We start from the raw sequence: 115,343 nt of genomic DNA, 5'->3' as shown, positions 1-115,343 counted from the left end.
ATCAGCACGTTGACGCCTTTACCCACGCCGCCCAGCACGTTCTCGACCGGCACTTCGCAATCCTGGAACACCAGTTCGCCGGTGTGCGAACCGCGCATGCCCAGCTTGTCCAGCTTCTGCGCGATCGAGAAGCCTTTGAAACCTTTTTCGATCAGGAAGGCGGTCATGCCGCGCGGGCCGGCTTCGATGTCGGTCTTGGCGTAGACCACCAGCGTGTCGGCATCCGGGCCGTTGGTGATCCACATCTTGGTGCCGTTCAGGACGTAGCGGTCGCCTTTCAGCTCGGCGCGCAGTTTCATGCTGACGACGTCGGAGCCGGCGTTCGGCTCGGACATGGCCAGTGCGCCGACGTGCTCGCCCGAGATCAGCTTGGGCAGGTATTTCTGCTTTTGTTCTTCGCTGCCGTTGCGCTTGATCTGGTTGACGCACAGGTTCGAGTGGGCGCCATAGGACAGGCCGACCGAGGCCGAGGCGCGCGAGATCTCTTCCATCGCGACGATGTGGGCCAGGTAGCCCATGTTGGCGCCGCCGTATTCTTCGCTGACGGTGATGCCCAGCAGGCCCAGTTCGCCCATCTTCTTCCACAGGTCCATCGGGAACTGGTCGGTACGGTCGATTTCGGCCGCGCGCGGCGCGATCTCGCTCGCCGCAAACTGTTGCACTGCTTCGCGCAGCGCGGCGATGTCCTCGCCGTGGTCAAAGGTCAAGCCTGGCAGATGCAGCATGTCGTCCTCTCTTGTCTCGTGTGTCGTTATGGTTGGCGGGGTGGCTGAACGGGATGATAGCGCGGAGTGACGTTAACGTAAACGTCAACCAACCAATACGTCATGCCGGGCACTGCCCGACCTGACTCCCCGCGAAGGCGGGGACCCAAGTTTATGCGTGCCTATTACACAGCAGAACCTGGATTCCCGCCTGCGCGGGAATGACGTGCATACTGAGCCGGTAAGCGCCTACTTACGCCGCACTCCGCTCCTGCGGCCCGGCATCCTCATCGGTACCGGCATCCACCAGCAGGCGCCGGCATTCTTCCTCGTGGACGGCGATCTCGGCCAGCGACATCTCGATGTCGGCGCGCTGCTGCTCGAGCGTATCGCGCTGGTGCGCGAGGACGCCGAGGAAGCGGTTGATCTGGGCCGCCGTGTCCTTGGGCGACTCGTACATGTCGACGATGCTTTTGATTTCCGACAGGGTCAGCCCCAGGCGCTTGCCGCGCAGGGTCAGTTTCAGGCGGGTACGGTCGCGCGGGGTGTAGACGCGGTTGCGGCCGCCCTGGCCTTCGCGCATCGGGCTCAGCAGGCCCTGGTCTTCGTAGAAGCGGATGGCGCGGGCGGTGATGTCGAATTCGCGCGCCAGTTCGGCGATGGTGTAGGTGGGGCCCATATTATTCTGCATAGTCGAAATCACATAGAATCGCGGCTGCGCTTCTATTTCCCGCATTTTAGTTTCCGTTAACGTCAACGGCAATCTTGATTGCATTGTAGCCTGCCCACGGCAGCGCCATCACGAAAGATTCTGGCATGAACCCACTCGAATCCCAGCTCAGCTACCCCTTCGGCGACACCATCCCGCCCATCGGCACCGTGCACGACCTTGCACCCGGCCTGCGCTGGCTGCGCATGCCGCTGCCCTTCGCCCTCGACCACATTAACCTGTGGCTGATGGACGACAGGGTCGAGGGCAGGGAAGGGCTGGCGCTGGTCGACTGCGGCGCCAGCACCGAGGCCACTCGTGCCGCCTGGGAGCAATTGTTTGAGGGCGCGATGGCGCAGCAGCCGCTGCTGCGCGTGTTCGCGACCCACTGCCATCCGGACCACGTCGGCCTGTCCGGCTGGCTGTGCGAGCGTTTTACAGCGCCGTTCTGGACCAGCGCCGCCGAGTTCGGCTTCGCGCGCATGATGGCGGCCGCGCTGCCGGGCGTGGACGGGCCCTCGGCTATCCCCCATTTCCAGCGCCACGGCCTGGTCGACCCGGCCATGCTCGAGCAGATGCAGGGCCGCCGCAACTACTACCCCTCGCTGGTGCCGGCCGTGCCGCCCGCCTATACCCGGCTGCAGGACGGCCAGCGCGTGCGCATCGGCGACCGCGAATGGCGCGTGATCACCGGTTTCGGCCATTCGCCCGAGCACGTCTCGCTGTATGCGGACGAGGGGCGCATCCTGATTTCCGGCGACATGGTGCTGCCGCGCATTTCCACGAACGTGTCGGTGTTCGCGGTCGAGCCGGAAGGCGATCCGCTCGCACAATATCTTGCGTCGCTGGACAAGTTTGCCGATCTGCCGGACGACACCCTGGTACTGCCCTCGCATGGCAAACCCTTCCGCGGCCTGCACGTGCGCATCGAACAGTTGCGCGCGCACCACGTTGCGCGCCTGGAAGAGGTCCGCGCCGCCTGCACCGAGCCGCGCTCGGCAGTTGACATTGTCCCGCTGATGTTCCGGCGCCAGCTCGACGCCCACCAGCTCAGCTTTGCGCTCGGCGAGGCCTTGGCCCATCTGCATACACTGTGGTACAGCGGTATCCTTGAACGTGTAACCGGCGACGACGGCCTTATCCGCTTTAAATTGCGCTGATTCGCGACGATTTCGGCTGTCGGGAATTCCTGCGGGCAAGCTTTAAGCTTGCCCGTTTCTTTTGCATGACTGAAATTCCACAAGCAAACGTTTTCTTTTTCCTGTAGGATATTTTTCACACTTACCTATTCTCTTACCAGAAAGCACGATAATTGCTGGACAGCACTGTGAGAATTGGTCAATACTCACATGTTTGTTACTTTCAGACTTTCGCGCTTTACATAAGGTCTGAACCATGGAGAAACCATGACAGCCCTGCATGAACCACTAGTACCTCCGATGAATTCGACCAACGAGCGTGAGAGCTTCAGCGAGCGTTTGCAGCAAGCGCTGAAAAATGCCCACTATTCGCCGGACAGCCCGACGCGGCTGGCGCGCGAATTTAACATTCGTTTCGAAGGCCGTCCGATCACGGTCCACGCCGCCCGCAAATGGCTGGTTGGCGAAGCCATTCCGACCCAGGAAAAGCTGCGCATGATCGCCCAGTGGCTGGGCGTGCCGGCTGACTGGCTGCGCTTCGGTGGTTCCGACAACGCGCCGGCCAACGGTGAGACCGCCGACGCATCGGCGCGTTTCGAATCGGCCGACGTCAAGCTGATCGCCGACCTGCAGCGCCTGGACGAGCATCACAAGCAACTGGCGCGCGAGTTCATCCGCATGCTGGTGCGCATGAACCACCAGCCGAAGTAAACCTGTCTAGACAACAACGGCCTGGCCCAGGGGATCTCCTCTCGCCGGGCTCTTGTCATTTTTATTCCTTACTGCAATTTTTCTTCAAACGGACGGCACAAATGGCCGAGTCTCGCGCATAATCCATTAGCTACTGGCGCCCGCCAGCGTTATCGGTCATATAAGGATGCAGTGCCCTCATGATTAATAACTACAGCAGTACCGCGCAGTTGAAAGACCTCATGACCGCGCCGCCGATGACAGCGGCGCAACACGCAGAAATCATGCGCAAGCGGAACGAGCAACGCAGGAAAATCGAAGACGCAAGAGAAGCAAGGAAGGAAGAGCAGGAAAGGTACGGGGACAGGCGCTAGACTCAGGCGTCTTTCATGCCCGTCCAGCGCGGGGCGAGATCATTCTCGATCCCCAGCAGGTCGATGACACGCGCCACCGTGTGGTCGACCATCTCGGCTATGCTGCCCGGCTTGTTATAAAAGCTCGGCAGCGGCGGGAACACGATGCCGCCCATCTCGGTGACGGCCGTCATATTGCGCAGGTGCGCCAGGTTGAACGGCGTCTCCCGCACCATCAGCACCAGGCGCCGGCGTTCCTTCAGGATCACGTCGGCCGCGCGTGCGATCAGATTGTCCGAGATGCCATGGGCGACCGCCGCCAGCGTCTTCATCGAACAGGGTGCGATCACCATGCCGTCGGTCTGGAACGAGCCGCTGGCGATCGAGGCGCCGATTTCGCGGTTCTTGTGCACCACGTGGGCGAGCGCTTCCACGTCGCGCCTTTGCAGACCGACTTCCTGATGCAGGGTGAGAGTCGCGGCGTCGGAAACGACCAGGTGGGTCTCGACGCCGGGAAGGGCGCGCAGCCGCTCGAGCAGCCGCACGCCGTAGACCGCGCCGGTCGCGCCGGTGATGGCGACGACGATCCGGCGTGGCCTCGGATCAGCCATTCTGCTGCTTGTTGATCAGGGCTTGCAGTTCGCCGGATTCGTACATTTCGGTCATGATGTCCGAGCCGCCGACGAATTCGCCGTTCACATACAGTTGCGGCACGGTCGGCCAGTTCGAGAATTCCTTGATGCCCTGGCGCACTTCCGCATCTTCCAGCACGTTCACGGTGGCGATGTTATCGACACCGCAAGCCTTCAGGATCTGGATCGCACGGCCGGAAAAGCCGCATTGCGGGAACTGGGCGGTGCCCTTCATGAACAGCACGACCGGCGTCTTGGTCACGGTCTCTTTGATCCAGTTTTGTACGTCGCTCATTTGGTTTTGCCTTCGGGTGAAATTTTGGGGGATGACGGCATTTTATAAGAAAACCTGCCTTTCCGCCGCCGCCCCCGCGAAGGCGGGGGGCCAAGTTTGCAAGCTTGTCGACCGTGCTAACGGAACTTGGGTCCCCGCCTGCGCGGGGACGACGGTGAATTATTTCTTCAGCTTGGCAAACGCCGCCGCCATCGCGCCGCCTGCCGCCGGCGCCGCGCGTTCCTGGCGCTGCTGTTGCTGGCCCATGCGCTTGCGGTCGTCGCGGTCGCCGCGCTGCTGCGGCTGCGAACCGGCTTGCGGCGCCGAATCCGACAGGCGCATGGTCAGCGCGATGCGCTTGCGCTTGGCGTCGACTTCCAGCACTTTGACTTTCACCACCTGGCCGGCCTTCACCACCGTGTGCGGATCTTTCACAAAGGTGTTCGACAGCGCCGAGATGTGCACCAGGCCATCCTGGTGCACGCCGATGTCGACGAAGGCGCCGAAAGCGGCGACGTTGGTCACCACGCCTTCCAGGATCATGTCCGGGCGCAGGTCCGAGATCGCTTCCACGCCTTCCTTGAAGGTGGCGGTGGTGAATTCCGGACGCGGGTCGCGGCCCGGCTTTTCCAGTTCCTTCAGGATGTCGCTGACGGTCGGCACGCCAAATTTGTCGTCGGCGTACCTGGCCGGGTTCAGGGTCTTCACCAGCGAACCGTCGCCGATCACGGTCTTGATGTCGCGCTTGATATCAAGCAGGATCTTCTCGACCACCGGATACGATTCCGGGTGCACCGCCGAGGCGTCCAGCGGATTGTCGCCGTTCATGACGCGCAGGAAGCCGGCGGCCTGCTCGAAGGTCTTGTCGCCCAGGCGCGGCACCTTCTTCAGTGCGGCGCGCGAGGCAAACGCGCCCTGCATGTCGCGGTAGGTGACGATGCTCTGCGCCACGCTGGCGGACAGGCCCGAGACGCGCGCCAGCAGCGGCGCCGAGGCCGTGTTGACGTCCACGCCGACGGCGTTCACGCAATCCTCGACCACGGCGTCGAGCTGGCGCGCGAGCTGGGTCTGCGAGACGTCGTGCTGGTACTGGCCGACGCCGATCGATTTCGGGTCGATTTTCACCAGCTCCGCCAGCGGGTCCTGCAGGCGGCGCGCGATCGACACCGCGCCGCGGATCGAAACGTCGAGGTCCGGCAGCTCGCGCGAAGCGAATTCGGACGCCGAATACACCGAGGCTCCAGCCTCGGACACCACGATCTTCGTGAGCTTGAGTTCAGGCCTCTGCTTGATCAGGTCCTGGGCCAGTTTATCGGTCTCGCGCGAGGCGGTGCCGTTGCCGATCGAGACCAGCGACACATTGTGCTTCGCCGCCAGCTGGCCCAGCACGTGCAGCGAACCGTCCCAGTCGTTGCGCGGCGCGTGCGGGTAGATGGTGGCGGTGTCGACCACCTTGCCGGTCGGGTCGACCACCGCCACCTTGACGCCGGTGCGCAGGCCCGGGTCCAGGCCCATGGTGGCGCGTGGGCCGGCCGGGGCGGCCAGCAGCAGGGCCTTCAGGTTGCGCGCGAAGACCTGGATCGCGTCCGTTTCCGCCTTGTCGCGCAAGGCGCCCATCAGTTCCGTCTCGATGTACATGAAGCTTTTCACGCGCCAGGTCCAGCGCGCGGTGTCGAGCAGCCATTTGTCGGCAGGGCGTCCCGCGCCCTTGATGCCGAAGCGCGCCGCGATGCGGGCTTCGCAGGGATTCAGCGGCGCGTCCCATTTCGGCTTTTCTTCTTCGGTGTCGAGGCGCAGGGTCACGTCCAGGATGCCTTCGCGGCGGCCGCGCATCAGCGCCAGCGCGCGGTGCGACGGAACCGTGGACAGCGTTTCCGAGTAATCGAAGTAGTCGGCGAATTTTTCGCCTTCTTCCTGCTTGCCCTCGACCACCTTCGATTCGACCACGCCGTGCTCCTGCACGTATTCGCGCAGCGACTGCAGCAATTCGGCGTCTTCGGCGAAGCGCTCCATCAGGATCTGGCGCGCGCCGTCCAGCGCGGCCTTGGTGTCCGCCACGCCGGGGTTGTTGACGCCGTCGGCATTGGTGAAGGCATCGCGCAGGTATGCGGCGGCGGCTTCCTCGGGGTTCCGGGCCGGGTCGGCCAGCAGCGCGTCCGCCAGCGGCGCCAGCCCGGCCTCGATCGCGATCTGGGCCTTGGTGCGGCGCTTCTGTTTATAGGGCAGGTAGAGGTCTTCGAGGCGGGTCTTGTCTTCGGCCAGCGAGATCGCCTGCAGCAGCTCCGGCGTCATCTTGTTCTGCTCGGTGATCGAGGCGATCACCGAGGCGCGGCGCTCTTCGAGTTCGCGCAGGTAGCGCAGGCGTTCTTCCAGCAGGCGCAGCTGGATGTCGTCCAGGCCGCCCGTCGCTTCCTTGCGGTAGCGGGCGATGAAGGGCACGGTCGCGCCCTCGTCGAGGAGGGCGACGGCGGCGGCCACCTGGGCCGGTTTGGCGGACAGTTCTTGGGCGAGGCGTTGTTCGATCGAGGGCAGCATGGGGCGCAAAATCAGTAGGTCAGGCGGTCAATGATACGCAAACCCGACGGATACACCAGTCTTGACAGCCCGATTCGATCGTGCGTCTCAGCCCGGCAGCGGGCTGCGCGACTGGCGGATCTTGAGCAGCAGCCGCACGATGGTGTAGGGCACCAGCAGCACATAGAGGACCAGGACCAGCGCCAGCGGCGCCAGGAAGGGGAGCGACAGCTGGTCCAGCACCGTGCGCTTGTCCACGATGAGGAGCCAGACCAGCATGGGCGTGGCGCTGCCGACCAGCATCCCCAGCAGTTGCTTGAACTTCCGTGCCCGCGACGCTTCGTCGGTGAAAATCTGCGGCGCCTTGCCGTTCACGGCCGGGATGCGCCAGTACTGCCACCCGACTGTCGTCGCAGCCAGTGTCCATCCGGCGTCCTGCATCAGCTGATGGAAGCCGGACTCCCTGGTCTCGGGCGAATAATTGACGCGGTACACGATGTCGGCCGGTTCGCCGCGGCGAAAGGTCCAGAAGCACAGCGGATTCACGTCGACAAGGTGCAGGCCTTGTTGCGCCATTTCACGCAGCCAGTTTTCCTGGGGTTCATCCTCGTGCGCCAGGAAAAATTTGAACCTGGTGACCGTGTTTTCGCTCATATCGCCTTCTCCTTGTCGTGTTGGATCAATGCAAACTGTCCGATACGCACCATCGTGGCCAGCCGCCGCACCTGCTCGGCCAGCACCAGCCTGCCTTTATCCGTCAATCCATACGTTTTGCGCCGGTCCTGCTCGCTGACTTTTTCGATCAGGCCCTGCTTTTCCAGGGCGGCGAAGGCGCCATACAGCGTGCCCGGGCCGATCGCCACCTGTCCCTCGCTCATGGCCTCGACCTTCTGCATCAGGGCATAGCCGTGCAGGGGCTCGTCGAGCGCCGCCATGACGTAGTAGGTGGCTTCCGATAAGGGAAGATATTTGCTGACATCGGTGTCCAATCGGGCTCCCAGGTAACTATATCGGCATCCGACATATCGTTGTTCGATATAGTAGCACCCCTTTTTAAATTCAGGAACCGTGGTGAAGTGAAGCGGTCCATCCACATATTGGCCGTGCTCGTTCGTGTGGGGGTGGTGCAAATGCGCGGAAGCGTGTAACTTTTCTCTCTTTCGGCCAGTAAACATTTCTTGGCAAGGTGCGATTCCGAACAAAACAGAACGGACCGCATGAACGATAATATCGGTTGTTGTTTTTCTTCATACAGACTCGTGAGACCCATGCACACAGTTGATTTTCATCGCGACGACACCAGCGAGGCACCACCAGCCCGAGCGCCTGCACGCGCGCCGGCCCTGCCCGCCCCGGTGTTGAGCTGGCTGCAAAGGGTCGAAGCGGCAGCACATCCCCAGCCGAAGCTGACCGCGGAAGTCGCCGACCCCAAAGCCGTCCAGTACAAATTCGTTTATGTCATGGCCCCGACCAGCGGCGGCCGCCATGTCGCGGTGTGCCTGTGCAAGGCGCGCCTGCGTCCGAACGGCGACGTGGCCGCGGCCAGCCCGGTCGGCGAAGTGTTCTCGCTGCTGTCGGCGCCGCCCGCCTACCTGGAAGGCGACGACGAGGACCTGGTCCGTTTCTTCATTGCCATGCGCAGCGGTTCGAACCAGAGCACCAGCGCCACCGAGCCGAAGGGCAAGGTCGGCGCCATCCTGCTGCAGCAACTGCTGGCGCAGGGCAAGCTGCTGTGGGCGAACTCGTGGTCGGACATGAGCAATGGTTTGCTGTATCCGCTGCAGGCGGGGCCGGTCCGCAAGGCCAGCCTGGCCTGGCGCGACGAAGGCCGCACGGCCAGGCTCGGCTGGTCGGTGGAACCGGCCAAGGGCGCGACCCATGCCGGCGCCGACCTGGTCGACTACATGCTGCCGACCGATCCGCCGTGGTACATCGACAACCTGTCTTGCGGTCCTCTCGAGCTGAACCGTGGCGGCATCGACATCTCGCTGGCCGACCTGCAGGCGCTGGTGGCCCAGGCCCCTATGCTTGCCGGCAACGACAAGAAACGCGTGTCGCAGCTGCTTCTGGCGCACGGCCTGCAACAGCTGATGCCGCTGCCGCAGCCGCTCACCCAGCGCCTGCGCGACGACGTCAAGCCGGTGCCGCACCTGATGCTGGACGCGATTCCGGTCGCCGAGGGCACGGGCCAGCGCTGGCAGGACTTCGCGGTCCTGGCCTTCGACTACGACGGCCAGCGCATCTCCTTCGACCCGGCCCAGCGCGTGGTGCGCCAGATCGGCGACGTCACCGAGGTCATCGCGCGCGACGAAGCCGCCGAGGCGAAGGCGCTCGACATCCTCAACAAGATGGGCTTCCGCAAGCCGGCCACGGCGCCGCTGAGCACCCTGTCAGGCGCCCTGCTGCTGGACGGCCAGGCGCAGTGGCTGCGTTTTGCCGGCAACGACCTCGAATCGCTGACCGACCTCGGCTGGCAAGTGCAGAAATCGGCCAAGTACCGCTACGACGTGGTGCCGGTCGAGGACTGGTATGCCGACATCGACGAGCCGCCGGAAGCGGGCAATGCCTGGTTCGAACTGGAGCTCGGCATCGTCGTCAACAGCAAGCGGGTGCCGCTGCTGCCGGTGCTGGTCCAGCTGATCCGCAATGCGCCGCTGGACTTCAATCCGGAAGTGCTGGCCGCGCACCAGGAAGCCGACCAGATGCTGGCCACCCTGTCCGACGGCGTGCGCGTGGCGCTGCCCTGGGGCCGCGTCAAGCCCATCCTGTCGACCCTGGGCGAGCTGTATTTCAACGATAAGATCAAGGCCAGGGTCCGGCTTTCGACCCTGGATGCGGCGCGCCTGGAAGAACTGGCGCGCGGCGCCGAGTTCACCTGGACCGGCGGCGAACGCCTGCGCGAGACCGGCCGCAAGCTGAGCCAGTTCGGCAAGGTGAAGAAGGTCGACGCCCCGGCCGGCCTGCAGGCGACCCTGCGCGACTACCAGCTGGACGGCCTTGCCTGGATGCAATTCCTGCGCGAATACGACCTGGGCGGCATCCTGGCCGACGACATGGGCCTCGGCAAGACCGTGCAGACCATCGCCCACATCCTGACGGAAAAGGAAGCGGGGCGCCTGACCAGCCCGGCGCTGGTCATCGCCCCGACCAGCCTGATGATGAACTGGATGGAAGAAGCCGCGCGCTTCGCCCCCAGCCTGAAGGTGCTGCTGCTGCAGGGCAAGGAGCGGATGGAGCTGTTCGACCAGATCGACGGCGCCGACATCGTGCTGACCACCTACGCCCTGCTGCCGCGCGACGAGGAAAAGCTGCGCGAGCACGAATACCACCTGGTGATCCTGGACGAATCGCACTACATCAAGAACACCCGCTCGAAGGCGGCGCAGACGGCCGGCTCGCTGAACGCGCGCCATCGCCTGTGCCTGTCCGGCACGCCGCTGGAGAATCACCTGGGCGAGCTGTGGTCGCAGTTCCACTTCCTGCTGCCGGGCCTGCTCGGCGACGAGAAGACCTTCAACAGCCAGTTCCGCCACCCGATCGAACGCCAGGACGATCCGGTGCGCCGCATGTTGCTGAACCGCCGTATCAAACCCTTCCTGCTGCGCCGGACCAAGGACAATGTGGCCAAGGAACTGCCGCAAAAGACGGAAATGATCCGCCGCATCGAGATCAGCGGCCCGCAGCGCGACCTCTACGAGACCGTGCGCCTGGCGATGGACAAGAAGGTGCGCGAGGAAATCGACCGCAAGGGCGTGGCGCGCAGCCAGATCGTGATCCTGGAAGCGCTGCTCAAGCTGCGCCAGGTCTGCTGCGACCCGCGCCTGGTGAAATCCATGCCGTCGCGCAAGAACACGGCGGCGATTTCGGCCAAGCTGACCGACCTGATGCAGATGGTCGACGACCTGCTGGGCGAGGGCCGCAAGATCCTGGTGTTCTCGCAGTTCACCAGCATGCTGGCCCTGATCGAGGAAGAGCTGGAAGCGCGCGGCATCCGCTACGCGCTGCTGACCGGCGAAACCCGCGACCGCTCGGCCCAGGTGGCCGCCTTCCAGCAGGGTGCGGTGCCGATTTTCCTGATCAGCCTGAAGGCCGGCGGCGTCGGCCTGAACCTGACCGCGGCCGACACCGTGATCCACTACGATCCATGGTGGAACCCGGCCGCCGAAAACCAGGCCACCGACCGCGCCTGGCGCATCGGCCAGGACAAGCCGGTGTTCGTTTATAAATTGATCGCGAAGGGCACGCTGGAAGAAAAGATCCAGCTGCTGCAGCAGAAGAAGTCGGAGCTGGCGCAGTCGATCCTGTCCGAAGGCGAATCGCAGAAGATGGCGCTGACGCAGGAAGATCTGCAGGCGATTTTTGCGCCGTTGGAGGACTAAGCGAATTACCACCGTCGGGCTGGGCACTGCCCAGCCCGACTCCCCGCCTTCGCGGGGACGACGTTTATAGGCGCGGGGACGACGTTTTGGTGATGCGAAATATGCACGTTGCGTACGCAAAGCAAGGTCCTGGAGCAGCTGTTCTATACAAACCGCTAAACAGCACACTATACTTCCTGACTGAAATTAATTAACTCCCTTGAAGGTTTCCATGGCCCGCAGCGCTCCTGTTCTTCCGCCTGGCGATGCGCAGCCCACGTCCACGCTGGCCACGGCCGACGCCTTCCGCAGCATCGCCGAACTCGGCGGCGATCTCGTCTTCATCATCGATTGCGCCAGCGGCCTGCCCGTCTATCTGAGTCCTCATGTCAACGATATGCTGGGTTATGGCGTTCTTGATGTTCATGAACATTTGTCAACTAATGCCAGGGGCCCGCTGGCGCCGCTCTGCGCCGGTCTGCAGGAACGCCTGCGCCGCTTCGCCTCCGGCGACGGCTCGCGCCTGCGCGTGGCGCGCGAGTTCGAGCTGCGCCGCCCGGATGGACGCGAGGTGCTGGTGGAAGTGATGTCGACCCTGTTGCTGGACCAGGCGGGCAGGGCGCAGGCGCTGGCCGGCATCGTGCGCGACCTGTCGGCGCGGCGCGAGCAGGAACGCGAGCAGAAGCGCTTCGCCAGCATGCTGAACCACGAGTTCCGCACGCCGCTGTCGACCATCGACGGCGCCATCCAGCGGCTGGAAGCGACCAATGCGAATGCCGACGCGCCAACGCGCCAGCGCTACCGCAAGATCGCCACCGCCACCGACCGCCTGATCGCGATGCTGGACGATTACCTGTCGCCGGAGCGGATGGCGGCGCTCGGGCGCCAGCGCCAGGCGCATACCGTGGCGCCGCGCCTGCTGCTGGAAGAACTGGTGGCGCAGGCGCGCGTGGCCGGCCGCAAGGTGAGCCTGAGCGCGGATGCCTTGCCGGCCAGGCTGCGCGGCGAGCCTGCCGGCCTGCGCCTGGCGCTGAAGATCCTGCTGGAAAACGCGCTGCGCTACACGCCGACCGACAGCAGCCTGGCCGTGCTGGGTCGGCCCGTGGGAAATGGCGTCGAACTGGCGCTGCGCGACAGCGGCCCGGGCGTGCCCGCCGCCGATTTGCCGCGCATCTTCGACAAGGGCTATCGCGGCAGCAATGCGGCCGGCCTGCCGGGCAGCGGCCTGGGGCTGTACATGGCGCGTTCGCTCGTCGAAGTCCACGGCGGCGCCCTGGAGCATGCGGCGCCGCCGGAAGGTGGGGCCGAGTTCCGCTTGTGGCTGCCGGTTCAGGATGCGCCGGGGAAAGGTCTTGCCTCAAGCGAGACCAGCAGTGATAATCGGGGCGGCCTACGGGGGTAGCCGCCCGACGGAAAGAATCCGGGAATATAAATAAGAGAAACATGGCCAACCCATGACGCAAATACTGATTGTTGAAGACAATGGCGAATACGCCGGCGACATGGCCGACTTCCTCAAGGAGCTCGGCCACGAGGTCACGATCGCGACCACCGCCGGCGACATGTGGGCGGCGCTGACCCGCACGCCGGCCGCAGTGGTGGTGCTCGACCTGGGCCTGCCCGACGAAGACGGATTCAATGTCATCCCGCGGATGCGCCAGCTGTATCCCGAGATCGGCCTGCTGGTCCTGACGGGACGGGTCGCATTCGACAACCGCATCCTCGGCCTGCGCCTGGGCGCGGACCACTATCTGACCAAGCCGATCAAGTTTCCGGAGCTGGCCGCCCACATCGAGGCGCTGGACCGCCGCGTGCGTCCGCAAGAGCCGGCGCCGGCGCCGAGCAAGTGGACGCTGCGCGTCTCGGCCCGCCAGCTCGAGCTGATGGGCAAGATCATCGACCTGACCGAAAAAGAGTGTAATTTCCTGCACCTGCTGACCATCAACACCCGGCCGGTGCCGCGCCAGGTGATCGTGGCCGGCATGGGCGGCGACGACCCGGACGCCAGCCGCCGCGTCGACATGCTGGTCTACCGCCTGCGCAAGAAGGCGAGAACGGGCCTGGGCCAGGACCTGCCGCTGCGCAGCGCCTACGGCGAGGGCTACAGCCTGTCGGCCGGGTTTACGCTGGCCTGAATGGGCCGGCGGGCGCGCCTTCTTTTCGCAGGGGCGCTCGGCGCCGCCGCCTTGCTGGGCTGGCGGCTGCTGCACCAGGAAGCGGACCCGGATCCGCAAGCGTGCAGTACATCGACGGCGGACTTCATGGCCTCGTTTGCGCCGGGTACACCTTATTCCGAGGTTGTGCGGCGGCTCCAGCACCTGAAACTGCGCTTCGAGGCGCCCGCACCGCTGCCGGAGACTGTCGCCGGCAATCCGCCGCTGCTCTACGTGCGGGTGAAGGAGACCGGTTTCGCGGTCAGCCGGCGCGAAGACGTCCGTATCGAATTCGACAGCGCCAGACAACTGGTCCGGCTGGACTGCATGGTGTTCCTGCACGGACCCTGATAAGTTACGCCCTTTGACGGCATCTTCCAGCCGGTTTCGATAATCAGGGACACAGTGGTGCACAATTTTCGTGCATTCGCATATAATTGGGGACAGAGTTCACTCCCCCAACACGCCATGGCCCGCCAACCCCGCCTGATCCTGCCGAACCAGCCCCACCTCATCCTCCAGCGCGGCAACGACAACGGGCTGATTTTTCGCGACGACGAAGACCAGGAACGCTTCCACGGCTGGCTGCAGGAATGCGCCCGGCTGTACCAGGTCGCCGTGCACGCCTGGGTGCTGATGCCGAATCACCTGATCCTGCTGGCCACGCCCCAGGACGAAAACGGGCTGGCGCTGATGATGCAGAAGGTCGGCCGCCATTACGTCCCCTGGTTCAACAAGAAGCACGGCCGCTCGGGCACCCTGTTCGAGGGGCGCTTCCGCACGTCCCTGGTCGACGCCGCGCCCTGGCTGCTGGCCTGCAGCCGTCATCTTGAACTGGCGCCCGTGCATGCCCGCCTGGTGGCCGACCCTGCCGATTACCGCTGGTCGAGCTACGCCCACCATGCCGGCATGCGTTCCGACACCCTGATTACCGACCACATGCTGTACTGGGGCCTCGGCAATACCCCCTTCCAGCGCGAAGCCGCCTACACCGAGCTGGTGCAGCAGGGCGGCGGCAGGGAAGAAGAGGCGCTGATCGGCACCGCTCTCGCCAAAGGCTGGCCGATCGGCTCGCTCACTTTCAAGACCGAGCTCGAAAAAAAGACCAAACGGCAGATTCTGCCAGCCAAGCGTGGCCGGCCATTCAAGGTCAAACCAGTCTCCGAGACTGCGGAAGCACTGCCCGAGATTCCCTAAGGTATTGATTTAATTTGATTCAGATACCCGTTTCAAGCCTGGAACGGGCGCTGATTTACTGTGTCCCTATTTAAATTGAAAGGTAGAGTTTCCGAATTTAATTTGACTCCGACCCTAATTGTTGTGATTGAAGTTTATTGTGCTCTGCACTATTCTCGGCCTTCAATCTTTCAAAAATGTCGTGGAGTCCCTCATGATTGCCCAAGGTTTGTACGATCCCGCCAATGAACACGATGCCTGCGGCGTCGGTTTCATCGCCCACATCAAGGGCAACAAGAGCCACTCGATCATTGAACAGGGTTTATTAATCCTGAAGAACCTGGACCACCGCGGCGCGGTCGGCGCCGATGCGCTGATGGGCGACGGCGCCGGCATCCTGATCCAGATCCCGGACCAGTACTACCGCGACGAGATGGGCAAGCAGGGCGTTGAACTGCCGCCGCCCGGCGAATACGGCGTCGGCATGGTGTTCCTGCCGAAGGAACATGCCTCGCGCATCGCCTGCGAACAGGAGATCGAGCGCGCCGTGCGCGCCGAGGGCCAGGTCGTGCTGGGCTGGCGCAACGTGCCGGTCGACGACGTGATGCCGATGTCCCCGACCGTGCGCGCCAAGGAACCGGTGATTCGCCAGATCTTCATCGGCCGCGGCCCGGACGTGATGGTCACCGACGCCCTCGAGCGCAAGCTGTACGTGATCCGCAAATCGTCGGGCCACGCGATCCAGGCCCTGAAGCTCATGCACGGCAAGGAGTTCTTCGTGCCGTCGATGTCGGCGCGCACCGTGGTCTATAAAGGCCTGCTGCTGGCCGACCAGGTCGGCGTCTACTACAAGGACCTGCAGGACCCGCGCTGCGTTTCCGCGCTGGCCCTGGTGCACCAGCGCTTCTCGACCAACACCTTCCCGGAATGGCCGCTGGCCCACCCGTACCGCCTGATCGCCCACAACGGCGAGATCAATACCGTCAAGGGCAACTTCAACTGGACCCGCGCCCGCGAAGGCATGCTCAAGTCGGCCGTGCTGGGCGATGACCTGCCCAAGCTGTTCCCGCTGATTTACGAAGGCCAGTCCGACACCGCCTGCTTCGACAACGCACTGGAACTGCTGGTGATGGCCGGCTACCCGATCGGCCAGGCGATGATGATGATGATCCCGGAAGCCTGGGAAAACCATGCGACCATGGACGAGAACCGCCGCGCCTTCTACGAATACCACGCCGCGATGATGGAGCCGTGGGACGGCCCGGCCGCGATGGCCTTCACCGACGGCCGCCACATCGGCGGCACCCTCGACCGCAACGGCCTGCGTCCGGCGCGCTATGTGGTCACCGACGACGACCTGGTGGTGATGGCCTCCGAATCCGGCGTGCTGCCGATCCCGGAGTCGCGCATCGTCAAGAAATGGCGCCTGCAGCCCGGGAAGATGTTCCTGATCGACCTGGAAGCCGGCCGCATCATCGACGACAAGGAATTGAAGGACACCTACGCGAACGCCAAGCCGTACAAGGCCTGGATCAAGTCGGTGCGCATCAAGCTCAACGAAATCAAGGTCACCGAGAGCCAGCTGGCGCAGAGCCGCGTCAAGGACACGCCGGCGCAAGGCGAGAAGGCGGCGATCTCGCTGCTCGACCGCCAGCAGTCCTTCGGCTACACCCAGGAAGACCTGAAATTCCTGATGTCGCCGATGGCCGTGCTGGGCGAGGAGGCCACCGGCTCGATGGGCAACGACTCGCCGCTGGCGGTCATGTCCAACAAGCTGAAGCCCTTGTACGCCTACTTCAAGCAGCTGTTCGCGCAGGTGACCAACCCGCCGATCGACCCGATCCGCGAAGCGATGGTGATGTCGCTGGTGTCCTTCATCGGCCCGAAGCCGAATCTGCTGGACACCAACAACGTCAACCCGCCGATGCGCCTCGAAGTCTCGCAGCCCATCCTCGGCTTCAACGACATGGCGCGCCTGCGTTCGATCAGCCTGCACACCGGCGGCAAGTTCAAGTCGTATGAGCTGAACATCTGCTACCCGGTCAGCTGGGGCAAGGAAGGCATCGAAGCTTCGCTGGCATCGCTGTGCGCGGAAGCCGTCGACGCCGTGAAATCCGGCCACAACATCCTGATCGTCTCGGACCGCGCGATGTCGGGCGAGCAGGTCGCGATCCCGGCCCTGCTGGCGACGTCCGCCGTCCACCAGCACCTGGTGATGCGCGGCCTGCGCGCCTCGACCGGCCTGGTCGTCGAAACCGGCTCGGCGCGCGAGACCCACCACTTCGCGCTGCTGGCCGGCTACGGCGCCGAAGCCGTGCACCCCTACCTGGCGCTGGAAACCCTGGTCGAGCTGGCGGCCCACCTGCCGCACCCGATGTCGGCGGAAGAGGCGGCCAAGAACTACACCAAGGCGGTCGGCAAGGGCCTCATGAAAGTGATGTCGAAGATGGGCATCTCGACCTACATGTCCTACTGCGGCGCGCAGATCTTCGAAGCGATCGGCCTGAACAAGTCGCTGGTCGACAAATATTTCAAAGGCACCTCGTCGACGGTGGAAGGCATCGGCCTGTTCGAAGTGGCCGAGGAAGCGCTGCGCCTGCACCACCTGGCCTTCGGCAAGGACCCGGTGCTGGCGAACAGCCTGGACGTGGGCGGCGAATACGCCTACCGCGTGCGCGGCGAAGACCACCTGTGGACGCCGGACGCGATCGCCAAGCTGCAGCACTCGACCCGCGCCAACAACTTCAACACTTATAAAGAGTACGCGCAGCTGATCAACGACCAGAGCAAGCGCCATCTGACGATGCGCGGCCTGTTCGAATTCAGGATCGACCCGAGCAAGGCGATCCCGCTGGGCGAAGTCGAGCCGGCCAAGGACATCGTCAAGCGCTTCGCCACCGGCGCGATGTCGCTGGGTTCGATCTCGACCGAAGCCCACGCCACGCTGGCGATCGCCATGAACCGTATCGGCGGCAAGAGCAACACCGGCGAGGGCGGCGAAGACCCGGCGCGCTACATGGGCGAATTCAAGGGCATCAAGATCGCCAGGGGCGAGACCCTGGCCTCGATCCTGGGCTCGGACCGCGTCGTCGCCGACATCCCGCTGCAAGAGGGCGACTCGCTGCGCTCGAAGATCAAGCAGGTGGCCTCGGGCCGTTTCGGCGTGACCGCCGAGTACCTGGCTTCGGCCGACCAGATCCAGATCAAGATGGCCCAGGGCGCCAAGCCGGGCGAAGGCGGCCAGCTGCCGGGCCATAAGGTGTCCGAGTACATCGCCTCGCTGCGCTTCTCGGTGCCGGGCGTCGGCCTGATCTCGCCGCCGCCGCACCACGACATCTACTCGATCGAAGACCTGGCCCAGCTGATCCACGACCTCAAGAACGCCAACCCGAGCGCCTCGATCTCCGTGAAACTCGTGTCGGAAGTCGGCATCGGCACCGTCGCCGCCGGCGTCTCGAAGGCCAAGGCCGACCACGTGGTCGTCGCCGGTCACGATGGCGGCACCGGCGCCTCGCCGCTGTCCTCGGTCAAGCACGCCGGCACGCCGTGGGAGCTGGGCCTGGCCGAGACCCAGCAGACCCTGGTGCTGAACGGCCTGCGCAGCCGCATCCGCGTGCAGGCCGACGGCCAGATGCGCACCGGACGCGACGTCGTCATCGCCGCCATGCTGGGCGCCGACGAAATCGGCTTCGCCACCGCGCCGCTGGTGGTCGAGGGCTGCATCATGATGCGCAAGTGCCACCTGAATACCTGCCCGGTGGGCGTGGCGACCCAGGACCCGGTGTTGCGCGCCAAGTTCCAGGGCAAGCCGGAACACGTGGTGAACTACTTCTTCTTCGTCGCCGAAGAAGCGCGCCAGCTGATGGCGCAGCTGGGCATCCGCACCTACGACGAACTGATCGGCCGCGCCGACCTGCTCGACAAATCGAAGGCGATCGGCCACTGGAAGGCGCAGGGCCTGGACTTCAACAACATCTTCTACCAGCCGAAGGTCGACAGCCCGCGCGCCCTGCTGCACAGCCAAGGCCAGGACCACGGCCTGGACCGCGCACTCGACCACAAGCTGATCACCCAGGCGAAACCGGCGCTGGAGCGCGGCGAGCGCGTGTCCTTCATCTCGCCGGTGCGCAACCTGAACCGCACGGTCGGCACCATGCTGTCGGGTGAAGTCGCCAAGCGCTACGGCCATGCCGGCCTGCCGGACGACACCATCCACATCCAGCTGCAGGGCACGGCGGGCCAGTCGGCCGGCGCCTTCCTGGCGGCCGGCATCACGATCGACCTGGTCGGCGAGGGCAACGACTACGTGGGCAAAGGGCTGTCGGGCGGCCGCATCATCGTGCGCCCGAACACCGAGTTCCGCGGCTGGGCGGTCGACAACATCATCGTCGGCAACACGGTGCTGTACGGCGCGATTTCCGGCGAAGCCTTCATCAACGGCGTGGCCGGCGAACGCTTCGCGGTGCGCAACTCGGGCGCGACGGCCATCGTCGAGGGCCTGGGCGACCACGGTTGCGAGTACATGACCGGCGGTACCGTGGTCGTGCTGGGCGAGACCGGCCGCAACTTCGCAGCCGGCATGTCGGGCGGCGTGGCCTATGTGTACGACCCGAAAGGCGAGTTCGAACAAAAGTGCAACATGACCATGGTGAACCTGGAGCGCGTGCTGTCGACCAAGGAGCAGGGCGACAAGTCGACCTGGCACGCCCAGGGCCGCGGCAGCGAGCGCGAATCGGACGAAGCGATCCTGAAGCGCCTGATCGAACGCCACTTCAAGCACACCGGCTCGACCCGCGCCCGCAACCTGCTGGACGACTGGGCCACCAGCCGCGGCAAGTTCGTGAAGGTCTTCCCGACCGACTACAAGCGCGCGCTGGAGGAGATGCACAACTCCAGCATGGAAGAGGCGAACGACAAGATCGAGTTGGCTGCGTAATACACCACGCCACCAAGGTCATCGCACAATAAAACAACGTCATCCCCGCGAAGGCGGGGATCCAAGTTCTGCTTGCATCTCGACTGCGCGTCCAACTTGGATTCCCGCTTCCGCGGGAATGACGGAGCTCCAAGCTCCCGACGGAACTGATAAGGAAAAAATCGTGGGTAAAATCACCGGCTTCATGGAATTTCAGCGCCAGGAGGAAGGCCACCTGGAACCTGCCGCGCGCCTGAAGAACTACAAGGAATTCACGCTGACGCTCAGCAACGACCAGGCCAAGGTCCAGGGCGCCCGCTGCATGGACTGCGGCATCCCCTTCTGCAACACGGGCTGCCCGGTCAACAACATGATCCCCGACTGGAACGACCTGGTCTATCACGGCAATTACCGCAACGCCGTCGAGAACCTGCATTCGACCAACAACTTCCCCGAATTCACCGGCCGCATCTGCCCGGCGCCCTGCGAGGCCGCCTGCACGCTGGGCATCAACGACGAGCCGGTCGGCATCAAGTCGATCGAGCGCAAGATCGCCGACGCCGGCTGGGAAAACGGCTGGATCGTGCCGCAGCCGTCCCTGAACAAGACGGGCAAGAAAGTCGCGGTGGTCGGCTCGGGTCCTGCCGGCCTGGCCGCGGCCCAGCAGCTGGCGCGCGTCGGCCACGACGTGACGGTGTTCGAGAAGAGCGACCGCATCGGCGGCCTGCTGCGCTACGGGATCCCGGACTTCAAGATGGAGAAGGGCCTGATCGACCGCAGGGTAGAGCAAATGCGCGAGGAGGGCGTGCAGTTCCGCACCAGCACCCTGATCGGCAAGGACTTCCCGACCACGGTCAGCAACATGGCGCGCGAGACCATCTTCCCGGAAGACCTGGTCAAGGACTACGACGCGGTCGTGATGGCCGGCGGCGCCGAGCAGCCGCGCGACCTGCCGGTGCCGGGCCGCGACCTGAAGGGCGTGCACTTCGCGATGGACTTCCTGCCGCAGCAGAACCGCGTGAACGCCGGCGACAAGGTCAAGGATCAAATCAAGGCCACCGGCAAGCACGTGGTCGTGATCGGCGGCGGCGACACCGGCTCCGACTGCGTCGGCACCTCGAACCGCCACGGCGCCGCCTCGGTGACGCAGTTCGAACTGATGCCGATGCCGCCGGAAATTGAAAACAAGCCGCTGGTCTGGCCCTACTGGCCGACCAAGCTGCGCACCTCGTCCTCGCACGAAGAAGGCTGCGAGCGCGACTTCGCGGTGGCGACCAAGCGCTTCGAGGGCAAGGGCGGCAAGGTCGAGAAGGTCATCGCCTGCCGGGTCGAGTGGAAGGACGGGAAGATGATCGAAGTCCCGGACACGGAATTCGAACTGAAGGCCGACCTGGTGCTGCTGGCGATGGGCTTCGTCGCGCCGGTGCAGCAGGTGCTGGATGCCTTCGATGTGCAGAAGGATGCGCGCGGCAATGCGCGGGCGACCGTCGATGGCGAGACCTCGTACCAGACCTCGGTGGCCAAGGTGTTCGCGGCCGGCGACATGCGCCGCGGCCAGTCGCTGGTGGTGTGGGCGATTCGCGAAGGACGGCAGTGCGCGCGGGCGGTGGACGAGTTCCTGATGGGGACTTCGGAGCTGCCGCGCTGATTGCAGCAAAGGCTTCCCTTTTCAGCGGCCCCGCAGGGCCGCTTTTTTTTAGTCCAGGGCCTGGTCGATGTTCCACGGCTGCGCCGGCGTTTTCACGTCGATGAAGGCGTAGCAGGGATCGCAGACTTCGGCCTCCTGCCGGAGCCGCCAGATGAGCGCGACCAGCGTGCCGAGACTGGTCCTCGAGGTGTCCTTGCCGGGCACGATCTGCCAGGTTTCCCCGGTCATCGATACGCTCCCCATGTGCAGGCCGAGCACCTCGCCGGCACGCCGGGTGTAGCGGGCGATGCGGGCGACGCCGGCATGCGAGGCTTGCGTCGCCAGCACCGCGCCCGGCTTGGCAACCTGGTCGAGCCGGCGGAACAGCTTCTGCTTGCCCGCGGTGTCGGATGGCGCCGCGTCGACGATCAGGTCGCAGTCCTTCAGGTGATGAAAGTTGACGGTGGCGGCCAGCAATGCCATCCGCCCGTCGCGCCCGTTCGCGCTGGAACGGGCCAGTGCGATGCCCTTGGCTAGCGATGCGCGCTCCAGCTCGAAGAGGGTGACCGGGATACCGGCATCCAGCACGCGCAGGGCAAGGCCGATACCGAAGCCGCTGGCGCCGACGATGCCGACCCGCCCGACGGCCCGGCCTTGCGCCGCCAGGCCTTCCAGCGGATCGGCGTCGGCGCTGCGCCGGTCGGAACCGAGGTCCTCGTCCAGTGCGGCGATGCGGGCGTTCATCGCCCTCGCATCGATCCCGCCAGGCGCCAGCGTGTAGCGCGTTTCATATTGCATGTGACTCATATGGCCTCCTCGCGATGGCTCAGAACTGGTTCATCGTATTGAGCGCGCCGGAAGCTTTCAGCGCCGCTTCGCCGCTGAAGTATTCCTTGTGGTCGTCGCCCAGGTCCGAGCCCGACATGTTCTGGTGCTTGACGCAGGCGATACCCTGGCGGATCTCCTTGCGCTGCACGCCGGCCACATAACCCAGCATGCCCTGCTCGCCGAAGTATTCCCTGGCCAGGTTGTCGGTCGACAGCGCTGCGGTGTGGTAGGTCGGCAGCGTGATCAGGTGATGGAAGATGCCGGCTTCGCGTGCCGCGTCGGCCTGGAAGGTGCGGATCCGCTCGTCGGCTTCGCGCGCCAGTTCGGAGTCGTCGTACTCGGCGCTCATCAGCTGCGAGCGTTCGTAGCGCGACACGTCGGCGCCATCGAGCTTCATGCGGTCGAAGACCTGCTGGCGGAAATTCAGGGTCCAGTTGAAGGACGGGCTGTTGTTGTAGACCAGCTTCGCATTCGGGATCACCTTGCGGATTTCCTTGACCATGCCGCCGATCTGCGCGATATGCGGTTTTTCGGTTTCGATCCACAGCAGGTCGGCGCCGTTCTGCAGCGAGGTAATGCAGTCGAGCACGCAGCGTGCCTCGCCGCTGCCTTCGCGGAACTGGAACAGGTTGCTGGGCAGGCGCTTCGGACGCAGCAGCTTGCCGTCGCGCTTGATGACCACGTCGCCGTTGCCCATCGCGTCCAGCGAGACTTCTTCGACGTCGAGGAAGCTGTTGTACTGGTCGCCCAGGTCGCCCGGCTCGCTGGTGTACGCGATCTGCTTGGTCAGGCCCGCGCCCAGCGAATCGGTGCGCGCCACGATCAGGCCCTCGTCCACGCCCAGTTCGAGGAAGGCGTAGCGCACGGCGCGGATCTTGGCCAGGAAGTCTTCGTGCGGCACGGTGACCTTGCCGTCCTGGTGACCGCACTGTTTCTCGTCCGAGACCTGGTTTTCGATCTGGATGCAGCAGGCGCCGGCCTCGATCATCTGCTTGGCCAGCAGGTAGGTGGCCTCGGCATTGCCGAAACCGGCGTCGATGTCGGCGATGATCGGCACGACGTGGGTGACGAAGTTGTCGATCTTGTCTTGGATGGCGGCGCGCGACTGGCCTTCCGCGGCGTCGAGCTGGCGGAACAGGCCGCCGAGCTCGCGTGCATCGGCCTGGCGCAGGAAGGTGTACAGCTCCTTGATCAGGGCCGGCACGGCGGTTTTCTCATGCATGGACTGGTCCGGCAGCGGGCCGAATTCCGAACGCAGCGCGGCAATCATCCAGCCCGACAGATAAAGGTAGCGGCGGTCGGTATTGTTGAAGTGCTTTTTGATGGAGATCATCTTTTGCTGGCCGATGAAACCATGCCAGCAGCCCAGCGACTGGGTGTATTGGGAGGGATCGGCATCGTAGTTCGCCATGTCGCGGCGCATGATGCCCGCCGTGTAGCGGGCAATGTCGAGACCGGTCTGGAAGCGGTTCTGTGCGCGCATGCGGGCTGCGGACTCGGGGTTGATCGCATGCCACCCGCTGCCCTGCTGTTGTTTGAGATTGGCGATGGCCTGGATATCGTTCTGGTACTGGGACATGGTGCACTCCATTTGAGATGAATCGGAAATCGATGATTCATCATAGAGCGGATGCTGCACCGCATCTTATGTCTTATATAAGAGCTGACTGAGAATTTAAGTCATTAAATTCAATGACTTGGGGATGTTGTTCCGCAATGTGGAAAGCCGTTTTGCGCATTGCAACATCGTCTTCGATTTGCGGCGCATCAGAGTTCATAATGTGAAACGTGGTTTGGCCCTGTGAAAATACAGTCGACCAGCTAGGCTGGCCCCGGGTCACGTGCGAAGTGCCCGCCAAACCACACGCTGGCCAGCCGCGCCACTTCTTCCAGCGTGCCCGGCTCCTCGAACAAATGGGTGGCCCCGGGGACGATCGCCAGTTCCCGCGGGCAATTCAGCTGGGCGAAGGCTTGCCGGTTGAGGGCGATCACCTCGTGGTCGCTGCCGCCCACGATCAACAGGGTCGGCGCGGTCACGCCGTGCAGGGCGGCGATGCCGGCCAGGTCGGGCCGACCGCCGCGCGCGACCACCGCGGCAATCGACGGGTACGGGGCGTTCGGAAAAGGGTGGTCGGGCAGCAGCTGGCCGAGATAGGGTTCGCCCAGATGCGGCTCGCCCGCCAGCCGCAGCGCCGCGGCGGCGCCGGTGCTGGCGCCGAACAGTCCCAGCGGCAGCTGCGCGGTGGCCGGCTCGCGCGCCAGCCAGCGCGCCGCCGTGCGCAGGCGCAGGGTCAGCAGGGCGATGTCGAAACGGATGTCGGGATGGGCTTCCTCTTCTTCGCTGAGCAGGTCCAGCAGCAGGGTGCCGACGCCGGCCTCGCGCAGGATGCGGGCGACATAGTTATTACGCGGGCTGAGCCGGCTGCTGCCGCTGCCGTGGGCGAACAGGACGATGCCGAGCGGCTCGTGCGGCAGCTCCAACATGCCTTCCATGCTGGCGTCCTCGTGCTGGATATGGATCAGCGCCCTGGCGTTCACGGTGGTCTCCCACAGGGTTCGACCCCCGATCCGTCCAAAAATTCAGTCCGCAAATCCCCCCTCGCGAAGGGGAAGCATGCGCGCGCCAAGTTGTTGTTTCCACAGGGAATCTGTTAAGAAAATTTATGATCATGCAACAATGTGAGGTATGCATATCCCATTTAAAACAAATACTTACGTAAAGAAATTATCTGACTCATTGTTCAGCAATGTTGTAATATCACGTCGATAAGCGCGCCGGAATTGGGCTGCCTCCAGCAGGGATTAACGTTTCTGCACTACAATACGAGATTCACCAAATACCAATATTCACTGTGTCCAACCTTGTCGAAATCCGCGATCTGCATTTTTCGTATGGAGATCGCCCCATCCTGTCGAATCTGAGCATGGATTTCCCGCGCGGCAAGCTGATTGCCGTGATGGGCGGTTCCGGCTCCGGCAAGACGACGGTGCTGCGCCTGATCGGCGGACAGATCCGTCCCCAGCGCGGCACGGTCTCGGTGAATGGCGAAGTCGTCCACCAGCTCGACACGGAAAACCTGTACCGCCTGCGCCGCAAGATGGGCATGCTGTTCCAGTTCGGCGCGCTGTTTACCGACCTGAGCGTGTTCGAAAACGTGGCCTTCCCGCTACGCGAACATAGCGATCTGCCGGAAGAAGTGCTGCGCGACCTGGTGCTGATGCGCCTGAACGCGGTCGGCCTGCGCAATGCCGCCAAGCTGAAGCCGAACGAGATCTCGGGCGGCATGGCGCGCCGCGTGGCGCTGGCGCGTGCGATCGCGCTGGACCCGGAACTGATCATGTACGACGAGCCCTTCGCCGGCCTGGACCCGATCTCGATGGGCGTGACCGCCAACCTGATCCGCAACCTGAACGACACGCTGGGCTCGACCTCGATCCTGGTCTCGCACGACGTGAACGAAACCTTCAGCATCGCCGACTACGTGTACTTCCTGTCCGGCGGCAAGATCGTTGCCCAGGGCACGCCGGCGGAAATGCGCGCGTCCAGCGATCCCTACGTCAAGCAGTTCGTCAACGCCGAGCCGGACGGTCCGGTGCCCTTCCACTATCCGGGCAAGTCGCTGGCCGAAGACCTGGGCCTGGGAGGCAAGCAATGATCGCGCGCTTCCTGGCCTTCATCGGCGCCTTCGTGCTGGACACGATCGCCCGCATCGGCTTCGTCACCCGTTCCTTCGTCAAGCTGCTGGGCCGGCTGCCCGGCGCGCTGAAGCGCCCGGCCCTGATCTCGGAACAGATCCATTTCATCGGCAATTACTCTCTGCTGATCATCGTCGTCTCCGGCCTGTTCGTCGGCATGGTGCTGGCCCTGCAGGGCTATTACACGCTGAGCCAGTTCGGCGCCGACGAAAAGCTCGGCCAGCTGGTGGCGCTGTCGCTGCTGCGCGAACTCGGCCCGGTCGTCACCGCGCTGCTGTTCGCCGGCCGCGCCGGCACCTCGCTGACCGCCGAGATCGGCCTGATGAAGGCCGGCGAGCAGCTGTCGGCGATGGAAATGATGGCCGTGAACCCGATCCAGCGCGTGCTGGCGCCGCGTTTCTGGGGCGGCATGCTCGCCATGCCGGTGCTGGCGACGATCTTCTCCGCCATCGGCATCATCGGCGGCTACCTGGTCGGCGTGCAGCTGATCGGCGTGGACGAGGGCGCGTTCTGGTCCCAGATGCAGGGCAATATCGACGTGCGCCGCGACATCCTGAACGGCGTGCTGAAGAGTTTCGTGTTTGGCGTGGCCGTCACTTTTACCGCGCTGTTCCAGGGTTATGAAGCGCAGCCGACGCCGGAAGGCGTGTCGCGCGCGACCACCCGTACCGTGGTGATCGCCTCGCTGATGGTCCTGGCGCTCGACTTCGTCATGACCGCCTTAATGTTCAACAAATAAGTGTTCAATAAATAACTAGAACTTTGGCTGATTAATCGCCGCTATATATTAGGAAATCTTATGCATCGCAAAACTATTGACGTCTGGGTCGGACTTTTCGTGCTGTTGGGTGCGGTATCGCTCCTTTTCCTCGCACTTAAGGCAGGTAACATGAGCACTATTTCGTTTACCAAGACGTATGCGATCGTCGGCAAGTTCGACAACATCGGCGGTTTGAAGCCACAGTCGCCGGTCAAGAGCGCAGGCGTGGTCGTGGGCCGCGTCGGCGACATCAGTTTCGACGACAAGACCTTCGCGGCCATGGTTCGTCTCGACATGAATCCGGCCTACAAGTTTCCGAAAGACAGCTCGCTGAAGATCCTGACCTCCGGCCTGCTGGGCGAACAGTACGTCGGCATCGAAGCCGGCGGCGACACCAACAACCTGGCCGAAGGGGACCGCATCACCCGCACGCAGTCGGCGGCGGTGCTGGAAGACCTGATTAACCAGTTTATCTATAGCAAAGCAGCCGATGGAAAGGACAGTGAGAAATGAGCATTCGTAAGGCACTGACGCTGGCGGCCGGCGCTGCCGTATTGCTGAGCGGTTGCGCGACGTCCACCAATCCGCGCGATCCGTTCGAGAAATTCAACCGCGCGGTCTTCAACTTCAACGATGCGGTCGACCGCACCGCCCTGAAGCCGGCTGCCACCGCCTACAAGAACGTGACCCCGGACTTCGTCCAGACCGGCGTGAACAACTTCTTCGGCAACCTGTCGGACCTGTGGAGCTCGGTCAACAATTTCGCCCAGCTCAAGGGCCAGGATGGCCTGAACGATTTCACCCGTTTTGCCGTGAACTCGACCCTCGGCCTGGTTGGCGTGCTCGACATCGCGACCCCGGCGGGCCTGCGCAAGCACAACGAAGACCTGGGCCAGACCCTGGGCTACTGGGGCGTGCCAAGCGGCCCCTACTTGATGTTGCCGCTGTTGGGCCCATCTACGATCCGCGACACCGCGGTTCTGCCGGGCGACTGGTGGGGCGACGGCTGGACCCACGTGAACGACATCCCGTGGCGTAACAGCGGCATCGTGCTGCGCGCCGTCGACCAGCGCGCCAGCGTGCTGGATGCCTCGAACCTGCTCGAAGACGCCGCCCTCGACCGCTACGAATTCATCCGCGACGGTTACCTGCAGCGTCGCAGCAGCAAGGTCCTGGACACGGATAAAGCCCAGGTCCGCGCCGAGAAGGTGCAGGAAAAGCTGGAGAAGGTGCAGGAGAAGGTCGAGCAGAAACTGGGCGTGAAGAAGACGCAGAACCCGGACGACGCCGCTCCCGATGCCGCGCCGGAGAATCCGCCGGCGCCTGCGCCGGTGTCATCCGGACCGGTACAAAAGTAGTTAATGGAATACACATCGGAGGCACAGCCTCAACCAGACAAAGGAAGCGTATGAAGCCAATCGCACAACTGATCGTGACTGCCGCCGTGGCGGCCTTTTCCACCAGCGTGATCGCTGCTCCGGCCGCGGCCGCCAACGAAGCGCCGGACGTGCTGGTCAAGCGCGTCAGCACCGACGTGATCGACGCCGTCAAGGCCGACAAGGATATTCAGGCCGGCAACAGCCGCAAGATCATCGACCTGGTCAACACCAGGATCCTGCCGTATGTCGATTCCGACAAGATGACCGCGCAGGCGGCCGGGCGCTTCTGGCGCCAGGCGACCCCGGAACAGCAGAAGCAACTGTCGGAAGAATTCCGCCAGCTGCTGATCTACACGTATTCGGGCGCGCTCTCGCAAATCAAGAACGAGACCATCGAATTCAAGCCCTTCCGCGCCGACCCGGCCGACAGCGAAGTCGAGGTGAAGTCGCAGGTCAACCTGACCCGCGGCGAGCCGATCACCCTGAACTACCGCCTGAGCAAGGGCGCGCAGGGCTGGAAGATCTTCGACCTGAACGTGATGGGCGCCTGGCTGGTCGAGACCTATAAATCGACCTTCGCCTCCGAGATCGGCAAGGGCGGCGTCGATGGCCTGATCAAGAAGCTGCACGACCGTAACCAGCAGCTGGCCAACAAGCCGCTGAAGGCGCCGCAGAAGTAAGCATGGCGGAGTCCAATCCCATGCTGTCGCTGGATGCCCTGACCTTCCAGAACGCCCAGGCGGCGCTGGAGCAGGGCTGCGCGGCGCTCGGCGCCGGCGAGACCGTGTTCGACCTCGGCGGCGTGCGCGCCGCCGATTCCTCGGCCCTGGCGCTGATGCTGGCATGGCAGCGCCGCGCCCAGACCCACGGGCGCAAGCTCAGCTTCATCAATGTGCCGGCCAACGTCGATGCGCTGGCGCGCCTGTACGGCGTCGATGGTTTGATCGGCCGAGCGTAATCGGCAGCGTCATGACGGATCGGCGGCTTGCCGACCCGTCATGAGGTTTTCTTCTATAATGGCTCGTTTCCCCTGCACGGTCCGCCGCCCCGGCGCGCCCCCATCGCATGACAGCCATCCAGATTGACAGCGTCGAGAAAAGCTACAAGGGTTTCAAAGCCCTCAAGGGCGTTTCCCTGACCATCGAACAAGGCGAGTTCTTTGGCCTGCTCGGCCCGAACGGCGCCGGCAAGACCACCCTCATTTCCTGTATCGCGGGCCTGATCCGGCCCGACGTCGGTAGCGTGCGCATCCACGGCCACGACGTGGTCAAGGACTTCCGCCAGGCCCGCATGGCGCTCGGCGTGGTGCCGCAGGAACTGGTGTTCGATCCCTTTTTCACGGTGCGCGAAACCCTGCGCCTGCAGTCCGGCTACTTCGGCCTGAAGAACAACGACAAGTGGATCGACGAGGTCATGGAAAACCTCGACCTGACCGCCAAGGCCGACGTCAACATGCGCGCCCTGTCCGGCGGCATGAAGCGGCGCGTGCTGGTGGCCCAGGCCCTGGTGCACAAGCCGCCCGTGATCGTGCTGGACGAACCGACCGCCGGCGTCGACGTCGAACTGCGCCAGACCCTGTGGAAGTTCATCTCGCGCCTCAATCGCGAAGGCCACACCGTGGTGCTGACCACCCACTACCTCGAAGAAGCCCAGGCCATGTGCCAGCGCGTGGCCATGCTCAAGACCGGCAACGTGGTGGCGCTGGACACCATGTCGCAGCTGCTGCGCCGCGTGTCCGGCTCCTCGCTGATCGTGCACCTGAAGCAGGGCGCGCTGCCGGAAGGCCTGCGCCACCTGGTCGCGCACGACGAGCACGACGACGCCTCGAAGCCGAACGGGCAGGGCAACAAATACACCCTGCGCGTGAACGAGTACGGCGAGGTCGAACACATCCTGGCGCGCCTGCGCGAATCCGGCGCCGTCATCGACGAAATGCAGCTCCAGCAGGCCGACCTGGAAGACATCTTTATCCAGATTATGGAAGGGGCACCGATCCGATGAATTTCGTCTCCGTGGGTTTCAAGACCCTGTTCTACAAAGAGATCCTGCGCTTCTGGAAGGTCGCCACCCAGACCGTGGCGGCGCCCATCGTCACCTCGATGCTCTACCTGCTGATCTTCGGCCACGTGCTCGAAGGCCGCGTGCAGATGCTCGAAGGCGTCGACTACACCGCCTTCCTGATCCCCGGCCTGGTGATGATGAGCGTGCTGCAGAACGCCTTCGCCAATTCCTCGTCCTCGCTGATCCAGTCCAAGATCACGGGCAACCTGGTCTTCATTCTGCTGCCGCCGCTGTCGCACTGGGAGATCCTGTCGGCCTACGTGACCGCCTCGATCGTGCGCGGGCTGTCGGTCGGCCTGGGCGTGTTCGTCATCACCGCCTGGTTCGCGCACCTGTCCTTCACCTTCCCGCTGTGGATCATCGTGTTCGCGCTGCTGGGCGCGGCGATCCTGGGGGCGATGGGCGTGATCGCCGGTATCTGGGCCGAGAAGTTCGACCAGCTGGCCGCGTTCCAGAACTTTTTGATCATGCCTGCAACATTTTTGGCCGGCGTGTTCTATTCGATTAAGAAACTGCCCCCGTTCTGGCTGGCAGTCTCGCATTTCAACCCGTTCTTTTATATGATTGACGGGTTCCGTTACGGTTTCTTCGGCAAGTCGGACGTCTCGCCCTGGACCAGCCTGGCCATCGTCGCCGTGTTCTTCGTGGTGCTGGCAGGCGTCGCCATCAATATGCTCCGCCGCGGCTACAAGCTGCGCCACTAAGATTCATTCAACATTCATCATGGCTACCACTCCTGAACTCATCCACGGCTACCTCAAGGCCGGCATGGAAACCACCCACCTAGAAGTGGAAGGCGACGGCCAGCACTTCAGCGCCGTCATCGTGTCGCCGGCGTTTGCGGGGAAAAGCCGCATCCAGCGCCACCAGATCGTCTACGCCGCCCTCGGCGACCGCATGCGCGAAGAGATCCACGCGCTGTCGATGAAGACCCTCACTCCTGAAGAGTACCAAGGATAAGCATATGGACAAGCTCCAGATCACCGGCGGCAAGCGCCTGAACGGCGACATCCGCATCTCGGGCGCCAAGAACGCCGCGCTGCCCATCCTGTGCGCCGGCCTGCTGACGGGCGGCGACCTCGAACTGTCGAACGTGCCGCGCCTGCACGACGTGCGCACCATGCTCAAGCTGCTCGAGCAGACCGGCCTGAAGGTGACCCAGGACGACGAGAACGTCACCCTGAACGGCGCCAGCATCGACAAGCTGGAAGCGCCGTACGAGCTGGTGAAGACCATGCGCGCCTCGATCCTGGTGCTGGGCCCGATGCTGGCGCGCTTCGGCGAAGCCAAGGTCTCGCTGCCGGGCGGCTGCGCGATCGGTTCGCGTCCGGTCGACCAGCACATCAAGGGCCTGCGCGCGATGGGCGCCGAGATCACGATCGAAGGCGGCTACATCCACGCCAAGTGCCCGAAGCTGAAGGGCGCGCGCATCCACACCGACATGATCACCGTGACCGGCACCGAGAACCTGCTGATGGCCGCCGTGCTGGCCGAAGGCGAGACCGTGCTGGAAAACGCCGCGCGCGAACCGGAAGTGACCGATCTCGCCAACATGCTGGTGGCGATGGGCGCCAGGATCGAAGGCATCGGCACCGACCGCCTGGTGATCCAGGGCGTCGAGTCGCTGCATGGCACGAAGCACGCGGTGATCTCGGACCGCATCGAAGCCGCGACCTTCCTGTGCGCGGTGGCGGCGGCCGGCGGCGACATCCGCATCACCAACACCCGCACCGACATCTTCGACGTCGCGCTCGATAAACTGCGCCAGGTGGGCCTGCAGCTGGACGTGCAGGACAACGCCATCCGCGCCCGCATGGACGGCCGCCCGCACCCGGTGTCCTTCCGCACCACCGAATATCCGGGCTTCCCGACCGACATGCAGGCCCAGTTCATGGCCGTGAACATCATCGCCGACGGTCCGAGCCGCGTGACCGAGACCATCTTCGAGAACCGCTTCATGCACGTGCAGGAGATGAACCGCCTGGGCGCGCAGATCTCGACCGAGGGCAACACCGCCTTCATGCGCGGCGTCGAGCGCCTGGTGGGCGCGCCGGTGATGGCGACCGACCTGCGCGCTTCGGCTTCGCTGGTGATCGCCGGCCTGGCGGCCGAGGGCACGACCATTGTCGATCGCATTTATCACCTGGATCGTGGGTATGATCGGATGGAAGCCAAGTTGTCGGCGGTGGGCGCCGATATCGTTCGTATCAAATAATTTCCTCCGTCGTCCCCGCGCAGGCGGGGACCCAAGTTCTGCCAGAACGATCGAAACGCAAACAAACTTGGATCCCCGCCTTCGCGGGGACGACGGTAACCAAAGCAGTCACATGACCAAACCAACCCAGGACAGCTCCCAGCTGATCCTCGCCCTCTCGAAGGGCCGCATCTTCGAAGACACCCTGCCGCTGCTGGCCGCGGCGGGCATCGAGGTGCTGGAAAATCCGGAAACCTCGCGCAAGCTGATCCTCGCGACCAACGACCCCGGCGTGCGCGTGCTGATCGTGCGCGCCACCGACGTGCCGACCTATGTCCAGTACGGCGCCGCCGACTTCGGCGTGGCCGGCAAGGACGTGCTGCTCGAGCATGGCGGCGAAGGCCTGTACCAGCCGGTCGATTTGCGCATCGCCTGCTGCCGCATGTCGGTGGCGGTGAACGCCGGCTTCGACTACGAGACCGCGGTGCGCCAGGGCGCGCGCCTGCGCGTGGCGACCAAGTTCGTGGAAACCGCGCGCGAGCACTTCGCCAAGAAGGGCGTGCACGTCGACCTCATCAAGCTGTATGGCTCGATGGAGCTGGCGCCGCTGGTCGGCCTGTCGGACGCCATCGTCGACGTGGTCTCGACCGGCGGCACCCTGCGCGCCAACAACCTGGTCGAAGTCGAGAAGATCATGGAGATCTCCTCGCGCCTGGTGGTCAACCAGGCCGCGCTCAAGCTCAAGCGCGAGCGTCTGCAACCCATCATCGAGGCGTTCGATCGCGCCTCCCGGCAGCAAGGTTAAATCATGGAAGTACGCAAGCTCGATTCCACAGCGCCCGATTTCAAGCAGCAGCTCACGAAACTGCTGGCCTTCGAAGCGGAGACCGACGACGCCATCGAGTCGGCCGTCGCCAGGATCCTCGCCGACGTCAAGGCGCGCGGCGATGCGGCCGTGCTCGAGTACACGAATAAATTCGACCGCATCCCGAACGGCGGCGCCGCCGGCATGGCCGCCTTCGACCTGGGCCAGGACGAATTGCAGGCCGCGCTGGCCTCGCTGCCGGAAGCCCAGCGCGCCGCGCTGCAGACGGCCGCCGAGCGCATCCGCGTATTCCACGAGCGCCAGAAGCAGGAACTGAACGGTTTTACGTACACCGAGCCCGATGGCACGGTACTCGGCCAGCGCGTGACGCCGCTGGACCGCGTCGGCATCTATGTCCCGGGCGGCAAGGCGGCCTACCCCTCGTCGGTGCTGATGAACGCGATCCCGGCCCAGGTGGCCGGCGTGAAGGACATCGTGATGGTGGTGCCGACCCCGGACGGCATCAAGAACCGCATGGTGCTGGCCGCCGCCGCGATCGCCGGCGTGACGCGCGTGATCACCATCGGCGGCGCCCAGGCCGTGGCGGCGCTGGCCTACGGCACCGAGACGATTCCCGCCGTCGATAAAATCGTCGGCCCCGGCAACGCCTACGTGGCCGCCGCCAAGCGCCGCGTGTTCGGCACCGTCGGCATCGACATGATCGCCGGCCCCTCCGAAATCCTGGTGCTGTGCGACGGCAGCACCGATCCGGACTGGGTCGCGATGGACCTGTTCTCGCAGGCCGAGCACGACGAGCTGGCCCAGGCCATCCTGCTGTGCCCCGACGCCGGCTACATCGCACAGGTCGAAGCCAGCATCCACAAGCTGCTGCCGACCATGCCGCGCAAGGACACGATCGCGACTTCGCTGAGCGACCGCGGCGCCCTGATCAAGGTGCGCGACATGGAGGAAGCCTGCGCGATCGCCAACGACATCGCCGCCGAGCACCTGGAAATCTCCGCTGCCGAACCGCAGCAGTGGGCCGACCGGATCCGCCACGCGGGCGCGATGTTCCTCGGCCGCTTCTCGTCGGAGTCGCTGGGCGATTACTGCTGCGGCCCGAACCACGTGCTGCCGACCTCGCGCACGGCGCGCTTCTCGTCGCCGCTGGGCGTCTACGACTTCCAGAAGCGCTCGTCGGTGCTGTTCGTGTCCGAAGCCGGCGCCCAGACCCTGGGCAAGGTGGCGGCCGAGCTGGCGTACGGCGAAGGCTTGCAGGCGCACGCCCGCAGCGCCGAACTGAGGATCAAGGACGGCAAGACGTCATGACGGACTGGGTCGACCGGGTCTTCTGCGAGGATGCGCTGGCCGGGATGGCGCGCATCCCCGATGGCTCCATCGACCTGATCCTGACCGACCCGCCCTACAACCTCGGCAAGGACTACGGCAACGCCTCCGACCAGCAGAGCGTGGACGACTACCTGGCCTGGACCGAGCGCTGGATCGACATCGCGCTGCCCAAGCTGAAAGCCAACGGCAGCCTTTACATTTTCCTGACCTGGCGCTTCGCGCCGGAGATCTTCGTCATGCTCAAGAAGCGCCTGACGATGATGAACGAGATCATCTGGGATCGCCGCGTGCCCTCGATGGGCGGCAGCACCCGCAGCTTCAGCTCGGTGCACGACACCATCGGCTTCTTCGTCAAGCGCAAGGATTATTATTTCGACCTGGACGCCGTGCGCATTCCCTACGACGCCGCGACCAAGAAAGCCCGCTCGCGCTCGATCTTCATCGGCGCCAAATGGCTCGAGGTCGGCTACAACCCGAAGGACCTGTGGAGCGTTTCGCGCCTGCACCGCGAACATGCGGAACGGGTCGATCACCCGACCCAGAAGCCGCTGGAGATCATCGAGCGCATGCTCAAGGCTTCCTGCCCGCCTGATGGGGTGGTGCTGGATCCCTTCATGGGCAGCGGGACCACGGCGCTGGCGGCGCGGCGGCTGGGGCGGCGGTTTGTCGGGTTCGAGTTGAACCCAGATTATTGCGAGGTTATCCAGCAGCGGCTGGCGGAGCCGGAGGCGCCGGTGAAGAAGAAGGCTGGGGCAGGACGCAAGAAATCCCCCGTCGTCCCCGCGCAGGCAGGGACCCAAGTTGCACGCGCAGCCAAAACGCAAACAAACCTGGGTTCCCGCCTTCGCGGGAACGACGAGGTTGAAGCAAACACTTTTACCACCGAAGGAAGCACACCATGACCGACATCGACACCCTCATCGCCAACACGATCCGCGAAGACGTCCGTGCCGGCCATATCTACAATGTCCCGGACGCCAGCGGCTACATCAAGCTGGACGCGATGGAAAACCCCTACGAGCTGCCGGAACACCTGCGCCAGGAACTGGCCGCGCGCCTGGCCGAGGCCGTGCTGAACCGCTACCCGGTGGCTTCATACGCCACGCTCAAGCAGAAGATCCGCGCCAGCCTGGGCGTCCCGAACGGCTACGACGTCATCCTTGGCAATGGCTCGGACGAGATCATCAGCATCATCGCCACTGCCACCGCGCGCCAGAATCTGGACGGTAAAACCAGGCGCGCCGTGCTGATGGCGCCGAGCCCGGCCTTCGTGATGTTCCAGCGTTCGGCCCAGTTTGCCGGCATGGACTACGTGGGCGTGCCCCTGAAAGCCGACTTCTCGCTCGACCGCGCAGCCATGCTGGCGGCGATCGAACAGCACAAGCCGGCGGTGGTGTTCCTGGCCTACCCGAACAACCCGACCGGCAACCTCTACGATGAAGCCGACATGATCGCCATCATCGAGGCGTTGGGCGACAGCGGCATCGCGGTGGTCGACGAGGCGTATCAACCCTTTGCCCGCACCAGCTTCATGGACCGCCTGCCGCAATACCCGAACCTGATGGTGATGCGCACGCTGTCGAAGCTGGGCCTGGCCGGTATCCGCCTCGGCTACCTGGCGGCCGCGCCCGCCCTGCTGGAGCAGTTCGACAAGGTGCGCGCGCCCTACAACGTCAACGTGCTGACCCAGGTGGCGGCCGAGTTTGCGCTCGACCATATCGACGTGCTGAACGAGCAGGCGGCGCAGCTGAACCAGGCTCGCGGCGAACTGGCGGCGGCGCTGGCTGAGCTGCCGGGCGTGACCGTGTTCCCGTCGAGCGCGAATTTCATTACCTTCCGTGTAGCGGACGCCGATCGCACCTGCGCTAAACTGTTCGCCGAACGGGTACTGATTAAAAATTTGAGTAAAATGCACGAATTGCTGGCCAACTGCATCCGCGTGACGGTCAGCACCCCGGAAGAGAATTCCGTATTCCTGAATGCCCTGAAGGCTTCCCTGTAATGACCCGCACCGCAGAAATCACGCGCAATACCAGCGAGACGCAGATCCGCGTCGCGCTCAATCTCGACGGCACCGGCGTCCAGAAACTGAACACCGGCGTCCCCTTCCTCGACCATATGCTGGACCAGATCGCCCGCCATGGCCTGATCGACCTCGAAGTCGAGGCCGTCGGCGACCTGCATATCGACGACCACCATACCGTCGAGGACACCGGCATCACGCTGGGCATGGCGGTCGCCAAGGCGATCGGCGACAAGAAAGGCATCCGCCGCTACGGCCACGCCTACGTGCCGCTGGACGAAGCGCTGTCGCGCGTCGTGATCGACTTTTCCGGCCGCCCGGGCCTGGACTGGCATGTGCCGTTCACCCGCGCCACCATCGGCAAGTTCGACGTCGACCTCACCATCGAGTTCTTCCGCGGCTTCGTCAACCACGCCGGCGTGACCCTGCACGTGGACAACCTGCGCGGCGTGAACGCCCACCACCAGTGCGAGACCGTGTTCAAGGCTTTCGGCCGCGCCCTGCGCATGGCCTCCGAGCTCGACGAGCGCGCGCTCGGCACGATCCCGTCGACCAAGGGCAGCCTGTAAGCGACATCACTATGGCAAACAAGATTGTTGTGGTCGATGGCTTGGGCAACCTGCGCTCGGTGGCGCAGGCGCTGCGCGCCGCCGATCCTGAAGCCGAGGTCATCGTGTCCAGTGATGCCGCCGTCATCGATGCGGCCGACCGCGTGGTGCTGCCGGGGCAGGGCGCGATGCGCGACTGCATGAACAGCCTGCGCGAATCCGGCGCCGAGGAAGCCGTGCTGCGCGCCATGAAGACGCGCCCGGTGATGGGCGTGTGCGTGGGCGAGCAGATGCTGTTCGACGCCAGCGAGGAAAACGAGGGCACGCCGGGCCTGGGCCTGCTGCCCGGCAAGGTCGTGCGCTTCCAGCTCGACGGCAAGCTGCAGGCCGACGGCTCGCGCTTCAAGGTCCCGCAGATGGGCTGGAACCGCGTGCGCCAGGTGCGCGCGCACCCGCTGTGGGATGGCGTCGAGGACGGTGCATACTTTTACTTCGTGCACAGCTATTACGCCCAGCCGGCCAATCCGCAGGACACGATCGGCGAGGCCGATTACGGCGGCGCCTACTGCTGCGCGGTCGCACGCGACAACATCGTCGCCACCCAGTTTCACCCCGAGAAAAGCGCGGCCGCCGGCTTGCGCCTGTACCGCAATTTCATCCACTGGAATCCTTAACCTTTTTACGACCATGCTGCTGATCCCCGCCATCGACCTGAAAGACGGTCACTGCGTTCGCCTGAAACAGGGCGATATGGAACTCGCCACCGTGTTCTCCGAAGATCCCGCCGAGATGGCGCTGCACTGGCTCAAGAAGGGCGCGCGCCGCCTGCACCTGGTCGACCTGAACGGCGCCTTCGCGGGCAAGCCGAAGAACGAGGAAGCGATCAAGTCGATCATTCAGGTGGTGCAGGAATATGCCGTCGAGAACGACCTGGACGAAATCCCGGTCCAGCTCGGCGGCGGCATCCGCGACCTCGACACCATCGAGCGCTACCTGGACGACGGCATCACCTACATCATCGTCGGCACCGCCGCGGTGAAAAACCCGGGCTTCCTGCACGACGCCTGCGGCGCCTTCCCCGGGGCTATCATCGTCGGCCTGGACGCCAAGGACGGCAAAGTGGCCACCGACGGCTGGAGCAAGATGTCCGGCCACGAAGTCATCGACCTGGCCAAGAAGTTCGAGGGCTACGGCGTCGAATCGATCATCTACACCGACATCGGCCGCGACGGCATGATGGGCGGCGTGAACATCGAAGCGACCGTGCGCCTGGCGCAAGCGGTCAGGATCCCGATCATCGCTTCCGGCGGCCTGCACAACCTGGCCGACGTCGAAGCGCTGTGCGCGGTGCAGGACGAAGGCATCGAAGGCGTGATCTGCGGCCGTTCGATTTATGAAGGCACGCTCGACCTGGCCAGCGCCCAGGAGCGCGCCGACGAGCTGACCGAAGGAGCGCAAGCTTAATCAGCTTCCACCGTCGTTCCCGCGGCGGCGGGAACCCAAGTTGGACGAGCAGTCGAAACGCATGCAAACTTGGATTCCCGCCTTCGCGGGAATGACGGTTTTTACGGTAACTAAATATTTATGCTCGCAAAACGCATCATCCCCTGTCTCGACGTCACCGGCGGCCGCGTGGTCAAGGGCGTCAATTTCACCGAGCTGCGCGATGCGGGCGACCCGGTCGAAATCGCACGCCGCTACGACGGCCAGGGCGCCGACGAGATCACCTTCCTCGACATCACCGCCTCGAGCGACGGCCGCGACCTGATCCTGCCGATCATCGAGGCGGTCGCCTCGACCGTCTTCATCCCGCTGACGGTGGGCGGCGGCGTGCGCAAGGTCGAGGACGTGCGCCGCCTGCTGAACGCCGGCGCGGACAAGGTCTCGATGAATACCTCGGCGGTGACCAACCCGCAGCTGGTGTTCGAGGCCTCGCAAAAGCACGGCTCGCAATGCATCGTGGTGGCGATCGACGCCAAGCAGGTTGCGCCCGGCAAGTGGGAGGTATTTACCCATGGCGGCCGCAATGCGACCGGCCTCGACGCCGTCGAGTGGGCGAAAAAAATGGAAAGCCTGGGCGCCGGCGAACTGCTGCTGACCAGCATGGACCGCGACGGCACCAAGTCCGGGTTCGACCTGGGTTTGACGCGCGCCGTCTCGGACGCGGTCGGCATTTCCGTGATCGCTTCCGGCGGCGTGGGCGGCCTGCAGGACCTGGCCGACGGCATCCTGGAAGGCCACGCCGATGCGGTGCTGGCCGCCAGCATCTTCCACTATGGGCAGCACACGGTCGGTGAAGCCAAGCGCTTCATGGCGGAGCGCGGCATCCCGATGAGATTAGACTGAGCTGGACTGAACTGGACACGACATGGTTACCCCGACAACGACCCCATCGATCCCGGCCCAGCCCTGGCTGAAGAAAATCCAGTGGGACGAGCACGGCCTGGTGCCGGTGATCGCCCAGGAAGCGGGCAGCGGCGATATCCTGATGTTCGCCTGGATGAACCGCGAGGCCCTGGCCAAGACCGTGGAGCTGGGCGAAGCGGTGTACTGGAGCCGTTCGCGCAAGAAGCTGTGGCACAAGGGCGAAGAGTCCGGCAACGTGCAGAAAGTGCTGGAGATCCGCCTCGACTGCGACGAAGACGTGGTCCTGCTGAAGGTCGAGCAGGCCGGCGGCATCGCCTGCCATACCGGCCGCCATTCATGCTTCTTCCAGAAGTTCGACGGGGCCGACTGGCATGACGCCGAGCCCGTGCTGAAGGACCCGGCGGAGATGTACGCCAATCCCAAATCGAAGAAGACGCATCAAAAGAAAGACCTATGAGTACCACCCTGAACCGCCTGGCGGCGGTGATCGAATCGCGCAAGCCGGAAAACGGCGGCGATCCGGCCACCTCCTATGTCGCGAAACTGTTCGCCAAAGGCGACGACGCGATCCTCAAGAAGATCGGCGAAGAAGCCACCGAGACCGTGATGGCGGCCAAGGACGTGCGCGCCGGCGCCGACGCATCCAAGCTGCTGTACGAAGTGGCCGACCTGTGGTTCCATTCCGCCGTGCTGCTGGCGCGCTTCGGCCTGACGCCGCAGCAGGTGCTGGACGAACTGGCGCGCCGCGAAGGCATTTCCGGGATCGAGGAAAAGGCCGCGCGCAAAGAGTAAGCAGCCAGGACGGCGTCACGGCGCTGTCATCCGATCCGAATAAAATATTGTGCTGAAGGAGAGAACATGGACAACTGCATCTTCTGCAAGATCGCCGCAAAACAGATTCCGGCGGGCGTGGTGTACGAGGACGACGAGCTGCTCGCGTTCAAGGACATCAACCCGGCGGCGCCGGTCCACCTGCTGATCATCCCCAAGCAGCACGTGGCCACGCTGTCCGACTGCACGGATGCGCATGCGGCGGTCCTCGGCAAGATGCTGGCCCTGGCGCCGAAACTGGCTGCCGAACATGGTATCTCCGTCAAGCAAGGTCCCGACGGCCAGCGCAGCGGCGGCTTCAAGACCCTGGTCAACAGCGGTCCGGACGGCGGCCAGGAGGTCTACCACCTGCACCTGCACGTGTACGGCGGCAAGCGTCCGTGGCGCGGGCTCGGGACTTAACTTCAGGAAAGAAGCCATGCCGGGTAATCATCGCTTATACTGCGCTTAGGCTTCATGCGAATTCGGGCGTAGGCCCACAAGGAGAAAACAATGGGTTCGTTTAGTATTTGGCACTGGCTGATCGTGCTGGTGGTGGTGGTCCTGGTGTTCGGTACCGGCAAGCTGAAGAACGCGGGTTCCGACCTGGGCAAGGCCGTGAAGGGCTTCAAGGACGGCGTGAAGGGCAGCGAAGAAGAGCGCCAGGCGAATGCCAGCGTGCCGCCGGCGCCGCCGCAGCAGGTCGTCGACAAGTCCCAGACCACGATCGACGTCGAAACTCGCGAAAAGAACCGCTCGTAATCTGATTTCATGATCGATCTCGGGCTTTCCAAACTTGCCGTCATCGGGGTGGTCGCGCTGATCGTGATCGGTCCCGAGCGGCTGCCCAAGGTGGCGCGCATGGCCGGCACCTTGTACGGCCGCGCCCAGCGCTACCTGCACGAGGTGAAGTCGGAAGTCTCGCGCGAGATCGAAATGGAAGAGCTGCGCAACCTGCACAAAGAGGTGCAGGAAACCGCGCACAGCTTCAAGACCGAGGTCGAGAGTTTCGGCGCCGAGGTCGAGAACACGGTGTCCTCGCACCTGGGCGAGGTCGAATCGGCCTGGCGCGGCGATAGCGCTTCCTCGTATTCGCCCTCGGTCACGCCGGACGACATCGAGCGCAAGGCGCGCGAATTCCGCCGCAAGAAGCTGGTCAAGACCTCCAGCATTCCATCCTGGTACAAGAACCGCCACGGCGGCCGCCAGCACGTGCTGTCGGGCGCGGCGCGCGTGCGCAAGTTCCGCCCCGGCGCCAAGTCCAACACTTCCTTTTTCTAGAGCTTAGATGGCTGACGAAGCTGCAGGCGAGACTTTCATTTCGCACCTGGTCGAATTGCGCGACCGCCTGGTCAAGGCCGTGATCGGGGTCGCCATCGTTTGTATCGCCCTGCTGGCCTGGCCGGGCCCGGCGCAGATCTACGACTACCTGGCCGCACCCATGCTGGCCTCGCTGCCGGTGGGCGCCAAGATGATCGCCACCGGCATCAGCGCGCCCTTCCTGGTGCCGATGAAGGTGACCCTGGTGCTGGCGCTGATCCTGTCGCTGCCCTGGGTCTTCTATCAGGCCTGGGCCTTCGTCGCACCCGGCCTGTACACCCACGAAAAGCGGCTGGTGCTGCCGCTGGTGATCTCGTCCTCGCTGCTGTTCATCGCCGGCGTCGCGTTCTGCTACTTCTTCGTGTTCGGACGGGTATTCCACTTCATCACCCACTTCGCGCCGACTTCGATCGCGGTCATGCCCGACATCGAGAACTACCTCGATTTCGTGATCTCGATGTGCCTGGCCTTCGGCGCCACTTTCGAGGTGCCGGTGGTGGTCGTGATCCTGGTCCGGATGGGCATCGTCAGCGTCGAGAAGCTGAAATCCTTCCGCCCCTACATCATCGTCGGCGCCTTCGTGATCGCGGCGGTCGTCACGCCGCCGGACGTGGTCAGCCAGCTGGCCCTGGCGGTGCCGATGTGGCTGCTGTTCGAACTCGGCCTGCTGCTGGCGCCGGTGTTCGTGCGCGTGTCGCGGGCGCCGGAAGAACACGCCTGATTCCGGGCCTGCACCCGATCATGTAAAAAGCGGCGCCCGGGAGCGCCGCTTTTCATTTCCGGGGCAGCGCGGGTCACGCCCGATGCGCGGCCCTGGGCGCGCACAGCATGGCAACCGGCGCAGCGTCCTGCTTCGTGCCCTGCGCCGCCACGTCGCGCATTACCGGGGCTCGCGAGCTGGCGCCCGCTTCCGGTACGCTATCGATCAACATCGTACCGAAGCCGACGGTGGCGAGTGCGGCGACGAAGATGGCTTCCATGTGTTTGTGGACGTTCATGATGTTCCCCTTCAGTAGCTGGTTTCGGAAAGTGCGGGACGTTTTTTTCGTCCACGGATCTCCATACAGCACGAGGCGTGCCAGCCACTGACACGGGGATAAACGTCTTGGCAGGCGCTCTTCGAAGGGGAAAAGTCGGTCGCGGAACAACAGTTTGCGCCGGCGGTGTCGGGAGCGGGCCAACACACGCCGGCGCGAGCTGGCTCAGTTGGTCTTCAGGACGCCGCCATTCCCCAAGCCGCCTTCGACCGACTGCGCTTTATAGGCGCGCACTGCCTTGACCATCTGGTTGTACGAGTCCATGAAGGAGGCCGCCAGCACTTTTCCCTCCGGCGTGTTGCTGAAGCCGCTGGCGCCGGCCAGGCCGTGCTGGAAGAAGCCGGCCATGAAGCCCATGTCCCAGTTTTGCGCGCTGCCTTCGGCCGCGGCCAGCTGGATGCCTGAGCGGTTATCGGTCAGCAGCAGCATGGTCGAGGCTTCGTTCGATTTCGCGGAGCCGCCGATCAGCGAGGCCACCGCGCCGATGCGCCCGCCCAGCAGGCCGTTGACACCGCTGGTGCCCTTCTGGCTGAAGGTGATCGAGGGCGTCATCGTGTAGTCGGCGGCCACCATCTGGCCCTTGCCGAAGTTACTGGTCTTGCGCAGCTCGCCCGATTGCATCAGCTGGCGCTCGCCCTGCATCTGGCGCATGCCCTGGCCGCGCTCGACGATCACGAAGCAGTTCGACTGCTGGATGATCATGCGCAGCAGCGGCACCGTGCTCGTCGTGCGGTAGGTCGCGGTGAGCTGGCTCACCCAGGGTTGATTCGATTCCTCGACGATGGCCAGCGTGCCCAGCGAACGGTCGCAGCGTTCGAGCTGGCCGTTGGCGCCGACCGAGGTGGCGCCGCCGGCCGCGCCGGTGGCGACGGTCTTGGCGCCGGCCGCGCCCAGGGTCGGCGCGGTGCCGCAGGCGGGAAGGGACAACAGGAGGGGAAGGAAGAGGCAGGCGGAGCGGCGTGGCAGCTTCATGGGCGTCCTTTGCGAGTGGCGGGGAAATCGCGCCATCGTAAGGGCTTGCCGGATGTTCTTGCTTGTGGGCAATCAAGCAGCGGCGGCATGATCGATCTGCCTCATGCCGCCTTACCTTTACTGCATCAACTGCCCGATGATCTTCACCGGCGCATTGCCGTAGCCGAGGAACTGGTCGTGGAAGGTCTTCAGGTTGAAGCGTTCGCCCAGCTGCTGCTTGCGGCGCTCGCGCAGTTCCATGATGTCGCTGTAGCCGCTGAAGTAGCTGGTCAGCTGCACCGACGACAGCTGCACGCGGCGCCATTTTTCCACGGCTTCCTGCGGCGTCTGGAAGGCCTGGCGCACCAGCAGGTCGAGCGCCTGCTCGCGCGTCATGCCGAGCACGTGCACGCCGTAATCGAGAATGGTATTGGAGACGCTGCGCAGGTTCCACTTGCACCACATCAGCCACAGTTCCGGCGCGTTGTTGCCGTAGCCGGATTCGAGCATCATGCGCTCGCCGTACACGGCCCAGCCTTCGACCATCGCGCCGTTGCCGAACAGGGCTTTCACCAGCGAGGGCGAGCGGTTGGCGTTCATCAGCTGGGTGTAGTGGCCGGGGATCGCCTCGTGGATGTTCAGGATTTGCAGCATCCAGTTGTTGTACTCGCGCAGGCTGCTCTCGGCCTGCTGCGGCGTCAGTCCATCCAGCGGCGTGACGTTGTAATAGGTCTTGTCTTTCGGCCGATACGGTCCCGGCGCGTCGATGCTGGCGCCGGCCACGCCACGCTGGTACAGCGGGGTCTCGCGCACCACCAGCGGCTTGCTCGGATCGATGCTCACCAGATTGTTCTTGATGACGTAATCCTGCAGCTGGGGGATCTGGCGGCGGATCTCGGGCAGGAAGTCGGCGGGTGCGACGTGCTGCAGCGAGAGCTTGTCGATCACCATGCCGATCTTCCGGAAACGGTCGTCTGGCTTGGGCGCGCTACCCATGGTCTGCGGCCACAGCTGGTCGGCCAGGCCGTCCATGCGTGCCAGGAGCTCTTCGCGCGCGGCCAGGGCTTTGCGATAGGTCTGCTCGGCCGTGCTGGCGGACTGGATCTCGAGCGCGAATTTTTGCTCGTACAGTTCTTTCCCGAGGCGGAACGAGCGGGCGCGCTGCATCTGCTCCTGGGATTTATCGAGATCGCTCAGGAAATCGACCCAGGCCAGCACCGCGCTGCCGGCGTTCGCCACGCGTTGCGCGAAGATCGCCTTTTCCTGCGGCGTCAGCTGGGCCGAGTCCTGGGCCGCCTTGCCGACGTCGGCCAGCACCACCAGGGTGCCCGGCGCCTGCGAGATCGCCAGCTGGGTATGCTCGCGGGTCGGGTTCAGGATCGAGGACTGGGCTGCCTGGTAGTAGGCCGGTACGTCGGCCAGGCGCTTGAGGATGGTGCGCAGGCGCTGCGGCTTGGCGGCGTACTCGGTATTCAGGATCAGGTCGAGCGGCTGGGCCACGTTGTACTGGGCCGGGTTCCACTCGAAGTCGCGCAGCACCGCCAGCTTCCAGCGGTCGTACTCCAGCTTGTTGATCAGGACCGCGAGGTCGGTGCGCTGGTTGGGCGAGAGCTTGTCCGCGTTCAGCTTGCGGAATTTTGCCAGCCACTCGTCGGTGAAGGCCAGTTCCTTGGCGCGGGTGGGCGCGTCCGGAATGGTCAGCTTGGCGGCGGCGTCGAACTTGCCGACGTAGATGCCGCCTTCCGGATCGACGCGCCACAGGGCGGTCAGGAACTGCATGGCTTGCGAGTCCATGTAGCGGTCGTTGCGGTTTTGCGAGGTCGGGGCGGCGATCGGCGCTGCCGCTGCGACTGGCGCTGCCGCTGCGACGGGAGCGGCGGCGACGGCTGCCTTGCCCTTGCCTTTGCTCTTGTTCGATTTGCCATCGGCCTTCGCCGACGATTTCGATGGCGCCTTGCCCTTGGCCGATGGCTTCGCCTTGGCGCTGCTGGTCTGCTTCGGCTTGGCCGCCTTGCTGGTGCGCGCGCCTGCCGGCGCCAGCACGAAGCTGGTGAGCAGGACGGCAAGAGCGATTTTCGTTTTCATCATCGTGTTCTGTCTGCCTGATTAAAAAATGGCGGGCGCCAGATTAGCACCATTCCCGGCCTTTGCGGGATATTGAAACAATACGTCACGTATCCAGCGCCGGCGCGCGCACGCCCGTCAGACCGGCCTGCAGCATGGCCAGCATGTCATCCGGGGACATCCGCGCCGACACGTCGCTGCCTTCCAGCAGGCTGTCGGCCAGGTCGCGCTTGTGGCGGTGCAGGTCGACGATGCCTTCTTCGATCGTGTGCCGCGCCACCAGGCGGTAGATGGTCACCGGGCGCTGCTGGCCCATGCGGTGGGCGCGGTCCGAGGCCTGGTCTTCCACCGCCGGGTTCCACCACGGGTCCATGTGGATCACGTAGTCGGCGGCGGTGAGGTTGATGCCGACCCCGCCGGCCTTCAGGCTAATCAAGAACAGGTCGCCGTCGCCGGCCTGGAAGGCGTCCACGCGGCGCTTCCGTTCCTGCATCGGCGTAGCACCGTCCAGGTACTGGTAGCGGATGCCGCGCTCGTCCAGGTGCTTGCGTAATAAGCTCAGGTGATCGACGAACTGGCTGAACACCAGCGCCTTGTGCCGGTTCTCGAGCAATTCGTCGACCAGGCGCGCGAAGGTTTCCAGCTTGCTGCTGCGGATGCCGCTGTCGGGCGCCACCAGCACCGGATTGCAGACGGCGCGGCGCAGCTTCATCATCTCGGCCAGGATCTGGATCTGTTTTTGCGCCGCATTACTCCCTACCTGCGCTTCCATCGTGGCGATGCGCTCCAGGGCGTCGCGGCGCAGCGATTCGTAGAGCGCGGTTTCCTCGGCGCTGAGCTCGACCGGCAGTACGATCTCGGTGCGCGGCGGCAGCTCGGACAGCACTTGCGCTTTCGTGCGGCGCAAGATGAAAGGCTGGGTCAGGCGGCGCAGGCGCGTGCGCGCGGCCAGCTCGGCGCGTTTGTCGCTGGCTTTTTCGATCGGGCCGGCAAAGCGCAAATTGAACTGGTCGCTGGTGCCGAGCAGGCCGGGGTTGATGAACCTGAACAGGTTCCACAATTCGCCCAGGTGGTTTTCCAGCGGCGTGCCGGTGGCCGCCATGCGGAAATCGCCGCGCAGGGCCATGACCGCCTGCGAGCGGCGCGTGTGCGCGTTCTTGATCGCCTGGGCCTCGTCCAGCACGATGGTATGCCAGCGTACGTCCTTGAACAGCGCCGCTTCCAGCTGCAGCAGGCCGTAGCTGACGACGATGACGTCGAAGGCGCCGGCCTCCTGCAGCATGTTGCGCCGGTCGCCGGCGCCGAACAGCTGCATGTTCAGGGTCGGCGCGAAGCGCTGCGCTTCCGCCATCCAGTTGGTGGCGACCGAGGTCGGCGCCACCACCAGGGTCGGGCCGCCCGGTGCGCGCGACAGGATCAGGGCCAGCGCCTGCAGGGTTTTGCCGAGACCCATGTCGTCGGCCAGGCAGGCGCCCACGCCCCAGTGCGCCAGGCGCGACAGCCATTCGAAGCCCTCGACCTGGTAGTCGCGCAGCTCGGCCTGCAAGGTGGTCGGCAGCTGCGGCTGGTAATCGGCATTCGCCTGCATGTGCTGCAGGTGCTTGCGCCAGGCGGCATCGGCGTCGACTTCGCCGGCCTCCAGCGCCATCTCTTCCAGCGCGAAGCTGGCCAGCGGGTGGAAGCGCAGCGCCTCGTCGTCCGCATCGGTGTAGGCCGACAAATCCGTCAGCCTGCGGTGCAGCTCGTCGGTGAGGGCCAGGAACTGGTTGTCGCCGAGGGCCACGAAGCGGTCCTCGCGCAGGCGCCCGAGCAGCTCGCGCAAATTCATCACCTTGTTCTCGTCGATCTGCACCTCGCCGTTGGCGGCGAACCAGTCCTTGTCGCGGCGGATGTTCAGGCGCACCGACTTCGACGAGACCTTCTTGGTGATGCGGAAGGACTCGCCCTCCGGCCAGCCGATCACCACCCGCGAGGCATCGATCTCCTGCAGCTCGGTGAGCAGCTCCAGGCAGTGGAAGGGCTGGCCGAGCAGCCATTCGCCGTGCTCGTGCTCGGCGTTTTCCAGCGCCTTGCAATCGGCCAGCAGCCGGCGCTCCGCTTCGCGCTCGGCGTTCAGGTCGCGTTTCGCTTCCATGCGCACGCCATTCACGTCGGCGATGATGCTCTCGGCCCCGTCGCCGGGTTCCAGGAATGGACCGGCGTCGGGCAGCGGGCGCACCAGCACGCGCACGCGCAGGCCCTGCTGGTAGGGCAGCAGGTGCACGTGCAGGCGCAGGTCGGCCGTCACCTGTTCGATGTCGGCCGGGCTGCCGCCGATGTCCGACTGCACCGTCACGATCGAGGAGATCGCGCTGATCGCCTGCAGCACGCGCTTTTCCGCTTCCAGCGGCACCACCAGGCCATCGCCGACGATCGCGCCGATGCGCTTGTGTTCTTCCTTGATGCGCACGATGCGCAGGCGGGTTGGCGTTTCCTTGGTCACCACGACTTCGCCCTGCTGCTCGCGCATGGGCGGATTCAGCGAGATCGTGACCTTGCCGCCGCCGGCCCGCACCATCAGCTGGGGCTCGCCGGGCAGCAGTTCGATGCGCGTGCCGGGCGAGTCCATCCAGAACAGCAGCGGGTGGCCGGCCAGCAGCGCCACCGCCTTGTCGAGGTCGAACTCGTAGCGCATGCCGGTGCCGCTGTAGTAGCGGTAGGCGCCGATGGTAGCCGCCACCTGCACGTCCTGGGCGGTGAGGAAGTCGAGTTCGGCCGCGTCCTCCGCCAGGCGTTTCAAGGCCAGCGGCCGCCCGCGGGTCCAGCCGCCCTGCACGTCGCGCTTCTGCTCGCGCGGCTCCAGCGCGCGCACGCCCAGGTGCTCGTCCCAGCCGAGCAGCCAGGCCAGGCGCGATTCCTTCACCACCTCCACGTTGACGGCCGGCTGCAGGTTGATCAGGGCGTTGAGCTGGCGCTCCCAGGGCTGCTCGCGCTCGAACCACAGCGCCATGTCGGTAAAACGGTGGCGCTGGCGCAGGGCGATCGCGCGCCTGTCGATGCCCACCATGCCCAGCTGGCCCAGCACGGAACCGATCTGCGCGGCGATGAAGTCGAAGCCGGCCGCTTCGGCGGCCTCCATTTGCTGTTCGAGGAAGGCTTGACGGTCGGCCAGTTGCGGCATGCCCAGCCACCAGTGCAGCAGGGCGCGGAACATCACCGGCTGCAGCGAGGTCTCCCAGTTGCGCGAGGGGAGCACTTCGGCGTCGACGGTGCCGCCGCGGATCTGGCGCAGCATCGACAGTTGCTGGTAGACGGCGGTGTCGTGGCTCTGCACGGCGCGGGTGGCCGAATCGAGATAGCTGTCGAGCGCCTTGGCGTGCTTCGGATCGCCGCTTTTCAGCAGGGCAGTCACGTACAGGTGGCCGCCGATGCCTTCGAAGATGGCCTTTCTCTTGCCGGTTTCCTTGCGCAGGGCTTTCAGGGCCTTGTCGAAGCCGGCCAGGGCTTCCTCCAGGTCGCCGCGCAGCAACTGCAGCACGCTGCGGTAGTACAGGGCCGCGGATTCGTCCAGCTCGTGCAGCAGTGCGCTGGCAGAGTCCAGGCGGCCGCACAGGATCAAGTGCTCGGCCAGCGCGATGCGCAGCGCCATCGAGGCGCCGCCCTGGGCCACCAGCTCCTCGGCATAGGCGCGGATGGCCGGCGCGCTGGCCGGTTCGCGCTGGACGTGGCCGACCAGCACCGCCAGCACCTCGTCGCGGGACGCAGAGTTGATGCGCTCGATGAGCTCAGGCTCGAAGGGACGGGCGCAGATGTCGACCAGCGGGTGCAGGTAGGCCGCCTCGTGGCAGCGCAGGCAGGCCGCCAGCAGCGGCGCGATGGTCTTCGGGCCTTCGCCGGCCAGCAGGGCCATGCGCAGCAGGGCCACGCCCTGGCGGTAGCTGCGCAGCATGGGCGTACCCTGCCAGTCGAGGCGCAGCGGCGTGACGGTCTGGTAGACCTCGCGGATCTCGTGCAGGCGGCGGCCACGGATGGCCCAGGCGATTGCCGGCCAGGCCAGGTCCGGCGCGATCACGTAGCCGCGCGAAGGCAGCTCGGCGATCAGGCCATCCGTGCGCAAAGCCTCCAGGTCCTCGGCGATATCGTCTTCGACCGCGCTGTCGCCCAGCGGCTGCAAATGCTCGTGGATGCGCCGCCGTCCCATGGGCTCGCCGGACAGGGCCAGCAGGGCCAGGATCAGCTTGCGCCTTTCACTGCACGCGTCGAAGATCGCGCCAAGCACTTCCACACTCATGCGGCGACTCATTCAGCCGAGATTCTCGATCTCGACCCCGGGCAGATTGGAGGGCACCGCGATGCCGAACACGCGCAGATAAAAAACCAGTTCCGCCTCCAGCGTGCGCACGATGCTGTCCGCCTTGCGGAAGCCGTGGCCTTCTCCTTCCAGCGTGAGGTAGGCGACCGGCACCTGGCGCTTGCGCAGCGCCTCGACCATCACCTCGGACTGCGGCGGCGGCACCACCTTGTCGTCCAGGCCCTGGAAGAAGATCATCGGGCGGCGCAGTTTATCGGTGTGCTTGATCGGCGAGCGTTCCGCGTAGACGGCGTCGGCCCTGGCCTTCGGTGCGATCAGGTACTCGTTGTAGTGCGATTCGAACTTGTGCGAATCGGCGTCCAGCCCTTTGAGATCGGACACGCCGTAATAGCTGGCGCCGGCCTTGAACACGTCGTGGAAGGCGAGGGCGCATAGAGTCGTCAGGCCGCCGGCGCTGCCGCCCCGGATCAGCAGGCGTTCGCGGTCGACCAGGCCCTGGTCCGCCAGGTACTGGGCGCCGGCCACGCAGTCCTCGACGTCGACCACGCCCCATTGCTCCTTCAGCAGGTCGCGGTAGGCGCGGCCGAAGCCGGTGCTGCCGCCGTAGTTCACGTCCAGCACGGCGATGCCGCGGCTGGTCCAGAACTGGGTCGCCAGTTTCAGGGTGCTGCTGGCCATGCCGGTCGGGCCGCCGTGGCCGATCACCATCATCGGCGGCAGCTCGCCAGGCAGCGGCGCATGGTCCGCGTTGGTCGGCGGGTAGTAGAAGGCGTGCGCGGTGCGGCCGTTGGCGCTCGGGTAGCTGACCGTCTGCGGCACCGACAAATAGCCGACGTCCGGCAACTGCTCGATCGAGCGCGCCAGCACTTCGCGCCGTCCGCTGGCGAGGTCCATGCGCACCACTTCCGCGGCGATGGTCGGGGCGCCGCCCAGGAAAGCGATGGTATCGCCGCTGACGCGCAAGTCGCGGATGTCCTGGTAGGGCGTGGCGATTGCCGTCAGGGCGCCGCTGCGCGTGTCGAAGCGCGCGAGCTGGCTGACGCCGCCCTCGATATAGGCGCACACGATCTCGTCGCTGGACGCGAAGCCGTACATCGATTGCCCGAACACCCACTGCGGCAGCCCGAACTCCGCCTCGCGCGGGCAGACCGGGTACACCACGCCGTGTTCGTAGCGGTGCAGATTCCACCAGCCGCTGCGGTCCGACACGAAGTAGAGCATGCCGCCTGGCGACCATTCCGGCTGCACGATGGCTTCGCTGTCGCCGCCGGCGATCAGGCGGCCATTGGCCAGGCTGCCGTCCGCGGCGATGTCGGCCAGCCAGAGTTCCGTGCCTTCCCAGGGCATGCGCGGGTGGTTCCAGCACAGCCAGACGAGTTGTTTGCCGTCCGGCGAGATGCGCGGCGAAGCGTAAAAATCGTAGCCTTGGTCGAGCACCATCTGGCTGCCGTCGGCGCCGAGGGCGCACAGGGTGTTGACCGGGTAGGTCTCGCCGGCGGAGTGGTCTTCGCGCACGCCGACCAGGCGCACATGGGCGTGGTCCAGCACGAAGTCGGCCCAGCGCAGGGCGCCGCCTTCGCTGACCGCCACTGGTTCGCTGCCGTCGGGATCCACGCGGTAAATACGGTTGTCCGCAAAATTCGAGAACCATACGCGCTGGTCCGCCGCCAGCACCGCGCCGCCGCCGTATTCATGCACCCGGGTGCGGGCATTGAAGGGCGCCGGCGTGAGTTCGTCGACGCGGCCATCGCGCTCGCGCAGCAGGGTGGTACGGCCGCCTTCGCTGGCGCGGCCGGCCAGCCAGAACAGGTCGGCGCCGTCCAGCAATACGCCGGACAGCGGCGTCGAGCCCGCGGCGACGACGGCGGCGGTGATCGGGGAAGTCCAGGCGCCGCATGGGGCGGCCTGCTTGCGGGAGGAGTCGGTCATGATCTGTCCAGGAAGGCGAGAGGTGCATTATAAGTCGCGTCCGGGGCGCACGAAGGATGCGATAATACGCGTTTGCCCTCGTTTTCACGTTCATTGTCAGGTTGCCAGCCATGCCACAATTCGCCCCGCTTCAGAACGACACCTTCCTGCGTGCGCTGCTGCGCCAGCCGACCGACTACACCCCGGTATGGCTGATGCGCCAGGCGGGGCGCTACCTGCCGGAATACCGCGCCACCCGCGCGCGCGCCGGCTCCTTCCTGGGTCTGGCCAAGAACCCTGACTTTGCCACCGAAGTGACCCTGCAGCCGATCGACCGCTATCCGCTGGACGCGTCGATCCTGTTCTCGGACATTCTGACGGTGCCGGACGCGATGGGCCTGGGCCTGTATTTCGAGGATGGCGAAGGCCCGAAATTCGAGCGCACCGTGCGCACCGAGGAAGACGTCGCCAAACTGCAGGTGCCGGACATGGCTTCGCTGCAGTACGTGTTCGACGCCGTGACCCAGATCCGCACCGCCCTGAACGGCCGCGTGCCGCTGATCGGCTTTTCCGGCAGCCCCTGGACCCTGGCCTGCTACATGGTCGAAGGCGGCGGCTCGCGCGAGTTCCACACGATCAAAAAGATGCTGTACGCGCGCCCCGACCTGATGCACCGCATCCTGGACGTGACCGCGCAAGCCGTGACCCAATACCTGAACGCCCAGATCGACGCCGGCGCCCAGGCCGTCATGATTTTCGACTCCTGGGGCGGCGCGCTGGCCGATGGCGCCTACCAGGCCTTCTCGCTGGCCTACATGCGCAAGATCCTGGCAGGGTTGCAGCGCGAGAAGGATGGCGTACGCATCCCGGCGATCGTCTTCACCAAGGGCGGCGGCCTGTGGCTGGACGAAATGGCCGACATCGGCGCCGACGCGCTCGGCCTGGACTGGACCGTCAACCTGGGCCGCGCCCGCGCCCTGGTCGGCAACCGCGTGGCCCTGCAGGGCAACCTGGACCCGGCCGTGCTGATGGCCGGCCCGGCGCAGGTCGCCGCGGAAGTCGAGAAGGCGCTGACGGCCTACGGCACCCCTTCAAGCGGCCACGGCCACGTATTCAACCTGGGTCACGGTATCTCGCAGTTCACGCCGCCGGAGTCGGTGACGGCGATGGTCGAAACGGTTCACGCGTTCTCCCGCCGCCAGCGCACCTGAGCTGACAAGGGGCTTGTCAGCGCTCAGCTGCCTGCGCCGCACCAAAATCACACTTATTCACAAAAGCGTGAACGATCCCCGTCCAGCCTGTGGAAATGTACAGTACTGGATGGGTCTCGATAAGTAATTGATTTATATGGTTTTATGTCTGTCCCGCCAGAGAGGGCTCAGGCATGGGAAGCTTACCAGGCCGGCGCCTGCCCGAGTTGACAGCGCATTGTTCACAAAGTTATGCACAGCTTCTGTGCATAATCCAGAAAAGTGCTTGGTTTACCGGGGTTTACGAGATTTCTTCAAGTGTTGCATCAAGTTTTTGCTGCACTGCGCTTGAGTTCTTCACCGGAAACGCACAGTTATGCACAGAAGTGGCACACCGATGCCGAATTTCTGGCGTAGCAAGGTTGTGCAAGCAAGTGCCTGAATTTAAAAGAGAAAATTTTTTGTGAACTTAGGGAATTGCTAAGTGCTTTGAGCTAACGTAAACCTTTGTCCCGGTCAAGTTTTCCATTTTCCACAAAGTTTTCCACAGCACTCCCCGTAAAGGTCCGGTTTGGCGTATTGCATCCTACAAATCGCGCTCGACACCCCGCTCGACAGCGTGTTCGATTACCGCTGGGCCTGTGAGCCCGGCAGCGAACCCGCGGTCGGGCAGCTGGCGCTGGTGAATTTCGGGCGGCGCGAAGCCGTCGGCGTGATCGTCGCCGTCAAGCAGGAAACCGATGTCCCGCTGGACAAGCTCAAGGATGCGCTGGCCGTGCGCAGCCAGCTGCCGCCCTTGTCGAGCAAGTGGCTGGCGCTGGCGCGTTTCGCCGCCGACTATTACCACCGCCCGCTGGGCGAGGTGGCGATGCCGGGCCTGCCCAAGAACCTGCGCCTGTCGACCACGGTGGCGCTCGACCGCGCGCTCAAGAAGCTGGCCAAGCTCGAGGATGCGCACGACCCGTCCCCGGCCGCGATGCCGGTGCTGAATCCGGCCCAGCAGCAGGCCGCCGACGCCATCGGCCAGGCCCGGGGTTTTACGCCGCTGCTGCTGTACGGCGTGACCGGCAGCGGCAAGACCGAGGTCTACCTGCAGGCCTGCGCCCAGGTGCTGGCGCGCGACGATGACGCCCAGATCCTGATCCTGGTCCCGGAAATCAACCTGACGCCGCAGTTAGAGGGCAATATCCGTGCGCGCTTCCCGGGCGTGATGCTGGCGACCCTGCACAGCAGCCTGTCGGAGGGCGAGCGCATGCTGCACTGGCTGGCCGCGCACCAGGGCCGCGCGCGCATCGTGCTCGGCACCCGGCTGGCGATCCTGTCCTCGCTGCCGAATTTAAAGCTGATCGTGATCGACGAGGAGCACGACCCCTCGTACAAGCAGCAGGAAGGCCTGCGCTATTCGGCGCGCGACCTGGCCGTGTGGCGCGCGCACCAGCTCCGGATTCCCATCGTGCTGGGCTCGGCCACGCCTTCGCTGGAAAGCTGGCACCACGCGCAGACGGGCCGCTACCGCAAGCTGGAGCTGCGCGAGCGCGCCGTGCGCGACGCCGTGCTGCCGCGCGTAAAACTGGTGGACATGGAGAAGGACAAGCCGAAGGAGGGTTTGACTTCGCACCTGATCGCGGCGCTGCGCCACCGCATGGAGCGCGGCGAACAGTCGCTGCTGTTCCTGAACCGGCGCGGCTATTCCCCGGTGCTGGCCTGCGACGCCTGCGGCTGGATCAGCAACTGCACCCGCTGCACCGCCTTCATGGTCCTGCACCGTCCCGAGCACCGGCTGCGCTGCCACCACTGCTCGCTGGAGCTGCGCATCCCGCATTCCTGCCCGACCTGCGGCAACATCGACCTGCAGCCGCTGGGCCGCGGCACCCAGCGCGTCGAGGAGGGCCTGCAGCTGCTGTTCCCGGAGGCGCGCGTGCTGCGCATCGACGCCGATTCCACGCGCCGCAAGGGCAGCGCCCAGGCCGCGTTCGACACCGTGCACCGCGGCGAGGTCGACATCCTGATCGGCACGCAGATGGTCGCCAAGGGCCACGACTTCAAGAACCTGACCCTGGTGGGCGTGCTGAATCCCGATACCGCCCTGTTCTCGCAGGACTACCGGGCCAGCGAGCGCCTGTTCGCCCAGCTGATGCAGGTGGCGGGCCGCGCCGGTCGCGCCGGACTGGAGTCGGAAGTGCTGATCCAGTCGCGCTATTGCCAGCATCCGCTGTACAACGCGGTGATGCGGCACGACTACGACCGCTTTGCCGGCAGCCTGCTCGAGGAGCGCCACCAGGCCGCGCTGCCGCCCTACATGTACCAGGCCTTGCTGCGCGCCGAAGCGCCGGAACTGGCCACCGCCATCGCTTTTCTCGAACAGGCGCGCGATGCGGTGCCGAACGACGCGGTGGTGCTCAACGATCCGATCCCGATGACCATGACGCGCGTGCATAATGTCGATCGCGCCCAGCTGCTGGTGGAATCGAATTCGCGCCCGGCGCTGCAGGCCTTCCTGACCGTGTGGGTCGATGCGCTGCGGGCGATGAAGTCGCGGGTGCGCTGGTCGCTGGAGGTCGATCCTTTGGATATCTGAACCATGAAAAAAACTGCATACCGATGGGGATGGGTGGTGGCGCTGGCGATGCTGGCGGGCGCCGCGCAGGCGCGCACGGATGGCGAGAAGACGGTCGTCGGCATCGGTGAGCTCCTCAGGGCCAACGACTGCGCCGGCGCCGTCAAGGCCTTGAACACCGGTTTGCAGACGGGTTATCCGGAAGTCGCCCTGCTGGCCGGCACGATGTTCGAGGCGGGATTTTGCGTCAACAAGAACTGGGACAAGGCGATGGGCTTTTATACGCAGGCGCACGAGGGCGGCATCCGGGAAGGCGCCTTGCGTCTTGCCGCCGGCTTCGCGGATCCGGCCAACGGTCCCGATGCCGCCGCCGCGCTGTGGTGGGCCAGGCGCGCCCGGCTCGATGCAGGGACCTGCACATCCAGGCTGCCGGAGGCCGACGATCCGGACCGCTTCGTCGAAGCCTTGCGCGCATGGCCGGCGCAGGAAGTGAAGTTCTGTGCTTACGTGGCCGGCGTCATGTCCTTCATGACCGCCGACGCCCGCTACCCCATGTCCGGCATCTCGCGCGAAGCCATGGGACGCGTCGAAGTGGCCTGGACGCCGGGCCGCCACCATTTCAAGACACAAGGCCTCAGCGAGACCACCGGTCCGGCGCAGGAAAACATGTTCGCGGCCGTGAACCGGTCCATCAGCCTGGCCGGGGCGCGCTACCAAATGCCGCCGGGCGTCTCGCCAACATGGCACATTGCGTTCGACCTCGTGTTCGACATCGACAGGAAGCGCTGGTGGTGAGCGTTTCGCGAAAATAGCGTATCGTCATGCCCGCGAACTACCGGAGATGAAGATGCAGAAACTGAAGGTCGATGTCGCCGTCATCGGCGCCGGCACCGCCGGCCTGGTGGCCTACCGTTCCGCGAAAGCCCAGGGCGCGCGCGCCGTCATGATCGAGGGCGGCCCCTACGGCACCACCTGCGCGCGCGTGGGCTGCATGCCCAGCAAGCTGCTCATTGCGGCCGCCGAGGCCGCGCACATGATCGATCTCGCCCCCGCCTTCGGCGTGCACGCGGGAGAAAAACGCGTCGACGGCGTGGCCGTGATGGAGCGCGTGCGGCGCGAGCGCGACCGCTTCGTCGGCTTCGTGCTGGAAGGCGTGGACAACATCCCGGATCAAGACAAGCTGCGCGGCTATGCGCGCTTTACGGGGCCGCATACCCTGGTGGTGGACGACCACACGGAGGTCGAGGCCGCGCGCATCGTGATCGCCACCGGCTCGGCGCCGACCCAGCTGCCGAAGCTGCAGGACGTCGGTCCCGGCGTGATCACCAGCGACGAGGTGTTTTACTGGCAGGACCTGCCGCGCTCGGTGGCCGTGATCGGCACCGGCGTGATCGGACTGGAGCTGGGCCAGGCCCTCACGCGCCTGGGCGTGCGCGTGAGCGTGTTCGCGCGCGGCGGCAGCGTGGCCCAGCTGACCGACCCGGTGGTGCTGCGCAACGCGGCGCGCGTGATGGCGGAAGAGCTGGACCTGCACTTCCAGTCCGAGATCGTCGGCGCGGTGCAGGACGGCGACGAGGTTGTTTTGACCATCCGCCAGAACGGCGAGGAGCGCGCCATGCGCTTCCAGTACGTGCTGCAGGCGGCCGGGCGCACGCCCAACGTGGCGGGGATCGGCATCGAGCAGCTGGGCCTGGCGCTGGGCGCCAACGGCGTGCCGCTGTTCGACAGCCGCACCATGCAGTGCGGGACCAGCCATGTGTTCATCGCCGGCGACGCCAACAACGAGCGCCCGGTGCTGCCGGAAGCGGCCGACCACGGCAAGATCGCCGGCGACAACGCCGGCCGCTACCCGGACATCCGCCCGGGCCTGCGGCGCGCGCCCTTGACGATCGCCTTCACGGAACCGAACATCGTCAGCCTGGGCGCCAGCTACAAGCAGCTGTGCGCGCCGGGCAAGCCGAAGTTCGCGATCGGCCAGGTCTCGTTCGAGAACCAAGGCCGCAGCCGAGTCATGTTGCAGAACAAGGGGATGCTGAGGGTGTACGGCGAGTACGGCACCGGACGCTTCCTGGGCGCCGAGATGATCGGCCCGCGCGCCGAGCATATCGGCCATTTGCTGTCCTGGGCCGTGCAGTGCCGCGTGACGGTCGAGCAGATGCTGGAGATGCCTTTCTACCACCCGGTGGTGGAGGAGGGGGTGCGCACCGCGCTGCGCGACCTCGCCGCGAATATCGCCAGGGGCTGCAGCGATATCGATCCGGACGAAGTCGAGCCCGGTACGTAAAACGGGGGCCGTGGGCACGGGGTGCCCACCCTGCGTTCATCGAATGCGGTAGGGTGGGCTCACCGAGCCCACGTATTCAACTCAATTCAGGAAACTCGCGTCCAGCTTGCCCTCGGCAGCCATCTGCCGCACGATCTTGACCGTATCGACATCGGCCTCCTGGTAAGCCGATTTCTTGAAATCCTCGTACATCTTGCCCATCTCGTCGGTGGCGACCGGATTGCCGTCGTCGTACAGGAAGCGCACCCACATCACGCCTTCGCTCGGCGCCTCGATGGTCATGGTGAGCCTCGACGCCGCGATCTCGCCCTGGGTCGGGACCTCATAGCGCACTTCCTGCAGCGGGGTCAGGTACACGACGTCGTCGACCACCAGCTCGCCGTAGCGCAGGCGGCGTGCGAAGCTGCCGCTCTCGAGCTCGACGATCGTGCATTCGTCCAGGTGGGGCACGAACAGCTTCGGGTCTTCCGCGCGCAGCACCAGGCCGCGCCAGAGTTGCTCACGGGTCATGGTGTCGGCCAGTGGGTTGAGCGGGTCGTTAATCTCGATCAGGTGTTCAAATTTCATGTTCTTTCTCTCGCTCAGGGCGTACTAAAGCGGTTATATGGTGGCGGATGCCGTGCTGACAAGCCGCAACACAATCTGTTTTTCCTGAAATGATTTTAGCGTGCGGGCCTCAGCTTCGTTAAAATGCTGAGCTCAATTGTTGAGCTCACCTCACAGGCAGTCCTGCAGGAAACATCCCCATGTCGACCCCGAATTTCGGCCTCAACGGTCCGCAGAGCGAAGCCGTGCTCTACCTCGACGGCCCTTGCCTGGTGCTGGCTGGCGCCGGCTCGGGCAAGACCCGCGTGATCACCCAGAAGATCGCCTACATGATCGAGCATCGCGGCTACGATCCGCGCACGATCGCCGCGCTCACCTTCACGAACAAAGCCGCGCTGGAGATGCAGGAGCGGATCGCCAAGCTGCTCAAGCAGCCCAAGCAGGCCAAGCAGCTGACGGTGTCGACCTTCCACTCGCTGGGCGTCAAGATCCTGCGCCAGGAGGCGGCCGGCGTCGGCCTGAAGGACAAGTTCTCGATCATGGACAGCGACGACTGCTACACGATCGTGTCGGACCTGGGGGTGACCACGGACAAGCAAGAGATCCGCCGCATCCAGAATTCGATTTCGCTGTGGAAGAACGGCCTGGTCGACCCCGAGGACGCGATCCGCAACGCGCAGGACGAAGACGAGGCCCATGCCGGCCGCATCTACCGCAGTTACGTGGCGACCCTGCAGGCCTACCAGGCGGTCGACTTCGACGACCTGATCCGCCTGCCGGTGGAATTGTTCCGCAATAACGAGCCGATCCGCGACCGCTGGCAGCGCCGACTGCGCTACCTGCTGATGGATGAGTACCAGGACACCAACACCTGCCAATACGAGCTGGTGAAGCTGCTGGTGACGGGCCTCGGCAAGAAGCCGATGTTCACGGCGGTGGGCGACGACGACCAGGCGATCTATGCCTGGCGCGGGGCCTCGGTCGAGAACCTCAAGACCCTGCAGACCGATTTCCCGGACCTGCGGGTCATCAAGCTCGAGCAGAACTACCGCTCGACCACGCGCATCCTGCAGGCCGCGAACGCGGTCATCGGCAACAACCCGAAGCTGTTCGAGAAGGCGCTGTGGTCCGAGCACGGTCTGGGCGAGCCGATCAAGGTACTGAGCATGCCGAACGAGGAGATGGAGGCGGACCAGATCGCCATCATGATCTCGTCCGAGCACTTCCAGCGCAAGAACAAATGGGCTGACTTCGCGATCCTGTACCGCGGCAACCACCAGGCCCGCATCATCGAGCAGGCGCTGCGCAAGGAACGCATCCCGTACACGATTTCGGGTGGCCAGAGCTTCTTCGACAAGGCCGAAATCAAGGATGTCATCGCCTACCTGCGCCTGATTGCCAACGAGAACGACGATCCGGCCTTCATCCGCGCCATCACGACGCCCAAGCGTGGGGTCGGCATGGCGACCATCGAGGCGCTCGGCGAATTCTCGAAGCAGTGGAATTGCTCGCTGTTCGCGGCCGCGCTCAAGGGCGGCATCGAAGCCAAGCTGCAGGACCGCCAGCTGATCCCGCTGCGCGAATTCTGCCACTGGATCAACGAGCTGGAAGACCGCGCCACGCGTCCAGGACCCTCCGGCAGCGGCGATGCCGCCGCCGAGCTGCTCGATGACATGATGAAAGAGATTAATTACGAGCACTACCTGTACGAGAACTTCGACGACAAGGCGGCCCAGGCCCGGTGGCAGAACGTGCTCGAATTCACCAACTGGCTGAAGGAGCGCGGCCGCGGCGGGCGCGACCGCGACGGCGAGGAAAAGAACCTGCTCGAGCTGACCCAGATGGTGGCGCTGATGTCCATGCTGGAAGGCCAGGACGAGGAGCAGGACGCGGTGCGCATGTCGACCCTGCACGCTTCCAAGGGCCTGGAGTATCCGCACGTTTATCTGGTGGGCGTCGAGGAAGGCATCCTGCCGCACAAGGGCGACGTCGACGATCCGGTGGAAAAGATCGCCGCCCGTATCCAGGAAGAACGGCGCCTGATGTACGTCGGCATTACCCGCGCCCAACGTACCTTGCACATTACCTGGTGCAAGAAACGCAAACGTGCCGGCGAGCTGCAGCATTGCGATCCATCCCGCTTCATCAAGGAAATGGCGCTCGACGTCGGCGATGCGCCGCCCAAGGAAGATGAGGTGCTGAGCCCGAAAGCCCGCCTGGCCAATCTGAAGGCCTTGTTGGCAACGCCGAAGCCATGATTTCAAGATAGGAACATTTACTCGACGTTAATATGGTTTTGGCGTCAGTAATCGTTCAATATCTTTCGTTGCGTAGAAGCCTTGGACAAGTGGCAAGGGGTGCGCACGATTGAAATCTTATTTGACTTCAAGTGTTGAGCAGGAAATACTTTCCTGAAGTGATTTTGTCACAATCAACATAGATTTAATGGCATGGCAACTGTATCCGACATCACCACCACCCCGACTTCCGGGCTGAACCATATCGACGCGCTGCTCGATAGCGGTCCGGACTGGAATTTCCTGACGCCGGCGGGCAACACGCTGTATTACACGTTCTCGATCACGTCCGATAACGAGGCGGGGCAAGGAGGACAGGAAGCGTTCACGTCTGCCCAGCAGGCGGCAACGCGCAGCGCGCTCGCCTACATTTCGACTCTGACCGGGATCCAGTTCACGGAAACCGTCAACGGTGCCGACGCCCAGATTCACCTGTGTAACGTCAACCTGCAAGGTTCCAACGTTACCGGCCTGTGCAGCTGGCACAGCAGCTACAGCTATTCGGGAACCCAGCTGGTCAGCTACGACGCCGATGCCTACATCTATCTCGACAATGTGGAGTGGTTCGCGCAGAACCGCAACCTGACGCCGGGAACCTACGGTTACGAAACCCTGTTGCACGAGCTGGGCCATGCGCTCGGCCTGAAGCATCCCTTCGACGACAGCATTCACTTGCCGCTGTTGCAGGACAACACCAACAATACCCTGATGTCGTACAACGACGCGGGCAACGCCCACGCGGTTTACAGCCAGTACGACATCGCCGCGCTCAACTGGCTCTACGGCGGCGACGGACTTGGTGGCGCATTGGGCATCAATTCAATCACCGGAGCCCGGTATATCACGGGCACCAGCGGCGCAGACATCCTTACGGGCACGGCCGCCAATGACAAGCTTGAAGGCGATGGAGGCAATGATATGATTGATGGAGGAAATGGATTCGATACCGCCGTGTTCCGCGGCGTTCGCAGCAATTACACGTTCAGCGCGCTCGCGAACGGCGACCTGACGGTGACGAGCCTCGACGGCTTCGACGGCGTCGATACGCTGCGCTCGGTCGAAGTGCTGCAATTTACGGACATGAGCGTCGCCCGTGCCGATATCGGCGTTGATACCACGGCGCCGGACAAACCAAGCATGGTGGTGACCAAGAACGTGAACGGCTACGCGACCGGCAGCACGCCGCTCGTGACCGGCAAGACCGAGGCTGGCGCGATCATCAAGGTGTTCGCAACCAGCAACAATCAGTTGATGGGAACCGCCACGGCTGACGCTAACGGCCTGTACACGCTGAAGCTGAATGCCCTTGCGAATGGCGACAACTACGCGGTCTTCGCTACTGCGACCGATGCTGCAGGCAATGTATCGGTAGCCAGCGATATCATGAGTTTCAAGGTGGACGCTACGGCGCCGAAGACGCCGACATATTTCCCGCCAACGATGAGCGCAAGCGGGAACCAAGCCACATTCGGCGGTACTGGCGAAATAGGCAGCACGATCGAACTGGTGCGTAGCGGTGACCTGCAGACGATCGCGCGCACGACGGTCGGCCCCGATGGCAATTGGCAAATCGAAACCTCGCCTCTTCCTAACGGCAATTACACGGTCAGCATCGTCTCGATCGACCAGGCAGATAATGGCGCCAGCGCCGCGAGCCGCTCGACCTTCGCGGTCAACAGCTCGGCAAATATCACCGGCACCGACGCCAACGACACCCTGAAGCCTGGCGCTGCCAACAACGCGGTAGATGGCGGCGCAGGACTGGATACCGTTATCTACGCGGGTCCCCGCAGCAATTTCACGGTCGCCCAGGAAGCCTGGGGCTTCGGTGTCACCGACAAGAGTGGCGCCAACGGCCATGACTCGCTGATCAACGTAGAGCGCGTGCAATTCGACGACGCCTGGGTGGCCCTCGACATCGATGGCACCGCGGGCCAGATTTTCCGTTTGTACACCGCCATCCTGGGGCGTGCTGCAGAGCCCGCCGGTATGGGTTACTGGATGTGGCGCATGGAAGGCGGTGCGCCGTTGACCCAAGTGGCGAGCGAATTCATGAATCAGCCTGAGTTCGATACCTTGTACGGCGTCAATCCCAGCGATTCGACCTTCATCAACAAGCTGTACAACAACGTGCTGCACCGCGATCCCGATGCGGCTGGCTTTCAGTACTGGATGGATACGCTGACGCACAACAGCAACCCGGACAAGGACGCAGTGCGCACCCAAATGTTGATCGACTTCAGCGATAGCCTGGAAAACCAGGCAAACGTAGTCGGCACCTTCAAGCTCGGCATCGATTTCGTGCCCTGGCACCAAGCCTGAGCGCGCTATTGGATCCACATGCCGGTCCTGCCTGGGCCGGCGCCTTATACGAGCCGCTGTCATAATGCGGCTCTTTTCATTTCAGGAACTGCCGTGAGCGACGAAGACCGTTTCATCGATATCGAAATCAAGGTGGCGCACCAGGAAAATCTGGTCGAGTCGCTGAACCAGACCATTTATGAGCAGGGCCGCCGCATCGACCAGCTTGAAGCCATGGTTGCCAAGCTGGCCGGGCATATCCGCATCCTGCGCGATGCCGGCCAGGGACCGGTCAACGAAAAGCCGCCTCACTATTGAGGCAATCTTTGTAGCTATCGCGCAACAGTGTTTATGTGCTGAATTATCCGATATGCATTATTTGGCGTTTCAATCCTATATTTCGTTTTATATACGGCAAGTAGATGCGCCATAAATGTTTTTAGTTACCAAATTCAATAGGAAACCCCTGTACTGTAGAGCTAGCTGCCGCTACTATCGCCAGACGGTGTAAATACAATCAGATCCGTCAATTTGGACGGTCAACTGGTCCGGCGAGGTCGACGTGAAAGCATCTGTGCAAACTACTAAAAAGATATCGAACACGCCCTTGTGGACGATGCCGCCCACCTTGCCTGCACAGCGGCGCGCCGAGGCGGCGCAGCGCTTCGAATTTTTCGACGCCACCCAGGACCACGACCGCTCCGATGTCCAGGCGGCATGGCGCCAGCTGCTGGAAGCGGGCCGCAGTCCGGAAAAGCTGTACCAGCTGCCGGCCTTCTTCAAGTACATGCTGGACACCGCCAGGCCCGGCGAGGCAGCCTGCGAACTGCATCTCGTGCGCCGCCGCAGCGATGCCAGAATCGTGGGCGTGATCCCGGGACGCAAAGCGATGCACAAGAGCGGTGTCCGCCTCGGCCCGCTGACCCTGTTCGAGCGCGCCGTCCCGGTTTATCAGGTGCTCGGCAGCGTGTTGCTGCTCGACGCAGGCGAGGACGGGCTGCCAGGATTCGTCCTGAAGAACCTGCTGCAGCGCCATCCCGATTGCCGCGCCCTGCTGATGCAGGCCATGCCCGAAGAGCTGGAAGGCAGCACCGCTCACAAAGGGCTGTCCAGCCACATCATGCACGGCTGGCGCGACTGCCATACCGTGCCGCTACCTGCGGACGTCGACACCTACCTGCAAAAGCTCAGCGCCAAGAAGCGCTACAACCTGTCGCGCCAGGTGCGCCTGCTGGCCAAGGAAGCAGGTGAAGTCCAGTTGGTGCGGGTCGAACACCCGGACCAGGTGCCGGCCCTGGCGGACGCCATGCGCAGCCTGCTGAGCGATGCGGAACTTGCCGTCCAGGTGACCCAGGCAAAGCTCGAAAGCCTGGCCCGCCACGGGCTGCTGCACGCCTACGTGCTGCGCTGCGGCGAGCAGGTGGTGGCGCTGGTACTGGGCACCCGCTCAAACGAGGTGTGGCACGTGCACAATATCTTCTGCAAGCAGGAATACATGAGCCTGTCGATCGGCACCAGCGTCGTCCACCTGGCTCTGCAGGACACGATTGCACATGGCAATTTCATCCATGCCGATTTCGGCTACGGCACCCCGAACCAGGAATTCCGTTCCACCCACGTGCTGCAGCGGCGCGGCAAGCTGCTGCTGTGCCGGCGGCATGGCATGGCCGATCTGCTGTTCAGCCTGCATGGCGCCCAGGACCGGATGAACGAAGCCCTGATTGGCCGCGTCAAGGGCTTCCGCAGGTGGCTGAAAGAGCGCAGGCGGGCGGCCGCCTAGGCCGCGAACCGGAGTGCATCCTGCGGCGTCGTTGGCCGGGTTCAGATCACCGGCACATGCAGCCGATTGTCGTCTCCCAGGACCAGGCCTTGCCAGGTTGCAGGCTTGCCCGTTATTTCCCATGCCAGAATCTGCTGGGGTGTACGCCCCATGCCACCAAATAGCCCGGCCATTTGGCGCTTGTCGAGTTCCTTGGCAATAGTCAGGTCTTTGATCGTCAGCTTGTTCATCTCAATCTCCTCAAGTGGTAGCAAATTTGGGTGCCGCGGAGGGCATACCAGGATTTGAGTGCAGGAAGCGTGCCACGCGCGTATTCACTTATTTGTCGATAGGCGAAGGACTTTGGATCATCATCTGTTGGTTTGGCTGCGACACTGATGCCGATTGTGTTGGTGGCGTTCAAACATCGTCGTGTCAGGAGGCAGGATGGGCAGGAAGTCGTCACCGCGTGATGTGGAACTCTAGCAACGGGTCGACGAGGTGCTGCATGGCATCTGGGATCCAATCGGCGTGGCCGGCGTGCCAATCGCGCGCGATGAGTACGACGCTTATCTGCCGGCGGTTTTTCTCTTCAGACGCAGGACGCCGAGAATGATGAGAAGATTGCCGAGTACCTGGTTTATGCCGCAACAGACCGGATAGGGCTTCGGGAGACGAAAGAACACGCGCTTGAGATCGCTGCCATACTGCAGGATTGGAAGGCGACGATCGATGCGAAGTACGCGCAGAATCCTTGAGCCTGCTGCTGCTCTGATGAGGTTCCTGAGCTACGTGCTCAGCTTCATCTACGTCGGTGTCTACAGGAACAAGCTCCAGTGGGCAAACTGCCCATCACCGCTAGCGAATGTCTGGGAACACGAATGAATTTCAAAACCTGTATCTCAGCCTTCATCCTGTTATCCCTGATCGGATGCTCGGCCGACACCATCGTCTCAGTCAACAATCAGTCTGGCCAAGCGCTAAGGAATGTCACTATATCGAGCTCAGGCTTCCGGAAAGGTGCGGCTTTGATTTCTGCGGGAAAGACCGTCTCGTGGAGGATTCCTAAAGGGAGAACAGATCACTTTGCAATAGCGTTCGATCTACGCGAAAAAAGCTTTTCCTACTCCCCGGATGTTTATTTTGAATCCGAGGATTGGGAGGTTGTCGTTACCGTAGATGCAACAGGAAGAGCATCGGTGGACGAGAATCTGGCCAGCATGCTCACTCAAATCGTAGGGAGATGGTGATGAAAAAAAGCCGCTTGGAAGCTTTCAGTGAGGGTGTCATCGCCATCTATGTCGGCATCTACTGGAACAAGCGCCAGTATGGATGTTGCCCATTGTAGGGATTCGCTGTTCCAATGCACCGCATACAGCCTCCAGCCATTGATCCGGGGCGGATCATCAAGGTGAACCATGCAGGTGAACATGGCGCGGTGAATATCTACGCCGGGCAGATCGCAATGGCGAGGCTAAGAGCACCTTCCTTGCTGCCCGAGTTGGCCGCCTTCAAAGCCCATGAAGAACGGCACCGAGCGATCTTTGCCAAGGAACTGAAGCGAAGAAGCCTGCCACGATGCCGCAGCTTTTGCTTGTGCGGCGTTGGAGGATACGTGCTTGGTTTCCTGACTGGCTTGATGGGCGCTCAATCCATCGCAATCGCAACCGTGGCAGTGGAGCGTGTCGTACTTCGACATTTGCGGCAGCAACTCCTCGATATCGGTACGACAGATCCCGATGCCACTACCGCCATCTCGGCTATATTGAGCGAAGAGCAGCACCACCATGACCAGTCCGCAACGCATATTCGTCATGCAGGTGTCATTGACCGGATGAGCGGTTCCGTGATCTCTGCCGTAACGGAAGCGGTTATCTGGATAGGCATGCGAATTTAATCGAGGAACAAATGGGCAAGAACAGGCTGGAAGCCTTCAGCGACGGCGTCATCGCCATCATCATCACCATCATGGTGCTGGAACTCAAAGTCCCGCACAGCCCGGATTTCCGCGCATTGCTGCCGCTGTGGCCTGTCTTCATGAGCTACGTGCTCAGCTTCATCTACGTCGGCATCTACTGGAACAACCACCACCACATGCTCCACGCCGTGAAGGAAGTCAGCGGCGGCATCCTGTGGGCCAACCTGCACCTGCTGTTCTGGCTGTCACTGATTCCCTTCGTGACGGCCTGGATGGGCGAGAATCATTTCGAGACCGGGCCCACCGCCGCCTATGGCTTCGTGCTGTTCATGTGCGCGACCGCGTATTCGCTGCTGGTGCGCGGCCTGGTGCGCAATCACGACAAGAACACGACCCTGGCGGAAGCCGTCGGCGACGACCGCAAGGGCAAGATCTCGATCGTGCTCTACCTGGTTGGCGTGGCGCTGGCCTGGTTTGCCGCCTGGCTGGGCTTCCTGGTCTACGCGGCGGTGGCCGTGATGTGGCTGATCCCGGACCGGCGTATCGAAGAGAAGGTGGTCGAGGAAATCGAAGAGGAAGAGGCGGCCGCCGAACGCGAGCAGCAATGAGCGTCCGCGTTCAATACATACGATATACCCGCGACATTTTCGATGTGACGACGCGGCAATAACCCTGCTATGATCTTCCGCGCCCTTGCTGCCGGGCCCGCTCCGGCAGTGTCCATACAGTGTCCGTGAAAGATCGCATGAAACAGCCACTCCGCCTCATCGTCGCGGCAAGCATCGCGCTTGCCTATGCCGCCACCGCCATCCCGGCCGTTGCCGCACCTGCCGCCCCTGCCTCCATCAACGTCCTCGACGCTTCGAATCCCTTCGCCAGGGCGAGCACGCTGCCCTTCCACTACCCGGTGTTCGACAAGATCAAGGACGAGCACTTCAAGCCGGCCTTCGAGGTCGGCATGCGCGTGCACCTGCTGGAAGTCGAGGCGATCGCCAACAACCGCAACGCGCCGACCTTCGACAACACCATCGTCGCGATGGAGCGCGCGGGCCAGTTGCTGGCGCGCGTGGCGACCACCTTCTCGAACCTGCAGGGCGCGAACACCAACGACAACCTGGATGCGATCGACCGCGAGATGTCGCCGAAGCTGGCCGCGCACCAGGACGCGATCTTCATGAACGACAAGCTGTGGAAGCGCGTGAAGACCCTGTACGACAAGCGCGACGCTTTGCGCCTCGACGCCGAGTCGAAGCACCTGCTCGAACGCTACCACCGCGACTTCGTGCGCGCCGGCGCCAAGCTCTCGGCCGCGAACAAGGAGAAGCTGAAGGCGTATAACGGCGAGATCGCCAGCCTGCAGTCGACCTTTGCCCAGAACGTGCTGAAGGAAGCGAATGCCTCGGCCCTGGTGGTCGATACCCGTGCCGAACTGGCAGGTCTCTCGGATGCCGAAATCGACTCGGCCGCCGCGGAAGCGAAGAAGCGCGGCCTGGACGGCAAGTTCGTCCTCGTGCTCGGCAACACCACCGGCCAGGCGCCGTTGTCCTCGCTGACCAACCGCGGCACGCGCGAACGCCTGATGGCCGCTTCGCTGGCGCGCGGCAGCCACGGCGGCGACTTCGACAGCCGCGAGCTGGTGCAGCGGCTCACCAAGCTGCGCGCCGAGAAGGCGACCCTGCTGGGCTACCCGAACTTTGCCGCCTATTCGCTGGAAGTCGAAACCGCGAAGAACCCGGAAGCCGTGAATAAACTGCTGGGCGAGCTGGCGCTGCCGGCCGTGAACAACGCGAAGCGCGAAGCTGCCGAGATCCAGAAGGTGATCGACGCCGAAGTTGGCAAATCCGAGGGCGGCTTCCAGGTCGGACCGCAGGACTGGGCCTTCTACACCGACAAGGTGCGCCAGCAAAAATACGCCTTCGACGAGAGCCAGCTGAAGCCCTACTTCGAACTGAACAACGTGGTGCTGAACGGCGTGTTCTTCGCCGCGAACAAGGAGTTCGGCATCAGCTTCAAGGAGCGCAAGGACCTGCCGGTGTACGACCCGGACGTGCGCGTGTTCGACGTCTTCGATGCCGACGGCAAGCAACTGGCGATCTTCATCATGGATTACTACGCGCGTCCGAACAAGCAGGGCGGCGCCTGGATGAACGAGTACGTGACGCAATCGACGCTGCTGGGGAATCACCCGGTGGTGGCGAACCACCTGAACATTCCGAAGCCGCCCGCCGGCCAGCCGACCCTGCTGACCTATGACGAGGTGCGCACCGCCTTCCACGAGTTCGGCCACGCGCTGCACGGCATGTTCTCGAGCGTGAAGTACCCGACCTTCGGCGGCGCCAACACGCCGCGCGACTTCGTCGAATATCCGTCGCAGGTCAATGAGATGTGGGCGACCTGGCCGGAAGTCCTCGCCAATTACGCGAAGCACTACCAGACCGGCGCGGCCATGCCGCAGGAGCTGCTGGACAAGGTGCAGGCCTCGAAGAAGTTCAACATGGGCTACATCACGACCGAGTACCTGGCGGCCTCGCTGCTCGACCAGCGCTGGCACCAGCTGACGCCCAAGCAGATCCCGACCGACGTGCTGGGCTTCGAAGCGGCCGCCCTGAAGGATGCGGGCGTGGACTTCGCGCCGGTGCCGCCGCGCTATCGCACGACCTACTTCTCGCACAGCTTCTCGCTCGGCTATTCGGCCGGCTACTACGCCTACCTGTGGAGCGAAAAGCTGGATGCGGACACGGTCGAGTGGTTCAAGGAGAACGGCGGCCTGCTGCGCAAGAACGGCGACCACTTCCGCCAGACCCTGCTGTCGCGCGGCGGTTCGGCCGATGCGATGGACCTGTTCCGCAATTTCCGTGGGCGCGACGCGCAGATCCAGCCGCTGCTGGAGCGCCGCGGCCTGACGGGCAACACGCAATAAACAATAGAACGATTTACACCGGAGAGAGAATGAACCGTTCCCACATCCTGGCCCTCGCCGTCACCGCGGCGGTCGCCAACTTCGCCTTCGCAGCACCATCCCGGCTGCCGGACTCGAATCCCTTCGCCAAGCCGAGCACCCTGCCGTTCCAGTACCCGGCCTTCGACAAGATCAAGAACGAAGACTTCGCGCCGGCCTTCGAGGAAGGCATGCGCCAGCAGTCGCTTGAAATCGACGCCATCGCCAACAGCAAGGCGGCACCGACATTCGAGAACACCATCGTCGCGATGGAGCGTTCGGGCCAGCTGCTGAACCGCGTCTCGACCGCCTTCTACAACCTGGTCGGCGCCAATACCAACGACACCCTGAACGCGCTGGACAAGGAGCTGGCGCCGAAGCTGGCCGCGCACAGCGACAAGATCCGCCTGAACGAAAAGCTCTACAAGCGCATCAAGACCCTGTACGACAAGCGCGACACGCTGCACCTGGACGCCGAGTCGGCCTACCTGCTGCAGCGCTACCACACCGACTTCGTGCGCGCCGGCGCCCAGCTCTCAAGCAGCGACAAGGTCAAGCTGAAGGCCTACAACGGCAAGATCGCGGCCCTGCAGACCCAGTTCAGCCAGAACGTGCTGAAGGAAGCGAACGCCTCGGCGCTGGTGGTCGACAGCCGCGAGGAACTGGCCGGCATGTCGGACAAGGCGATCGACGTCGCTAGCGCGGAAGCGAAGAAGCGCGGCCTGGACGGCAAGTTCGTGATCCCGGTCGTGAACACCACCCAGCAGGCGCCCTTGTCCGTGCTGACCAATCGCGCTACCCGCGAAAAACTGCTGGCGACTTCGCTGGCGCGCGGCAGCCATGGCGGCGAGTTCGACAACCGCAACCTGGTGCTGGAGCTGGCCAGGGCGCGCGCCGAGCGCGCCAGGCTGCTGGGCTATCCGAGCCACGCGGCCTACATGCTGGAAGACCAGACCGCGAAGACGACCGGCGCCGTCAACAAGCTGCTGGCCGAATTCGCCAGGCCGGCCGTGAACAACGCGAAGAAGGAAGCGGCCGACCTGCAGAAGGCGATCGACGCCGAGGGAGGCAAATTCCAGGCCGCCGCCTACGACTGGAACTACTACAGCGACAAGGTGCGCGCCCAGCGCTACGCCTTCGACCAGAACCAGCTGCGTCCCTATTTCGAGTACAAGCGCGTATTGGTCGACGGCGTGTTCTTCGCCGCCACCAAGGAATACGGCATCACCTTCAAGGAACGCAAGGACCTGCCGGTGTACGACCCGGATGTGCGCGTGTTCGACGTCTTCGATGCCGACGGCAAGCAGCTGGCGATCTTCCTGCACGATCCCTACGCGCGCGCCAACAAGCGCGGCGGCGCCTGGATGAACGCCTATGTCGGCCAGAACACCCTGCTGGGCACGCACCCGGTGATCGCCAATCACCTGAACATCCCGAAGCCGGCCGCCGGCGAGCCGACCCTGCTGACCTACGACGAAGCGCGCACCATGTTCCACGAGTTCGGCCATGCGCTGCACGGCATGTTCTCGAACGTGAAGTACCCGCGCTTCTCGGGCACCCGCGTGCCGCGCGACTACGTCGAGTTCCCGTCGCAGGTCAACGAGATGTGGATGGCCTGGCCGGAAGTGCTGGCCAACTATGCGAAGCACTACCAGACCGGCGCGCCGATGCCGAAGGAATTGCTCGACAAGGTGCAGGCTTCCGCCAAGTTCAACGAGGGCTACCGCACCACCGAGTACCTGGCGGCTTCGATGCTGGACCAGAGCTGGCACCAGCTCGGCCCGGACCAGATCCCGGCCGACGTGCTGGGCTTCGAAGCCAAGGCCCTGCATGACGCCGGCGTCGACTTCCCGCTGGTCCCGCCGCGCTACCGCACGACCTACTTCTCGCACGTGTTCTCGGGCGGCTACTCGGCCGGCTACTACGGCTACCTGTGGGCCGAGAAGCTGGACGCCGACACCGTCGAGTGGTTCAAGGAAAACGGCGGCCTGACGCGCAAGAACGGCGACCGCTTCCGCCAGATGCTGCTGTCGCGCGGCGGCACCATGGATGCGATGGACATGTACCGCAACTTCCGCGGCCGCGATGCGAAGATCGAGCCGCTGTTGGAGCGCCGTGGATTGACTGGCGAGTAAGCCGCTCGTACCGTCGTCCCCGCGCAGGCGGGGACCCAAGTTCTGTTTGAGCAGTCGATACGCGAGCAAACTTGGGGGGAATAGTGCCGGTGGCACTATTCCCGCCTCCGCGGCAACGACGTATGGTTTGCGCGCCCAAGCTTCCCCTTCAGATATAAACTTCCCCTCAACATCCCCACAATGGCATCTCCTCTGCAATGAGTGTTCAGGCATTACACGGTATTACCTTAGAATCGGTGCTGACCCGCCTGGTCGAGCATTACGGCTGGGAAGGGCTCGGCCGCCGCATCGCGATCAACTGCTTCATCAAGGACCCCAGCATCAAGTCGAGCCTGAAGTTCCTGCGCAAGACGCCCTGGGCCCGCGAACAGGTCGAGAAGCTGTACCTGGAAACCAGGTTCACCACATGAGGGACGACATGTTGAACGAGAACGAAGACACCCTGAAAGCGCACCTGAAGACCCTGCACCGCCACCTCGAGGAAACGGGCGAGGTCGACGACGAACTGGAAATGCTGCTGCGCCAGCTCGACGGCGACATCCGGCACGTGCTCGAGCGCCGGGCCGACGATCCGGACGCGAACACCTACGGCCTGGCTTCGCGCAGCCAGGAAATCACGGCCCGTTTCGCGGCCCGCCACCCGACCCTGGAGCCGGCGCTGCGCCAGCTTGGCAACATCCTCAACAATATGGGTATTTGACGCAACATTCATCCGCAATGGATGAGCCAAGTTGTTGAAAAATAAGCCAATTTTTGAAGGGGAGGGAGCTGGCCGCAGGCTTTTCCTGTAAAATATCGGCCAATGAACTCCCCCGCCAATCTTTTCGCGAGCGTCCCCAAGCGCTCCAGCCGCGCGCCCGCCGCGCCCTTCCTGCCCATGACCCGCGCCGAGATGGACAAGCTGGGCTGGGATTCGTGCGACATCATCCTGATCACCGGCGACGCCTACATCGACCACCCGAGCTTCGGGATGGCGCTGGTCGGCCGGCTGCTGGAAGCGCAGGGTTACCGGGTCGGCATCATCAGCCAGCCGGACTGGACCTCCGTGGAACCCTTCCGTGCGCTCGGCAAGCCGAACCTGTACTGGGGCATCACTGCCGGCAACATGGACTCGATGGTCAACCGCTACACGGCCGACCGCAAGATCCGCTCCGACGATGCCTACACCCCGAACGCCGAGCCGAACAAGCGCCCGGACCGCGCGGTGACCGTGTACTGCCAGCGCGCCCGCGAAGCCTTCCCGGGCGTGCCGGTCATCGCCGGCTCGATCGAAGCTTCGCTGCGCCGTATCGCGCACTACGATTACTGGTCGGACAAGGTGCGCCGCTCGGTGCTGTTCGAATCGAAGGCCGACCTGGTCATCTTCGGCAATGCCGAGCGCGCGCTGGTCGACGTCACGCGCCGCATCGCCGCCGGCGAGAACATCAAGAGCATCCGCGACCTGCGCGGCACCGCCTTCCTGGTGCCGCACGGCTGGCTGCCGGACGAAGAGTGGTCGGTGCATAACTCGACCCGCGTCGACGTGCCGGGCCGCGTCGATCCGCACCCGAACCCGTACGCGATGGCGCAGGAAGACACCAAGGCTTGCGCCACCGAGAATGCGCAGCCGGCGCCTGAAGTCAAACCGATCGTCATCATGACGCGCGAAGAACGACAGGCCGCGGCGCGCGAAAAAGCGCGCAAGACCGTGGTGCGCCTGCCTTCTTTTGAAACCGTCAGCGAAGACCCGGTGATGTACGCGCACGCTTCGCGCGTGTTCCACCTGGAGTCGAACCCGGGCAATGCGCGCGCGCTGGTGCAGCAGCACGGCGACCGCGACGTCTGGCTGAACGCGCCGCCGCTGCCTCTCGCCATGGACGAGATGGACGGCGTCTACGACCTGGCCTACGCGCGCGCGCCGCATCCGAGCTATGGCAAGGCGCACATCCCGGCCTGGGAGATGATCCGCTACTCGGTGAACATCATGCGCGGCTGCTTCGGCGGCTGCACCTTCTGCTCGATCACCGAGCACGAAGGCCGCATCATCCAGAGCCGTTCGGAACCGTCGATCCTGCGCGAGATCGAGCTGATTCGCGACACCACCAAGAATTTTGCAGGCACGATCACCGACCTGGGCGGCCCGACGGCCAACATGTACCGCCTGGCCTGCAAAGAGAAGAAGATCGAGGAAACCTGCCGCCGCCTGTCCTGCGTCTACCCGACCATCTGCTCCAACCTGGGCACCGACCACAGCAAGCTGATCTCGCTGTACCGCAAGGCGCGCGCGATCCCGGGCATCAAGAAGATCCTGATCGGTTCCGGCCTGCGCTACGACCTGGCCGTGCGCTCGCCCGAGTACGTGAAGGAACTCGTCACGCACCACGTGGGCGGGCTGCTGAAGATCGCGCCGGAGCACACGGAAGAGGGCACGCTGTCGAAGATGATGAAGCCGGGTATCGGCGCCTACGACGAGTTCAAGGCGCTGTTCGACAAGTACTCGAAGGAGGCGGGCAAGAAGCAGTACCTGATCCCCTACTTCATCGCGGCTCACCCGGGTTCGACCGACGAGGACATGCTGAATCTCGCCTTGTGGCTGAAGAAGAACAACTTCCACCTCGACCAGGTGCAGACCTTCACGCCGACCCCGATGGCGATGGCGACCACCATGTACCACACCGGGAAGAATCCGCTGGCCAAGGTGACCGAAGATTCGGAAGAAGTCCTTACCGCCAAGAGCGGCAAGACGCGCAAGCTGCACAAGGCCTTCCTGCGCTACTACGACCCGGAAAACTGGCCGGTGCTGCGCGAAGGTCTCAAGCGCATGGGCCGCGGAGACCTGATCGGCAATGGCGAGCGCCACCTGGTGCCGCCGCCGGGCAGCGAGCTGGAAATGACGCCGCGCAGCGAGCGCAAGAACATGCCGCTGGTGGCCGAGGCGCGCAGTGCCGCGCCGAAGGGCCGCGTGATCGAGGTGGCGCCAAAGCGCAATGCGCGCGTGAACGAGCGCAGCGAACGCCGCGGCGATCGCGCCCCGGCGCCTGCGCCCTTCATGGCGCCGCCGTCGAAAGTCAAACCTGGCATCCTGTCGACCATCAAGACCAAGCCGAAGGCGGCGGGACGCAAGTAAGCCAGGCCTCGGCTGGCCGCAAAACACAAAAATTCGGGGTCAGAGCACTTTTTCGGACAAGCGTCATAGAGGCGGTCGTTCGAAAAAGTGCGCTGACCCCGAATTGTTTCAGACTTTCAGATCACCGCTCGCCTGCTTCTCGCGCAGCTGCTTTGCATACCGATGCCTTGCCCGTAACCGCGGATTGGTCATCAGCCGGCCCAGCGTCTCGCCGATCACCATCACCACGCCCAGCAGCGGCAGCACCAGCATCAGGCCGGCCACGCCGGACAGCGCGCCGCCGATGAAGATCATCAGCACCGTGATCAAGGGATGCATCTTGAGGCTGCGCCCGAGCGTGATCGGCATGAACACGAAATCGTCCAGCAGGCGCGCCAGGATGAAGACGGCGATGGCGCCGTAGGCGACCAGCGGATTGGATGGCGCGTCGGTGGCGGCGACGATCACCACCATCACGCAGCCGACCACCGAGCCGATGAAGGGCACCCAGGCCAGCAGCGCCGAAATAAAACCCAGCAGCAGCGGCGAAGACACGCCGATCACCCACAGGCCGAAGCCCAGCACGAGGGTGTCGAGCACGGTCAGCTTGAGCATGCCCTCGAAGTAGCGGCGCGCGGTCTGGTCGACCTGGTGCAGCAGGAACAGGGTGCGTTCGAAGTAGGCGTTCGGCACCGCGCGCGCCAGGAATTTCTTGAAGCGCAGGCCGTCGCGCAGGAAGAAGAAGGCGAGGAAGGGCGCCAGCAGCAGCGAAGGCAGCCAGCCGGCCGCGGTGACCAGGATGGTGGTCAGGTAGCGCTGGGCGAAGGTGTCGGTGAAGACCTTGAAACGCTTGTTGGCCAGCGAGGTGAGGTGCATCTCCGCCAGGATCGGGAATTTCACCTCCAGCAGCGCCATCGTGTTGCGGACAAAGGCCACGCCGCCGTTCGCGTACAGCGCCAGCGTATCGCTCCAGGAGCCGCTGTCTTCCAGGCCCGCGTTCCAGGACAGCGCGGCCACCAGCACCAGCGCGGACAGGCCGAAGAAGATGGCGCACACCAGCATCGACGAGACGCTGCGCGAAAAGCCCAGGCGCAGCAGGCGCCGCATCGGGCCCAGCAGGGTGTAGTACATCACGATGCCGAAGATGAGGGGCAGGACCAGCCACAGCATGTGCTCGAGCAGGACCAGCAGCAGGCAGGTGACGGCGATGATCCCGGTCCAGACCACCGGCCCGGCGCGCTCTTCGCGGACCGTGGGCGCGGCGATCATAGCGCTTCCAGCTGGGGACGGCCGTCGAGCCGCTCGCGCAGGCGCTGGCCGATGTGGCGCGCCAGCGCCAGCGAAATCTTGTAGCCGATGACGGCGTCGGTATCCATCAGCGCCAGGAAGTCGTCGCGGAAGAACACCGCCAGTTCGCAATGGTCGATGGCGCGCACGCGGGCGCTGCGCGGTGAGTTGTCGAGCAGGGCGAGGTCGCCGAAGAAGCTGCCCGGTCCCAGCTCGCTCACCAGCTGGCGGCGGCTCTCGTGCATGCGGCTGATCTCGACCCGTCCCGCCATCACCAGGTAAAGCGCCTGGCCTTCCTCGTTCTCGTCGAAGACGATTTCCTCCGGCTGGTAGCGCCGCTCGTGCATCAGGCCATCCACGAACTTGACCTCGATCGGCTTGAGCGTGCGGAACAGCGACGTGTTCTGCAGCCGGCGCTGGCGCGGGGACAAGGTCTGGGACTTGAGGAAACCAAAGATCACGGCGACTCCAGTAAATATATTATTGTCAATTATGCACGATTAGCTTGTGCCACGCTGCAAGAGCACGATGTCTGTGCCGTTATCAGACACTCAAAACGTCGGCGCACGAATCGTACGTGCACAAATGTTAAAAGCGTGTAATATAATTCCCTTGGGAAACATGTGTTGCGATAAATATATGATCAGGCCACGGCTGTTCCAGAGGGAATCCGAGTGATCGACATTCAAACTTTCATGCTGGCGCTAGGCGTCGGCAATATCGCCTTTGCCCTCCTGATGGCGGGCTATATGCGCGGTGCGGACAACAGTCCCGCCCTCGGCTACTGGATGTGGGGCCGGCTGTCGATCGGTGTTGCCCAGCTCTGCTGGTGGGCCGCCCCGCAGTTCGAGCTGCGCCTGGTCGAAGCAGTGTCCGCCTGCGCCTGGCTGGGCGGGGTTGCGCTGGAAGTGGGCGCCAATTGCCTGTTCTTCGGTTTTGCGCGCTGGCGCAAGTCGCTGTACCTGTTCACCTTGCCCGGCTGGGTGGCGGTCTGCTATGCGGTGGCCACCGGCGCCTCGCGGCTGCAGCTGACGGAACTGATCTCCTTCATCATCGCCCTGTACGTGTTCGGCGCGGCCGTGGTGCTGCTGCGTCCGCGCAAGGCGCCGCTGCTGCAGCGGCTTATCGGCGTCAACAACATCCTGTTCGCGCTGGCGATCTGGACCTGGCTGGGCTTCGAAGGCGGCAGCCCCGGCAGCAGTACGGCGCCGGTGATCGGCCTGGCCTACCTGGCCAGCTACCTCCTGATGATCGTGAACGGCTTCGGCTTCCTGTTGCTGTGCAAGCAGAAGGACGACAAGCTGATGCGCCGCCTGGCGACCGTCGACGGGCTCACCGGCATGCTGAACCGCCGCGCCTTCTTCGAGCGTGCCGATGGTGCGCGCCAGCTGGCGCTGCGCCTGCGCAAGCCGATCGCCTTGCTGATGCTCGACATCGACCACTTCAAGCAGCTCAACGACAGTTACGGCCACGCCAGCGGCGACGAAGCGCTGAAGGTATTCGCGGACACGGCGCGCGGCGTGCTGCGCGAGCATGACCTGATCGGGCGTCTGGGCGGCGAGGAGTTCGCGCTGGTCCTGCCCGCCACACGCCTCGAGGGCGCGCTCGAAGCAGCCGAGCGCTTGCGCCTTGCCGTGCTTGACGTGCCGGTATTCGGCGGCGCGCCGGGTTACCGCATGACGGTCAGCATCGGCGCGGTGACGATCGAGGCCGGCGAGGCGCTGACGGCGGCGCTGGCGCGTGCCGACCACGCGCTGTATGCGGCCAAGACGAGCGGGCGCAATCGCGTCGAAGTGGGCCAGCCGATGCTCAAACGCGCCTGAGCCGGCGTTTGGAACGCCGGAACGAAAAAAGGGCTCCGACAGTAGCACCAAAACCTGCGCAAATCTAACCATGCCTTGAGACAACCGGTCACGCCGTCTGGGCGACACGCGGCAGCTTGTTGCCGGAACATCATGTGCCCGCCGTCTTACTCGTCGCCCGCCATCATGGTGCGGCAAAAGTGTCCACCATGGTGTGCGCAGAAGTTCCGGATAGAGATGTGCAGGGAGTCATGGTCTTCGCCGCTGGGTGGCCTTACGATCACCATAGAATGATGAACGGAGCGGCCAGGCTGCCGAGACTCGTCCATGCTGATTGCCCATAAGATCACGCTCGATCCAAACAACATGCAGGCGACCTACCTGGCGCGAGCGGCGGGTACTGCTCGCTTTGCCTATAACTGGGCGCTGAGCGAATGGCAGCGCCAGTACGCGGCGCACCAGGCCGATCCGTCTCAACCCCGGCCTTCGCAATTGTCATCGCGGCGCCAACTCAAGGCCATCAAGCGCACAAGGTTTTCGTGGATGATCGAGGTAACGAAGAACGCACCGCAGATGGCCGCCAGGCGTTTCACGCCCGGCTCCAGTTGGGCGACCCCTTCAAGAATTTTTTTGCTCACCGCGCGCGTTATCCCACGTTTCGCAAGAAAGGCCAGGACGATCGCTTTAGTTTGAGCAACGACCAGTTCCGCGTCGAAGACAAGCGCATCCACATTCCGAAGCTGGGGTGGGTGAGATGCGCGAACGGCTGCGTTTTTCTGGCCACATCGTCGCGGCCACGGTGTCGCGCAGGGCCAGCCGCTGGTATGCCAGCATTACCGTCGATACGCCGGATCCCCCCTTGCCGCCAGCCGAAACCCAAGGCGCGGTGCCGAGGTGGTCGTGGCCGAGCGGTGGTACCCGAGCAGCAAGACCTGCTCCTGCTGCGGATACAAGCTGGAGACATTGGCGCTGGACATGCGGGAGAACGGTCCGACGAGTCGGACCCTTCCTCTTGATGCTGGCGGAGCGGATGGGGCTCGCCCACGTCCTGCGGGCCGGGAAATCGCTTGCAAGCGATTTCCTTCGAGCCCGAAACTTTCGTACCTTCCTGCGGAAGGTACCCCGCAGGGAAGACCCGCCTGTACCTGAAAAGACAAAAGGCCCGACAAGTCGGACCTTTTCTCTTTAATCTGGCGGAGCGGACGGGGCTCGAACCCGCGACCCCCGGCGTGACAGGCCGGTATTCTAACCAACTGAACTACCGCTCCGTTTTTACTGATCTTTTCTTCGCTGTCGACATCATCGGAAGATCTGGTGGGCGCTGAGAGGCTCGAACTCCCGACCTAATCCTTGTAAGGGATCCGCTCTACCAACTGAGCTAAGCGCCCGCAAACCGCTTCGGTGATGTCTTCGACGTTTGTCACCACGTCCGAAGAGGCCCGAATCATAGCGTATCCCTTCTGGCGCACGCAAGGGCTTTACGGAAAAAAAATGTTGTATGCCTGCCCATGCTGCGCGCGTATTCCTTGCATAAGCTTATACACATGTTCGACAATTGCGCCTTTACCAACCTGGCAACATGAAGACATCGATAACGATGCGAATGGAGACATACGCCATTTTTACCCTTCCTAGGAAATCGCAATGACCAAGATGTCCAAGATGCACAAGCGCGTTATCGCCGCCCATGGCGCGATGCTGGCGCTGTCAGCCTTGTCCGCCGCGCCGGCCATGGCCCAAGCTACATCGACCAACGAGCTGCAGACCGTCACCGTGACGGCGCAGCGCCGCACCGAAAATATCAAGGAGGTGCCGGTCTCGGTCAGCGCCGTGAAGGGTGAAAAACTCGACGTCATCGTCTCCGGCGGTGAAGACATCCGCGTGCTGGCCGGCAAAGTGCCGAGCCTGAACATCGAATCGTCGAACGGCCGCACCTTCCCGCGCTTCTACATCCGCGGCTACGGCAACACCGACTTCTCGCTGTTCGCCTCGCAGCCGGTGTCGCTGATCTATGACGACATCGTCCAGGAAAACCCGATCCTGAAAGGCTTCCCGATCTTCGACGTCGCCGGCGTCGAAGTGCTGCGCGGCCCGCAGGGCACCCTGTTCGGCCGCAACACCCCGGCCGGCGTGGTCAAGCTCGAATCCGAAAAGCCGAACCTCAAAAAGGTCGAGGGCTACTACAACGCCTCCTGGGGCAGCCACAACACCGTGAACCTGGAAGGCGCCGTCAACGTGCCGCTGTCGGACAAGTGGGCGATGCGCGTCTCGACCCTGCGCCAGCACCGCGACGACTTCGTCAACAACTACAGCGACCTGGCCAAGACCAACAAGACCGGCGAACTGGACGGCTACAACGAACACGCCGAACGCGTGCAGTTCCTGTACACCCCGGACAGCACCTTCAGCGCGCTGTTCAACGTGCACCAGCGCACCACCTCCGGCAGCGCCCGCCTGTTCCGCGCCAACCTGATCAAGAAGGGCACGAACGACATCGCCGACGGTTACGACCTGAACAGCATCGTTACCAACGCCCAGAACTTCCAGGACCTCAAGACCCAGGGCGCCAACTTGCGCCTGAGCTGGGACCTGGGTCCTGTGAAACTGTATTCGATCACCGGCTACGAAAGCGTGGATCACTACAACAGCCGCGGCGACATCGACGGCGGCATCATCGGCGGCCCGGGCGTGGTGCCCTTCCAGGTGCAGACCGCCAGCCGCCTGACCGACCTGAGCCAGTACTCGCAGGAATTCCGTGTCGAATCGAAGAACACCGGCCCGCTGAACTGGCAGGCCGGCCTGTACTACTTCGACGAAGACGCGACCGGCGGCAGCGACAACTTCGACAGCGTGACCCAGGCGCAAACCTCGCGCGTGATCTCGAACCAGAAGAACAAGGCCTGGGCCGCCTTCGGTTCCGTGACCTATGCCGTCAACGACGCCTTCACCCTGCGCGGCGGCCTGCGCTACACCGACGACAAGAAGGACTTCGCCACGCTGGAACACACCAACGTGACCCTGATCGGCCCGGCCGGCATCAGCGAAAGCAAGAGCAAGGTCAACTGGGACCTGTCGGGTACCTACAAGCTGGACCGTAACATCAACCTGTACGCCCGCATGGCGACCGGCTTCCGCGCCCCGAGTATCGCCGCCGCGTCGGCCTCGGTGCCGGTGACCGTGGCCGACGCCGAGACCGTCACCTCGATCGAAGGCGGCATCAAGGCCGACCTGTTCGAGCGCCGCGCCCGCCTGAACTTCTCGCTGTACGATTTCGAGGTGAAGAACCAGCAGCTGACCGTGGTCGGCGGCAATTCGAACGTCACCAAGCTGATCAACGCGGCCAAGACCAAGGCCCAGGGCGCCGAGTTCGACGTCGAAGGCATCGTCAGCCCGTCGCTGCGCGTGACCGCCGGCGCCAGCTACAACTTCACGGAAATCCGCGACCCCAGCCTGTCGGTCAACAAGTGCGCCCAGTGCACCATCACCGACCCGATCAACGCGGCCGGCCGCGTCGACATCAACGGCAACCCGCTGCCGCAGGCGCCGAAGTGGACCCTCAACGCGACCGCGCGCTACAGCATGCCGGTGGCCGACGGCGAATTCTTCGTCTACACCGACTGGTCCTACCGTACGAAGATCAATTTCTTCCTGTACGAAGCGAAGGAGTTCAGCGGCAAGCCGCTGACCGAAGGCGGCCTGCGCGTCGGCTACAACTGGGCGGGCGGCAAGTATGAAGTGGCCGCTTTCGGCCGCAACATCCTCGACCAGCGCCGCATCACCGGCGCCATCGACTTCAACAACCTGACCGGCTTCACCAACGAGCCGCGTACCTGGGGTGTGCAGTTCAAGGGCAATTTCTAAGCACCAGCCTGGTTCTGTCTGACAAGGAAGGCCGCGAGCAATCGCGGCCTTTTTTATTGCATCAGCGTATGCACGTGAGTGAAGTTTTCTTGGTTATATCTGATATAAATCAAAACGATGTGTTAAATCATATGGCTGACCAAGAATGACGATTCGGTGATTTTGCTGTGTTTTTTAGCAAGATCTTATTTTGCATGGCGCGATTTCGGCCAAATAAAGTAGGTTTTTACTACGTGAAGTGGTTTTTCGTTGTAAAGATACTGAAATCAATTGTGAAATTTCTACACGCCTTCTTCCTTCGCGCTACTCTTCCGTGTCCCGCTTTCAGACGGGAAATCGGTGCTCAGAATTTGCACCGACACAACTAGATCTCAGGCACTGAGTCGTCTTGATGTGCTTGCGGAAAATCAAACTTTTGTGTTTTTCTAATAAAAGGAAGAAACATGAAGTCTCAGAAATCGATGTACCCGGCAGTCTTGAAACTGTGCGCAGCGGCCGTCATCGGCCTCGGCGCCAGCGCTGTTCACGCAGGCTCCGTCAACGCATCCGCCGCGCAGGGTGCGAGCATCAGCGACCAGACCGACCGCCTGATCGTCAAGTACAAGGATGAAGCCGCACCGGATGCCAAGAGCAACGCCAAGGGCCTGACCCGCGCCGCTGCCTCTTCGCCGATCATCGCAGCGCGCCTGGCGACCCTGAACACCGTCGGCCGCAAGCTCGGCCTGACGATGAAGGAACTGCACACGATCGGTACCGGCGCCCGCGTGGTCCAGCTGAACCGCAAGGTGTCGGTGGCCGAGGCCGCGCAAGTGGCCGCAGACCTGGCCGCCAGCGATGCTTCGGTGGAGTACGCCGAGCCGGACCGCATCATGAAGCCGATGTTCACGCCGAACGATCCGATGTTCAGCCAGCAGTGGGATTACACCGATACCGTCGGCGGCATGCGCCTGCCGGCGGCCTGGGACAAGTCGACCGGCACCGGCATCCGCGTGGCCGTGATCGACACCGGCTACCGTCCGCACGTCGATCTGCAGGGCCAGATCCTGGCCGGCTATGACTTCATCGCCGACACCACGATTTCGAACGACGGCAATGGCCGCGACAGCGACGCCAGCGATCCGGGCGACTGGACCGCGGCGGGCCAGTGCGGCACCGGCCAGGCCGCCACCAACTCGAGCTGGCACGGCACCCACGTGGCCGGCACCATCGCCGCGCTCACCAACAACGGCATCGGCGTGGCGGGCGTCGCCTACGGCGCCAAGGTCGTGCCTGTGCGCGTGCTGGGCCAGTGCGGCGGCTATACCTCCGACATCGCCGACGGTATCGTCTGGGCATCCGGCGGCACCGTCTCGGGCGTGACCAACATCGCTGCCCGCGCACAGGTCATCAACATGTCGCTGGGCGGCGGCGGCGCCTGCGACACCACGACCCAGACCGCCATCAACGGCGCCCGCTCGCGCGGCACCGTGGTCGTGGTCGCAGCCGGTAACGAAGCGCAGAACGCGAGCAACAGCAGCCCGGCCAACTGCTCGGGCGTGATCGCCGTGGCAGCCACCAACAAGTCGGGCGGCCGCGCGTCGTACTCGAACTACGGCACCATCGTCGACGTCGCAGCACCTGGCGGCGATACCGGTGCGGCAATCATGTCGACCCTGAACGCCGGCACCAAGGCGCCGGGCGCCGACAGCTACGCCGGCTACATGGGCACCTCGATGGCCACCCCGCACGTGGCCGGCGTGGTCGCGCTGATGCTGGCGAAGAACCCGGCCCTGACCCCGGACGACGTCGAAGCCCGCCTGAAGTCCAGCGCACGCGCCTTCCCGGCATCGTGCTCGGGTTGCGGCGCCGGCATCGTCGACGCTTCGGCAGCGGTCGATGCCGCCACCGGCACCGGCGGCGGTACCGGTACCACCATGTCGGAAACCGAGTCGAACAACACGATCTCCACCGGCAACGTGGTCTCGACCTCCGGCACCACGGTCAACGGCAATATGTCGAGCAGCAGCGACACGGACTACTTCAAGGTCACGGTCCCGGCCGGCAAGACCCTGAGCGCGACCCTGACGCCGAACGCGAGCTCGGATTACGACCTGTACATCTACAACAGCGCCGGCACCCAGGTGACTTCCAGCACCAACGGTGCGGGCGCGGTGGATTCGGCAAGCGCCTCGAACACCGGCACCACCGCGGTGACGGCCTACGTACGCGTGGTGTACTACAGCGGCGGCACCGGTTCGACCAGCGGCACCTACACGCTGAAACTCAGCTGGTAATTGTCTGGAAACAGGAAAGCCGAGAAAAGCTGATTGATCTATAAAGGAAATGCTTTGAGGAACTAAATTCCTTTAACAATCAATTACTTATCAAAAATTTTTCTGTGGTGAAAACCCCTAAAGCGGCCCCAAGCGGGCCGCTTTTCGTTAGGCTCCTTGGTTTTACGCACCACAAGGGGTATCCGTGTTGAAAGTGAAAATCTGCGCCGCAGCCCTCGTCGCCTTCGGCTCGCTGGCTGCACATGCCGCGCCGCCGGATGCGGCACCGAGCAAAGCCGTCACCCAGACCGACCGCCTGATCGTCAAGTACAAGGACGCGGTCGACAATTCCAAGGGCGCCGTACCCGAACGCGCCATGTCGGCCGCGCGCCTGGCTCTGCAGGCCCGCGCCGGCCAGCAGCTCGGCGCCACCATGCGCGCACTGCGCGCTACCGCCACCGGCGCCAACGTGCTGCAGCTGAGCCGCACCATGTCGCTGGACGAAGCCCGCGCCCTGGCCGCCGAGCTGATGGCGCGCGATCCGGACGTCGCATACGCCGAGCCGGACCGCATCATGGTCCCGCTGTTCACCCCGAACGACCCGATGTACACCCAGCAGTGGCACTACTTCGACGCCAAGGGCGGCCTGAACCTGCCCGCCGCCTGGGACAAGTCGACCGGCGCCGGCATCAACGTGGCCGTGATCGATACCGGCTACCGTCCGCACGCGGACCTGTCGGGCCAGATCCTGCCGGGCTACGACTTCATCACCAGCGCCGCCATCGCCGCCGACGGCAATGGCCGCGACAGCGACGCCAGCGACCCGGGCGACAGCACCACCGCCGGCCAGTGCGGCGGCGGCCTGCCGGCCCAGGACGATGCCTCGAGCTGGCACGGCACCCACGTGGCCGGCACCATCGCCGCGAAAACCAACAACGGCGTCGGCGTGGCCGGCGTCGCCTACGGCGCCAAGGTCGTGCCGGTGCGCGTGCTGGGCAAGTGCGGCGGCTATACCTCGGACATCGCCGACGCCATGATCTGGGCGTCCGGCGGCGCGGTCACCGGCGCCCCGGCCAACCCGAACAAGGCGCGCGTGCTGAACCTGTCGCTGGGCGGCAGCGGCGCCTGCGACAACACGACCCAGAACGCGATCAACAGCGCCCGCTCGCGCGGCGCCGTGGTCGTGGTCGCGGCCGGCAATTCGAACGTCAATGCCTCGAACTCGAACCCGGCCAACTGCGCCGGCGTGATCACGGTGGCGGCGGTCGGCCGCAGCGGCGGCAAGGCGTCCTACTCGAACTACGGCGCGAATGTCGACGTCGCGGCGCCGGGCGGCGACAGCGGCGCGGGCATCCTGTCGACCTGGAATGCCGGCGCCAGCACCCCGGCCAGCGACAACTACGGCTACATGATGGGCACCTCGATGGCGACCCCGCACGTGGCCGGCGTGGCCGCCCTGATGCTGGCGAAGAACCCGGCGCTGACACCGGACGAAGTCGAAGCCAAGCTGAAAGCCACCGCGCGCGCCTTCCCGGCGGCTTGCTCGGGCTGCGGCGCCGGCATCGTCGATGCGGCCGCGGCCGTGAACGCGGTGACGGCCACCGTGGCAGTCGTTGCGCCGACCCAGAATGAGCTGGAGTCGAACAATTACATCTCGACCGCCAACGCCGTGACGGCCTCGGGCACTGTGCTCAGCGGCAGCCTGTCGAGCACGACCGACAACGATTATTTCGTGGTCCAGGTACCGGCCGGCAAGACCCTCACCGCCACGCTCACCCAGGGTTCCGCCGCGCTGGATTACGACCTGTATGCCTACAACGCTGCAGGCGCCCAGCTGGCGCTGAGCACCAACGGCGCCGGCGTCAACGATGCGGTGTCGACGGCCAATACGGCGACCACCACCCAGGCGCGTTACATCCGCGTGCGCTACCACGCGGGCGGGGCAGGCAAGTACACGCTGAAGTTCACCTGGTAAACAGGCAGCCGCCAAAGGGAGAGGCGCGTGACGAAAGTTGCGCGCCTTTTTTATTAGCATCTATACTGTACGCAATTACAGTATGAATACCCCGACCCGCAAGATCATCCACTGCGACTGCGACTGTTTCTACGCTTCCGTCGAGATGCGGGATGACCCGTCCCTGCGCGGCCGGCCGCTGGCGGTGGGAGGCCGGCCGGACCAGCGCGGCGTGATCGCCACCTGCAACTACGAGGCGCGCCGCTTCGGCATCCATTCGGCCATGGCCACCGCCCAGGCGATGAAACTGTGCCCGCAACTGCTCCTGATCCCGCCGAACATGGAGAAGTACCGGATCGCATCGCGCCAGATCATGGAGATCTACCAGGACTACACGGCGCTGGTCGAGCCGCTGTCGCTGGACGAGGCTTACCTGGACGTGACGGACTCGCCGCATTGCAAGGGCAGCGCGACCCTGATCGCGCAGGAGATTCGGCGGCGCATCTTCGAGACCGTCGGCATCACGGCCTCGGCGGGCGTGGCGCCGAGCAAGTTCGTGGCCAAGATTGCCAGCGACTGGAACAAGCCCGACGGCCTGTTCCTGGTGCGGCCGGAAGAGGTCGATGCCTTCGTGGCCGCGCTGCCGGTCAAAAAGCTGCATGGCGTCGGCAAGGTCACGGCAGCCAAGATGAAAAGCCTGGGCGTGGACACCTGCGCCGACCTGCGGACCTGGAACATGGCGAAGCTGCAGGAACACTTCGGTTCCTTCGGCGCCCGCCTGCACGACCTGTGCCGCGGCATCGACGACCGCGAAGTCAATCCGGTGCGTGAAAGGAAGTCGATCAGCACCGAGGAAACCTATACGCCCGACGTGCCGGACCTGCCCGCCTGCCTGGCGCTGCTGCCGGAACTGATGGAACACCTGCAGGGCCGGATCAAGCGCAACAATGCCGAAAAATTCATCAACAAGTTGTTCGTCAAACTAAAATTCAACGACTTCCAGCAGACCACGGTCGAGTGCGTCGGCTACGCGCCCAACCTGGCGATCTACACGCACCTGATGGAAAATGGCTGGCTGCGCGCCGGCCGCCCGGTGCGCCTGCTGGGCGTCGGCGTGCGGCTGGGCGACACGGAACAGGTTGAGCAGCTCAGCTTGTTTGACGAACGTGCAACACATTAAAAAAGCCTACCCTGCTGGCTGAAAATTGCCGGTCAGCAGCGTGTAGAATGTCGTTCCCCCGAACAATAGGTCACCGAAAGCAACGTATGTGGTTCAAGAATCTTCAGATCTACCGTCTGCCCGCACCGTGGGCTTTTACCGCCGAACAAATGGAAGAGGCGCTGCAGTCGCAGGCATTCACGCCGGCCAGCAGCAATGAGCTGCTGCGCCAGGGCTGGGATTCGCCGCGCGGCAACGGCAAGCTGGTCCACGAAGTCAACAAGCAGATGCTGATGATGCTGGGCACGGAAAAGAAACTGCTGCCGGGCTCGGTCATTACGCAAGTCGCCAAGGCGCGCGCGGCCGAGCTGGAAGAGCAGCAGGGCTTCCCGCCGGGCAAGAAGGCCATGAAGGAACTGAAGGAACGCGTGGCCGACGAGCTGCTGCCGCGCGCCTTCTCGATCCGCAGCAACGTCTGGACCTGGATCGACCCGGTCAACGGCTGGCTGGTGATCGATGCCGCCAGCCCATCGAAAGCCGACGACGTCATCAAGCTGCTGCTGAAGGCCGTCGACAAGCTGCCGCTGGAATCACTGCGCGTGCAGAGCTCGCCGGTGGCCGTCATGACCGGCTGGCTGGAATCGGACGAGGCGCCGTACAACTTCACGATCGACCAGGACACCGAGCTGCGCGCAACCGGCGAGAGCAAGGCCGCGGTGCGCTACGTGAAGCACTCGCTGGACCCGGAAGACATCCGCCGCCACATCGCCGCCGGCAAGCAGTGCACCCGCCTGGCCATGACCTGGAACAGCCGTGTGTCCTTCGTGCTGACCGAGTCGCTGGCGGTCAAGGGCGTCAAGCCGCTGGACGTGATCAAGGAAAACGAAACCATCACCTACAGCGATGACGAGCGTTTCGATAACGACATGATGCTGATGACCGGCGAGCTGTCGAAGATGATGGCGGACCTGGTCGAGGCGCTTGGCGGCGAAGCCAAGGCCTGAACACCAGCCAGCGTCGTCCCCGCGCAGGCGGGGACCCAAGTTCGTTCGCGGTGCGCTAGCTCCCGCTACCTGCCACTTCGTCCGACGTGGCGGGCTCTTCCGGTTTCTCCGCACTCGCCGGACTCACCGCGCCATGCTGGAACACGCCGGCGGTCTTGTTCTTGGTGACGTTATCCCACGTAAAAATAGTGCCGTTCATGGCCACGTAGACGCCCGGTGGCAGGGTCTGCGCCACGCCGCAGGCAAAGCCGAAGTTGAACAGCGCATCCGAGTTGGCGATCTCGTAGGGAATCATGGCGCCGGTGAAGACGATGGTCTTGTCCTTGACCACCGGGCCCAGTACCTCGGCGGTTTCGCGCATGGTGTCGGTGCCGTGCACGATCACGATCGCCTTCTCGCTGGCGGCCTGGCAGGCGGCCAGGACTTTCTGCCGGTCGGCGTCCTGCATGTCGAGCGAGTCGAGCAGGGAAACGACCTCGAGCGCGGCTGAAATGGTGATGCGCGAACGCTTGATAACGTCAGGCAAATGGCTGTCCGCAAAGCCCAAAACACCGTTGAGTTCGTTGTAGTGTTTGTCGAAGGTGCCGCCGGTGGCAATGATCCGCAAAGTCATGATAATGGTTTGGAAACGCAGAAAAATAAGGTGCTAATGATAGCCCTAAATGGGTGTGTATCCACATGTGACTGCGCTAGAATCGTCCGGATCGGATGAGTACACTGATCACATGAAACCCGTCGCTCCAGGCACTGTCATCTTTCATCGCCATCGCGGTTATGGCGTCATCGTCCACGTCAATCTCTTGACTGGATGGATCTCCGCGCGCTTCGGCAACGAAGCGCGTACCCTCGACCTTAACCTTTCCACCGACGAAGTCCAGCACGCCGACGGCGAAGCCATCCTGTTCCGCCGCTCGCCGCCGGACCGCATGCCGCACGCGCGCCTGATGGCGATGGTGCGCGAGCTGCACAAGGCCGGCTACGAAAAACTCTACCTGCATTCCTGGCCGAAACCTTCCGGCCTGCACTGGCGCTGGCATCTGTTCACCGGCCAGCGCGACTGGATGCAACGGCCCTGGCGCGAAGGCTGGTACGGCTCGGGCGCCGACTACAACGGCAACCCGGTGATGGGATGGGGCGATGCGCCCGGCGCCAGCACGGACGAACTGATCCACGCGCTGGCCAGGTTCGATCCAGAAGGCCTGGCGCGCGCGCTCGGCCGCGACGAAGACCATACCGCCTGGTTCGCCGGCGTCTGCGATGCTTTACTGCCGGGCTACATGTACAGTTTCGACATGGCGCCGCAGCCCAAGGGCAGCGCCCTGGTCGAGATGCCGCCGGTGCCCGTGGTGCCGGTGCGCGCCGGCCTGCCCGCGTATGCCGGGCCCGTCATTGAATGGCCGCCGGGCTGGGCAGGCTTGTGGACGCGCCGGCATGCCATGCCGGCTGCGAAGCCCAACTTCACAGGCGAACCTGAACTGCGTTGAACGTGGGCTCCCTGTGCCCACGCGGACACCTACGTTCAAATCGTCAACGCTTCCGGATTCAGAATGTTGGTCGGCTTGCCGTTGGCGAAATTCACCACGTTCTCGAACGCGACGCGGAAATACAGCTCGTAACTGTCCTTCTCCACATAGCCCAGGTGGGGCGTCGCCAGCACGGTCGGGATCTTCAATAGCGGGGATTCCGCCGGCAGCGGCTCGCTGGTGAACACGTCCAGCGCCGCGTAGCCTGGCCGCCCGCGGTGCAGGGCTTCTTCCAGGGCATTTTCCGCCACCAGCTCGGCCCGGCTGGTATTCACGAACAGCGCGTCGCGCCGCATCCGCGCCAGGTCATCCGCGGTGACGATGCCGCGCGTGGCATCGTTCAGGCGCAAGTGCAGGCTCAGCACGTCGGCCTGTTCGAAGAAGGCCTCGCGCGAGGGCGCCGCCTGGTAGCCGTCGGCCACCGCCGCCGCGCGGCTGGCCTCGCTGCCCCACACCAGCACCTGCATCCCGAAGGCCTTGCCGTAGCCGGCCACCATGCGGCCGATCTTGCCGTAGCCCCAGATCGCCAGCTTGCGTCCCTTCAGTGTGCGGCCCAGGCCGTTCAGTTCAGGATTGATCGAGGCCGTCTGCCACAAGCCCTGCTTCAGGTTGTTGGCGTAGGGGACGATCTTGCGGCTGGCTGCCATGATCAGCGCCCAGGTCAGCTCGGCCGGCGCGACCGGCGAACCGATGCCTTCCGCAATCGCCACGCCGTGCCCGGTCGCGGCGGCGACGTCGACGTGGCCGGCCAGCTTGCCGGTCTGCGAAATCAGCTTCAGGTTCGGCAGCTTGGCCAGCAGGGCGCGCGGGAAGGCGGTGCGCTCGCGGATCAGGACCAGGGCGTCGAACTGGGCCAGGCGGATCGCCAGTTGGCCGAGTCCTCGGGTCGAATTCGTGAACACTTTGACCTCATGGCCGTCCAACAATTGAAAGCAATCCAGCTGGCGCACGGCGTCCTGGAAATCGTCAAGGATGGCTATTTTCATAAGAGTTTTCGTAAATTTCGTACGGGTAAGTAATGAAATAACGCGGATTCAAAAGATGGGGAATAACCTACTACATTAGTCAACAAAATTTCCTACATTTTTGTTGTGAAAGCATTTGAAACGCATTTTTTCAGGTGTAGAATCGACCAGAAATAAAGGCGGGCGATGTCTGATTGACATCTTTTGACACCGCAGCAATACGTTACGCCGGCGCCGAACCATTGCCAAATGGATTCTTGAGCGCGTGCCCGATACCGGGACTTGTGACACCAGGACGGAACCTCGAACAACCGTTGCCAGCCGCGGCTCTGCGACGCGAAGCCGGCTTTTCGAGGCCAAAGAATTCTTAATTGGCATTGGAGGTACTCATGAACCAGCCCGTCATGGGCGGCGTCGCCGCACTGAAGGTCCCAGCTTACATCAAGCACGACAAACTCATCCATTGGGTGGCCGATATCGCGGCCCTGACCAAGCCCGACGCCATCTACTGGTGCGATGGCTCGCAGGAAGAGTACGACCGCCTGTGCGCGCTGATGGTCGAAGCCGGCACGATGAAGCGCCTGAACCCCGAGAAGCGCCCGAATTCCTACCTGGCCTGCTCGGACCCGAGCGACGTGGCCCGCGTGGAAGACCGCACCTTCATCTGCTCGGCAACGAAAGAGCAGGCCGGTCCGACCAACAACTGGACCGACCCGCAAGAGATGCGCCAGACCCTGAACGGCCTGTTCGACGGCTGCATGGCCGGCCGCACCATGTACGTGGTGCCGTTCTCGATGGGCCCGCTGGGCTCGCCGATCGCTCACATCGGCGTCGAACTGTCCGACTCGCCTTACGTGGCCGTCAACATGCGCATCATGACCCGCATGGGCAAGGCCGTGTACGACGTGCTGGGCGAGCAGGGCGAGTTCGTGCCTTGCGTGCACAGCGTCGGCATGCCGCTGCAGGCCGGCCAGCAGGACGTGCGCTGGCCGTGCAACGCCACCAAGTACATCGTCCACTATCCGGAAACTCGCGAGATCTGGTCCTTCGGCTCGGGCTACGGCGGCAATGCGCTGCTGGGCAAGAAGTGCTTCGCGCTGCGCATTGCCTCGAACATGGGTTACCAGGAAGCGCAAGCCGGCGGCACCGGCTGGCTGGCCGAGCACATGCTGATCCTGGGCGTGGAATCGCCGCAAGGCGACAAGAAATACGTGGCCGCCGCCTTCCCCTCGGCCTGCGGCAAGACCAACTTCGCGATGCTGATCCCGCCCGCCGGCTTCGAAGGCTGGAAGGTCACCACCATCGGCGACGACATCGCCTGGATCAAGCCCGGCTCGGACGGCAAGCTGGTCGCGATCAACCCGGAAGCCGGCTACTTCGGCGTGGCCCCGGGCACCAACGACAAGACCAACCCCAATTGCATGGCCTCGCTGCGCGAGAACGTCATCTTCACCAACGTCGCGCTGACCGACGACGGCGACGTCTGGTGGGAAGGCATGACGAAAGAGGCGCCGGCGCACCTGATCGACTGGCAGGGCAAGGACTGGACCCCGGCCTCGGGCACCAAGGCGGCGCATCCGAACGCGCGCTTCACCGTGGCCGCGACCCAGAACCCGGTCATCGACCCGGCCTGGGACGACCCGGCCGGCGTGCCGATCTCGGCCTTCATCTTCGGCGGCCGCCGCTCGACCACCGTGCCGCTGGTGACCGAAGCCCGCAACTGGACCGAAGGCGTCTACATGGCCGCGACCATGGGCTCGGAAACCACCGCCGCCGCCGCCGGCCAGATGGGCATCGTGCGCCGCGACCCGTACGCGATGCTACCCTTCATCGGCTACAACATGAGCGACTACTTCCAGCACTGGCTGGACCTCGGCAAGAAAGTAGCCGCGCAGCCGAAGATCTTCTGCGTCAACTGGTTCCGCACCGATGACGCCGGCAAGTTCGTATGGCCGGGCTACGGCGACAACATGCGCGTGCTGAAGTGGATCCTGGAGCGCACTGAGGGCCAGCAGGGCGGCGTCGAGCACATGTTCGGCACCTCGCCCTCGTACCAGGACCTGAACTGGACCGGCATCGACTTCACCGAACAGCAGTTCCAGCAGATCACCTCGATCGACAAGGACGCCTGGCGCGAAGAACTGAAGCTGCACAGCGAACTGTTCGACAAGCTGGCTTACCGCCTGCCGCAGGAACTGGTGGCGACCAAGCAGGCGCTGGAGCAGCGCCTGGGCGCGTAAGGAGTGACGTGGGCACGGGGTGCCCACCCTACGAGTTACGGTAGGGTGGGCTCTCCGAGCCCACGAGAAGTTTTCAGTGGGGAGACGACGGCCAGGTTCACGCAAACCGGCCGCACAAAAACGGAAAAGGGGACAGGTGAAAGCCTGTCCCCTTTTTTCATCTGAAGCGTGCGCCGTTCAACTCCACTGCATCAAGCAGGGCGGCACCAGCAGCAGCAAGGCCAGCACCAGATAGATCAGCTGCAGCGGCACCATCCACTTGGCCCAGGTCAGCCAGGGCACGCGCGCCAGCGCCAGCACGCCCACCGTGATGCCGGAAGTCGGGATCATCGGCGTGGACAGCTCGCCGAGCTGGAAAGCCAGGATCGCAGTCTGGCGCGTCACGCCTACCAGGTCGGCCAGCGGCGCCATGATCGGCATGGTCAGCGCGGCCTGGCCGGTGCCGGAGTGGATGAAGAAGTTGATCACCGACTGGATCAGGTACATCTTCTGCGCCGCGAACACCGGGTGGCTCGACTGCACCAGCGGCATCAAATCGTGCAGCATGGTGTCGATGATATGGGCGTCGCGGGCGATGATCATGGTCGCGCGTGCGATCGCGATCACCAGCGCCGTCGGCGCCAGGTCCTTCGCGCCCTGCATGAAGGAAGCGACCCAGTTGTCGGGCCCGAGGCGGCCGACCATGCCGACCACGATCGCCATTGTCAGGAACAGGGCCGCGATCTCGTCGATGAACCAGTCGTACTTCACCACGCCGATCACCATCGTGACGAGTGCCAGCGCGAAGATCGCCAGCACCGCCCCGTGGCGGCCCGTCATGCGGTCGGTGGACGACATGGCCACCGGATGCTCCTGGCGCCGGGCCTGGTCCAGCACGAAGGTCGGGCTCAGCGCCGGGTTGCGCTTTACACGCGCCGCATACCACATCAGGAACAGGACCGTGACCAGGGTCGCCGCGGCCCACACGATCAATCGATAACCCATCCCCGAGAACACCGGCACGCCGGCGATGCCCTGGGCGATGCCGACGTTGAAGGGATTCAGGAAGGCCGCGCCGAAACCGGCCTGCGAGCCGAGGAAGGGGATGGCCACGCCGGTGATCGTGTCGTAGCCGAGCGCCAGCGCCAGCGGCACGAAGATCAGGACGAAGGGAATCGCCTCCTCGTTCATGCCGAAGGTGGCGCCGCCCAGCGAAAACAGGGTCACGAAGATCGGGATGAGGGTCGCGCGCACCAGCGCCGAGTGCTCGTGCGCGCGCGCGATCGAGCGGATCGCGGTGTCGATCGCCTCGGTCTTCTGCACCACCGCGAAGGCGCCGCCGACGATCAGCACGAAGGCGATGATCTGCGCCGCTTCGACGAAGCCCTTGATCGGCGCCTTCATCAGCGCCACCAGTCCCTGCGGGCTGCTCGCCACGTAATGGAAGGTGTTCGGGTCGACCAGCTGCTTGCCGTTGACGAGGTGGGTTTCGTACTTCCCGCCGGGGACGAACCAGGTCGCCAGCGCGATCAGCGCGAGGATCGAAAACAGCAGCACGAAGGTATTGGGCATTCGCAGGCGCATGCTCTTTGCTTTCTTATTGACTCAACAGGGAACCGGAACGGAAGGGCGTATCGCCCGCGATTTTACAGATGTGCATGCCGCGCAGCAGGTGGCGGTGGGAGGTAGAGGCGAACAGCAGGCCGCCGCGGCTGGCGCGCACGGTGGCGGTGACGCCGGTGACCGGGTTGACGATGTCGGCGACGGCCTCGCCGGCGGCGACCCGCTCGCCGAGCTTCTTCAGGAACACCAGCACGCCCGACTGCGGTGCGTGCAGCGGCTCGACGCCCTCCAGGGGTGTCGCTTCGCACAGGGGCGCGGGCAGGGGCGCCTGCGGGATGTCGAGCAGGCCCTCGCGCGCCAGGTAGTGCAGCAGCGCCTGCGCATCCTGCTCGGCGACATCGTAGCGCACGTCCATCTCGCCGCGCAGCTCCACCGTGATGGCGGCGCAGGCCGGCGGAATCGGCGTTTGCGGGCCGAAGTGGGCGGCGAGGTCCCACCACAGGCGGCTGCAGGCTTCGTCGAAGGGTTCGCCGCCCGACGCATCCGACAGCAGCAGGGCGCGCGCGCCGAGCAAGGCCGCCAGCGGCGCCACCTGGCCGGCCAGCGCGGTGCCGGTGTAGACGTGCAGCAGGGCTTCGTTATCGCAGTGCAGGTCGAGCACGATGTCGGCGTCGATCGCCATGCCCAGCAGGGTTTTCTTCAAAACGGCGGTCGGGTCGAGCGGTTCCCAGCGTTCGACGGCGGCGCGCGCCTCGCTGCGGATCATGGCGACGTTGGCCGCCGCATCCGCACCCAGGCGCCCGGCCAGGGTGGCCTTCAATTCCTCGGCCACGTGACGGAAGGCGCGGTTGAAATTCAGGCCGCTGCCGAAGTCGAAGCGGCCGAAGGGCATGCCCTGCATGACCTGCGACAGGCCGATGGGATTCGCGGCCGGGACCAGCACGATCTCGCCGCGCACGCGGCCATCAAGATCCAGCCGCTCCAGTTCGCGCCGCAGGAAGTGCGCCACCAGCATCGCCGGCACCTCGTCCGCATGCAATGCGGCCTGGATATAAGCCTTCTTGCCGCTGCCGGCGCTGCCGTAGTGCCAGGAAGCGAGCTGGTAGGAAGCGACGCCTGGCTCGGTCGCGAGCGCGTGTTCGTATGCATGCATATGCGGGTCTCCTGGCCGGTTCGGCGTGCCCGGCCGATTATGTATGAATTTTTACACAAGGTAAATCGATGAAGGATTATTTTCAAAAACATGTTGAGTTCGTGAATACATGTGGTTTACATTTTGAAATGTTTATTCATTGACATCCAGCTTCGATGACACCAAACGTTCCGTCCAGCGCTTCGCCCGACATTGGTTTTGCCGAGTCTTCGCTCGGCCAGAGCCTGTTGCGGGTACTGGCGGAAGGATCGGCCTCGAACCGCGCGATCGCCGACTACCTGCTGCGCAAGCAGGTGCGGGTGACGGCGCTGGGCATCGGGGAACTGGCCGAAGCCTGCGAGGTATCGACGGCCACCATCAGCCGCTTTGCCCGCGATCTCGGCTTCAAGAATTATGCGGCGATGCGCGGCGCGGTGGCGGAGACCCTGCAGTCGGTGCTGCAGCCGGTCGAAAAGCTGCGCAGCACGATCGCCCGCAAGGCCGCGGCCGCATCGCCGGCACTGGAAAGCCTGAGTTATGCCGAGGCGGGCATCACCGCCACCAGCCGCGCGCTGGACGGCGCCCAGCTCGACCGCATCGGCACGGTGTTCACCAAGGCGCGCACCGTGTACGTGATGGGCTTCGGCCTGTCCTCATTTTTGGCCGGCACGCTCGCCATGCATTTGCAGCCCTTCTGCCAGCACGTGGTCGAAGTGGCCGCCAGCGGCGGCACCGAAGTGGCGGCCAGCCACCTCGCCAACATCACCAGCAAGGATGTGCTGGTCGCGATCTCGCTGCCGCGCTATACGCTGGCGGTGGTGCCGCTCACGCGGTTTGCACGCGACCACGGCGCCACCGTCGTCTCCATCACCGATTCGCCCGCCTCCCCGCTCGCCGAGCTGGGACATCACGTCCTGTATGCGCACAGCGCGCACCCGGTGCTGCCCAGCAGCGGCAGCAGCACCCTGGCCGTGATCGAAGCGCTGGCCGTGTCGCTGATGACTTCCAATAAAGCCAATGTGGCCAAGGCGGCCCGCCATACCGAGGCCATCGCCGCCTACCTGGTTGGCGAACACCAGATTCGTACCGGCAGCATGCAGAAAAAACCCAAAGGGAGAAAAGCATGAAACAACGTATTTTGGCGTCGAGCGTCGCCGCCGCACTGGCACTGATCGCGCAGCAGGCCTGGGCGCAGGCGCAGGAAGAAGGGCAGAAGCTGCACCGCGTGGAGATCACCGGCTCCTCGATCAAGCGCATCGACAGCGAGACGGCCCTGCCGGTGCAGATGATCACCCGCGAGGACATCGAGAAGATGGGTGCCACCACCGCCGCGGAACTGGTCAAGAACATCAGCGCCAACACCGCGCCCATCACGGACGGCCCCAGCATCACGGACGGCACCTCGGGCCAGCGCGGCCTCAACGCGGCCAACATGCGCGGCATCGGCGCGTCGTCCACGCTGGTGCTGCTGAACGGCCGGCGCCTGGCCAACTTCGCGTCTCCCGGCGACAACGCCAGCGTCGACCTGAACAACATCCCGGCCGGCGCGATCCAGCGCGTCGAGGTGCTGAAGGACGGTGCCTCGGCGATCTACGGCACCGATGCGATCGGCGGCGTGATCAACTTCATCACCCGCAAGGACTATACCGGTATCGACCTCTCCGGCTCGCTGGCCGGCACCCAGCACGGCGGCGCCGGCAAGAAGACCGCCAGCATCAGCGCCGGCTACGGCAACCTGGAGTCCGACCGCTTCAACGTGTTCGGCGTGCTCGACGTGCAGCAGCTCGACCGCCTGCGCTCGGGCCAGCGCAGCTTCATCAAGGAGCGCGAGCTGGCGACCACGCTGCCGGCCCAGATGTCGAGCAACACCTTCCCGGCCAACGTCGATATCTCGGGCGCGCAGAGGAATGCGCTGATCGCCGCCGGCCTGCTGCCGGCCGGCAGCACGGTCAGCCGGGTCAACCCGAGTGCGCCGGGCTGCAATCCTCCCGCCACCGTGTACGCGGCCAAGGGCCCGGGCGGCGTGGCCGGCTGCAGCTACGACTACATGGAAGACACCGAGATCTATCCGGACTCGCGCAAGGTCGGCTTCATCGGCCGCGCGACCTTCCAGCTGAACCCGGGCAACCAGCTGTTCGCGGAACTGGTGCAGACCGAGACCAACACCAAATATGTGCTGTCGCCGAACCCGGTCCGCATCCGCAACCTGCCGGTCAGCATCCTGCCGACGGCCTACCGCAACGCGCTCACCGGCCCCGGCCTGCCGACCACCTTCAGCGGCATCCGCTACCGCATGGCCGAAGCGGGCAACCGCAGCAACGAGGTGAAGAGTACCGGCCAGCGCCTGGTGCTGGGCGCCACCGGCACACTGAATGGCTGGGACTACGACGCGGCCCTGTCGCGCGCCGAGAACCGCGCGGTCGACAAGTACGTGAACGGCTACGTGCTGTACGACCAGTTCGACGCCGCGGTGCGCAACGGCACCGTGAATCCCTTCGCGCCTTCGACCAAGGCCGGCACGGACCTGATCAACAGCATCAAGATCAACGACGAGGCGCGCAAGGCCAAGGGCGTGTCGACCTCCCTGGACGGCAAGATGTCGCGCGGCCTGACCGCGCTGGCCGGCGGCGATCTCGCGCTCGCCATCGGCGGCGAACTGCGCCACGAGCACCAGGTGTTCAATCCCTCGGACCTGCTCAATTCGAACAACATCGCCGGCGACCGTGACAGCACCATTCCGGCCGGCCAGCTGCTCGAGGTCGAAACCGCCGACGACACCCGCAAGGTCGCCTCGGTGTTCGCCGAAGTGGTGGCGCCCTTCACCAAGGAGCTGGAGATGCAGTTGGCGGTGCGCTTCGACCACTACAGCGAAGTCGGCAACACCACCAATCCGAAGATCGGCCTGAGTTGGAAGCCGTCTCCGGCCCTGCTGCTGCGCGCCTCGGCCGGCACCGGCTTCCGCGCGCCGTCACTCTCGGACCTGAAGCGCCCGACCATCTTCGGCACCACTGCCGGCATCCTGACCGACCCGCAGTGCGTGGCGCAGGAAGGCAGCATCGACACCTGCACTGACCAGTGGGGCGTGGAGCGCCGCTCGAACCCGAACCTGAAGCCGGAAAAATCGCGCCAGTTCGGCATGGGCGTGGTGTTCGAACCCATCAAGCGCACCAGTCTCGCGCTCGACTACTGGAACATCGAGAAGAAGGACGTGATCAGCACCCTGGGTGAACAGGTCATCATCGAGAACCCGGCCGCCTACAACGGCAAGTACATCACGCGCGACGAGGACGGCTTCATCGAGAACATCCTCCTGATGAAGGAAAACCAGGGCCGCCTGAAGACCTCGGGCATCGACATCGCTGCCGACTGGCGCACCGAACGCGGGGCCTGGGGACGCTTCGGCATCAACCTGTCCGGCACCTGGATCCTGAAGTACGACCGCCAGTTCGGCCCGAACGAGCCCTATCGCAGCAACCTCGGCGTGTTCCTGAACGACCAGGTGATCCAGAAGTGGCGCCACCGCATCAACTTCGAATGGGACAACGGCCCGGTCTCGCTCACGCTGGCGAACCAGTACTCGTCCAGCTACACCGACCAGAACACGACCTACGATCCGTTCACCGACACCCTGCTGGCGCCGAACCACGTGAAGCATTACTCGCTGTGGGACCTGACCGGCAGCTGGGCGATCGGCAAGAACCTCAAGCTGCGCGCCGGCGTCCTGAACCTGCTCGACAAGGATCCGCCGTTCTCGAACCAGGCCTGGTTCTTCCTGGCCGGGTATGATCCAAGCTATACGGACCCGCGTGGCCGCAGTGCCTTCGTGAGTGCGAATTACTCGTTCAAGTGATGGGGTGCTTATGCTGAAGAGATGGGGCCTGGCGCTGGCGCTGGTGCTTGCGGGCGCCGGTGCTTCCGCGGCGCGGGCCGAGACCGGAGCGCCGGACCGGCCGAAAGGCTCGCTGGTCATCATCGGCGGCGGGCTGCGCGCCAACAACGTGGAGGTCTGGCAGAAGATCGTCGAACTGGCAGGCGGCAAGGGGGCGCGCATCGCCGTGTTCCCGACTGCCGCCGGCACGCCGGCGCGGGAAGCCCAGCTCACCGCGGACACCTTGAAACGCTACGGCGCCCAGGCCTTCGTGGTGCCGGTCGCGCCGCGCCTGGCCGGCACCGATGCGCTGAAAGCCGCCGATGATCCGGCCACGGCCAAGGCGGTGCGCGAAGCCGGCGGCGCCTTCTTCACCGGCGGCGACCAGGCCCGCATCACCGGTTCGCTGCGGCGCGCGGACGGTAGCAACACGGCGGTGCTGGACGCGCTGTGGGCGATGTACCGGCGCGGCGGCGTGATCGCCGGCACCAGCGCCGGCGCGGCCATCATGAGCAGCACCATGTTCTACGATCCGCCGCCGGAAGTGCTGCCCATGCTGAAACACGGCATCACGGATGGCAAGGACGTCGCGCCGGGGCTGGGCTTCGTCGGCGAGGACGTCTTCATCGACCAGCACTTCCTGATCCGCGGCCGCTTCGCGCGCATGCTGCCGGTGATGCTGGCCAAGGGCTATACGCTGGGCATCGGCATCGACGAGAACACCGCCGCCGTGGTCGGGCCGACGCGCGACGTGACCATCATCGGCTACCGCGGCGCGCTGGTGCTCGACCTGGCCGGCGCCACGGTCGACAAGGCGCAGCCGAATTTCAATGTGGCGAACGCGCGCATCAGCTACCTGGACAGCGGCGACCGCTTCAACCTGGTCAGCCGCGCCTACTCGCCGGGACCGGACAAGGAGCCCTTGAAAAACATCGACCGCGAACACCGCGAATCGATTTTCACCACCGACATCCTGGGGAACACCTCGGTGGTCAACCTGCTCGAGAAGCTGACCGACAGCGACCAGCAGCGCGCGGTCGGCATCGCCTTCGAAGGCCCCGGCAGCAAGACCCCGGAACGCGGCTTCGAATTCACGTTTACCCGCGTGCCGGACACCCGGGAGTACGCCACCAACCGCGAGGATGCGTATTCGATCTACCGGATCCGGATGGACGTGCGGCCGGTGAAGATGCACCTGCCGCTGTACTCGGCGGACTAGGCGGACTAGTCGCCGCTTAGTACCCGATACTGCGCGCCATCGCGGCCGCCAGCACCGGGATCAGCGCGAACACGTGGATCTCGAGCACCAGCTGGCGGCGCAGCGCGGCAATCTCCTGCGACGGCGGCACGAAGGCCTCATTGGCCTTCAACAGCTTTTGCCACGCCAGGATGCGCAGGGTAGGGCGGATCGACACCAGCCCCATCACCAGGAAAGCGCCTATCTTCGCCCAGAACGCCAGGTTGTGCAGGTAGAAATCCGGCCCCTTGGCGCCGAACCACACGCGGGCGAAGCCGACCACCAGGATCGCCAGCGCCAGGCCGCCGTAGACCGCATCGAAGCGTCCCAATAGCCGTACCGTGCGCGGCGACATGGCCGCCGGCCGCATCAGCGCGATTTCCGCGGCCAGCGCCGAGGCGATGCCGAACACGATCAGGTGGTGGAGGGAGGCCAGCAGGAAGTCGATCATGGCATGCTTGCTTGCGTGAGTTGACGATGCTTGCGGTAGCGCGCCGGCGACGGCAGGCCGTGGCTGCGGAAGTGGCGGCGCAGGGATTCGGGCGAACCGAGGCCCGCCAGGTCGGCGACCGCCTCGATGGCCAGCCCAGGCCGCGTCTCCAGCAACCGGGCAGCCAGCATCACGCGCTCGCGCACCAGCCAGTCCAGCGGGCTGGCGCCGGTGCGGTCCTTGAAGCGGCGCTGGAAGGTGCGCACGCCCATCTTCGCCTGGTCCGCCATCGAGGCCAGCGTGTGCCCTGCGCGCAGGTTTTCCCTTGCCCAGTCCATGGTGCGGGCGATCGGATCAAGCTGCGACTGCGGCAGTGGGCGCATCACCAATTGCGCCTGGCCACCGTCGCGGTGCGCGGGGAGGACCAGGCGCTGTGCGACCTTGTTGGCGATGTCGGCGCCGAAATCGCTGCGCACCAGGTGCAGCAGCATGTCGAGGCCGGCCGCCGAGCCGGCCGAGCTGACGATGTTTTCATCCTCGACATACAGCACGTCCTGCTCGATCGCGATGGCGGGGAAGTGCGAGGCCAGCTTGTCGAAGTAGCGCCAGTGCGTGGTGGCCCTGCGGCCGTCGAGCAGGCCGGCATGCGCCAGCACGAAGGCGCCGGAGCAGATCGAGCACAGGCGCGCGCCGCGGGCATGGGCGCGCTTGAGCGCATCCAGCAGGGCGGGCGGCGGTGCTTCGTCCGCATCGCGCCAGCCGGGGATCACGATGGTGTCGGCGGCGTCGAGCGCATCCAGCCCGTGCGGCGCCTGCAGCGCCAGGCCGCCGGCGGCGCGCAGCGGACCGGGCTCGATCGCGCACACCGCATGGCTGTACCAGCTTACCTCCAGCTCGGGGCGCTCCAGCGCGAACAGTTCGACCGCGCAGCCGAATTCGAAGGTGCACAGGCGGTCGTAGGCGAGGATGGCGACGTGCTTGGACATGTCCGGATGTTACCAGCTTCTGTCGCCGCGGCCACTGCCAGGTTTGACGGCCGGCGGGCACACTGCAAGCTCTTTTCATCAGGGAGATGGCAATGGCTTCAGCAGTTTCAAACGTACCCGCGGCGCCCAGCGACAAGGCGGCGCGCCACTTCGGCAGCGCCTTCGAATACGAGACCGATTGCGCCGACGTGCACGAGGCGATGAGCAGCAAGCAGCAGGACTTCGTGCTGCTCGACGTGCGTGGGCCGGCCTTGTATGCGAAGGGCCATGTGCCCGGCGCCCTGCATCTGCCGCAGGGGAAGATCGTCGAGGCGAAATTGAAGGACTATCCGATCGAGACGCTGTTCGTGGTCTACTGCGCCGGGCCGCACTGCAATGGCGCGCACCGCGGCGCGCTGCGCCTGGCCAGGCTGGGGCGGCCTGTGAAATTGATGATCGGCGGGGTGACGGGGTGGGTGGATGAGGGGTTTGAGCTGGTGAGTTAGCTCGTCGTTCCCGCGCAGGCGGGAACCCAAGTTATGAGCTAAGCCCGGAACTTGGGTCCCCGCCTGCGCGGGGAGTCGGTTTGGGCAATGCCCGGCACGACGCTTTATTGCTTCAGCAGCGGCTTCAGGTACTTGCCGGTCACGCTGGCCTTGTTCTTCGCCACATCCTCAGGCGTGCCGGTGGCGACAATCATGCCGCCGCCCGCGCCGCCTTCCGGACCGAGGTCGACGATCCAGTCCGCGGTCTTCACCACGTCCAGGTTGTGCTCGATGATCGCGAGCGTGTTGCCCTGGTCGCGCAGGCGGTGGATCACCTTCAGCAGCAGGTCGATGTCGGCGAAGTGCAGGCCGGTGGTCGGCTCATCGAGGATGTACAGCGTGCGGCCGGTATCGCGCTTGGACAGCTCCAGCGACAGTTTCACGCGCTGCGCTTCGCCGCCCGACAGCGTGGTCGCGCTCTGGCCCAGCTTGATGTAGCCGAGGCCCACGTCCAGCAGCGTGTGCAGCTTGCGGGCGATGACCGGCACCGGCTTGAAGAACTCGTGCGCATCCTCGACCGTCATGTCCAGCACTTCGGTGATGTTCTTGCCCTTGTACTGGACTTCCAGCGTCTCGCGGTTGTAGCGCTTGCCGTGGCAGACGTCGCAGGGCACGTAGACGTCCGGCAGGAAGTGCATCTCGACCTTGATCACGCCGTCGCCCTGGCAGGCTTCGCAGCGGCCGCCCTTGACGTTGAACGAGAAGCGGCCGGCCGAGTAACCGCGTTCCTTCGCGGTCGGCACCGTCGCGAACAGGTCGCGGATCGGGGTGAACACGCCGGTGTAGGTGGCCGGGTTCGAGCGCGGGGTGCGGCCGATCGGCGCCTGGTCGACCGAGATCACCTTGTCGAAGTGCTCGAGGCCGTGGATCGCGGTGTGCGGCGCCGGTTCGGTCTGGGAGCCGTACAGGTGGCGCGACAGGGCCGGGAACAGGGTGTCGTTGATCAGCGTCGATTTGCCCGAGCCGGACACGCCGGTCACGCAGGTCATCAGCCCGACAGGCAGTTCCAGGGTCACGTCCTTCAGGTTGTTGCCGGTGGCGCCGCTGATGTGCAGCATGCGCTCCGGGTCCGCCTTGGTGCGCTTCTTCGGCACCTCGATCTTCTTGCGGCCGCTCAGGTAAGCCGCGGTCAAGGACTCCTTGTTCTTCATGATGTCCTTGATCGAGCCTTCGGCGATCACGGCGCCGCCATGCACGCCGGCGCCCGGACCCATGTCGACGATGTAGTCGGCGGTGCGGATCGCGTCTTCGTCGTGCTCGACCACCAGCACGGAGTTGCCGATGTCGCGCAAATGTTTGAGCGTCGCGATCAGGCGGTCGTTGTCGCGCTGGTGCAGGCCGATCGAAGGCTCGTCCAGCACGTACATCACGCCGGTCAGGCCGGAGCCGATCTGCGAGGCCAGGCGGATGCGCTGCGCTTCGCCGCCCGACAGGGTATCGGCGCTGCGGTCCAGCGACAGGTAGTCGAGGCCGACGTCGTTCAGGAATTTCAGGCGCGCCACGATCTCCTTGATCACGCGCTCGGCGATGTCCTTCTTGGCGCCGGTCAGCTGCAGGCTGTCGAAGTAGGCCAGGCAGTCGCGCAGCGGGGTGCGGGCGACCTCGTAGATCGCGCGCTGCTGCTCACCATGTCCGACCTTCACGTAGCGCGCTTCGGTGCGCAGGCGCGCGCCGCCGCAGGTCGGGCATTCCTTCTCGTTGATGAACTTGGCCAGCTCCTCCTTCACCGCCATCGAATCCGTCTCGCGGTAGCGGCGCTGCAGGTTGTTGACCACGCCCTCGAAGGTGTGCTCGCGGATCACGGTGCGGCCACGCTCGTTCACGTAGGCGAAGGGCACGGTGTTCTTGCCGGAGCCGAACAGGACCACGTCCTGGGCGGCTTTCGGCAGCTGTTCGAACGGCTTGTCGAGGTCGAATTCGAAGTGCTGCGCCAGGCTGCTCAGCATCTGGAAGTAGAACTGGTTGCGGCGGTCCCAGCCCTTCACCGCGCCGGAGGCCAGCGACAGGTTGGGGAAGGCGACGATGCGCTTCGGATCGAAGAATTCGATGTGGCCCAGGCCATCGCATTCCTGGCAGGCGCCCATCGGGTTATTGAAGGAGAACAGGCGCGGCTCCAGCTCCTGCAGCGAATAGCCGCAGACATTGCAGGCGAACTTGTTCGAGAAGATGTGCTCCTTCTCGGTGTCCATCTCGTAGGCCACGGCGCGGCCGTCGGCCAGGCGCAGCGCGGTCTCAAAAGACTCGGCCAGGCGCTGCTTGATCTCGGGCGTGACCTTGATACGGTCGATCACCACGTCGATCGTGTGCTTTTCCGTCTTCTTCAGCTTGGGCAGGTCGTCGACGTCATGGATTTTCGCCACGCCGGTGCCGCTCTGGACGCGGAAGCGGACAAAACCCTGCGCCTGCATCGAGGCGAACAGGTCGCCGTGCTCGCCCTTGCGGTTCGCGACCACCGGCGCCAGGATCATCAGCTTGGTGCCTTCCTTCATGGCCAGCACGGCGTCGACCATCTGCGAGACGGTCTGCGCGGTCAGCGGCTCGTGCGAGTGGTCCGGGCAGTAGGGCGTGCCGACGCGCGCGTACAGCAGGCGCAGGTAGTCGTGGATCTCGGTGACGGTGCCGACCGTCGAACGCGGATTGTGCGAGGTAGCTTTCTGCTCGATCGAGATGGCCGGCGACAGGCCCTCGATCAGGTCGACGTCCGGCTTTTCCATCAGCTGCAGGAACTGGCGCGCGTAGGCCGACAGCGATTCGACGTAGCGGCGCTGGCCTTCGGCATACAGGGTATCGAAGGCGAGCGAAGACTTACCGGAGCCCGACAGGCCGGTGATCACGATCAGCTTGTTGCGCGGCAGGTCGAGATTGATGTTCTTGAGATTGTGCGTGCGGGCGCCGCGGATTCGGATTTCTTCCATCAGGTTTTTGCTGGCTTTCGAAGTTTGTGGGCCGGACGAGGAGAACTCACTAGTTTACCTGTTTTTATTCACAGTGGTATACGCGCCGTGAATTAACTGTGGCTGCGTTATCTACCTGGTATCGTCTTGCATCAGGCTGCGATTTCCTTATTTGGTCGAGGAAGAAGGGAATTCAATGGCAGACTCACCAGAAAGCGAAAAATTTTTTGCAGGGCCAGCAAAACATCGTAAACATTGCCTGCCTGATAATTTTATGTAAGCATCGGCTACCTCTTCAATATCGGATCTGCCATGCGGAAACTGCATCGTGTCCTGGGCAAGCTTGTCGCTGTATCGCTGCTGACGATGGGTGCCGTCCCGGCCCATGCCGCCCTGCGCATGAGCGTGGCGGCGGAAACGACGAACAAGGCCAAGCCTGGCGCCACCGTGCCGCCGGACAGCGCCAGCCGCAGCGAGGTCGTGCTGGCCGACAGCTACATCAGCAGCCGCACCGGCAACACGACCACGGTCTACGACTTCGCGCGGCGCCGCCGCTACGTGCTCGACGAAGCCGCGAAATCCTACGAGGAATATTCGCTGTACGACGTCGTCGGCTTTCGCGAACTGGAGCTGCGCAACCGCGAAGGTTTACGCAAGGCGATGACGGCCGCGCAACTCCAGGACAAGCTGCCTGACGAACTCGAAGATGCGCACGAGCTGTCCATCCCCAGCCCCGGCGCTGCCCCGGTCACCCAGCATGCCGAGGGCGAGGAGGAGGTGTTTGCCAGCGGCGGCGTGACGCTGCTGCGTCATGGCAAGGAGGCAAGGCCGGTCGGCGCTGCCGATGCCGCGCGCTTCGTCCAGTTCCTGCGCTACCAGTTTGCCGGGCATCCGGCGGTGCTCGATGGCCTGCAGAAGGCACAGCGGATTCCGGCCAGCCTGCGCTACAGCTTCCACCCGGGCTGGGGCGACAGGTCGGTTTTGCTGAAGATCGATGCGGTCCGCGAGACCGGCGCGGCGCCCGGGTTCACGCTGGACGGCTACACGCCGCGCGCGGCGGCAGCGGACGGCGGCTCGCTCGACGCCTTGCTCGACCGCGCCTGGGCATCCCGGGCTACGCTGGCCGGCAAGGCCAGCCTGGGATCGGGCGACGCGCTTGCCGCCCGGATGCGCGAGCAGCCGCCGCTCGACGCCTACCTCACGTTGATGGAATCGCAGTTGTCGGGCGCGCGCATGCCGGCGCTGTCGGATGAGCAGAAGCTGGCCTTCCAGGCAGACCCGAATCTGCGCAAGTTGGCCCAGGCGCTGGCCGCCAGGGACCGCGCCGGCTTGCGCCAGGCCGTGGGCAGCTTGCAGCTGCTGCGCATGCAGGTGCAGTCGCGCCGCTACCTGCTCCAGCTGTACGAAGCCAACGACCGCATGCAGCTAGGCGAGGCCGACGCGGCGCGCGACCTGTACGCGGAGGTCTTGCGTGGCAATTCCGCCATCGCCGGCGCCTACAAGGACATCGGCGACTTCTACTTCCGCAGCTTCGACCCGCCGCGCGCCTGGCGCAGCTGGGAGATCGCGCGCACGCTGGCGCCGATGTTCCCCAACCTCCAGCCGGTGACGCAATTCGAGCGCACCCTGGCGGACCGCTTTCCGACGTATTTTTGAGCGCCTATAGCCTGCAAGGCCTTCAGGAATATTGACCTGCATCTCTTCCAAACGGGGCACTTCGGCCCCACATCGGAGGTCTGAGCTTGTGTTGGAAATGTGCTGTCCGGCCCGTCCAGCAGAGCACAAATTTTTGCCTCTAAAGTTTTCCAAGCAGGCATAATAACGGATGAATTTCAACCAGTTCCCTGGCGCTTAGACACTACGCAGAGCCAGGGATATACCAAGGAGTTTTACCATGGCATCAGTTAACAAGGTCATCATCGTCGGCAATCTCGGCCGCGACCCGGAAATCCGCTACATGCCCAGCGGCGATGCGATCGCCAACATCGCGGTGGCAACCTCGTACAAGTCGAAGGACCGCAACAGCGGCGAGCAGAAAGAGCTGACCGAGTGGCACCGCATCTCCTTCTTCGGCCGCCTGGCCGAGATCGTCGGCCAGTACCTGAAAAAGGGCTCGTCGGTCTACGTCGAAGGCCGCCTGCAGACCCGCAAGTACACCGATAAGGACGGCATCGAGCGTTACGCCACCGACATCATCGCCGAGAACATGCAGATGCTGGGCGGTCGCCAAGGCATGGGCGGCGACGCCGGCGGCTACAGCGGCGGCGACAGCTACGGTGGCGGCGGCGACAGCTACGACGCTCCGCCGAGCCGCCCGGCCGCACCGCGCCAGGCCCCGCCGGCGCCGGCAGCCCGTCCGCAGCCGAAACCGGCGCCGAATTTCTCGGATATGGATGACGACATCCCGTTCTAAAACCTACTTAGCCAGCTTTTGTTGATAGGCCCGTATTCCCGAAAGGGAATGCGGGCTTTTTCTTTACTGAAACATTTTTTTGTGGTTATCTTGCTAGGGAAATGAACGACTTCTTTGTGAAAATGATGAGTGGGTGCCCAGATACGTCGAGCCGAGGACGTGGATGTTGGGATTGACGAAGAGCGGCATTACTTTTCGTTTCCCCCTGAGCGAGGCGAGAAGATGAAACATCGTGAGGGGACAGGCGTGCGAACGCACTCCAATCTTGATCGTCGAACGAAATTGCTACTTACGGCAACCTTCTTGCCCATTGCGTTTATTCGTTATCGGAATCTTCTAACTGAATCTCAGGAACTAGCGCAGTGAATTTCAGGCTCAACTGGTTTATACCGTTTGCTGGGCGACTTCGCGCCTCCTTCCTCGTTGCTGGTTTGCTCCTTTTTCCGTTGTGTTTAGTGCTTCCTGCATACCATGCCTACGAGGATACGCCAGGGTTAATGGCGTTCCTCTTAGGGCCGATGGGCCTATTCGATCGACATTTCTCTTGGCTTGCGAATCCGGTTTTAGGCGCTGCCTGGATCATGTACTGGAGGAAGAAGTACGCACCAGCGGTCACAGCCGCAATATTCGCGTTGCTGCTTGCAGGAACATTCCTATTTGCAGACACCATTGCTGTTGGGAGCTCGGGCAACTCCTCGTACAAGCCTTTATCAGGATACTATGTATGGCTTGGGAGTATTGCTTACACGGCGGTGGCGGCGGCTTTGGGTGTCGTCTTCGGGGAAAAGAGCGAAAGCGAAGGGGCCGGCATTGACAGTGCGGGATTGCGAGCACAGCGGTATGCAATCGGAGGGGTCTTGTTTGCCCTGCCTGCTGTTTTTGCGGTAGGCCCGCTCGTTTCCAAAAGTAACAGAACCGATGAGGCGTTTGCGCGACTCTGTGCCACGGCAGGAGAGAAGATCACTGGGATACCTGGCGATGTCGAAGCTCTCTATTTCGAACAGGTTGGCGGCTTGAGCTTTGGAGACATAAAAGACGGCAAATACCGCTGGATGTCGTGGGGTCGCACGGGAGAAACTTTGGTTAACAATGAATTCCTCCGCTTTTCTGAATACCCTTCCGAGAAAGCAAAGTCGTATCGACGCTATGACGCCGTCGCGAAAGCCCAGCCGGTCGACAGGCTTCGTTCTGCATACGGCGTCTTTGTGTCAAAGCTGAAGCCTGCAGCGGAGGAACAGCTTGGTATCGTAGGTTTCGAAACAACTGTAAAGCGGCTCGCGAACGGAGAGCAGGTTGCGAGCAAACGCTTTTTTTATCACATCAGGACTTCTCGTATCTGCGGCTATCATGACGGTGACCGAGTCAGTGACTCCGACTTTCTTATCAGGGTCCTTCACTTGAAAAGGAATCTCATATTTCGAAAGGGGCGTTCTAGCCAACCGTAAGGACCTCTTTTAAACCGAGTGCGGGTGAAGTAAGGACGGGTTCGGGACCGTACCAACAGAATGACATAGCTGCGGCCCTCTCGCTTACTCGCGTCGAACAGTTGTACCAACAGTTTTTGGCGGGTACAACCGTTCTAAGATTTCGGTAGCACCAGGTAAAAACGAAAGCCCGCCGGCAGCAAAGCCGGCGGGCTTTTTTACAGATCCACCAGCATCTCGAAGCCGCCATAGATCATGCGTGGCCTTCCCCCATCGTCACGGACACTTCCGTTAGGCGCATTTTAGATTTTCAAACTGTATCGGGCTGATGTAGCCGATAGTGGAATGACGCCGAAGTAGGCCATGATCGTTCTCCTGTGTTTGAGTGCCGTTGTAGACCTCAAGCACAGTAGAAAAATCCACAGTTAAGGTCAAGGCTTGTTGCCGGTCGCCCTGTGCGCCTGGTTGTTGCCGCCCTCCAGCGTGTTACTGCATTGCAGGAGGTTACCGGACGAGGTCTGGATGGTGAAGGCGGCGATGTCGACGCCTGCGCCGGGTTCACCACGGTCGAGGAGGTTGAACCAGATCTCGGCGGGCTGGCCGTTCAGGGTGCCGGTGCCGGTGCCGGTGCTATAGTAAGTGTTGAACGGCGCGTTCGGCGTACTGACATCGGGACCGGTGCAAAAGCCACGGGTGAGATTGGTCAGGTGAAAGTGATCGCCGGTGTTGAAATTCACTTCGAGGTTGTTGGGGCCGGAAATCGGCTGGCCTTCGCGCGCAGTGCAGCTCGTAGCCGAAGGTATAGCGGTAGGCCGGCCCGGTACAGATGATCGAACCGCCGCCGGTCATGCGCCCGGCGTCGCCATAGGTGCAGCAGGGGGCGGCCGCGATGGCCGAGACGCCGGCGCAGGACAGGAACAAGGCCGTCAGGATATGCGTGTGCTTCAGCGTGTGCTTCATGGAATTGGCTCCAGTGCAAGGCAAACTTGGGCAAGATTGCTGCCGCGAGGCAGCGTGGAATGAGGTTTTTGCATGTTATAAAAAACATCATAAATCGCTCTTCAGACGGCGAGTGGCGAAGCGACAAGGTCCCGGAAGCCCTTGAGAGGAGTCAGCACTTTTACCTCAGGCAAGCGTGCGATTCGCCGATGCGCAAAGGCTTACACTGCCGCCTCCACTTGAAAGGACATGACATGCCCACTATCCAGACGTCCGGCGCCAATCCGACCGAGCTTTATTACTACGAACAGGGACAGGGAAAACCCGTGGTGCTGATCCACGGCTGGCCGCTCAGCCACCGCATGTGGGAGTCACAGATCACCGCTTTGGCCGAGGCCGGCTACCGCGTCATCGCCTACGACCGCCGCGGCTTCGGCCAGTCGGGCCGACCGACCGGCGGCTACGACTACGACAGCTTCGCTGCCGACCTCAACGAGTTGATCACCCAACTGGACCTGCGCGAGGTGGCGCTGGCCGGCTTTTCGATGGGCGGCGGCGAGGTCGCCCGCTATATCGGCCGTTATGGCACGGAGCGGGTGTCGAAGGCCATGCTGCTGGGCGCCGTGCCGCCCTTCCTGTTGAAAACGGATGACAATCCGGAGGGCGTGGATAAATCCGTGTTCGATGGCATGCTGGAAGGGGTGAGGAAGAATCGCATCGCCTTCCTGCAGGGTTTCTTCCCGGGCTTCTACAACCTGGACAAGAACGCGGAGCAGGGCCAGGACCTGCTCGCCTTCAGCAAGTGGCAGGCCTGGGCCGCATCGCCGCTGGCAACCGAGCAATGCATTACCGCCTTCGGCACCACCGACTTCCGCGCAGACCTGAAAAAATTCGACGTCCCGACCCTGGTCGCGCACGGCGACGCCGACCAGATCGTGCCACTGGAGGTGTCGGGCCAGCGCTCGCACGCCATGATCCCGGGCAGCCGGCTCGAGGTGGTGAAGGGGGCGCCGCATGGTTTTGCCGCCACCCACGCCCAGCAGCTCAATGCGCTGATGCTGGACTTCCTCAAGTCCTGATTCGTCGACGAACAACACCGGCATGCGCTGGGCATGCCGGAAGCTGCTTGAAAGGGCCTTTGCTAAAGTACAATATCATTACATTCCTCATCTAAAGCCGGCATCCATGTCTTTTTCTATTGCATCGTCGATTGCCGGCGATGATACGGTCAAAAATGACGACCTGAGCTGGCTGACGGGCGGTGGTGACATGGGCGCCCTGATCCGCAGCATGGACTGGTCGGCCACGCCGCTCGGACCGCTGGACCAATGGCCGCAGAGCCTGCGCACTTCGGTCAGCCTGTGCCTGTCCTCCACCTTTCCGATCCTGGTGGCCTGGGGACCGGACGACATCCAGATCTACAACGACGCCTACCGCCCCATCTGCGGTGGCCTGCATCCGCGTTCGATGGGCGGGGCGTTCAAGGAAATCTGGGCCAGCGCCCTGCCGGTCGTCGGCGATGCCTTCGACCGTGCCCACAAGGGAGAGGGCGCGTACATTCGCGACCAGCGCATGTTCCTCGACCGCCACGGCTATCTGGAAGAAGCCTTCATGACCTTCTCGTTCTCGCCGATCCGCGACGAGTCGGGCGAGGTCGGTGGCATCTTCCACCCGATCACGGAAGCCACGGAAACGGTGTTGAACGGGCGCCGTACCCAGATCCTGCGCGATCTCAGCGCGGCCATCGGCGACGCCCGCACGATCGGCGACATTGCGCACGACATCGCGGCGCAGTACCAGCAATTCGCACTCGACCTGCCCTTCGTGCTGGTGTACCAGATCGATACCATCAGCAACAGCCTCCTGCTGCGCGGCGGCGCCGGCCTGGATGCCCATCCGCACATGGCGCCCGTCATTGCCGAACTCGACGATACTTTCTGGCCATTTGCGCGCACGGCGCAGGCGCGCGAGGCGCAGCGCGTCGACGGCCTGCGCGCGCGTATCGGGAGCATGGCTTGCGGTCCCTACGAGGCCGCGCCGGATTCGGCGCTGGTGCTGCCGATCACGGTACCCGGCCAGCAGGAATTGTTCGGCTTCTTGGTGGCCGGCGTGAGCGCCGCGCGCGCCCTCGATGCCGCCTACCTGAATTTCTACGATGGGCTGGGCGTGGCCGTGAACACGGCGGTCGGCAATGTCATCGCCTATGAAAAGGAACAGCGCCGCGTCGAGGAGCTGGCGCAGATCGACCGCGCCAAGACCGCCTTCTTTTCGAACGTGTCGCACGAATTCCGCACACCGCTGACCCTGATCCTGGGACCCCTCGACGACGCCCTGGGCGACCAGGCCGAGTCCCTGGCGCCGGCGCAGCGCAAGCGCATCGACCTGACCCACCGCAACGCACTGCGCCTACTGAAGCTGGTGAACTCGCTGCTGGATTTCTCGCGCATCGAGGCGGGCCGCGTGCAGGCCAGTTATGTGCCGCTCGATCTCTCCCGCCTGACCGCCGACCTGGCCAGCGTGTTCGAATCGGCCATGGCGAAGGGCGGCCTGGCGTATGCGCTCGACCTGCAGGACCTTGGCGAACTGGTCCACGTCGACCGCGACATGTGGGAAAAGATCGTCTTCAACCTGCTGTCGAACGCTTTCAAATTCACGCTCGAAGGCGGCGTCAGCGTGAGCCTGAAACGCCACGGCAATATGGCGCGCCTGTCGGTGAGCGACACCGGCAGCGGCATCCCCGAGCAGGAGCTGCCGCGCGTGTTCGAGCGCTTCCACCGTATCGAAGGGACGCCCGGACGCACCTACGAGGGCACCGGCATCGGCCTGGCGCTGATCCAGGAACTGGTGCGCCTGCACGGCGGCGCCATCGCCGTGCACAGTGTCGAGGACGAGGGGACCCGCTTCGACGTCGACATTCCCTTCGGCAGCATGCATCTGCCCGAGGAACGCATCGCGGCGCCGCAAAACGCTGCACCAAGTGCCGAGGCCGGACGCATGGGCGCGGCTTTCGTCGAGGAAGCACTGCGCTGGCTGCCCGACGAGGAGGCGGCGGCCGTACCGGAGCAGGCCGCAGGCGCCAGCCTGCTGCAGCCGGCCTCCCGGCTGCCACGCATCCTGATTGCCGATGACAATAACGACATGCGCGCCTACCTGAAGTCGCTGCTCGAGCCGCATGCGGAAGTCCGCGTGTGCGCCGATGGCGAAGCGGCCTTCGGCATGCTGCTGCGCGACCCGCCCGACCTGCTGCTGAGCGACGTGATGATGCCGAAGCTGGACGGTTTCGGCCTGATCGCCAGGATCCGCGCCACCGAAACGCTGCGCCACCTTGCGGTGATCCTGCTGTCGGCCCGCGCCGGCGAGGAGGCCAAGATCGAAGGCTTGCAGGCCGGCGCCGACGACTACCTGGTGAAACCCTTTGCCGCCAACGAACTGCTGGCGCGGGTGCGGCGCCAGGTCGCGCAGGCGCGCGAGCGCCAGTTGCGGCAACAGGAAGTGGCAATGAGCGAATCGTATTTCCGTTCGCTGGTCGATGTCGCGCCCGTCATGCTGTGGACCGCTGACGAAAATGGATACTGCACCTACCTCAGCCAGCAGTGGTACGACTACACCGGGCGTTCGCCGGAACAGGACCTCGGCTTCGGCTGGCTGGAGAACGTCCATCCGGACGACATCGCCCATGCCGCCGCGGTCTTCGACAACGCTACCCGGGACCGCATTCCGTTTGCGATCGACTACCGCGTGCGCCGCCACGACGGCGTCTACCGCTGGGCCATCGATACCGGCACGCCGCGGGTCGACCAGGACGGCCGGCCGAACGGCTTCGTCGGCACCGTGGTCGACGTGCATGAGCGCACCATGCTGCAGCAGGCGCTGACCGAGAAGAGCCGCATGCAAAGCGAGTTCCTGTTCACGCTGGCGCACGAGCTGCGCAACCCGCTGGCGCCGATCCGCACCGGCCTCGAACTGATGCGGGGGCGCCCGACGACGGATGATGCCGGCAGCGTGCATGGCATGATGCAGCGCCAGGTCGATCACATGGTGCACCTGGTCGACGACCTGCTCGACATGGCGCGCCTGTCCGAGGGCAAGGTCGAGCTGAAGCGGGCCAGCGTCATGCTCGACCAGGTCGTGCGGGACGCCGTGGAAATGAGCATGCCGCTGATCCTTGGCGGCGGACATCGGCTGGACATGCACCTGCCCGAGCCCGGCATCGCCCTGTATATCGACCGGCACCGTATCGCCCAGGTGCTGAGCAACCTGCTGAACAACGCCGCCAAGTACACGCCCAAGGGAGGACGGATCGTGATCGAGGTCCAGCTCGGCCAGCATGAGGCCGCGCTTACCGTCATCGACAATGGCATCGGCATCGATCCCGCCAAGCTGCCCAAGATCTTCGACATGTACACCCAGGTGCACGAGAGCCAGGCGATGGGGCAGGGCGGCCTCGGTGTCGGCTTGAACCTGGTCAAGCGCCTGGTCGAGCTGCATGGCGGGGCGGTGGCGGCGGAAAGCGCCGGCGCGGGCCAGGGCAGCCGCTTTACGGTGCGTCTGCCGCGCTGGCTGCCGGAAACGCTTGCCGATCCGGAAACGGCGGCGCCTGCCGGCCCCGGCGCGGCATCGGCTGCATCGGCTGCATCGGCGGCGACCGGCAGCCTGCGGGTGCTGGTGGTCGACGACAACATCGACGCATCCGAGACGCTGGGCGCCTTGCTCGACATATGCGGCCACGAGGTGGCGCTGGCCCACGATGGCGCCGCCGCACTGGCGCGGGCCGGCGCGTTCCTGCCGCACGTGGTCTTCCTGGACATTGGCTTGCCCGATCTCAGCGGCTTCGAGGTCGCGCTGGCCATGCGCAAGCTTGCCGGGATGGAGAGCGCCATGCTGGTTGCTTTGACCGGCTGGGGCGCGGAGCAGGACCGCCAGCGCTCGAACGATGCCGGTTTCGACGCCCATCTCACCAAGCCCGCGGACTTCGACAGCGTCGACGTGCTGCTGCGGCAAGCGGCATTGCGCCTTTAGTCGCCACCAGCGGGGTGGCGTTGCTCACATTGTGACGCCGCCATCCGGTCATGTTGCATTCAGTTACAAAGCCACTGGGTTTCGCCCGAGAACGCCGCGCCTATCTGGACTGCTTTTGTTCACTTTCTTCCGCAGGCTTCCGGCCGGCGCCCGACTTGTGCCTGGCAGTCAAAAATCTTCACTGATTTGCAAGTATTTCCAGTGTTATCGATTTTGGATATGGCTGGTATCACCGCTCTTTT

95 protein-coding genes and 2 tRNA genes (1 of these 97 only partly in view) are annotated in these 115,343 nt (G+C 64.1%); 68 read left to right on the top strand and 29 right to left on the bottom strand.

The genetic code is table 11. The annotated features are described in order from the left end of the window. Together ACFPO9_RS25990 and ACFPO9_RS25985 are read right to left on the bottom strand one after the other, a co-directional pair. A protein-coding gene (locus tag ACFPO9_RS25990) for an isovaleryl-CoA dehydrogenase (protein ID WP_379776958.1) crosses the window boundary here: on the bottom strand, positions 1–725 show its 5' portion. The gene continues 460 nt to the left of window position 1, outside the view; the window shows 725 of its 1,185 coding nt (coding positions 1–725); the start codon lies at positions 723–725; its stop codon lies beyond the left edge, outside the window. 232 nt (positions 726–957) lie between these two features. Further along, positions 958–1,383, bottom strand: coding sequence for a MerR family transcriptional regulator (locus ACFPO9_RS25985; RefSeq protein ID WP_379776956.1), 426 nt, complete (start codon positions 1,381–1,383; stop codon positions 958–960). Between the two features lie 137 nt (positions 1,384–1,520). Between ACFPO9_RS25985 and ACFPO9_RS25980 the strand changes: the two genes are divergently transcribed. The 3 genes from ACFPO9_RS25980 to ACFPO9_RS25970 all read left to right on the top strand — a co-directional run bounded on the left by ACFPO9_RS25980 (position 1,521) and on the right by ACFPO9_RS25970 (position 3,616). Next, on the top strand, positions 1,521–2,573 hold the full coding sequence (locus ACFPO9_RS25980; protein ID WP_379776953.1) for an MBL fold metallo-hydrolase: 1,053 nt from the start codon (positions 1,521–1,523) through the stop codon (positions 2,571–2,573). 279 nt (positions 2,574–2,852) lie between these two features. Beyond that, on the top strand, positions 2,853–3,263 hold the full coding sequence (locus tag ACFPO9_RS25975) for a hypothetical protein (protein ID WP_379776950.1): 411 nt from the start codon (positions 2,853–2,855) through the stop codon (positions 3,261–3,263). Positions 3,264–3,442: 179 nt separating this feature from the next. After that, positions 3,443–3,616, top strand: coding sequence for a hypothetical protein (locus tag ACFPO9_RS25970; RefSeq protein WP_379776947.1), 174 nt, complete (start codon positions 3,443–3,445; stop codon positions 3,614–3,616). Between the two features lie 2 nt (positions 3,617–3,618). On the opposite strand, the gene ACFPO9_RS25965 is transcribed toward ACFPO9_RS25970, so the two are convergent. The 5 genes from ACFPO9_RS25965 to ACFPO9_RS25945 all read right to left on the bottom strand — a co-directional run bounded on the left by ACFPO9_RS25965 (position 3,619) and on the right by ACFPO9_RS25945 (position 8,004). Next, positions 3,619–4,206, bottom strand: a complete 588-nt coding sequence (locus ACFPO9_RS25965) for a UbiX family flavin prenyltransferase (protein WP_379776945.1) — start codon at positions 4,204–4,206, stop codon at positions 3,619–3,621. Next, the gene (grxD, locus tag ACFPO9_RS25960) at positions 4,199–4,522 is read right to left on the bottom strand and encodes a Grx4 family monothiol glutaredoxin (RefSeq protein WP_379776942.1); all 324 of its coding nucleotides are present in this window, start codon (positions 4,520–4,522) and stop codon (positions 4,199–4,201) included. The genes ACFPO9_RS25965 and grxD overlap by 8 nt, the downstream gene beginning before the upstream one ends. Positions 4,523–4,681: 159 nt before the next feature. Then, positions 4,682–7,036: a Tex family protein gene (locus tag ACFPO9_RS25955; RefSeq protein ID WP_379776939.1), complete on the bottom strand. Its 2,355-nt coding sequence runs from the start codon at positions 7,034–7,036 to the stop codon at positions 4,682–4,684. 87 nt (positions 7,037–7,123) lie between these two features. Further along, positions 7,124–7,669, bottom strand: a complete 546-nt coding sequence (locus ACFPO9_RS25950; RefSeq protein ID WP_379776936.1) for a DUF2812 domain-containing protein — start codon at positions 7,667–7,669, stop codon at positions 7,124–7,126. Continuing rightward, the gene (locus ACFPO9_RS25945) at positions 7,666–8,004 is read right to left on the bottom strand and encodes a PadR family transcriptional regulator (protein WP_379776933.1); all 339 of its coding nucleotides are present in this window, start codon (positions 8,002–8,004) and stop codon (positions 7,666–7,668) included. The genes ACFPO9_RS25950 and ACFPO9_RS25945 overlap by 4 nt, the downstream gene beginning before the upstream one ends. A 279-nt stretch (positions 8,005–8,283) precedes the next feature. Here ACFPO9_RS25945 and ACFPO9_RS25940 point away from each other — a divergent pair, with 279 nt between their 5' ends. The 7 genes from ACFPO9_RS25940 (at position 8,284) to ACFPO9_RS25910 (ending at position 21,265) form a co-directional block, all read left to right on the top strand. Further along, complete coding sequence (locus ACFPO9_RS25940; RefSeq protein ID WP_379776930.1) at positions 8,284–11,394, top strand: DEAD/DEAH box helicase; 3,111 nt, start codon at positions 8,284–8,286, stop codon at positions 11,392–11,394. 211 nt (positions 11,395–11,605) lie between these two features. Continuing rightward, complete coding sequence (locus ACFPO9_RS25935; RefSeq protein ID WP_379776927.1) at positions 11,606–12,775, top strand: PAS domain-containing sensor histidine kinase; 1,170 nt, start codon at positions 11,606–11,608, stop codon at positions 12,773–12,775. A 52-nt stretch (positions 12,776–12,827) separates the two neighbouring features. Continuing rightward, positions 12,828–13,508 (top strand): response regulator transcription factor, encoded by a 681-nt coding sequence (locus ACFPO9_RS25930; protein ID WP_379776925.1) that lies wholly within the window; start codon positions 12,828–12,830, stop codon positions 13,506–13,508. Between the two features lie 165 nt (positions 13,509–13,673). After that, positions 13,674–13,877 carry a hypothetical protein gene (locus ACFPO9_RS25925; RefSeq protein ID WP_379776923.1) on the top strand — a complete coding sequence of 68 codons (204 nt, stop codon included), beginning with the start codon at positions 13,674–13,676 and terminating at the stop codon, positions 13,875–13,877. A 117-nt stretch (positions 13,878–13,994) separates the two neighbouring features. Further along, the gene (locus ACFPO9_RS25920) at positions 13,995–14,723 is read left to right on the top strand and encodes a transposase (RefSeq protein WP_379776920.1); all 729 of its coding nucleotides are present in this window, start codon (positions 13,995–13,997) and stop codon (positions 14,721–14,723) included. 193 nt (positions 14,724–14,916) lie between these two features. Beyond that, entirely contained in the window at positions 14,917–19,638 is a 4,722-nt protein-coding gene (locus tag ACFPO9_RS25915; RefSeq protein ID WP_379776918.1) for a glutamate synthase-related protein, read from the top strand. A gap of 163 nt (positions 19,639–19,801) precedes the next feature. Next, entirely contained in the window at positions 19,802–21,265 is a 1,464-nt protein-coding gene (locus ACFPO9_RS25910; RefSeq protein WP_379776915.1) for a glutamate synthase subunit beta, read from the top strand. 48 nt (positions 21,266–21,313) lie between these two features. Here the strand turns inward: ACFPO9_RS25910 and ACFPO9_RS25905 are convergent, their stop codons facing one another. From ACFPO9_RS25905 to ACFPO9_RS25895, 3 genes are all read right to left on the bottom strand, one after another. After that, positions 21,314–22,051, bottom strand: coding sequence for a 3-hydroxyacyl-CoA dehydrogenase NAD-binding domain-containing protein (locus ACFPO9_RS25905; RefSeq protein ID WP_379776912.1), 738 nt, complete (start codon positions 22,049–22,051; stop codon positions 21,314–21,316). 19 nt (positions 22,052–22,070) lie between these two features. Further along, positions 22,071–23,651, bottom strand: coding sequence for an isocitrate lyase (locus tag ACFPO9_RS25900; protein ID WP_379776910.1), 1,581 nt, complete (start codon positions 23,649–23,651; stop codon positions 22,071–22,073). A gap of 242 nt (positions 23,652–23,893) precedes the next feature. Continuing rightward, positions 23,894–24,565, bottom strand: a complete 672-nt coding sequence (locus ACFPO9_RS25895) for a dienelactone hydrolase family protein (RefSeq protein WP_379777649.1) — start codon at positions 24,563–24,565, stop codon at positions 23,894–23,896. A 359-nt stretch (positions 24,566–24,924) separates the two neighbouring features. Here ACFPO9_RS25895 and ACFPO9_RS25890 point away from each other — a divergent pair, with 359 nt between their 5' ends. The 24 genes from ACFPO9_RS25890 to tatC all read left to right on the top strand — a co-directional run bounded on the left by ACFPO9_RS25890 (position 24,925) and on the right by tatC (position 42,106). Next, positions 24,925–25,728, top strand: a complete 804-nt coding sequence (locus tag ACFPO9_RS25890; RefSeq protein ID WP_379776908.1) for an ABC transporter ATP-binding protein — start codon at positions 24,925–24,927, stop codon at positions 25,726–25,728. After that, positions 25,725–26,507 (top strand): lipid asymmetry maintenance ABC transporter permease subunit MlaE, encoded by a 783-nt coding sequence (mlaE, locus tag ACFPO9_RS25885; protein WP_379776906.1) that lies wholly within the window; start codon positions 25,725–25,727, stop codon positions 26,505–26,507. The genes ACFPO9_RS25890 and mlaE overlap by 4 nt, the downstream gene beginning before the upstream one ends. Positions 26,508–26,567: 60 nt before the next feature. After that, positions 26,568–27,041, top strand: coding sequence for an outer membrane lipid asymmetry maintenance protein MlaD (gene mlaD / locus ACFPO9_RS25880; RefSeq protein ID WP_230026941.1), 474 nt, complete (start codon positions 26,568–26,570; stop codon positions 27,039–27,041). Then, positions 27,038–27,886 (top strand): MlaA family lipoprotein, encoded by an 849-nt coding sequence (locus tag ACFPO9_RS25875; RefSeq protein WP_379776902.1) that lies wholly within the window; start codon positions 27,038–27,040, stop codon positions 27,884–27,886. Before mlaD ends, ACFPO9_RS25875 begins: the two co-directional genes overlap by 4 nt. A 50-nt stretch (positions 27,887–27,936) precedes the next feature. Continuing rightward, positions 27,937–28,587, top strand: coding sequence for an MlaC/ttg2D family ABC transporter substrate-binding protein (locus ACFPO9_RS25870; protein ID WP_379776899.1), 651 nt, complete (start codon positions 27,937–27,939; stop codon positions 28,585–28,587). Positions 28,588–28,589: 2 nt separating this feature from the next. Next, positions 28,590–28,865 carry an STAS domain-containing protein gene (locus tag ACFPO9_RS25865; RefSeq protein ID WP_379776897.1) on the top strand — a complete coding sequence of 92 codons (276 nt, stop codon included), beginning with the start codon at positions 28,590–28,592 and terminating at the stop codon, positions 28,863–28,865. 107 nt (positions 28,866–28,972) lie between these two features. After that, a complete protein-coding gene (locus ACFPO9_RS25860) occupies positions 28,973–29,908 on the top strand; it encodes an ABC transporter ATP-binding protein (protein WP_379776894.1) in 936 nt (311 codons plus the stop codon). Beyond that, positions 29,905–30,672 carry an ABC transporter permease gene (locus tag ACFPO9_RS25855; RefSeq protein WP_230026946.1) on the top strand — a complete coding sequence of 256 codons (768 nt, stop codon included), beginning with the start codon at positions 29,905–29,907 and terminating at the stop codon, positions 30,670–30,672. Before ACFPO9_RS25860 ends, ACFPO9_RS25855 begins: the two co-directional genes overlap by 4 nt. 19 nt (positions 30,673–30,691) lie before the next feature. Next, positions 30,692–30,928 carry a BolA family protein gene (locus ACFPO9_RS25850; RefSeq protein ID WP_379776892.1) on the top strand — a complete coding sequence of 79 codons (237 nt, stop codon included), beginning with the start codon at positions 30,692–30,694 and terminating at the stop codon, positions 30,926–30,928. Between the two features lie 4 nt (positions 30,929–30,932). Further along, positions 30,933–32,183 carry a UDP-N-acetylglucosamine 1-carboxyvinyltransferase gene (murA, locus tag ACFPO9_RS25845; protein WP_379776890.1) on the top strand — a complete coding sequence of 417 codons (1,251 nt, stop codon included), beginning with the start codon at positions 30,933–30,935 and terminating at the stop codon, positions 32,181–32,183. A gap of 112 nt (positions 32,184–32,295) precedes the next feature. Further along, entirely contained in the window at positions 32,296–32,967 is a 672-nt protein-coding gene (gene hisG, locus ACFPO9_RS25840) for an ATP phosphoribosyltransferase (RefSeq protein ID WP_379776888.1), read from the top strand. Between the two features lie 3 nt (positions 32,968–32,970). Then, the gene (gene hisD / locus ACFPO9_RS25835; protein WP_379776885.1) at positions 32,971–34,296 is read left to right on the top strand and encodes a histidinol dehydrogenase; all 1,326 of its coding nucleotides are present in this window, start codon (positions 32,971–32,973) and stop codon (positions 34,294–34,296) included. Further along, a complete protein-coding gene (locus tag ACFPO9_RS25830) occupies positions 34,293–35,219 on the top strand; it encodes a DNA-methyltransferase (protein ID WP_379776882.1) in 927 nt (308 codons plus the stop codon). Before hisD ends, ACFPO9_RS25830 begins: the two co-directional genes overlap by 4 nt. Continuing rightward, positions 35,216–36,319, top strand: a complete 1,104-nt coding sequence (gene hisC, locus ACFPO9_RS25825) for a histidinol-phosphate transaminase (protein WP_379776879.1) — start codon at positions 35,216–35,218, stop codon at positions 36,317–36,319. The genes ACFPO9_RS25830 and hisC overlap by 4 nt, the downstream gene beginning before the upstream one ends. Further along, entirely contained in the window at positions 36,319–36,909 is a 591-nt protein-coding gene (gene hisB, locus ACFPO9_RS25820; RefSeq protein ID WP_230026953.1) for an imidazoleglycerol-phosphate dehydratase HisB, read from the top strand. Before hisC ends, hisB begins: the two co-directional genes overlap by 1 nt. 11 nt (positions 36,910–36,920) lie before the next feature. Beyond that, positions 36,921–37,562, top strand: coding sequence for an imidazole glycerol phosphate synthase subunit HisH (gene hisH, locus ACFPO9_RS25815; protein WP_379776875.1), 642 nt, complete (start codon positions 36,921–36,923; stop codon positions 37,560–37,562). A gap of 13 nt (positions 37,563–37,575) precedes the next feature. Continuing rightward, positions 37,576–38,352 (top strand): 1-(5-phosphoribosyl)-5-[(5-phosphoribosylamino)methylideneamino]imidazole-4-carboxamide isomerase, encoded by a 777-nt coding sequence (gene hisA, locus ACFPO9_RS25810; protein ID WP_379776872.1) that lies wholly within the window; start codon positions 37,576–37,578, stop codon positions 38,350–38,352. Between the two features lie 120 nt (positions 38,353–38,472). Further along, positions 38,473–39,234: an imidazole glycerol phosphate synthase subunit HisF gene (gene hisF / locus ACFPO9_RS25805; protein ID WP_379776870.1), complete on the top strand. Its 762-nt coding sequence runs from the start codon at positions 38,473–38,475 to the stop codon at positions 39,232–39,234. Between the two features lie 22 nt (positions 39,235–39,256). After that, on the top strand, positions 39,257–39,712 hold the full coding sequence (hisI, locus tag ACFPO9_RS25800; RefSeq protein WP_379776868.1) for a phosphoribosyl-AMP cyclohydrolase: 456 nt from the start codon (positions 39,257–39,259) through the stop codon (positions 39,710–39,712). Further along, the gene (locus tag ACFPO9_RS25795; RefSeq protein WP_379776866.1) at positions 39,709–40,047 is read left to right on the top strand and encodes a phosphoribosyl-ATP diphosphatase; all 339 of its coding nucleotides are present in this window, start codon (positions 39,709–39,711) and stop codon (positions 40,045–40,047) included. The genes hisI and ACFPO9_RS25795 overlap by 4 nt, the downstream gene beginning before the upstream one ends. 66 nt (positions 40,048–40,113) lie before the next feature. Further along, the gene (locus tag ACFPO9_RS25790) at positions 40,114–40,488 is read left to right on the top strand and encodes a histidine triad nucleotide-binding protein (RefSeq protein WP_379776863.1); all 375 of its coding nucleotides are present in this window, start codon (positions 40,114–40,116) and stop codon (positions 40,486–40,488) included. A gap of 90 nt (positions 40,489–40,578) precedes the next feature. Then, complete coding sequence (gene tatA, locus ACFPO9_RS25785) at positions 40,579–40,827, top strand: Sec-independent protein translocase subunit TatA (RefSeq protein WP_379776861.1); 249 nt, start codon at positions 40,579–40,581, stop codon at positions 40,825–40,827. A gap of 9 nt (positions 40,828–40,836) precedes the next feature. Beyond that, positions 40,837–41,346, top strand: coding sequence for a Sec-independent protein translocase protein TatB (tatB, locus tag ACFPO9_RS25780; RefSeq protein WP_379776858.1), 510 nt, complete (start codon positions 40,837–40,839; stop codon positions 41,344–41,346). A 7-nt stretch (positions 41,347–41,353) separates the two neighbouring features. Continuing rightward, a complete protein-coding gene (tatC, locus tag ACFPO9_RS25775; RefSeq protein WP_379776855.1) occupies positions 41,354–42,106 on the top strand; it encodes a twin-arginine translocase subunit TatC in 753 nt (250 codons plus the stop codon). Between the two features lie 73 nt (positions 42,107–42,179). On the opposite strand, the gene ACFPO9_RS25770 is transcribed toward tatC, so the two are convergent. From ACFPO9_RS25770 to ACFPO9_RS25750, 5 genes are all read right to left on the bottom strand, one after another. Continuing rightward, positions 42,180–42,383, bottom strand: coding sequence for a hypothetical protein (locus tag ACFPO9_RS25770; protein WP_379776852.1), 204 nt, complete (start codon positions 42,381–42,383; stop codon positions 42,180–42,182). A gap of 204 nt (positions 42,384–42,587) precedes the next feature. After that, positions 42,588–43,394 (bottom strand): CsgG/HfaB family protein, encoded by an 807-nt coding sequence (locus tag ACFPO9_RS25765; protein ID WP_379776850.1) that lies wholly within the window; start codon positions 43,392–43,394, stop codon positions 42,588–42,590. A gap of 117 nt (positions 43,395–43,511) precedes the next feature. Next, positions 43,512–45,461, bottom strand: coding sequence for a DUF885 domain-containing protein (locus ACFPO9_RS25760; protein ID WP_379776847.1), 1,950 nt, complete (start codon positions 45,459–45,461; stop codon positions 43,512–43,514). 82 nt (positions 45,462–45,543) lie between these two features. After that, entirely contained in the window at positions 45,544–49,707 is a 4,164-nt protein-coding gene (locus ACFPO9_RS25755; RefSeq protein ID WP_379776845.1) for an SNF2-related protein, read from the bottom strand. A 12-nt stretch (positions 49,708–49,719) separates the two neighbouring features. Further along, entirely contained in the window at positions 49,720–51,657 is a 1,938-nt protein-coding gene (locus tag ACFPO9_RS25750; RefSeq protein WP_379776843.1) for a prolyl oligopeptidase family serine peptidase, read from the bottom strand. Positions 51,658–51,767: 110 nt separating this feature from the next. Between ACFPO9_RS25750 and hemE the strand changes: the two genes are divergently transcribed. From hemE to ACFPO9_RS25730, 4 genes are all read left to right on the top strand, one after another. Further along, complete coding sequence (gene hemE, locus ACFPO9_RS25745; protein ID WP_379776841.1) at positions 51,768–52,847, top strand: uroporphyrinogen decarboxylase; 1,080 nt, start codon at positions 51,768–51,770, stop codon at positions 52,845–52,847. Positions 52,848–53,397: 550 nt separating this feature from the next. Then, the gene (locus ACFPO9_RS25740; protein WP_379776839.1) at positions 53,398–55,404 is read left to right on the top strand and encodes a primosomal protein N'; all 2,007 of its coding nucleotides are present in this window, start codon (positions 53,398–53,400) and stop codon (positions 55,402–55,404) included. A gap of 3 nt (positions 55,405–55,407) precedes the next feature. Continuing rightward, on the top strand, positions 55,408–56,178 hold the full coding sequence (locus ACFPO9_RS25735) for a hypothetical protein (RefSeq protein WP_379776836.1): 771 nt from the start codon (positions 55,408–55,410) through the stop codon (positions 56,176–56,178). Positions 56,179–56,230: 52 nt separating this feature from the next. Next, positions 56,231–57,667, top strand: a complete 1,437-nt coding sequence (locus tag ACFPO9_RS25730; RefSeq protein ID WP_379776832.1) for a dihydrolipoyl dehydrogenase — start codon at positions 56,231–56,233, stop codon at positions 57,665–57,667. An 81-nt stretch (positions 57,668–57,748) separates the two neighbouring features. On the opposite strand, the gene ACFPO9_RS25725 is transcribed toward ACFPO9_RS25730, so the two are convergent. Continuing rightward, on the bottom strand, positions 57,749–58,234 hold the full coding sequence (locus ACFPO9_RS25725; RefSeq protein WP_379776829.1) for an SRPBCC family protein: 486 nt from the start codon (positions 58,232–58,234) through the stop codon (positions 57,749–57,751). A 179-nt stretch (positions 58,235–58,413) separates the two neighbouring features. On the opposite strand from ACFPO9_RS25725, the gene ACFPO9_RS25720 reads away from it, so the two are divergent. The 4 genes from ACFPO9_RS25720 (at position 58,414) to ACFPO9_RS25705 (ending at position 64,591) form a co-directional block, all read left to right on the top strand. Further along, entirely contained in the window at positions 58,414–60,471 is a 2,058-nt protein-coding gene (locus tag ACFPO9_RS25720; protein WP_379776826.1) for a UvrD-helicase domain-containing protein, read from the top strand. Between the two features lie 192 nt (positions 60,472–60,663). Next, a complete protein-coding gene (locus ACFPO9_RS25715) occupies positions 60,664–62,832 on the top strand; it encodes a DUF4214 domain-containing protein (RefSeq protein ID WP_379776823.1) in 2,169 nt (722 codons plus the stop codon). A gap of 93 nt (positions 62,833–62,925) precedes the next feature. Beyond that, complete coding sequence (locus ACFPO9_RS25710) at positions 62,926–63,129, top strand: SlyX family protein (RefSeq protein WP_379776820.1); 204 nt, start codon at positions 62,926–62,928, stop codon at positions 63,127–63,129. Between the two features lie 256 nt (positions 63,130–63,385). Beyond that, positions 63,386–64,591 carry a GNAT family N-acetyltransferase gene (locus ACFPO9_RS25705; RefSeq protein ID WP_379776818.1) on the top strand — a complete coding sequence of 402 codons (1,206 nt, stop codon included), beginning with the start codon at positions 63,386–63,388 and terminating at the stop codon, positions 64,589–64,591. Positions 64,592–64,632: 41 nt separating this feature from the next. Here ACFPO9_RS25705 and ACFPO9_RS25700 read toward each other — a convergent pair whose 3' ends face one another. Next, positions 64,633–64,821 (bottom strand): hypothetical protein, encoded by a 189-nt coding sequence (locus tag ACFPO9_RS25700; protein ID WP_379776815.1) that lies wholly within the window; start codon positions 64,819–64,821, stop codon positions 64,633–64,635. Between the two features lie 630 nt (positions 64,822–65,451). Between ACFPO9_RS25700 and ACFPO9_RS25695 the strand changes: the two genes are divergently transcribed. The 8 genes from ACFPO9_RS25695 (at position 65,452) to ACFPO9_RS25660 (ending at position 74,667) form a co-directional block, all read left to right on the top strand. Next, complete coding sequence (locus ACFPO9_RS25695) at positions 65,452–65,820, top strand: hypothetical protein (RefSeq protein WP_379776812.1); 369 nt, start codon at positions 65,452–65,454, stop codon at positions 65,818–65,820. 113 nt (positions 65,821–65,933) lie between these two features. After that, positions 65,934–66,467 carry a demethoxyubiquinone hydroxylase family protein gene (locus tag ACFPO9_RS25690; RefSeq protein WP_379776809.1) on the top strand — a complete coding sequence of 178 codons (534 nt, stop codon included), beginning with the start codon at positions 65,934–65,936 and terminating at the stop codon, positions 66,465–66,467. An 11-nt stretch (positions 66,468–66,478) separates the two neighbouring features. Then, positions 66,479–67,096: a TMEM175 family protein gene (locus tag ACFPO9_RS25685; protein WP_379776806.1), complete on the top strand. Its 618-nt coding sequence runs from the start codon at positions 66,479–66,481 to the stop codon at positions 67,094–67,096. A 137-nt stretch (positions 67,097–67,233) separates the two neighbouring features. Next, positions 67,234–69,408 carry a M3 family metallopeptidase gene (locus tag ACFPO9_RS25680; RefSeq protein WP_379776803.1) on the top strand — a complete coding sequence of 725 codons (2,175 nt, stop codon included), beginning with the start codon at positions 67,234–67,236 and terminating at the stop codon, positions 69,406–69,408. A gap of 29 nt (positions 69,409–69,437) precedes the next feature. Further along, complete coding sequence (locus ACFPO9_RS25675; RefSeq protein ID WP_379776800.1) at positions 69,438–71,561, top strand: M3 family metallopeptidase; 2,124 nt, start codon at positions 69,438–69,440, stop codon at positions 71,559–71,561. 197 nt (positions 71,562–71,758) lie between these two features. After that, positions 71,759–71,971, top strand: coding sequence for a VF530 family protein (locus ACFPO9_RS25670; RefSeq protein WP_230026990.1), 213 nt, complete (start codon positions 71,759–71,761; stop codon positions 71,969–71,971). Between the two features lie 8 nt (positions 71,972–71,979). After that, positions 71,980–72,261 carry a DUF4404 family protein gene (locus ACFPO9_RS25665; protein WP_379776797.1) on the top strand — a complete coding sequence of 94 codons (282 nt, stop codon included), beginning with the start codon at positions 71,980–71,982 and terminating at the stop codon, positions 72,259–72,261. A gap of 177 nt (positions 72,262–72,438) precedes the next feature. Further along, entirely contained in the window at positions 72,439–74,667 is a 2,229-nt protein-coding gene (locus ACFPO9_RS25660) for a YgiQ family radical SAM protein (RefSeq protein WP_379777647.1), read from the top strand. Positions 74,668–74,775: 108 nt separating this feature from the next. Here the strand turns inward: ACFPO9_RS25660 and ACFPO9_RS25655 are convergent, their stop codons facing one another. Next, positions 74,776–75,915 (bottom strand): AI-2E family transporter, encoded by a 1,140-nt coding sequence (locus ACFPO9_RS25655; RefSeq protein WP_379776794.1) that lies wholly within the window; start codon positions 75,913–75,915, stop codon positions 74,776–74,778. Then, positions 75,912–76,394, bottom strand: a complete 483-nt coding sequence (locus tag ACFPO9_RS25650) for a cyclic nucleotide-binding domain-containing protein (RefSeq protein ID WP_379776791.1) — start codon at positions 76,392–76,394, stop codon at positions 75,912–75,914. The genes ACFPO9_RS25655 and ACFPO9_RS25650 overlap by 4 nt, the downstream gene beginning before the upstream one ends. A 213-nt stretch (positions 76,395–76,607) precedes the next feature. Between ACFPO9_RS25650 and ACFPO9_RS25645 the strand changes: the two genes are divergently transcribed. Both ACFPO9_RS25645 and ACFPO9_RS25640 read left to right on the top strand, forming a co-directional pair. After that, entirely contained in the window at positions 76,608–77,756 is a 1,149-nt protein-coding gene (locus ACFPO9_RS25645) for a GGDEF domain-containing protein (RefSeq protein WP_379776788.1), read from the top strand. A 306-nt stretch (positions 77,757–78,062) separates the two neighbouring features. Next, entirely contained in the window at positions 78,063–78,428 is a 366-nt protein-coding gene (locus tag ACFPO9_RS25640) for a helix-turn-helix domain-containing protein (RefSeq protein WP_379776785.1), read from the top strand. A gap of 498 nt (positions 78,429–78,926) precedes the next feature. On the opposite strand, the gene ACFPO9_RS25630 is transcribed toward ACFPO9_RS25640, so the two are convergent. Further along, positions 78,927–79,003 (bottom strand) — tRNA-Asp (locus tag ACFPO9_RS25630). Between the two features lie 44 nt (positions 79,004–79,047). Beyond that, positions 79,048–79,123: transfer RNA gene (locus ACFPO9_RS25625), tRNA-Val, on the bottom strand. 256 nt (positions 79,124–79,379) lie between these two features. On the opposite strand from ACFPO9_RS25625, the gene ACFPO9_RS25620 reads away from it, so the two are divergent. The 5 genes from ACFPO9_RS25620 to ACFPO9_RS25600 all read left to right on the top strand — a co-directional run bounded on the left by ACFPO9_RS25620 (position 79,380) and on the right by ACFPO9_RS25600 (position 87,965). Continuing rightward, positions 79,380–81,596 carry a TonB-dependent receptor gene (locus ACFPO9_RS25620; RefSeq protein ID WP_379776779.1) on the top strand — a complete coding sequence of 739 codons (2,217 nt, stop codon included), beginning with the start codon at positions 79,380–79,382 and terminating at the stop codon, positions 81,594–81,596. A gap of 443 nt (positions 81,597–82,039) precedes the next feature. Beyond that, positions 82,040–83,869, top strand: a complete 1,830-nt coding sequence (locus ACFPO9_RS25615) for a S8 family peptidase (protein WP_379776776.1) — start codon at positions 82,040–82,042, stop codon at positions 83,867–83,869. A gap of 184 nt (positions 83,870–84,053) precedes the next feature. Further along, the gene (locus ACFPO9_RS25610; RefSeq protein ID WP_379776773.1) at positions 84,054–85,823 is read left to right on the top strand and encodes a S8 family serine peptidase; all 1,770 of its coding nucleotides are present in this window, start codon (positions 84,054–84,056) and stop codon (positions 85,821–85,823) included. 82 nt (positions 85,824–85,905) lie between these two features. After that, positions 85,906–86,982, top strand: a complete 1,077-nt coding sequence (gene dinB / locus ACFPO9_RS25605; RefSeq protein ID WP_379776770.1) for a DNA polymerase IV — start codon at positions 85,906–85,908, stop codon at positions 86,980–86,982. An 86-nt stretch (positions 86,983–87,068) separates the two neighbouring features. Continuing rightward, complete coding sequence (locus ACFPO9_RS25600; RefSeq protein WP_379776768.1) at positions 87,069–87,965, top strand: recombination-associated protein RdgC; 897 nt, start codon at positions 87,069–87,071, stop codon at positions 87,963–87,965. A 55-nt stretch (positions 87,966–88,020) separates the two neighbouring features. On the opposite strand, the gene ACFPO9_RS25595 is transcribed toward ACFPO9_RS25600, so the two are convergent. Next, entirely contained in the window at positions 88,021–88,578 is a 558-nt protein-coding gene (locus ACFPO9_RS25595) for an asparaginase domain-containing protein (protein ID WP_379776766.1), read from the bottom strand. A 112-nt stretch (positions 88,579–88,690) separates the two neighbouring features. Here ACFPO9_RS25595 and ACFPO9_RS25590 point away from each other — a divergent pair, with 112 nt between their 5' ends. After that, positions 88,691–89,449 carry an L-asparaginase gene (locus tag ACFPO9_RS25590; RefSeq protein ID WP_379776763.1) on the top strand — a complete coding sequence of 253 codons (759 nt, stop codon included), beginning with the start codon at positions 88,691–88,693 and terminating at the stop codon, positions 89,447–89,449. 35 nt (positions 89,450–89,484) lie between these two features. On the opposite strand, the gene ACFPO9_RS25585 is transcribed toward ACFPO9_RS25590, so the two are convergent. After that, positions 89,485–90,474, bottom strand: a complete 990-nt coding sequence (locus ACFPO9_RS25585) for a D-2-hydroxyacid dehydrogenase family protein (RefSeq protein WP_379776760.1) — start codon at positions 90,472–90,474, stop codon at positions 89,485–89,487. A 368-nt stretch (positions 90,475–90,842) separates the two neighbouring features. Between ACFPO9_RS25585 and ACFPO9_RS25580 the strand changes: the two genes are divergently transcribed. Beyond that, positions 90,843–92,693, top strand: coding sequence for a phosphoenolpyruvate carboxykinase (GTP) (locus tag ACFPO9_RS25580; protein ID WP_379776757.1), 1,851 nt, complete (start codon positions 90,843–90,845; stop codon positions 92,691–92,693). Between the two features lie 177 nt (positions 92,694–92,870). On the opposite strand, the gene ACFPO9_RS25575 is transcribed toward ACFPO9_RS25580, so the two are convergent. Beyond that, a complete protein-coding gene (locus tag ACFPO9_RS25575) occupies positions 92,871–94,256 on the bottom strand; it encodes a YfcC family protein (protein WP_379776754.1) in 1,386 nt (461 codons plus the stop codon). A 13-nt stretch (positions 94,257–94,269) separates the two neighbouring features. Further along, positions 94,270–95,388, bottom strand: coding sequence for a succinylglutamate desuccinylase/aspartoacylase family protein (locus ACFPO9_RS25570; protein ID WP_379776752.1), 1,119 nt, complete (start codon positions 95,386–95,388; stop codon positions 94,270–94,272). Between the two features lie 155 nt (positions 95,389–95,543). On the opposite strand from ACFPO9_RS25570, the gene ACFPO9_RS25565 reads away from it, so the two are divergent. From ACFPO9_RS25565 to ACFPO9_RS25555, 3 genes are read left to right on the top strand one after another with little or no spacing between them, the layout of a single operon-like run. Beyond that, positions 95,544–96,494 (top strand): MurR/RpiR family transcriptional regulator, encoded by a 951-nt coding sequence (locus ACFPO9_RS25565; protein ID WP_379776750.1) that lies wholly within the window; start codon positions 95,544–95,546, stop codon positions 96,492–96,494. Beyond that, on the top strand, positions 96,491–99,217 hold the full coding sequence (locus ACFPO9_RS25560) for a TonB-dependent receptor (protein WP_379776747.1): 2,727 nt from the start codon (positions 96,491–96,493) through the stop codon (positions 99,215–99,217). Before ACFPO9_RS25565 ends, ACFPO9_RS25560 begins: the two co-directional genes overlap by 4 nt. A gap of 10 nt (positions 99,218–99,227) precedes the next feature. Then, entirely contained in the window at positions 99,228–100,454 is a 1,227-nt protein-coding gene (locus ACFPO9_RS25555; protein ID WP_379776745.1) for a cyanophycinase, read from the top strand. 16 nt (positions 100,455–100,470) lie between these two features. On the opposite strand, the gene ACFPO9_RS25550 is transcribed toward ACFPO9_RS25555, so the two are convergent. Further along, positions 100,471–100,923 carry a DUF2214 family protein gene (locus tag ACFPO9_RS25550; RefSeq protein WP_379776743.1) on the bottom strand — a complete coding sequence of 151 codons (453 nt, stop codon included), beginning with the start codon at positions 100,921–100,923 and terminating at the stop codon, positions 100,471–100,473. Beyond that, on the bottom strand, positions 100,920–101,888 hold the full coding sequence (gene ftrA / locus ACFPO9_RS25545) for a transcriptional regulator FtrA (RefSeq protein WP_379776740.1): 969 nt from the start codon (positions 101,886–101,888) through the stop codon (positions 100,920–100,922). Before ftrA ends, ACFPO9_RS25550 begins: the two co-directional genes overlap by 4 nt. Positions 101,889–101,974: 86 nt before the next feature. Between ftrA and ACFPO9_RS25540 the strand changes: the two genes are divergently transcribed. Further along, entirely contained in the window at positions 101,975–102,373 is a 399-nt protein-coding gene (locus ACFPO9_RS25540) for a rhodanese-like domain-containing protein (protein WP_379776737.1), read from the top strand. A gap of 104 nt (positions 102,374–102,477) precedes the next feature. Here the strand turns inward: ACFPO9_RS25540 and uvrA are convergent, their stop codons facing one another. Next, positions 102,478–105,327 carry an excinuclease ABC subunit UvrA gene (gene uvrA, locus ACFPO9_RS25535; RefSeq protein ID WP_379776734.1) on the bottom strand — a complete coding sequence of 950 codons (2,850 nt, stop codon included), beginning with the start codon at positions 105,325–105,327 and terminating at the stop codon, positions 102,478–102,480. A gap of 291 nt (positions 105,328–105,618) precedes the next feature. Here uvrA and ACFPO9_RS25530 point away from each other — a divergent pair, with 291 nt between their 5' ends. The 3 genes from ACFPO9_RS25530 to ACFPO9_RS25520 all read left to right on the top strand — a co-directional run bounded on the left by ACFPO9_RS25530 (position 105,619) and on the right by ACFPO9_RS25520 (position 109,164). Then, the gene (locus ACFPO9_RS25530) at positions 105,619–106,962 is read left to right on the top strand and encodes a hypothetical protein (protein WP_379776731.1); all 1,344 of its coding nucleotides are present in this window, start codon (positions 105,619–105,621) and stop codon (positions 106,960–106,962) included. 238 nt (positions 106,963–107,200) lie between these two features. Beyond that, the gene (ssb, locus tag ACFPO9_RS25525) at positions 107,201–107,719 is read left to right on the top strand and encodes a single-stranded DNA-binding protein (RefSeq protein WP_379776728.1); all 519 of its coding nucleotides are present in this window, start codon (positions 107,201–107,203) and stop codon (positions 107,717–107,719) included. Positions 107,720–108,081: 362 nt separating this feature from the next. Beyond that, positions 108,082–109,164 carry a hypothetical protein gene (locus tag ACFPO9_RS25520; RefSeq protein WP_379776725.1) on the top strand — a complete coding sequence of 361 codons (1,083 nt, stop codon included), beginning with the start codon at positions 108,082–108,084 and terminating at the stop codon, positions 109,162–109,164. Between the two features lie 410 nt (positions 109,165–109,574). On the opposite strand, the gene ACFPO9_RS25515 is transcribed toward ACFPO9_RS25520, so the two are convergent. Next, positions 109,575–109,880 carry a hypothetical protein gene (locus ACFPO9_RS25515; protein ID WP_379776722.1) on the bottom strand — a complete coding sequence of 102 codons (306 nt, stop codon included), beginning with the start codon at positions 109,878–109,880 and terminating at the stop codon, positions 109,575–109,577. A gap of 456 nt (positions 109,881–110,336) precedes the next feature. Between ACFPO9_RS25515 and ACFPO9_RS25510 the strand changes: the two genes are divergently transcribed. Together ACFPO9_RS25510 and ACFPO9_RS25505 are read left to right on the top strand one after the other, a co-directional pair. Then, positions 110,337–111,161, top strand: a complete 825-nt coding sequence (locus ACFPO9_RS25510) for an alpha/beta fold hydrolase (RefSeq protein ID WP_379776719.1) — start codon at positions 110,337–110,339, stop codon at positions 111,159–111,161. A gap of 106 nt (positions 111,162–111,267) precedes the next feature. Further along, positions 111,268–115,101: an ATP-binding protein gene (locus ACFPO9_RS25505; RefSeq protein WP_379776716.1), complete on the top strand. Its 3,834-nt coding sequence runs from the start codon at positions 111,268–111,270 to the stop codon at positions 115,099–115,101. Positions 115,102–115,343: the final 242 nt, after the last annotated feature.

The organism is Massilia aerilata, assembly GCF_042656905.1.
In the GTDB taxonomy this organism is placed as follows: domain Bacteria; phylum Pseudomonadota; class Gammaproteobacteria; order Burkholderiales; family Burkholderiaceae_D; genus Telluria; species Telluria aerilata.
This window is presented reverse-complemented; position numbering and strand designations above follow the sequence as displayed.

What these genes read in the sequence shown, in the direction of transcription:
- ACFPO9_RS25620 (WP_379776779.1), top strand. Translation starts at nt 79,380, where the DNA reads ATGACCAAGATGTCCAAGATGCACAAGCGCGTTATCGCCGCCCATGGC.
- ACFPO9_RS25900 (WP_379776910.1), bottom strand. Translation starts at nt 23,651, where the DNA reads ATGTCCCAGTACCAGAACGATATCCAGGCCATCGCCAATCTCAAACAA.
- ACFPO9_RS25695 (WP_379776812.1), top strand. Translation starts at nt 65,452, where the DNA reads ATGAATTTCAAAACCTGTATCTCAGCCTTCATCCTGTTATCCCTGATC.
- ACFPO9_RS25950 (WP_379776936.1), bottom strand. Translation starts at nt 7,669, where the DNA reads ATGAGCGAAAACACGGTCACCAGGTTCAAATTTTTCCTGGCGCACGAG.
- ACFPO9_RS25865 (WP_379776897.1), top strand. Translation starts at nt 28,590, where the DNA reads ATGGCGGAGTCCAATCCCATGCTGTCGCTGGATGCCCTGACCTTCCAG.
- ACFPO9_RS25720 (WP_379776826.1), top strand. Translation starts at nt 58,414, where the DNA reads ATGTCGACCCCGAATTTCGGCCTCAACGGTCCGCAGAGCGAAGCCGTG.
- ACFPO9_RS25680 (WP_379776803.1), top strand. Translation starts at nt 67,234, where the DNA reads ATGAAACAGCCACTCCGCCTCATCGTCGCGGCAAGCATCGCGCTTGCC.
- ACFPO9_RS25965 (WP_379776945.1), bottom strand. Translation starts at nt 4,206, where the DNA reads ATGGCTGATCCGAGGCCACGCCGGATCGTCGTCGCCATCACCGGCGCG.
- tatC (WP_379776855.1), top strand. Translation starts at nt 41,354, where the DNA reads ATGGCTGACGAAGCTGCAGGCGAGACTTTCATTTCGCACCTGGTCGAA.
- ACFPO9_RS25755 (WP_379776845.1), bottom strand. Translation starts at nt 49,707, where the DNA reads ATGAGTGTGGAAGTGCTTGGCGCGATCTTCGACGCGTGCAGTGAAAGG.
- ACFPO9_RS25750 (WP_379776843.1), bottom strand. Translation starts at nt 51,657, where the DNA reads ATGACCGACTCCTCCCGCAAGCAGGCCGCCCCATGCGGCGCCTGGACT.
- ACFPO9_RS25580 (WP_379776757.1), top strand. Translation starts at nt 90,843, where the DNA reads ATGAACCAGCCCGTCATGGGCGGCGTCGCCGCACTGAAGGTCCCAGCT.
- ACFPO9_RS25660 (WP_379777647.1), top strand. Translation starts at nt 72,439, where the DNA reads ATGACCCGCGCCGAGATGGACAAGCTGGGCTGGGATTCGTGCGACATC.
- ACFPO9_RS25760 (WP_379776847.1), bottom strand. Translation starts at nt 45,461, where the DNA reads ATGATGAAAACGAAAATCGCTCTTGCCGTCCTGCTCACCAGCTTCGTG.
- ACFPO9_RS25640 (WP_379776785.1), top strand. Translation starts at nt 78,063, where the DNA reads ATGCTGATTGCCCATAAGATCACGCTCGATCCAAACAACATGCAGGCG.
- hisA (WP_379776872.1), top strand. Translation starts at nt 37,576, where the DNA reads ATGCTGCTGATCCCCGCCATCGACCTGAAAGACGGTCACTGCGTTCGC.
- ACFPO9_RS25665 (WP_379776797.1), top strand. Translation starts at nt 71,980, where the DNA reads ATGTTGAACGAGAACGAAGACACCCTGAAAGCGCACCTGAAGACCCTG.
- hisB (WP_230026953.1), top strand. Translation starts at nt 36,319, where the DNA reads ATGACCCGCACCGCAGAAATCACGCGCAATACCAGCGAGACGCAGATC.
- ACFPO9_RS25670 (WP_230026990.1), top strand. Translation starts at nt 71,759, where the DNA reads ATGAGTGTTCAGGCATTACACGGTATTACCTTAGAATCGGTGCTGACC.
- ACFPO9_RS25570 (WP_379776752.1), bottom strand. Translation starts at nt 95,388, where the DNA reads ATGCATGCATACGAACACGCGCTCGCGACCGAGCCAGGCGTCGCTTCC.
- ACFPO9_RS25730 (WP_379776832.1), top strand. Translation starts at nt 56,231, where the DNA reads ATGCAGAAACTGAAGGTCGATGTCGCCGTCATCGGCGCCGGCACCGCC.
- hisF (WP_379776870.1), top strand. Translation starts at nt 38,473, where the DNA reads ATGCTCGCAAAACGCATCATCCCCTGTCTCGACGTCACCGGCGGCCGC.
- uvrA (WP_379776734.1), bottom strand. Translation starts at nt 105,327, where the DNA reads ATGGAAGAAATCCGAATCCGCGGCGCCCGCACGCACAATCTCAAGAAC.
- ACFPO9_RS25895 (WP_379777649.1), bottom strand. Translation starts at nt 24,565, where the DNA reads ATGGAAGGCATGTTGGAGCTGCCGCACGAGCCGCTCGGCATCGTCCTG.
- ACFPO9_RS25765 (WP_379776850.1), bottom strand. Translation starts at nt 43,394, where the DNA reads ATGAAGCTGCCACGCCGCTCCGCCTGCCTCTTCCTTCCCCTCCTGTTG.
- ACFPO9_RS25540 (WP_379776737.1), top strand. Translation starts at nt 101,975, where the DNA reads ATGGCAATGGCTTCAGCAGTTTCAAACGTACCCGCGGCGCCCAGCGAC.
- ACFPO9_RS25550 (WP_379776743.1), bottom strand. Translation starts at nt 100,923, where the DNA reads ATGATCGACTTCCTGCTGGCCTCCCTCCACCACCTGATCGTGTTCGGC.
- ACFPO9_RS25795 (WP_379776866.1), top strand. Translation starts at nt 39,709, where the DNA reads ATGAGTACCACCCTGAACCGCCTGGCGGCGGTGATCGAATCGCGCAAG.
- ACFPO9_RS25690 (WP_379776809.1), top strand. Translation starts at nt 65,934, where the DNA reads ATGCACCGCATACAGCCTCCAGCCATTGATCCGGGGCGGATCATCAAG.
- hisI (WP_379776868.1), top strand. Translation starts at nt 39,257, where the DNA reads ATGGTTACCCCGACAACGACCCCATCGATCCCGGCCCAGCCCTGGCTG.
- ACFPO9_RS25955 (WP_379776939.1), bottom strand. Translation starts at nt 7,036, where the DNA reads ATGCTGCCCTCGATCGAACAACGCCTCGCCCAAGAACTGTCCGCCAAA.
- ACFPO9_RS25600 (WP_379776768.1), top strand. Translation starts at nt 87,069, where the DNA reads ATGTGGTTCAAGAATCTTCAGATCTACCGTCTGCCCGCACCGTGGGCT.
- ACFPO9_RS25830 (WP_379776882.1), top strand. Translation starts at nt 34,293, where the DNA reads ATGACGGACTGGGTCGACCGGGTCTTCTGCGAGGATGCGCTGGCCGGG.
- ACFPO9_RS25715 (WP_379776823.1), top strand. Translation starts at nt 60,664, where the DNA reads ATGGCAACTGTATCCGACATCACCACCACCCCGACTTCCGGGCTGAAC.
- ACFPO9_RS25870 (WP_379776899.1), top strand. Translation starts at nt 27,937, where the DNA reads ATGAAGCCAATCGCACAACTGATCGTGACTGCCGCCGTGGCGGCCTTT.
- ACFPO9_RS25725 (WP_379776829.1), bottom strand. Translation starts at nt 58,234, where the DNA reads ATGAAATTTGAACACCTGATCGAGATTAACGACCCGCTCAACCCACTG.
- ACFPO9_RS25855 (WP_230026946.1), top strand. Translation starts at nt 29,905, where the DNA reads ATGAATTTCGTCTCCGTGGGTTTCAAGACCCTGTTCTACAAAGAGATC.
- ACFPO9_RS25510 (WP_379776719.1), top strand. Translation starts at nt 110,337, where the DNA reads ATGCCCACTATCCAGACGTCCGGCGCCAATCCGACCGAGCTTTATTAC.
- tatA (WP_379776861.1), top strand. Translation starts at nt 40,579, where the DNA reads ATGGGTTCGTTTAGTATTTGGCACTGGCTGATCGTGCTGGTGGTGGTG.
- ACFPO9_RS25560 (WP_379776747.1), top strand. Translation starts at nt 96,491, where the DNA reads ATGAAACAACGTATTTTGGCGTCGAGCGTCGCCGCCGCACTGGCACTG.
- murA (WP_379776890.1), top strand. Translation starts at nt 30,933, where the DNA reads ATGGACAAGCTCCAGATCACCGGCGGCAAGCGCCTGAACGGCGACATC.
- ACFPO9_RS25850 (WP_379776892.1), top strand. Translation starts at nt 30,692, where the DNA reads ATGGCTACCACTCCTGAACTCATCCACGGCTACCTCAAGGCCGGCATG.
- ACFPO9_RS25595 (WP_379776766.1), bottom strand. Translation starts at nt 88,578, where the DNA reads ATGACTTTGCGGATCATTGCCACCGGCGGCACCTTCGACAAACACTAC.
- ACFPO9_RS25980 (WP_379776953.1), top strand. Translation starts at nt 1,521, where the DNA reads ATGAACCCACTCGAATCCCAGCTCAGCTACCCCTTCGGCGACACCATC.
- ACFPO9_RS25675 (WP_379776800.1), top strand. Translation starts at nt 69,438, where the DNA reads ATGAACCGTTCCCACATCCTGGCCCTCGCCGTCACCGCGGCGGTCGCC.
- hisH (WP_379776875.1), top strand. Translation starts at nt 36,921, where the DNA reads ATGGCAAACAAGATTGTTGTGGTCGATGGCTTGGGCAACCTGCGCTCG.
- ACFPO9_RS25735 (WP_379776836.1), top strand. Translation starts at nt 55,408, where the DNA reads ATGAAAAAAACTGCATACCGATGGGGATGGGTGGTGGCGCTGGCGATG.
- mlaD (WP_230026941.1), top strand. Translation starts at nt 26,568, where the DNA reads ATGCATCGCAAAACTATTGACGTCTGGGTCGGACTTTTCGTGCTGTTG.
- ftrA (WP_379776740.1), bottom strand. Translation starts at nt 101,888, where the DNA reads ATGTCCAAGCACGTCGCCATCCTCGCCTACGACCGCCTGTGCACCTTC.
- ACFPO9_RS25590 (WP_379776763.1), top strand. Translation starts at nt 88,691, where the DNA reads ATGAAACCCGTCGCTCCAGGCACTGTCATCTTTCATCGCCATCGCGGT.
- ACFPO9_RS25970 (WP_379776947.1), top strand. Translation starts at nt 3,443, where the DNA reads ATGATTAATAACTACAGCAGTACCGCGCAGTTGAAAGACCTCATGACC.
- ACFPO9_RS25505 (WP_379776716.1), top strand. Translation starts at nt 111,268, where the DNA reads ATGTCTTTTTCTATTGCATCGTCGATTGCCGGCGATGATACGGTCAAA.
- ACFPO9_RS25985 (WP_379776956.1), bottom strand. Translation starts at nt 1,383, where the DNA reads ATGGGCCCCACCTACACCATCGCCGAACTGGCGCGCGAATTCGACATC.
- hemE (WP_379776841.1), top strand. Translation starts at nt 51,768, where the DNA reads ATGCCACAATTCGCCCCGCTTCAGAACGACACCTTCCTGCGTGCGCTG.
- ACFPO9_RS25585 (WP_379776760.1), bottom strand. Translation starts at nt 90,474, where the DNA reads ATGAAAATAGCCATCCTTGACGATTTCCAGGACGCCGTGCGCCAGCTG.
- ACFPO9_RS25930 (WP_379776925.1), top strand. Translation starts at nt 12,828, where the DNA reads ATGACGCAAATACTGATTGTTGAAGACAATGGCGAATACGCCGGCGAC.
- dinB (WP_379776770.1), top strand. Translation starts at nt 85,906, where the DNA reads ATGAATACCCCGACCCGCAAGATCATCCACTGCGACTGCGACTGTTTC.
- ACFPO9_RS25770 (WP_379776852.1), bottom strand. Translation starts at nt 42,383, where the DNA reads ATGAACGTCCACAAACACATGGAAGCCATCTTCGTCGCCGCACTCGCC.
- ACFPO9_RS25975 (WP_379776950.1), top strand. Translation starts at nt 2,853, where the DNA reads ATGAATTCGACCAACGAGCGTGAGAGCTTCAGCGAGCGTTTGCAGCAA.
- ACFPO9_RS25935 (WP_379776927.1), top strand. Translation starts at nt 11,606, where the DNA reads ATGGCCCGCAGCGCTCCTGTTCTTCCGCCTGGCGATGCGCAGCCCACG.
- ACFPO9_RS25530 (WP_379776731.1), top strand. Translation starts at nt 105,619, where the DNA reads ATGCGGAAACTGCATCGTGTCCTGGGCAAGCTTGTCGCTGTATCGCTG.
- ACFPO9_RS25860 (WP_379776894.1), top strand. Translation starts at nt 28,973, where the DNA reads ATGACAGCCATCCAGATTGACAGCGTCGAGAAAAGCTACAAGGGTTTC.
- ACFPO9_RS25905 (WP_379776912.1), bottom strand. Translation starts at nt 22,051, where the DNA reads ATGAGTCACATGCAATATGAAACGCGCTACACGCTGGCGCCTGGCGGG.
- ACFPO9_RS25555 (WP_379776745.1), top strand. Translation starts at nt 99,228, where the DNA reads ATGCTGAAGAGATGGGGCCTGGCGCTGGCGCTGGTGCTTGCGGGCGCC.
- ACFPO9_RS25915 (WP_379776918.1), top strand. Translation starts at nt 14,917, where the DNA reads ATGATTGCCCAAGGTTTGTACGATCCCGCCAATGAACACGATGCCTGC.
- ACFPO9_RS25565 (WP_379776750.1), top strand. Translation starts at nt 95,544, where the DNA reads ATGACACCAAACGTTCCGTCCAGCGCTTCGCCCGACATTGGTTTTGCC.
- ACFPO9_RS25790 (WP_379776863.1), top strand. Translation starts at nt 40,114, where the DNA reads ATGGACAACTGCATCTTCTGCAAGATCGCCGCAAAACAGATTCCGGCG.
- ACFPO9_RS25875 (WP_379776902.1), top strand. Translation starts at nt 27,038, where the DNA reads ATGAGCATTCGTAAGGCACTGACGCTGGCGGCCGGCGCTGCCGTATTG.
- tatB (WP_379776858.1), top strand. Translation starts at nt 40,837, where the DNA reads ATGATCGATCTCGGGCTTTCCAAACTTGCCGTCATCGGGGTGGTCGCG.
- ACFPO9_RS25920 (WP_379776920.1), top strand. Translation starts at nt 13,995, where the DNA reads ATGGCCCGCCAACCCCGCCTGATCCTGCCGAACCAGCCCCACCTCATC.
- hisC (WP_379776879.1), top strand. Translation starts at nt 35,216, where the DNA reads ATGACCGACATCGACACCCTCATCGCCAACACGATCCGCGAAGACGTC.
- ACFPO9_RS25940 (WP_379776930.1), top strand. Translation starts at nt 8,284, where the DNA reads ATGCACACAGTTGATTTTCATCGCGACGACACCAGCGAGGCACCACCA.
- ssb (WP_379776728.1), top strand. Translation starts at nt 107,201, where the DNA reads ATGGCATCAGTTAACAAGGTCATCATCGTCGGCAATCTCGGCCGCGAC.
- ACFPO9_RS25655 (WP_379776794.1), bottom strand. Translation starts at nt 75,915, where the DNA reads ATGATCGCCGCGCCCACGGTCCGCGAAGAGCGCGCCGGGCCGGTGGTC.
- ACFPO9_RS25685 (WP_379776806.1), top strand. Translation starts at nt 66,479, where the DNA reads ATGGGCAAGAACAGGCTGGAAGCCTTCAGCGACGGCGTCATCGCCATC.
- ACFPO9_RS25575 (WP_379776754.1), bottom strand. Translation starts at nt 94,256, where the DNA reads ATGCGCCTGCGAATGCCCAATACCTTCGTGCTGCTGTTTTCGATCCTC.
- hisG (WP_379776888.1), top strand. Translation starts at nt 32,296, where the DNA reads ATGACCAAACCAACCCAGGACAGCTCCCAGCTGATCCTCGCCCTCTCG.
- ACFPO9_RS25615 (WP_379776776.1), top strand. Translation starts at nt 82,040, where the DNA reads ATGAAGTCTCAGAAATCGATGTACCCGGCAGTCTTGAAACTGTGCGCA.
- grxD (WP_379776942.1), bottom strand. Translation starts at nt 4,522, where the DNA reads ATGAGCGACGTACAAAACTGGATCAAAGAGACCGTGACCAAGACGCCG.
- mlaE (WP_379776906.1), top strand. Translation starts at nt 25,725, where the DNA reads ATGATCGCGCGCTTCCTGGCCTTCATCGGCGCCTTCGTGCTGGACACG.
- hisD (WP_379776885.1), top strand. Translation starts at nt 32,971, where the DNA reads ATGGAAGTACGCAAGCTCGATTCCACAGCGCCCGATTTCAAGCAGCAG.
- ACFPO9_RS25700 (WP_379776815.1), bottom strand. Translation starts at nt 64,821, where the DNA reads ATGAACAAGCTGACGATCAAAGACCTGACTATTGCCAAGGAACTCGAC.